This window comes from Ruegeria hyattellae, from assembly GCF_041537925.1.
Lineage (GTDB): Bacteria > Pseudomonadota > Alphaproteobacteria > Rhodobacterales > Rhodobacteraceae > Ruegeria_C.
This window is the reverse complement of the sequence record NZ_JBGOSH010000004.1, coordinates 338,752-451,409: the sequence shown is the minus strand read 5'-3', so window position 1 is coordinate 451,409 and position 112,658 is coordinate 338,752. Positions and strand designations below refer to the sequence as shown.

At 60.9% G+C, this 112,658-nt stretch carries 113 protein-coding genes and 3 tRNA genes (2 of these 116 only partly in view); 50 read left to right on the top strand and 66 right to left on the bottom strand.

Annotation, left to right across the window (positions count from 1 at the left end):
- From AB1E33_RS13000 to AB1E33_RS12990, 3 genes are all read right to left on the bottom strand, one after another.
- Positions 1 to 1,538 carry the 5' portion of a calcium-binding protein gene (locus AB1E33_RS13000; protein ID WP_372577701.1) on the bottom strand. The gene continues 514 nt to the left of window position 1, outside the view, so only the first 1,538 of its 2,052 coding nucleotides appear in the window; its start codon is at positions 1,536 to 1,538; its stop codon lies off the left edge, out of view.
- A gap of 152 nt (positions 1,539 to 1,690) precedes the next feature.
- Positions 1,691 to 2,815 carry a peptide chain release factor 2 gene (gene prfB, locus AB1E33_RS12995; protein WP_372577700.1) on the bottom strand — a complete coding sequence of 375 codons (1,125 nt, stop codon included), beginning with the start codon at positions 2,813 to 2,815 and terminating at the stop codon, positions 1,691 to 1,693.
- A 96-nt stretch (positions 2,816 to 2,911) separates the two neighbouring features.
- Positions 2,912 to 5,404, bottom strand: coding sequence for a penicillin-binding protein 1A (locus AB1E33_RS12990; protein WP_372577699.1), 2,493 nt, complete (start codon positions 5,402 to 5,404; stop codon positions 2,912 to 2,914).
- A gap of 220 nt (positions 5,405 to 5,624) precedes the next feature.
- On the opposite strand from AB1E33_RS12990, the gene AB1E33_RS12985 reads away from it, so the two are divergent.
- Positions 5,625 to 7,019 carry a hypothetical protein gene (locus AB1E33_RS12985; protein ID WP_372577698.1) on the top strand — a complete coding sequence of 465 codons (1,395 nt, stop codon included), beginning with the start codon at positions 5,625 to 5,627 and terminating at the stop codon, positions 7,017 to 7,019.
- Between the two features lie 45 nt (positions 7,020 to 7,064).
- Here AB1E33_RS12985 and AB1E33_RS12980 read toward each other — a convergent pair whose 3' ends face one another.
- Entirely contained in the window at positions 7,065 to 8,282 is a 1,218-nt protein-coding gene (locus AB1E33_RS12980; RefSeq protein ID WP_372577697.1) for an N-acetylmuramoyl-L-alanine amidase, read from the bottom strand.
- 63 nt (positions 8,283 to 8,345) lie between these two features.
- A complete protein-coding gene (locus tag AB1E33_RS12975; protein ID WP_372577696.1) occupies positions 8,346 to 9,491 on the bottom strand; it encodes a pyridoxal phosphate-dependent aminotransferase in 1,146 nt (381 codons plus the stop codon).
- Here AB1E33_RS12975 and AB1E33_RS12970 point away from each other — a divergent pair.
- On the top strand, positions 9,490 to 10,869 hold the full coding sequence (locus tag AB1E33_RS12970; RefSeq protein ID WP_372577695.1) for a M48 family metalloprotease: 1,380 nt from the start codon (positions 9,490 to 9,492) through the stop codon (positions 10,867 to 10,869). The two genes, AB1E33_RS12975 and AB1E33_RS12970, sit on opposite strands and share 2 nt — an antisense overlap.
- Complete coding sequence (locus AB1E33_RS12965) at positions 10,866 to 11,624, top strand: DsbA family protein (protein WP_372577694.1); 759 nt, start codon at positions 10,866 to 10,868, stop codon at positions 11,622 to 11,624. The genes AB1E33_RS12970 and AB1E33_RS12965 overlap by 4 nt, the downstream gene beginning before the upstream one ends.
- Before the next feature lie 50 nt (positions 11,625 to 11,674).
- Here the strand turns inward: AB1E33_RS12965 and ispG are convergent, their stop codons facing one another.
- The 3 genes from ispG to hemA all read right to left on the bottom strand — a co-directional run bounded on the left by ispG (position 11,675) and on the right by hemA (position 15,454).
- Positions 11,675 to 12,808 carry a flavodoxin-dependent (E)-4-hydroxy-3-methylbut-2-enyl-diphosphate synthase gene (ispG, locus tag AB1E33_RS12960; protein ID WP_372577693.1) on the bottom strand — a complete coding sequence of 378 codons (1,134 nt, stop codon included), beginning with the start codon at positions 12,806 to 12,808 and terminating at the stop codon, positions 11,675 to 11,677.
- A 72-nt stretch (positions 12,809 to 12,880) separates the two neighbouring features.
- Entirely contained in the window at positions 12,881 to 14,101 is a 1,221-nt protein-coding gene (locus AB1E33_RS12955; protein ID WP_372577692.1) for a helix-turn-helix domain-containing protein, read from the bottom strand.
- Between the two features lie 129 nt (positions 14,102 to 14,230).
- Complete coding sequence (gene hemA / locus AB1E33_RS12950) at positions 14,231 to 15,454, bottom strand: 5-aminolevulinate synthase (protein WP_372577770.1); 1,224 nt, start codon at positions 15,452 to 15,454, stop codon at positions 14,231 to 14,233.
- A gap of 217 nt (positions 15,455 to 15,671) precedes the next feature.
- On the opposite strand from hemA, the gene AB1E33_RS12945 reads away from it, so the two are divergent.
- Positions 15,672 to 17,048: a M20/M25/M40 family metallo-hydrolase gene (locus tag AB1E33_RS12945; protein WP_372577691.1), complete on the top strand. Its 1,377-nt coding sequence runs from the start codon at positions 15,672 to 15,674 to the stop codon at positions 17,046 to 17,048.
- A 108-nt stretch (positions 17,049 to 17,156) separates the two neighbouring features.
- Here the strand turns inward: AB1E33_RS12945 and AB1E33_RS12940 are convergent, their stop codons facing one another.
- From AB1E33_RS12940 to AB1E33_RS12920, 5 genes are all read right to left on the bottom strand, one after another.
- Entirely contained in the window at positions 17,157 to 17,843 is a 687-nt protein-coding gene (locus AB1E33_RS12940) for an enoyl-CoA hydratase/isomerase family protein (protein WP_372577690.1), read from the bottom strand.
- Positions 17,844 to 17,953: 110 nt separating this feature from the next.
- Positions 17,954 to 18,940 carry a DUF922 domain-containing protein gene (locus AB1E33_RS12935; RefSeq protein WP_372577689.1) on the bottom strand — a complete coding sequence of 329 codons (987 nt, stop codon included), beginning with the start codon at positions 18,938 to 18,940 and terminating at the stop codon, positions 17,954 to 17,956.
- Between the two features lie 100 nt (positions 18,941 to 19,040).
- Positions 19,041 to 19,117 (bottom strand) — tRNA-Asp (locus AB1E33_RS12930).
- 47 nt (positions 19,118 to 19,164) lie between these two features.
- Positions 19,165 to 19,241: transfer RNA gene (locus AB1E33_RS12925), tRNA-Asp, on the bottom strand.
- Between the two features lie 130 nt (positions 19,242 to 19,371).
- Positions 19,372 to 20,310 (bottom strand): pirin family protein, encoded by a 939-nt coding sequence (locus AB1E33_RS12920; protein ID WP_372577688.1) that lies wholly within the window; start codon positions 20,308 to 20,310, stop codon positions 19,372 to 19,374.
- A gap of 214 nt (positions 20,311 to 20,524) precedes the next feature.
- Between AB1E33_RS12920 and AB1E33_RS12915 the strand changes: the two genes are divergently transcribed.
- The 4 genes from AB1E33_RS12915 to mmsB all read left to right on the top strand — a co-directional run bounded on the left by AB1E33_RS12915 (position 20,525) and on the right by mmsB (position 24,876).
- Positions 20,525 to 21,640, top strand: a complete 1,116-nt coding sequence (locus AB1E33_RS12915) for a carboxylate-amine ligase (protein ID WP_372577687.1) — start codon at positions 20,525 to 20,527, stop codon at positions 21,638 to 21,640.
- A 171-nt stretch (positions 21,641 to 21,811) separates the two neighbouring features.
- Positions 21,812 to 22,954 carry an acyl-CoA dehydrogenase family protein gene (locus AB1E33_RS12910; protein WP_372577686.1) on the top strand — a complete coding sequence of 381 codons (1,143 nt, stop codon included), beginning with the start codon at positions 21,812 to 21,814 and terminating at the stop codon, positions 22,952 to 22,954.
- Positions 22,955 to 22,960: 6 nt separating this feature from the next.
- Complete coding sequence (locus tag AB1E33_RS12905) at positions 22,961 to 24,007, top strand: enoyl-CoA hydratase/isomerase family protein (protein ID WP_372577685.1); 1,047 nt, start codon at positions 22,961 to 22,963, stop codon at positions 24,005 to 24,007.
- Positions 24,004 to 24,876, top strand: a complete 873-nt coding sequence (gene mmsB, locus AB1E33_RS12900) for a 3-hydroxyisobutyrate dehydrogenase (protein ID WP_372577684.1) — start codon at positions 24,004 to 24,006, stop codon at positions 24,874 to 24,876. The genes AB1E33_RS12905 and mmsB overlap by 4 nt, the downstream gene beginning before the upstream one ends.
- A 21-nt stretch (positions 24,877 to 24,897) precedes the next feature.
- On the opposite strand, the gene AB1E33_RS12895 is transcribed toward mmsB, so the two are convergent.
- The 4 genes from AB1E33_RS12895 to AB1E33_RS12880 form a co-directional block, all read right to left on the bottom strand.
- Entirely contained in the window at positions 24,898 to 26,007 is a 1,110-nt protein-coding gene (locus AB1E33_RS12895; RefSeq protein WP_372577683.1) for a sugar-transfer associated ATP-grasp domain-containing protein, read from the bottom strand.
- 112 nt (positions 26,008 to 26,119) lie between these two features.
- Complete coding sequence (gene uvrA / locus AB1E33_RS12890) at positions 26,120 to 28,978, bottom strand: excinuclease ABC subunit UvrA (RefSeq protein WP_372577682.1); 2,859 nt, start codon at positions 28,976 to 28,978, stop codon at positions 26,120 to 26,122.
- A gap of 79 nt (positions 28,979 to 29,057) precedes the next feature.
- Positions 29,058 to 30,221 (bottom strand): MFS transporter, encoded by a 1,164-nt coding sequence (locus AB1E33_RS12885; protein WP_372577681.1) that lies wholly within the window; start codon positions 30,219 to 30,221, stop codon positions 29,058 to 29,060.
- 1 nt (position 30,222) lies between these two features.
- Positions 30,223 to 30,759: a class I SAM-dependent methyltransferase gene (locus AB1E33_RS12880; RefSeq protein WP_372577680.1), complete on the bottom strand. Its 537-nt coding sequence runs from the start codon at positions 30,757 to 30,759 to the stop codon at positions 30,223 to 30,225.
- 142 nt (positions 30,760 to 30,901) lie between these two features.
- Between AB1E33_RS12880 and AB1E33_RS12875 the strand changes: the two genes are divergently transcribed.
- Genes AB1E33_RS12875 through AB1E33_RS12865 form a run of 3 tightly spaced genes read left to right on the top strand, consistent with a single transcriptional unit; the run spans position 30,902 to position 32,020 of the window.
- Entirely contained in the window at positions 30,902 to 31,237 is a 336-nt protein-coding gene (locus AB1E33_RS12875) for an ArsR/SmtB family transcription factor (RefSeq protein ID WP_372577679.1), read from the top strand.
- Positions 31,230 to 31,652: an SRPBCC family protein gene (locus tag AB1E33_RS12870; RefSeq protein ID WP_372577678.1), complete on the top strand. Its 423-nt coding sequence runs from the start codon at positions 31,230 to 31,232 to the stop codon at positions 31,650 to 31,652. The genes AB1E33_RS12875 and AB1E33_RS12870 overlap by 8 nt, the downstream gene beginning before the upstream one ends.
- Positions 31,649 to 32,020, top strand: a complete 372-nt coding sequence (locus AB1E33_RS12865) for a DUF1761 family protein (RefSeq protein WP_372577677.1) — start codon at positions 31,649 to 31,651, stop codon at positions 32,018 to 32,020. The genes AB1E33_RS12870 and AB1E33_RS12865 overlap by 4 nt, the downstream gene beginning before the upstream one ends.
- Before the next feature lie 56 nt (positions 32,021 to 32,076).
- Here the strand turns inward: AB1E33_RS12865 and lpdA are convergent, their stop codons facing one another.
- Complete coding sequence (gene lpdA / locus AB1E33_RS12860) at positions 32,077 to 33,471, bottom strand: dihydrolipoyl dehydrogenase (protein ID WP_372577676.1); 1,395 nt, start codon at positions 33,469 to 33,471, stop codon at positions 32,077 to 32,079.
- Between the two features lie 204 nt (positions 33,472 to 33,675).
- Here lpdA and AB1E33_RS12855 point away from each other — a divergent pair, with 204 nt between their 5' ends.
- The gene (locus tag AB1E33_RS12855) at positions 33,676 to 34,104 is read left to right on the top strand and encodes a hypothetical protein (protein WP_372577675.1); all 429 of its coding nucleotides are present in this window, start codon (positions 33,676 to 33,678) and stop codon (positions 34,102 to 34,104) included.
- Here the strand turns inward: AB1E33_RS12855 and AB1E33_RS12850 are convergent.
- The 4 genes from AB1E33_RS12850 to AB1E33_RS12835 all read right to left on the bottom strand — a co-directional run bounded on the left by AB1E33_RS12850 (position 34,101) and on the right by AB1E33_RS12835 (position 40,816).
- Complete coding sequence (locus tag AB1E33_RS12850; RefSeq protein WP_372577674.1) at positions 34,101 to 34,682, bottom strand: DUF924 family protein; 582 nt, start codon at positions 34,680 to 34,682, stop codon at positions 34,101 to 34,103. The two genes, AB1E33_RS12855 and AB1E33_RS12850, sit on opposite strands and share 4 nt — an antisense overlap.
- Positions 34,683 to 34,991: 309 nt before the next feature.
- On the bottom strand, positions 34,992 to 36,263 hold the full coding sequence (locus AB1E33_RS12845; RefSeq protein ID WP_372577673.1) for an MFS transporter: 1,272 nt from the start codon (positions 36,261 to 36,263) through the stop codon (positions 34,992 to 34,994).
- Positions 36,264 to 36,367: 104 nt separating this feature from the next.
- Positions 36,368 to 37,414 carry a tRNA preQ1(34) S-adenosylmethionine ribosyltransferase-isomerase QueA gene (gene queA / locus AB1E33_RS12840; RefSeq protein ID WP_372577672.1) on the bottom strand — a complete coding sequence of 349 codons (1,047 nt, stop codon included), beginning with the start codon at positions 37,412 to 37,414 and terminating at the stop codon, positions 36,368 to 36,370.
- Between the two features lie 36 nt (positions 37,415 to 37,450).
- Positions 37,451 to 40,816 carry a YhdP family protein gene (locus AB1E33_RS12835; RefSeq protein WP_372577671.1) on the bottom strand — a complete coding sequence of 1,122 codons (3,366 nt, stop codon included), beginning with the start codon at positions 40,814 to 40,816 and terminating at the stop codon, positions 37,451 to 37,453.
- Positions 40,817 to 40,886: 70 nt separating this feature from the next.
- Between AB1E33_RS12835 and AB1E33_RS12830 the strand changes: the two genes are divergently transcribed.
- The 3 genes from AB1E33_RS12830 to AB1E33_RS12820 all read left to right on the top strand — a co-directional run bounded on the left by AB1E33_RS12830 (position 40,887) and on the right by AB1E33_RS12820 (position 42,311).
- Complete coding sequence (locus AB1E33_RS12830; protein ID WP_372577670.1) at positions 40,887 to 41,348, top strand: peroxiredoxin; 462 nt, start codon at positions 40,887 to 40,889, stop codon at positions 41,346 to 41,348.
- Positions 41,349 to 41,598: 250 nt separating this feature from the next.
- A complete protein-coding gene (locus AB1E33_RS12825) occupies positions 41,599 to 41,808 on the top strand; it encodes a hypothetical protein (protein ID WP_372577669.1) in 210 nt (69 codons plus the stop codon).
- Positions 41,805 to 42,311 (top strand): hypothetical protein, encoded by a 507-nt coding sequence (locus tag AB1E33_RS12820; protein WP_372577668.1) that lies wholly within the window; start codon positions 41,805 to 41,807, stop codon positions 42,309 to 42,311. The genes AB1E33_RS12825 and AB1E33_RS12820 overlap by 4 nt, the downstream gene beginning before the upstream one ends.
- A gap of 77 nt (positions 42,312 to 42,388) precedes the next feature.
- On the opposite strand, the gene AB1E33_RS12815 is transcribed toward AB1E33_RS12820, so the two are convergent.
- Positions 42,389 to 43,780 carry a calcium-binding protein gene (locus tag AB1E33_RS12815; protein ID WP_372577667.1) on the bottom strand — a complete coding sequence of 464 codons (1,392 nt, stop codon included), beginning with the start codon at positions 43,778 to 43,780 and terminating at the stop codon, positions 42,389 to 42,391.
- Between the two features lie 248 nt (positions 43,781 to 44,028).
- Here AB1E33_RS12815 and AB1E33_RS12810 point away from each other — a divergent pair, with 248 nt between their 5' ends.
- From AB1E33_RS12810 to AB1E33_RS12800, 3 genes are all read left to right on the top strand, one after another.
- Positions 44,029 to 44,835, top strand: a complete 807-nt coding sequence (locus AB1E33_RS12810) for a ferritin-like domain-containing protein (RefSeq protein ID WP_372577769.1) — start codon at positions 44,029 to 44,031, stop codon at positions 44,833 to 44,835.
- A 182-nt stretch (positions 44,836 to 45,017) separates the two neighbouring features.
- Entirely contained in the window at positions 45,018 to 46,343 is a 1,326-nt protein-coding gene (locus AB1E33_RS12805) for a DUF5930 domain-containing protein (protein WP_372577666.1), read from the top strand.
- Positions 46,333 to 46,836 carry a bactofilin family protein gene (locus AB1E33_RS12800; protein WP_372577665.1) on the top strand — a complete coding sequence of 168 codons (504 nt, stop codon included), beginning with the start codon at positions 46,333 to 46,335 and terminating at the stop codon, positions 46,834 to 46,836. Before AB1E33_RS12805 ends, AB1E33_RS12800 begins: the two co-directional genes overlap by 11 nt.
- A 73-nt stretch (positions 46,837 to 46,909) precedes the next feature.
- On the opposite strand, the gene AB1E33_RS12795 is transcribed toward AB1E33_RS12800, so the two are convergent.
- A complete protein-coding gene (locus AB1E33_RS12795; RefSeq protein WP_372577664.1) occupies positions 46,910 to 47,803 on the bottom strand; it encodes an NAD-dependent epimerase/dehydratase family protein in 894 nt (297 codons plus the stop codon).
- Positions 47,804 to 47,896: 93 nt separating this feature from the next.
- Between AB1E33_RS12795 and AB1E33_RS12790 the strand changes: the two genes are divergently transcribed.
- On the top strand, positions 47,897 to 48,808 hold the full coding sequence (locus tag AB1E33_RS12790) for a LysR family transcriptional regulator (protein WP_372577663.1): 912 nt from the start codon (positions 47,897 to 47,899) through the stop codon (positions 48,806 to 48,808).
- Between the two features lie 110 nt (positions 48,809 to 48,918).
- A complete protein-coding gene (locus AB1E33_RS12785; protein ID WP_372577662.1) occupies positions 48,919 to 50,109 on the top strand; it encodes a lectin-like protein in 1,191 nt (396 codons plus the stop codon).
- Between the two features lie 248 nt (positions 50,110 to 50,357).
- On the opposite strand, the gene glyA is transcribed toward AB1E33_RS12785, so the two are convergent.
- The gene (gene glyA, locus AB1E33_RS12780; RefSeq protein WP_372577768.1) at positions 50,358 to 51,674 is read right to left on the bottom strand and encodes a serine hydroxymethyltransferase; all 1,317 of its coding nucleotides are present in this window, start codon (positions 51,672 to 51,674) and stop codon (positions 50,358 to 50,360) included.
- 537 nt (positions 51,675 to 52,211) lie between these two features.
- On the opposite strand from glyA, the gene AB1E33_RS12775 reads away from it, so the two are divergent.
- From AB1E33_RS12775 to AB1E33_RS12750, 6 genes are all read left to right on the top strand, one after another.
- Positions 52,212 to 52,511: an FtsB family cell division protein gene (locus AB1E33_RS12775; protein WP_372577661.1), complete on the top strand. Its 300-nt coding sequence runs from the start codon at positions 52,212 to 52,214 to the stop codon at positions 52,509 to 52,511.
- Between the two features lie 228 nt (positions 52,512 to 52,739).
- A complete protein-coding gene (pdhA, locus tag AB1E33_RS12770) occupies positions 52,740 to 53,735 on the top strand; it encodes a pyruvate dehydrogenase (acetyl-transferring) E1 component subunit alpha (RefSeq protein WP_372577660.1) in 996 nt (331 codons plus the stop codon).
- A 3-nt stretch (positions 53,736 to 53,738) separates the two neighbouring features.
- Positions 53,739 to 54,128, top strand: a complete 390-nt coding sequence (locus AB1E33_RS12765) for a VOC family protein (protein ID WP_372577659.1) — start codon at positions 53,739 to 53,741, stop codon at positions 54,126 to 54,128.
- A 3-nt stretch (positions 54,129 to 54,131) separates the two neighbouring features.
- Positions 54,132 to 55,508, top strand: coding sequence for a pyruvate dehydrogenase complex E1 component subunit beta (locus AB1E33_RS12760; protein ID WP_372577658.1), 1,377 nt, complete (start codon positions 54,132 to 54,134; stop codon positions 55,506 to 55,508).
- 9 nt (positions 55,509 to 55,517) lie between these two features.
- On the top strand, positions 55,518 to 55,778 hold the full coding sequence (locus tag AB1E33_RS12755) for a hypothetical protein (protein ID WP_372577657.1): 261 nt from the start codon (positions 55,518 to 55,520) through the stop codon (positions 55,776 to 55,778).
- A gap of 1 nt (position 55,779) precedes the next feature.
- Positions 55,780 to 57,087, top strand: a complete 1,308-nt coding sequence (locus tag AB1E33_RS12750) for a pyruvate dehydrogenase complex dihydrolipoamide acetyltransferase (RefSeq protein WP_372577656.1) — start codon at positions 55,780 to 55,782, stop codon at positions 57,085 to 57,087.
- An 82-nt stretch (positions 57,088 to 57,169) separates the two neighbouring features.
- Here the strand turns inward: AB1E33_RS12750 and cysE are convergent, their stop codons facing one another.
- The 27 genes from cysE to fabD all read right to left on the bottom strand — a co-directional run bounded on the left by cysE (position 57,170) and on the right by fabD (position 80,359).
- Complete coding sequence (gene cysE, locus AB1E33_RS12745) at positions 57,170 to 57,979, bottom strand: serine O-acetyltransferase (RefSeq protein WP_372577655.1); 810 nt, start codon at positions 57,977 to 57,979, stop codon at positions 57,170 to 57,172.
- A gap of 108 nt (positions 57,980 to 58,087) precedes the next feature.
- Entirely contained in the window at positions 58,088 to 58,384 is a 297-nt protein-coding gene (locus tag AB1E33_RS12740; protein ID WP_372577654.1) for a DUF7742 family protein, read from the bottom strand.
- A gap of 4 nt (positions 58,385 to 58,388) precedes the next feature.
- Positions 58,389 to 62,330 (bottom strand): baseplate multidomain protein megatron, encoded by a 3,942-nt coding sequence (locus tag AB1E33_RS12735; RefSeq protein WP_372577653.1) that lies wholly within the window; start codon positions 62,328 to 62,330, stop codon positions 58,389 to 58,391.
- The gene (locus AB1E33_RS12730; RefSeq protein ID WP_372577652.1) at positions 62,330 to 62,776 is read right to left on the bottom strand and encodes an NlpC/P60 family protein; all 447 of its coding nucleotides are present in this window, start codon (positions 62,774 to 62,776) and stop codon (positions 62,330 to 62,332) included. The genes AB1E33_RS12735 and AB1E33_RS12730 overlap by 1 nt, the downstream gene beginning before the upstream one ends.
- Complete coding sequence (locus tag AB1E33_RS12725) at positions 62,773 to 63,660, bottom strand: phage/gene transfer agent baseplate hub protein (protein WP_372577651.1); 888 nt, start codon at positions 63,658 to 63,660, stop codon at positions 62,773 to 62,775. Before AB1E33_RS12725 ends, AB1E33_RS12730 begins: the two co-directional genes overlap by 4 nt.
- The gene (locus tag AB1E33_RS12720) at positions 63,660 to 64,295 is read right to left on the bottom strand and encodes a phage distal tail protein, Rcc01695 family (protein WP_372577650.1); all 636 of its coding nucleotides are present in this window, start codon (positions 64,293 to 64,295) and stop codon (positions 63,660 to 63,662) included. Before AB1E33_RS12720 ends, AB1E33_RS12725 begins: the two co-directional genes overlap by 1 nt.
- 12 nt (positions 64,296 to 64,307) lie before the next feature.
- Entirely contained in the window at positions 64,308 to 64,970 is a 663-nt protein-coding gene (locus AB1E33_RS12715; protein WP_372577649.1) for an RcGTA-type gene transfer agent tail tape measure protein, read from the bottom strand.
- Positions 64,960 to 65,166: a rcc01693 family protein gene (locus AB1E33_RS12710; RefSeq protein ID WP_372577648.1), complete on the bottom strand. Its 207-nt coding sequence runs from the start codon at positions 65,164 to 65,166 to the stop codon at positions 64,960 to 64,962. Before AB1E33_RS12710 ends, AB1E33_RS12715 begins: the two co-directional genes overlap by 11 nt.
- Positions 65,163 to 65,483, bottom strand: a complete 321-nt coding sequence (locus AB1E33_RS12705; RefSeq protein WP_372577647.1) for a gene transfer agent family protein — start codon at positions 65,481 to 65,483, stop codon at positions 65,163 to 65,165. The genes AB1E33_RS12710 and AB1E33_RS12705 overlap by 4 nt, the downstream gene beginning before the upstream one ends.
- A 3-nt stretch (positions 65,484 to 65,486) precedes the next feature.
- Entirely contained in the window at positions 65,487 to 65,900 is a 414-nt protein-coding gene (locus AB1E33_RS12700; RefSeq protein ID WP_372577646.1) for a phage major tail protein, TP901-1 family, read from the bottom strand.
- A gap of 23 nt (positions 65,901 to 65,923) precedes the next feature.
- Complete coding sequence (locus AB1E33_RS12695; RefSeq protein ID WP_372577645.1) at positions 65,924 to 66,337, bottom strand: DUF3168 domain-containing protein; 414 nt, start codon at positions 66,335 to 66,337, stop codon at positions 65,924 to 65,926.
- Entirely contained in the window at positions 66,334 to 66,672 is a 339-nt protein-coding gene (locus AB1E33_RS12690) for a phage head closure protein (RefSeq protein ID WP_372577644.1), read from the bottom strand. The genes AB1E33_RS12695 and AB1E33_RS12690 overlap by 4 nt, the downstream gene beginning before the upstream one ends.
- Entirely contained in the window at positions 66,669 to 67,268 is a 600-nt protein-coding gene (locus AB1E33_RS12685) for a head-tail connector protein (protein ID WP_372577643.1), read from the bottom strand. The genes AB1E33_RS12690 and AB1E33_RS12685 overlap by 4 nt, the downstream gene beginning before the upstream one ends.
- A 167-nt stretch (positions 67,269 to 67,435) precedes the next feature.
- A complete protein-coding gene (locus tag AB1E33_RS12680) occupies positions 67,436 to 68,614 on the bottom strand; it encodes a phage major capsid protein (protein ID WP_372577642.1) in 1,179 nt (392 codons plus the stop codon).
- Positions 68,615 to 68,647: 33 nt separating this feature from the next.
- Positions 68,648 to 69,199 (bottom strand): HK97 family phage prohead protease, encoded by a 552-nt coding sequence (locus AB1E33_RS12675; protein ID WP_372577641.1) that lies wholly within the window; start codon positions 69,197 to 69,199, stop codon positions 68,648 to 68,650.
- Between the two features lie 31 nt (positions 69,200 to 69,230).
- Complete coding sequence (locus AB1E33_RS12670) at positions 69,231 to 69,455, bottom strand: GTA head formation protein, RCAP_rcc01685 family (protein ID WP_372577640.1); 225 nt, start codon at positions 69,453 to 69,455, stop codon at positions 69,231 to 69,233.
- Positions 69,448 to 70,626: a phage portal protein gene (locus tag AB1E33_RS12665; protein ID WP_372577639.1), complete on the bottom strand. Its 1,179-nt coding sequence runs from the start codon at positions 70,624 to 70,626 to the stop codon at positions 69,448 to 69,450. Before AB1E33_RS12665 ends, AB1E33_RS12670 begins: the two co-directional genes overlap by 8 nt.
- Positions 70,627 to 70,814: 188 nt before the next feature.
- Entirely contained in the window at positions 70,815 to 72,158 is a 1,344-nt protein-coding gene (locus AB1E33_RS12660) for a DNA-packaging protein (RefSeq protein WP_372577638.1), read from the bottom strand.
- Entirely contained in the window at positions 72,094 to 72,438 is a 345-nt protein-coding gene (locus AB1E33_RS12655) for a hypothetical protein (RefSeq protein WP_372577637.1), read from the bottom strand. The genes AB1E33_RS12660 and AB1E33_RS12655 overlap by 65 nt, the downstream gene beginning before the upstream one ends.
- Positions 72,439 to 72,668: 230 nt before the next feature.
- Positions 72,669 to 73,805: a hypothetical protein gene (locus AB1E33_RS12650; protein WP_372577636.1), complete on the bottom strand. Its 1,137-nt coding sequence runs from the start codon at positions 73,803 to 73,805 to the stop codon at positions 72,669 to 72,671.
- A gap of 186 nt (positions 73,806 to 73,991) precedes the next feature.
- Positions 73,992 to 75,152 (bottom strand): endolytic transglycosylase MltG, encoded by a 1,161-nt coding sequence (mltG, locus tag AB1E33_RS12645; RefSeq protein WP_372577635.1) that lies wholly within the window; start codon positions 75,150 to 75,152, stop codon positions 73,992 to 73,994.
- On the bottom strand, positions 75,153 to 76,418 hold the full coding sequence (gene fabF / locus AB1E33_RS12640) for a beta-ketoacyl-ACP synthase II (RefSeq protein ID WP_372577634.1): 1,266 nt from the start codon (positions 76,416 to 76,418) through the stop codon (positions 75,153 to 75,155).
- A 195-nt stretch (positions 76,419 to 76,613) separates the two neighbouring features.
- Complete coding sequence (locus AB1E33_RS12635; protein WP_372577633.1) at positions 76,614 to 77,357, bottom strand: 1-(5-phosphoribosyl)-5-[(5-phosphoribosylamino)methylideneamino]imidazole-4-carboxamide isomerase; 744 nt, start codon at positions 77,355 to 77,357, stop codon at positions 76,614 to 76,616.
- A 109-nt stretch (positions 77,358 to 77,466) separates the two neighbouring features.
- A complete protein-coding gene (locus AB1E33_RS12630; protein ID WP_372577632.1) occupies positions 77,467 to 78,006 on the bottom strand; it encodes a GNAT family N-acetyltransferase in 540 nt (179 codons plus the stop codon).
- A gap of 159 nt (positions 78,007 to 78,165) precedes the next feature.
- Positions 78,166 to 78,399: an acyl carrier protein gene (locus AB1E33_RS12625; protein ID WP_005982462.1), complete on the bottom strand. Its 234-nt coding sequence runs from the start codon at positions 78,397 to 78,399 to the stop codon at positions 78,166 to 78,168.
- Positions 78,400 to 78,605: 206 nt separating this feature from the next.
- Positions 78,606 to 79,343, bottom strand: a complete 738-nt coding sequence (gene fabG / locus AB1E33_RS12620) for a 3-oxoacyl-[acyl-carrier-protein] reductase (RefSeq protein ID WP_372577631.1) — start codon at positions 79,341 to 79,343, stop codon at positions 78,606 to 78,608.
- A gap of 83 nt (positions 79,344 to 79,426) precedes the next feature.
- Positions 79,427 to 80,359 carry an ACP S-malonyltransferase gene (fabD, locus tag AB1E33_RS12615; RefSeq protein ID WP_372577630.1) on the bottom strand — a complete coding sequence of 311 codons (933 nt, stop codon included), beginning with the start codon at positions 80,357 to 80,359 and terminating at the stop codon, positions 79,427 to 79,429.
- Between the two features lie 159 nt (positions 80,360 to 80,518).
- On the opposite strand from fabD, the gene AB1E33_RS12610 reads away from it, so the two are divergent.
- Positions 80,519 to 81,766 (top strand): cytochrome b/b6 domain-containing protein, encoded by a 1,248-nt coding sequence (locus tag AB1E33_RS12610; protein WP_372577629.1) that lies wholly within the window; start codon positions 80,519 to 80,521, stop codon positions 81,764 to 81,766.
- A 102-nt stretch (positions 81,767 to 81,868) separates the two neighbouring features.
- On the opposite strand, the gene AB1E33_RS12605 is transcribed toward AB1E33_RS12610, so the two are convergent.
- Complete coding sequence (locus tag AB1E33_RS12605) at positions 81,869 to 82,618, bottom strand: aspartate/glutamate racemase family protein (RefSeq protein ID WP_372577628.1); 750 nt, start codon at positions 82,616 to 82,618, stop codon at positions 81,869 to 81,871.
- 106 nt (positions 82,619 to 82,724) lie between these two features.
- On the opposite strand from AB1E33_RS12605, the gene AB1E33_RS12600 reads away from it, so the two are divergent.
- Positions 82,725 to 83,609: a LysR substrate-binding domain-containing protein gene (locus tag AB1E33_RS12600; protein ID WP_372577627.1), complete on the top strand. Its 885-nt coding sequence runs from the start codon at positions 82,725 to 82,727 to the stop codon at positions 83,607 to 83,609.
- Between the two features lie 99 nt (positions 83,610 to 83,708).
- On the opposite strand, the gene AB1E33_RS12595 is transcribed toward AB1E33_RS12600, so the two are convergent.
- Together AB1E33_RS12595 and AB1E33_RS12590 are read right to left on the bottom strand one after the other, a co-directional pair.
- The gene (locus tag AB1E33_RS12595) at positions 83,709 to 84,281 is read right to left on the bottom strand and encodes a YceI family protein (RefSeq protein ID WP_372577626.1); all 573 of its coding nucleotides are present in this window, start codon (positions 84,279 to 84,281) and stop codon (positions 83,709 to 83,711) included.
- A 140-nt stretch (positions 84,282 to 84,421) separates the two neighbouring features.
- Positions 84,422 to 84,940 (bottom strand): hypothetical protein, encoded by a 519-nt coding sequence (locus tag AB1E33_RS12590; protein ID WP_372577625.1) that lies wholly within the window; start codon positions 84,938 to 84,940, stop codon positions 84,422 to 84,424.
- Positions 84,941 to 85,229: 289 nt separating this feature from the next.
- On the opposite strand from AB1E33_RS12590, the gene rpsF reads away from it, so the two are divergent.
- The 4 genes from rpsF to AB1E33_RS12570 all read left to right on the top strand — a co-directional run bounded on the left by rpsF (position 85,230) and on the right by AB1E33_RS12570 (position 87,138).
- Complete coding sequence (gene rpsF / locus AB1E33_RS12585) at positions 85,230 to 85,583, top strand: 30S ribosomal protein S6 (RefSeq protein ID WP_372577624.1); 354 nt, start codon at positions 85,230 to 85,232, stop codon at positions 85,581 to 85,583.
- Positions 85,584 to 85,609: 26 nt separating this feature from the next.
- Positions 85,610 to 85,837 (top strand): 30S ribosomal protein S18, encoded by a 228-nt coding sequence (gene rpsR / locus AB1E33_RS12580; protein ID WP_005982441.1) that lies wholly within the window; start codon positions 85,610 to 85,612, stop codon positions 85,835 to 85,837.
- A gap of 12 nt (positions 85,838 to 85,849) precedes the next feature.
- A complete protein-coding gene (rplI, locus tag AB1E33_RS12575) occupies positions 85,850 to 86,476 on the top strand; it encodes a 50S ribosomal protein L9 (RefSeq protein ID WP_372577623.1) in 627 nt (208 codons plus the stop codon).
- Between the two features lie 170 nt (positions 86,477 to 86,646).
- Positions 86,647 to 87,138 (top strand): transglycosylase SLT domain-containing protein, encoded by a 492-nt coding sequence (locus AB1E33_RS12570; protein ID WP_372577622.1) that lies wholly within the window; start codon positions 86,647 to 86,649, stop codon positions 87,136 to 87,138.
- A 37-nt stretch (positions 87,139 to 87,175) separates the two neighbouring features.
- On the opposite strand, the gene aqpZ is transcribed toward AB1E33_RS12570, so the two are convergent.
- Entirely contained in the window at positions 87,176 to 87,883 is a 708-nt protein-coding gene (gene aqpZ / locus AB1E33_RS12565) for an aquaporin Z (protein WP_372577621.1), read from the bottom strand.
- Between the two features lie 152 nt (positions 87,884 to 88,035).
- Between aqpZ and AB1E33_RS12560 the strand changes: the two genes are divergently transcribed.
- From AB1E33_RS12560 to AB1E33_RS12550, 3 genes are all read left to right on the top strand, one after another.
- Positions 88,036 to 88,512, top strand: a complete 477-nt coding sequence (locus AB1E33_RS12560; RefSeq protein WP_372577620.1) for a helix-turn-helix domain-containing protein — start codon at positions 88,036 to 88,038, stop codon at positions 88,510 to 88,512.
- Between the two features lie 38 nt (positions 88,513 to 88,550).
- Entirely contained in the window at positions 88,551 to 89,252 is a 702-nt protein-coding gene (locus AB1E33_RS12555; protein WP_372577619.1) for a LuxR family transcriptional regulator, read from the top strand.
- A 116-nt stretch (positions 89,253 to 89,368) separates the two neighbouring features.
- The gene (locus AB1E33_RS12550; protein ID WP_372577618.1) at positions 89,369 to 90,241 is read left to right on the top strand and encodes an acyl-homoserine-lactone synthase; all 873 of its coding nucleotides are present in this window, start codon (positions 89,369 to 89,371) and stop codon (positions 90,239 to 90,241) included.
- Between the two features lie 90 nt (positions 90,242 to 90,331).
- Here AB1E33_RS12550 and tig read toward each other — a convergent pair whose 3' ends face one another.
- Positions 90,332 to 91,663, bottom strand: a complete 1,332-nt coding sequence (gene tig / locus AB1E33_RS12545; protein WP_372577617.1) for a trigger factor — start codon at positions 91,661 to 91,663, stop codon at positions 90,332 to 90,334.
- Positions 91,664 to 91,845: 182 nt separating this feature from the next.
- Positions 91,846 to 92,973 (bottom strand): porin, encoded by a 1,128-nt coding sequence (locus tag AB1E33_RS12540; RefSeq protein ID WP_372577616.1) that lies wholly within the window; start codon positions 92,971 to 92,973, stop codon positions 91,846 to 91,848.
- A gap of 346 nt (positions 92,974 to 93,319) precedes the next feature.
- Here AB1E33_RS12540 and AB1E33_RS12535 point away from each other — a divergent pair, with 346 nt between their 5' ends.
- The 5 genes from AB1E33_RS12535 (at position 93,320) to AB1E33_RS12515 (ending at position 97,798) form a co-directional block, all read left to right on the top strand.
- Positions 93,320 to 94,252 (top strand): carbohydrate kinase family protein, encoded by a 933-nt coding sequence (locus AB1E33_RS12535; RefSeq protein WP_372577615.1) that lies wholly within the window; start codon positions 93,320 to 93,322, stop codon positions 94,250 to 94,252.
- Between the two features lie 17 nt (positions 94,253 to 94,269).
- Positions 94,270 to 94,935 carry a D-lyxose/D-mannose family sugar isomerase gene (locus tag AB1E33_RS12530; protein WP_372577614.1) on the top strand — a complete coding sequence of 222 codons (666 nt, stop codon included), beginning with the start codon at positions 94,270 to 94,272 and terminating at the stop codon, positions 94,933 to 94,935.
- Positions 94,936 to 95,068: 133 nt separating this feature from the next.
- Positions 95,069 to 95,151, top strand: a tRNA-Leu gene (locus tag AB1E33_RS12525).
- A gap of 965 nt (positions 95,152 to 96,116) precedes the next feature.
- Positions 96,117 to 97,103, top strand: coding sequence for a hypothetical protein (locus AB1E33_RS12520; protein ID WP_372577613.1), 987 nt, complete (start codon positions 96,117 to 96,119; stop codon positions 97,101 to 97,103).
- Positions 97,104 to 97,288: 185 nt separating this feature from the next.
- Positions 97,289 to 97,798, top strand: coding sequence for a Hint domain-containing protein (locus AB1E33_RS12515; RefSeq protein ID WP_372577612.1), 510 nt, complete (start codon positions 97,289 to 97,291; stop codon positions 97,796 to 97,798).
- Here the strand turns inward: AB1E33_RS12515 and AB1E33_RS12510 are convergent.
- Positions 97,795 to 99,390, bottom strand: coding sequence for an NAD(P)H-hydrate dehydratase (locus tag AB1E33_RS12510; protein WP_372577611.1), 1,596 nt, complete (start codon positions 99,388 to 99,390; stop codon positions 97,795 to 97,797). The genes AB1E33_RS12515 and AB1E33_RS12510 overlap by 4 nt on opposite strands.
- A gap of 170 nt (positions 99,391 to 99,560) precedes the next feature.
- Here AB1E33_RS12510 and AB1E33_RS12505 point away from each other — a divergent pair, with 170 nt between their 5' ends.
- The 6 genes from AB1E33_RS12505 (at position 99,561) to AB1E33_RS12480 (ending at position 104,661) form a co-directional block, all read left to right on the top strand.
- On the top strand, positions 99,561 to 99,899 hold the full coding sequence (locus AB1E33_RS12505) for a P-II family nitrogen regulator (protein ID WP_372577610.1): 339 nt from the start codon (positions 99,561 to 99,563) through the stop codon (positions 99,897 to 99,899).
- A 36-nt stretch (positions 99,900 to 99,935) separates the two neighbouring features.
- Positions 99,936 to 101,342, top strand: coding sequence for a type I glutamate--ammonia ligase (gene glnA, locus AB1E33_RS12500; RefSeq protein ID WP_372577609.1), 1,407 nt, complete (start codon positions 99,936 to 99,938; stop codon positions 101,340 to 101,342).
- A gap of 167 nt (positions 101,343 to 101,509) precedes the next feature.
- Positions 101,510 to 101,788 carry a hypothetical protein gene (locus AB1E33_RS12495; protein ID WP_372577608.1) on the top strand — a complete coding sequence of 93 codons (279 nt, stop codon included), beginning with the start codon at positions 101,510 to 101,512 and terminating at the stop codon, positions 101,786 to 101,788.
- Positions 101,789 to 101,879: 91 nt separating this feature from the next.
- Positions 101,880 to 102,719: an amino acid ABC transporter substrate-binding protein gene (locus AB1E33_RS12490; protein WP_372577607.1), complete on the top strand. Its 840-nt coding sequence runs from the start codon at positions 101,880 to 101,882 to the stop codon at positions 102,717 to 102,719.
- A gap of 36 nt (positions 102,720 to 102,755) precedes the next feature.
- Complete coding sequence (locus AB1E33_RS12485; protein WP_372577606.1) at positions 102,756 to 103,553, top strand: lytic murein transglycosylase; 798 nt, start codon at positions 102,756 to 102,758, stop codon at positions 103,551 to 103,553.
- A 199-nt stretch (positions 103,554 to 103,752) separates the two neighbouring features.
- Positions 103,753 to 104,661 (top strand): hypothetical protein, encoded by a 909-nt coding sequence (locus tag AB1E33_RS12480; protein WP_372577605.1) that lies wholly within the window; start codon positions 103,753 to 103,755, stop codon positions 104,659 to 104,661.
- A gap of 66 nt (positions 104,662 to 104,727) precedes the next feature.
- Here AB1E33_RS12480 and AB1E33_RS12475 read toward each other — a convergent pair whose 3' ends face one another.
- The gene (locus AB1E33_RS12475) at positions 104,728 to 105,459 is read right to left on the bottom strand and encodes a heme-dependent oxidative N-demethylase family protein (RefSeq protein ID WP_372577604.1); all 732 of its coding nucleotides are present in this window, start codon (positions 105,457 to 105,459) and stop codon (positions 104,728 to 104,730) included.
- Between the two features lie 124 nt (positions 105,460 to 105,583).
- Here AB1E33_RS12475 and dddP point away from each other — a divergent pair, with 124 nt between their 5' ends.
- On the top strand, positions 105,584 to 106,927 hold the full coding sequence (gene dddP, locus AB1E33_RS12470) for a dimethylsulfonioproprionate lyase DddP (protein WP_372577603.1): 1,344 nt from the start codon (positions 105,584 to 105,586) through the stop codon (positions 106,925 to 106,927).
- 33 nt (positions 106,928 to 106,960) lie between these two features.
- Here the strand turns inward: dddP and AB1E33_RS12465 are convergent, their stop codons facing one another.
- Positions 106,961 to 107,185: a hypothetical protein gene (locus tag AB1E33_RS12465; RefSeq protein ID WP_372577602.1), complete on the bottom strand. Its 225-nt coding sequence runs from the start codon at positions 107,183 to 107,185 to the stop codon at positions 106,961 to 106,963.
- 107 nt (positions 107,186 to 107,292) lie between these two features.
- Positions 107,293 to 108,147, bottom strand: a complete 855-nt coding sequence (locus AB1E33_RS12460; protein WP_372577601.1) for an SDR family oxidoreductase — start codon at positions 108,145 to 108,147, stop codon at positions 107,293 to 107,295.
- Between the two features lie 262 nt (positions 108,148 to 108,409).
- On the opposite strand from AB1E33_RS12460, the gene AB1E33_RS12455 reads away from it, so the two are divergent.
- Complete coding sequence (locus AB1E33_RS12455) at positions 108,410 to 109,627, top strand: bifunctional alpha/beta hydrolase/OsmC family protein (protein ID WP_372577600.1); 1,218 nt, start codon at positions 108,410 to 108,412, stop codon at positions 109,625 to 109,627.
- Here the strand turns inward: AB1E33_RS12455 and AB1E33_RS12450 are convergent.
- Together AB1E33_RS12450 and AB1E33_RS12445 are read right to left on the bottom strand one after the other, a co-directional pair.
- Positions 109,624 to 109,929, bottom strand: a complete 306-nt coding sequence (locus AB1E33_RS12450) for a hypothetical protein (protein WP_372577599.1) — start codon at positions 109,927 to 109,929, stop codon at positions 109,624 to 109,626. The two genes, AB1E33_RS12455 and AB1E33_RS12450, sit on opposite strands and share 4 nt — an antisense overlap.
- Positions 109,930 to 109,939: 10 nt before the next feature.
- A complete protein-coding gene (locus AB1E33_RS12445) occupies positions 109,940 to 110,503 on the bottom strand; it encodes a hypothetical protein (protein WP_372577598.1) in 564 nt (187 codons plus the stop codon).
- A gap of 165 nt (positions 110,504 to 110,668) precedes the next feature.
- On the opposite strand from AB1E33_RS12445, the gene AB1E33_RS12440 reads away from it, so the two are divergent.
- Complete coding sequence (locus tag AB1E33_RS12440) at positions 110,669 to 111,505, top strand: glycosyl transferase (protein WP_372577767.1); 837 nt, start codon at positions 110,669 to 110,671, stop codon at positions 111,503 to 111,505.
- Positions 111,506 to 111,511: 6 nt separating this feature from the next.
- On the opposite strand, the gene AB1E33_RS12435 is transcribed toward AB1E33_RS12440, so the two are convergent.
- A complete protein-coding gene (locus tag AB1E33_RS12435; protein ID WP_372577597.1) occupies positions 111,512 to 111,943 on the bottom strand; it encodes a DUF6314 family protein in 432 nt (143 codons plus the stop codon).
- Positions 111,940 to 112,272 carry a hypothetical protein gene (locus AB1E33_RS12430; protein WP_372577596.1) on the bottom strand — a complete coding sequence of 111 codons (333 nt, stop codon included), beginning with the start codon at positions 112,270 to 112,272 and terminating at the stop codon, positions 111,940 to 111,942. The genes AB1E33_RS12435 and AB1E33_RS12430 overlap by 4 nt, the downstream gene beginning before the upstream one ends.
- An 88-nt stretch (positions 112,273 to 112,360) precedes the next feature.
- Between AB1E33_RS12430 and purB the strand changes: the two genes are divergently transcribed.
- On the top strand, positions 112,361 to 112,658 hold the 5' portion of the coding sequence (purB, locus tag AB1E33_RS12425; RefSeq protein WP_372577595.1) for an adenylosuccinate lyase. Its footprint extends 1,007 nt past the window's final position; only the first 298 of its 1,305 coding nucleotides appear in the window; the start codon lies at positions 112,361 to 112,363; the stop codon falls past the right edge of the window.

Below are 112,658 nucleotides of genomic sequence, written 5' to 3'. Positions count from 1 at the left end.
TCGTTTCCACCCACGCCTCGCAGTTCGTTGGCCCTGTGATCTCCTGTCAAAAAGTCGGCGCGGGTACCACCCCAGACGTTTTCGATGCCAGTCGCCTGTACATAACCGAGGCTTGGATCGGACACATCCTGCCAGGCACCGTTTAGGTTCAGCCCGAAGGTCACGCCACTGTTGAACGGAACGAACCGGATCGTGTCGACACCCGATCCGCCGTTGATGCTCACACCTTCGTCTGAGCTCATTTCATTGACGACGATGGTATCATTTCCGTTTCCAAGACGCACCAACCCGCCGCCAGCAGATCCCATCCGCACGAAATCGTTTCCGTTACGTGTTGAGATCAGTTCGACCCAGCCATTGCCTGTTTCGACCACATCATTCGCGTCGCCAAGCTTGATCGTCCCAGCGCCCTCATCGCCAAGCGTCAGTTTGGTCTTCTGATTGTTTCCAACTTCGACATGATCAACATACCCCTCTGCCCTGATGGTCTGGGTCTGAGCGGTTTCTGCATGCATCACAATACGTCCAGCGCCGCCGGACCCGATATTCAGCGTGTTCGAGCTTTCCCAGCTTGATATGTAGTTGAACCAGCGCTGGTCGGTGTCGAGCGTCATGCTCGCCTCGCTAATCTCGATAATATCGACGCGGCTGTTACCAGAGGCAGCTATCTTTGCATCCTGCGTATCGTACAGGTTCAAATGACGAATCCGACTGCTACCCCAGAGGTTGATCATCACACCATCCGTCTCGGAAAGCTGCAATTCGTCGATCCGGCCATTGCCGCTCAAGGTGAGCTTATTGTTTGCCCCCTCGCCTCCAAGTTTCGCGCTTTCGATCCGGGCGTCTCCGGAAACATTGACCGTGTTGTTGCCATCAAAGGAATCCAGTAGGAAAATGCGCGCGTTATCCGTCAGTTTGAATGTATTGTTGCCCAGATAGGCCTGCGCCAGTTTCACCCGGCCCTCGCCCGAAATCTCGAGCAAATCAACGCCCCGGCCGATATCGACAAAATCCACCCTGCCATCCAATACTTTGACCTGATCGTTTTGCCGACCGGCGTTTATCCGGCCTACATCACCATTCACCGTGATCTTGTCCTTGCCGCCGGTTTCGATCTGACCAACGAATCCAGAGCCGGTGGTGATGTTGTTGGCATCTGCATAAAGCGTGATGCTATTGGTCGATGCGCTGCCCAGCTTTATGTCGTGCTTATTACCATCGCTGCCTTCGATGTGTTTTATACGCGTCGAAATCAGATCAACATCCGAATTCTGGCCCAGTTTCAGCCAGGAAATACTTCGCCCATCCGCACCATTTAAATCGCGAATATTGGTGAATTCGGTATTCGAGGAAAACCGGACCGCATCTATCGTCCAGTCTGATCCGGTCAACCTCGTGTTCATTGTGGAGATTGCATTCTTAGTTGGATCATTCATCCAAAGAATGTCGATATATTCTCCGTTGTCCCAAGAAACATTGCTGCCATCCGGCAATGTAACATCAGACGCATTGTTGATGGTTGTATTGTATGTGGGCATTGTCCCCTCCCCAGAAATTGATGCTCAAAAATGCATTTTTCCCGCGCGAAACGCGCGATAGGGAGGAATGGTAATTTAAAATCCTTACTATTTCCACTTTGGAAACATTAATTCGCTGCGGCCCCGGCCGCCAGCGCTAAAGGCACAGAGCGCTAGTCGCCCTGCGCCTCGGCGCGGCTTTTGCCGGCTACGTCCAGCGCAAGCGTGGCTGCCATGAACCCGTCCAGATCACCGTCCAACACGCCCTTGGTGTCCGATGTCTCGTGGTTGGTGCGCAGATCCTTGACCATCTGATATGGCTGCAGCACGTAAGACCGGATCTGGTTGCCCCAGCCCGCGTCGCCCTTGGCCTCGTGCGCCTCGTTGATGGCGGCGTTGCGGCGGTCGAGTTCCTGCTGGTAGAGCCGCGATTTCAGCGCCTTCATGGCGATGTCACGGTTCTGATGCTGAGACTTCTCGGACGAGGTCACCACGATGCCGGTCGGCATGTGGGTGATCCGCACCGCAGAGTCGGTGGTGTTCACGTGCTGACCCCCTGCCCCTGAGGACCGGTAGGTATCGATGCGGATATCGGCCGGGTTCACCTCGATCTCGATATTGTCGTCGACCACCGGATAGACCCAGACCGAACTGAAAGAGGTATGCCGCTTGGCGGCGGAATCGAAGGGCGAGATCCGCACCAGCCGGTGCACACCGCTTTCAGATTTCAACCAGCCATAGGCGTTGTGCCCTGTGATCTTGTAGGCGGCGGATTTGATCCCCGCCTCTTCGCCCGCGCTTTCCGATTGCAGCTCGACCTTGTAACCCTTCTTCTCGGCCCAACGGACATACATCCGCGCCAGCATCGAGGCCCAGTCACAGCTTTCCGTGCCACCTGCACCCGAGTTGATTTCAAGGAAGGTGTCGTTGCCATCGGCCTCGCCATCCAGCAGCGCCTCAAGCTCTTTTTCGGCGGCCTTCACCTGCAGCGCCTTCAGCGCCCCTTCGGCGTCGCTGACGACCTCTTCATCTTCTTCCATCTCGCCCAGTTCGATCAGTTCGACATTGTCACTCATGTCGGTCTTGATCGAAGTGTAGGTGTCCATCGCGTCGACCAGCATCTGGCGCTGGCGCATCAATTTCTGCGCCGCATCGGGATCGTCCCACAGGTTTGGGTCCTCGACGCGGGCGTTGAATTCCTCCAGCCGGTGCGGCGCGGTCTCGTAATCCATCCGCTGGGCCAGCAGTTCCAGCGACTTCTCGATCTCGGCGACAATATTCTGCGTCTCGGCGCGCATTGGGACTTCCTGACTTCACAATTGAGGCTTGCGTGATAGCAAGAGCCTGACCCCTTCACAAGACGAAGGGAGCAGGCCCGCTGCTATCCTGGACTCTCAGTAAAGCCCGCCGGAACTGACCGTGCCCTGCGAGGCGTTTGGCCCCACGGTGGTCTTTCTGCCGGTCGAAGTCGTCACCGATACACCGGCCTGCCGCGCCTCTTCGAACAGCGGCAGGTCCGAACCCATGGCAAAGCCGCCATCATAGGTCAGGCCAAAGATCAGCTGCTCGCCCTCGCGGAAATACTCGGCCACCACATACTCGCCGCTGGCGTCGTCCGGCAGGCGGGCGCCGGTGAAGCGGTCGATCTTGATGAAATAGCCACCGGGAGGCACGTCAAACGGGCCGCCACCGTATTTCTCGACCGCATGCTCCATAAAGCTCTGGAAGACCGGGCCGCACATGCTCCCACCAAAGGCGCCACGCCCCATCGAACGCGGCTGGTCATAGCCGATGTAACAGCCCGCAACGATGTTCGAGGTGAAGCCGATGAACCAGACATCCTTGGCGTCATTGGTCGTCCCGGTTTTGCCTGCCGTGGGCACCGGCAGGTTCACCGTGCGTGCTGCGGTGCCGCGGTCGACCACACCCCGCATCATCGAGGTGAGCTGATAGGCGGTGATCGGGTCCATCACCTGCTCGCGGTTGGTCTCGATCCGCGGGGCAGCGTTGGGGGCGATCGTGTCGTTGCTGCAATCGACGCAGTTGCGGTCATCATGACGATAGATGGTCTCGCCATAGCGGTCCTGGATACGGTCGACCAGTGTCGGCTCCACCCGCTCGCCACCATTGGCGAACATCGCATAAGCCGCCACCATCTTGTAAAGCGTGGTCTCTTCCGAGCCCAGCGAGTTGGCCAGATAAGCCCCCATATGGTCGTAGACGCCAAACCGCTCGGCATAGCCCGCCACAACCGGCATCGACACCTCTTGTGCCAGACGGATCGTCATCAGGTTTCGCGAACGTTCAATGCCGGTACGCAGCGGTGTCGGGCCGTAGAATTTGTTGGATGAGTTCCGGGGCCGCCACAGGCCTTGCGGTGTATTGACCTCGATGGGTGCGTCCACAACGATGGTTGCAGGGCTATAGCCGCTGTCGAGCGCTGCCGCGTAGACGAAAGGTTTGAAGGAGGAGCCCGGTTGCCTTTGCGCCTGCGTTGCCCGGTTAAAGACCGAATCCTGATAGCTGAACCCGCCCTGCATCGCCAGAACGCGGCCCGAGTTCACATCCATGGCGACAAAGCCGCCCTGCACCTCGGGCACCTGCCGGAGCGAGTATTCGCCGGCTGCCTCGCCCGCACGGACGAGAATCACATCGCCCACCGTGACATTGTCCTGGAAACTACCGCGCATCCATTTGATGTCGGCACGCGGCACAACTCCTGCACTGTCGCCGTCTTCAACCCCGACAGTCAGCTGCTGATCGCCAACCGTCAGCACCACCGCCGGGTGCCATTTGCCGCCCAGCGTAATGTCACGCGGCACTTCGGCCTCGGCCAGCGCCTGACGCCATGCCGCCTCGTCGCCCAGAACCTCGGCGGGCAGCGCCACATCGGTGCCGCGCCACACGCCCCGACCCCGGTCGTATTTCTGCAACCCCTCGCGCAGCGAGCGTGCGGCCTCGACCTGCAGTTCTTCGTCGATGGTGGCCCGCACGGCCATGCCGCCGGTAAAGAACTCTCCCTCGCCGAAATCGTCGCTCAACTGGCGGCGGATTTCGTCGGTGAAATAGTCGCGCGGTGGCAGCGCGGTGCGGAAGCTTTCGAAATCACCGTTCTGTACCGTGCGCAGCGGCTTCTCGATTTCCGTCTCGTAGACCGACTTGTCGATATAGCCGTTCTCATACATCTCGCGCAGCACGTAGTTGCGGCGCTGGGTCACGCGCTCCTTGGCACGAACGGGGTGGTATTTGCTGGGCGCCTGCGGCATCGCCGCCAGCATCGCGGCCTCATGCGGTTCCAGTTCCGCCAGCGTCTTGTTGAAGAAGGTCTGCGCGGCGGCCGTCACCCCGAAAGAGTTCTGGCCCAGGAAAATCTCGTTCAGATAGATCTCCAGCACCACATCTCGGCTCAGCGAAGTGACCATGCGGTTGGCCAGAATGATCTCCTTGATCTTGCGTTCGGCCGAGCGTTCGCCGCTCAGGAACACGTTCTTGGCCACCTGCTGCGGAATGGTTGAGGCACCGCGTATGTTCTGCCCCTTGGACTGGATCGCCTCGACCCCGGCGGCAGCGATGCCGCGGATATCGAAGCCCTTGTGGGAATAGAAATTCTTGTCCTCGGCCGAGATGAAGGCCTGTTTCACCAGATCGGGGATCTCCTCGATCGGGGTGAACAGGCGGCGTTCCTTGGCAAACTCGTCGATCAGCGTGCCTTCGCCGGAATAGATCCGGCTGATGGTTGGCGGCTGATAACGCGCCAGCGAGTCGTGGCTGGGCAGGTCGCGGCCATACATCCAGAACACCCCGCCAATGGTCAGGGCGGCCATGAATATACCCAATGTGACGAGTGTGAAAATCGTCCCGAAGAAGGAAAGAATAAACCGGATCACGCTGCTGCCCTTTTGTGCGATGGGCTCTATATAGGCATCCCCTTGCGGGTCGTCAAAACACGAAGCGGAAACGTTTCGTCACGCAAGTTCGGGCGCGCGGCCCTTTGCCGATCACCCTCTAGATCAGGCGCGTGCACCGCCCCCCCGCCCATTGTCAACTTTTTCACAGATAATCCCACCTCTGTCAGGTAAATTGTTTCCATTATAGGAGGGGAAAATTATGCCGAAACTGAATTCACCCGTCGGCGCGGGGAAAGGTGCCGTCAACGATCCCGGTGATGTGAAACTGGTTCAGAAACTGCTGGCGGCCCATGCCAAGGCCGTCGGCTACAAACCGCCACGAACATCGGGGCGGATTGACCAGATCACCATTACCGCGATCGGACATTTCCAGCATGAGGTGGTCAAAACGCGGGTTACCAGCCTGGTCGAGCCGGGTTCTAAAACCTTCAAGGCGCTGTCCGCCTCGCCCAAGAAAATCGAAAAGCAACAGATGGAGGCCAAGGGCCTGCCGCTCAAGGGCAAGGTCTATCAGGTCAAGTGGCGCGGCAAGACCTACAACTTCACCGAAGAGCATATGGATCACGCCATGAGTGCGATCTCAAAACGGCTTCATGTCGAGGTGATGCGCTTTATCGACACGCAATCGAACTACCACAGCGAATACATCGAAATGCGCAGCGGGCTGGTCGCGGCCATGGTCATGATGGTGACACCGGATGCCGATATCGAACGCCCCGCGAAATCGCTGAAAAAATCGCATTCCGAAATCATGAAGCTGACCTCGCTGGCCTATAGCAAGAACAAGAAAAGCCTGATGGCCGCCTTCAAGCAGATGACCAAGACCAAGATCGCGCTGAACGCGGTGGCGTTTGATCTGAACATCCTTGCCAAGGAACTGGGCCAGAGCGCCAAGATATGCGAAGAGATCGCCGTCGATCTGCGCGATGGGGCATTCGACATCGTACAGCTCATTCTGGTGACCAATGGCGTCAACCCGGCGGCTGCGGGTGCGGGAGTGGCGGCGACAAAATCCACCGTTCAAGAGATCGCAAACGGTGTCATCCTGAAGGGCCAGTGGGTCAAGGAAGGTGGTATCCTAGGTTCGTTCAAGCGGGTCAGTTTTGCCACCGTGGCGGGTGGGTTTTCCGGCTGGCTCGGCGGCAAGGTCGGCAAGCTGATCATGAACGGCGTCGGTACCAAACTGGCCGGGCGCATGGTCAACAATCGCTGGTTCGGACGGATGCTGACCAAGACCGCCTGGCGCTATGGCAGCAAGGAGATCGGGCGTATCGTCGGCCGCTTTCCGGGCATCACCCAGAAGATCGGCGCCGAAGTGGTGCTAGAGACGATGATCCGTATGGCGCATAAATTCATCACCGGCCCGGCCATTGTGAAGGCGCTGAAAAAACGCATGAACCTGCTGGAGGCGCTGATCACCGACGCCATGTCCAATGCCAAATCCGAAGCCCAGGTGATCGACGCGGTGGTGGTGCAAATGGACAAGAAAGGCCTGGCCGCTGAAATTGCCGAAGAGATCCTGAACGCAAATGCCCGCCAGATCGAAGCCGAGCTGGAAAAGGCCCTGAAACGGACCTCGACCGAGATGGCATGAGGGTGGGCTGGGCGCGTCTGAAATGCCGGGAGTGTGGATTTCCTGCTACTGCCGGACCAGCGCGCGTCTGGCCTGATCCTGCGCCCGCCAGTCCTGCAGCGCGTTGCGGATGCCCGCGGCCATGGTCGCGCGCCATTCCGCATCCATCAAGTTATGCAAATCGCGCGGCGAGGACAGGAACCCAATCTCGACCAGAACGGACGGAATGTCGGCGGCCTTGAGCACCGAGAACGAAGCCGATCGCAGCGGACGGTTGTTCATCGGTGCGCCTTGTGCGGCGATATTGTCGACCAGCGACCGCGCCAGCGCCTGCGCGCGGGGCTGGGTTTCCTGCCGCGCCAGATCCAGCAGAATGTCGGTTACCTCGTCATCGGTATTGCTCAGATCGACGCCGGACAGCAAATCGTCGCGGTCATGGCGTTCGGCCAGTTTGGCGCTGGCAATGTCCGATGCCTCGTCCGACAGCATGTGAACGGTGGCGCCGTGCGCCTGCCCTTCGGCCAGCGCGTCGGCATGCAGCGAGATGAAGATGTCCGCGCCCGCCTCATGCGCCAATGCGATTCGGCGTTCCAGTGAGACGAAGTAATCCGCATCCCGTGTCAGAGACACCTCAAACCCGCCGCTGCGCAGCAACAATTCGCGCAATTCGCGCGCAAAGGTCAGCATCAGGTGTTTCTCCACCACCTCTTCGGTTTCCGCCCCCGGATCGATGCCGCCATGGCCCGGGTCCAGCATCACGCGCAGCGGCGCGTCTGCCGCGCGCGGCGGCGGGCCGTCAAACTGTTCGGGTTCCGGCAGGTCCCAGCGCGGGTCACGTGGCACACCGGCAGCGGCGGCGAAATCCTCGGCACTTATCGGCGCGAGCCGGACCGCCAGATGCGCGCTACCGGTGACCGTGTCGACCTCTAGCCCGGCCTGCGTTACCGAGAACGGCTCGGCGAGCGCCAAAACCATGCGCGACCAGCCCGGCACATAAGTGCCGAACTTCACATCGGAAATCCGCGCGCTTTTGTTCAGGTCACCAGCATCGAGGCCGGACCAGTCCACCTCCTTGAAGTCCAGAACCAAGCGCGGCGGGGCGTCCAGTGTGAAAACCCGGTAGGGCACGCCCTGGCTTAGATGCAGATCGACATGCACCTTTCCGTTTGCATTAGAGACCAAGCTTCGCCCGGCATCGACGCGTGCCAGACCGCCGAAATCCTGCGCCCAAAGCGTCCCAACCAGCCCGAGGACCAGCGCTGCGATCATGAAAACTCTGCTCATTGCCTCCGGCCTTCTGTGCCGTTTCGTGTGATCATAGAGGAGCGCGGGGAGCAGGGAAAACACCTAACTGCGATCACGCATGAATTTGCGCAGGCGGTTCAACCCCTCTTCGATATCCGCCGACGCGCGCGCGTAGGAAAACCGCAAAGTCTGGTGACCACGCGCCGGGTCGAAATCCAGCCCCGGCGTCACCGCAACCCCTGCCTGTTCGAGGATTTTCGCAGCAAAGGCGCGGCTGTCATCGGTCAGTTCGGACACGTCGGCATAGACATAAAACGCCCCATCGGGTGGCGCGATATTGGTGAAGCCCGCCTCGGGCAGCCCCTCCAGCATCAGTTGCCGATTGCGGTGGTAGATTTCCACATTGGCCTGCAGTTCATCCTCGCAATCCATCGCCGCAAGGGCTGCCACCTGACTGGCATGTGGCGCGCAGATGAACATGTTCTGGGCCAGACGCTCGACCGTGCGGACGTGATCCTCGGGCACCACCATCCAGCCGACTCGCCAGCCGGTCATCGAGAAATACTTGGAAAACGAATTGATCACATAGACCTCATCGCTGATCTCAAGCGCGCTCACGGCTTTGGCTTCATGTTCCAGCCCGTGATAAATCTCGTCCGAGATGAACGACGCGCCCTGCCCCTGTGCCGCCGCGATCAACGCAGCCAGCGCCTCGCGGCCCAGCATGGTGCCCGTTGGATTGGCCGGAGAGGCCACCATCAGCCCGGCCAGATCAAGTCCGGTGAAATCATCCGCCACCGGTTGCAGCCGGTTTTCGGGTGCTGTGGGCAGGTCGACCGGCTGCAACCCCAGCGCCCGCAGAATCTGCCGATACGAAGGATAGCCCGGCGCGCCGATGCCGACGCGATCACCGCTGTCGAAGAGCGCGGTAAAGGCAAGCAGGAAACCACCTGAGGACCCGGATGTGACGATCACCCGATCGGGGTTCAGATCGACACCATACCAGTCGCCATACAGTCGCGCGATGCGCTGGCGCAGTTGGGGCAGACCCAGTGCAACCGTGTAACCCATGGCGTCGGATTTCATTCGGGTTTCAAGGGCCTGCAGCGCGCCTTTGGGCGCGCCGGTACCGGGCTGACCAACCTCCATATGGATGATGTGGCGCCCGGCCTCTTCGGCGCGGCGGGCGGCCTCCATCACGTCCATCACGATGAAGGGATCGACCCTGGACCGGGTTGAGTTTCTCATGCCCATCTCCCATGTTGCTGCCATGGCTTTTGATCGCGTATCCCGGCTGGCGTCAATCCCGGCTCTGGTGCTGAGCTGCCTGCTCTTCGTGATGTCCGTGATCCCGGCTGCGGCGGTGGGCCTGCTGCGCGACGCCGATATCGAGAACGGGCTGCGCGAACTGTCCTTTCCGATCCTGCGGGCGGCGGGACTGAACCCCCGGCGGGTCAAACTTCTGCTGGTCGATGATGGCAGATTCAACGCCTTTGTCCTCGACAATAACGCGATCTACATCAACTACGGCCTGATCCTGCAGGTCGAAAATGCCGAAATGCTGCAAGCGGTGATCGCGCATGAGGCCGCCCATATCGCCAATGGCCATATTGCCCGTCGGATGGGCAACATCCAAAATGCGCAGTCCAATGTCGCACTTGGTCTGCTGCTGGGTCTGGCAGTTGCCGTCGCGGGCAGCCCCGAGGCAGGCGTGGGGATCGCGGCGGGGTCGCGGACGTCATCGCTGCGCGGGTTTCTGAAACATACCCGGGCCGAGGAATCGGCCGCCGATCGCTCGGCGGTCAGTTTCCTGCGCGCGTCTGGCATCAGCCCCAGAGGAATGGTCCAACTGCACCGCAAGTTTATGGGGCAGGAAACCCTGAGCGAATCGCTTCAGGACCCCTATATGCGCTCGCACCCGCTGAACCGGGATCGGATGCGGGCGGCCGAGGCCTTTGTGACCGCCTATGGCGATCTATCCGAGCCGAACGCCAACGCCGATTACTGGTTCGCGCGGGTCAAGGGCAAGCTGTCGGCCTTCACGCGCAGCCCGAAATGGACGATGCGCCGGGCGCAGGCGGAACCCTATGCCGATATCCGCGCCATGCGCGAGGCCGCCGCCTATCACCGAAGCCAGAACCTGACCCAGGCACGCGCCGCGATCGACCGGGCGCTGAGCCTGAAACCGGATGATCCCTATTACCTGGAACTCAAGGGCCAGATCCTAATGGAGAACCGACGCACCGCGGAAGCGATGCAGACCTATGCCGCCGCCGCCGAGATCGCGCCCACCGAGCCGCTGATCCTCGCCGGATACGGCCGCTCGCTGCTGGCGCTGGATCGCCCGAAAGAGGCGCTGCCGGTGCTGGAACGCGCCCGCACCCGCGATTTCCGCGATGCGCGGATGATGCGCGATCTGGCGGTGGCCTATTCAAAGCTGGGCCAGAATGGTATGGCCTCGCTGGTGACCGCCGAACGGTATGCCCTGTCCGGCCGGATGGAGGATGCGGGCCTGCATGCCCAAAGGGCCGTTGGCCAACTGCCCACCGGTTCGCCCGGTTGGCAACGGGCCGAAGATGTGCTTCTTGCCGCCAAACGTGCTGAAAAACGAAAAAGGAAACGATGATGCTCCGCTTTGCCGCTCCGGTCCTGACCTCGCTGGCCCTGCTCACCGCCCCGGCGCATGCGCTGGATCTGTCCAATATGAGCGACGCGGACCGCGCCGCCTTCGGTGATCAGGTGCGCGCCTATCTACTGGAAAATCCCGAAATCATCGTCGAGGCGATCGAGGTTCTGGAGCAGCAGCAACAGCAAGCCACGGCCCTTGCGGATCAGGAACTTGTGCAGGCCAATGCCGATGCGCTGTTCAATGACGGCTACAGCTGGGTCGGCGGCAACCCCGAGGGCGACATCACGTTGGTGGAGTTCATGGATTACCGCTGCGGCTATTGCCGACGCGCCGTGCCCGAAGTGGCCAACCTGCTGGCCGAAGACGGAAATATCCGTCTGGTAATCAAGGAATTGCCGATCCTGGGCGAGGCCTCGGTTCTGTCCTCGCGCTTTGCGGTGGCGACCAAGCAGGTGGCGGGTGACGATGCCTACAAGCAGGTCCATGACGCGCTGCTGGAATTCGGCGGCGATGTCTCCGAGGTTACCTTGCGCCGTCTGTCGGACGGCCTGGGACTGGACAGCGATGCGATCCTCGCGGCAATGGACAGCGAGGCAGTAAGCGACGAGATCAGCAAGACGCGCGAGTTGGCGCAGAAACTGCAGATCTCGGGCACACCCTCCTTCGTGCTGGGCACCGAAATGCTGCGCGGATACCTGACCGCGGATCAGATGCAGCAGATCGCCGAAGGCGTGCGCGCTGAACAAGGCTAATATGTAGCAGCAACAACCTGTTGCCGCTCACGCCTCATGCATGAAGCAGATTATTCGGCGGCCTGATCCGCGGCCGCCTTTTCCGCGTCAAGCTGTGCTGCCTTGGCTTCGACCTGCTCGACAATATGCTCGATCATCTGGTCGTTCGACAGCTTGTGGCTCTGTTTACCCGCCAGATAGACCATGCCGGACCCCGCTCCGCCACCGGTAAAGCCCACATCGGTCATCAGAGCCTCACCCGGTCCGTTCACGACGCAGCCGATGATGCTGAGGCTCATGGGCGTCTTGATATGTTCCAGCCGCTTCTCCAGCGCCTCGACGGTCCTGATCACATCAAACCCCTGCCGTGCACAGGAGGGGCAGGAAATGATGTTCACGCCGCGATGGCGCAGGCCCAGCGATTTCAGGATCTCGAAACCGACCTTGACCTCTTCTACCGGATCGGCGGAGAGGCTGACGCGGATCGTGTCTCCGATCCCCATCCACAGCAGGTTGCCCAGACCGATGGCCGATTTGATGGTACCGCTTACCAGCCCGCCCGCCTCGGTGATGCCCAGATGGATCGGCGCGTCGGTGGCCTCGGCAATGCCTTGATAGGCAGCGGCAGACAGGAACACGTCGCTGGCTTTCACGCTGATCTTGAAATTGTGGAAATCGTTGTCTTCCAGGATGCGGATATGTTCCAGCCCGGATTCGACCATCGCCTCGGGGCATGGTTCGCCATATTTTTCCAGCAGGTGTCGTTCCAGACTGCCCGCATTCACCCCGATCCGGATCGAGCAATTGTGGTCGCGCGCGGCCCTGATGACCTCTTTGACGCGCGCCTCGTCGCCGATATTGCCCGGGTTGATCCGTAGGCAGGCCGCGCCCGCCTCGGCCGCTTCGATGCCGCGCTTGTAGTGGAAATGGATGTCGGCGACGATCGGGACCGTCACCTCTTTGACGATCTCTTTCAGCGCTTTCGACGAAGCCGCATCGGGCACCGAGATACGCACCAGATCCGCTCCCGCCTCTGCCGCGGCGTTTACCTGCGCCACCGTCGCCGCCACATCCGTGGTCAGTGTGTTGGTCATGGTCTGCACCGAGATCGGCGCATCACCGCCCACAGGCACATTGCCCACCATGATCTGACGGGATTTACGGCGGTATATATTGCGCCACGGGCGCACGTGATTGAGCGACATGGGGGTCCCTGTCTGCGGCTCTGTGTCTTTGCAAATACATAGGGCGATGCGCGGCGGCCCGCAACGGTCAGATCACTGCGCGGGCTGCGCCGTATCGTCCGGCAATGTCTGCGCCTCGGCCACGACGCGGGCCAGATCGCCATCCTGCTTGATATCGGCAACCTGGTAGCGCTCGTTCACCGCGTCGATGGACAGTGGCACATTCTTGGTTACGACGCCCTTGTCACCGACCGGACCATAATGTGCGCCGTTCACCACGAAATAGACCGCACCGGATTCGCCCGCGCGCAGTTTCGGCGGCTCTTCGGTCAGCGGAACTTCATAGATCTCGCCCGGCTCCATGATCTTTTCGTAGATATGGGTACCATCCGCCGCCGTCACTCGCACCCAGGAGGGGCGGACCGCGATCATCTTCAGGCTGGGCGCTGCGTCTTCGACCACTTGCGGGACCGACGGGATCTGCGGCCCGATCAATTCTTCCTTGCGCTGATAGTCGGCAATCTGCACTTCGGGCAATTCTGGCGGACGGAAACTGCCGACATTACGCGGATCGAGGGTCGAGATCGGCGCATCGCGCGAGACCAAAACTGGCACATCCAACGCCTGCGGGCGATAGAGCCGGTCCAGTGCATCCGCTGTTGGCGCACCATCTTCGACACTCGGCTCATCGGTGGCCAGCGCTCCTTCGAGCGGGTCGAGATCGGCCAGCACCACCGGCGCCTGTTCCACCGGTGCCAGTTGCACCTGCTGCACCTGCTTGAGCACGGTCCAGCCGCCATATCCGATGCCCGAGATCAGCGCGACCAGCACGATCAGCGAACCGATGGCACGCGGTTCTATATGTGAAAAGACAGAATCGCCGCCGGGTATGAATGGCGTGTTGGGCGACATGAACGGGTCATGCCCAGTTGACCCCTTGGCAATGACCTCGGAGCCGGATTTTCTGATGACCGAGGCCTGCGCCGACATGCCATGCGCGACCTCGAACCCACTTTCCGCGCAGAACGAGGCGAAGGTCTCATCCGGGTCCATGCCGAGATAACGCGCATAAGAACGCACATACCCGGCGATGAAGCCGGGCGTGTCAAAGGCAGAGGGATCGGAGTTTTCGATGGCGGCGATATAGTTGGCCTTGATCCGCAACTCGCGTTGCACATCCAGCAGCGATTTGCCCATCGTGGCGCGTTCGCCGCGCATGGTATCACCCAGACGCAACTCAAAGTCGTCAAACCCTTTGGGTCTCACGACGTCCGACTCCTCGGATTCTATACGTTGGGATCTACGCCCAATCATTCCTGCCGCCCCGTTTTGCCTGCCGCGAGTGTAAGCAGTGCATGGAATCGCCCCAATGCGATTCGTTCACGCTTATTGTTAACTCAACTGTAACACGCAGCTATGGGATTTGCATACTCAACGAAGAGCTTATCCGGCAAGTTCGGCGCGATTTAGCGCACAATGTGACCATAATTGGTCCATCGCGTGCACCAATGCGTTCATTTCGTCGGGACCATGAACGGGGGATGGGGTAAAGCGCAGCCGTTCGGTTCCACGTGGGACCGTCGGGAAATTGATCGGCTGAACATAGATGCCGTGTTCTTCCAGCAGCATATCGCTCAACTTCTTGGTGTGAACCGGATTTCCGACCATGACCGGAACAATATGCGATCCGTGATCAATAAGCGGCAGTCCCAACCCTTTCAGGCGCAGTTTGAGGATTTTGGCTTGGGTCTGATGCTGTTCGCGCAGTTCCGGCGCGCGCTTGAGGAATGCAACCGAGGCCGCAGCCCCTGCCGCAACCGCCGGTGGCAGCGATGTAGTGAAGATGAAGCCCGGCGCGTAAGACCGGATGGCGTCACACATTTTGTCCGATGCCGCAATATAGCCGCCCATCACGCCATAGGCCTTGGCTAGCGTACCGTTGATGATGTCGATCCGGTGCGCCAGACGGTCACGCTCGGTCACGCCACCGCCGCGTGGGCCGTACATGCCCACCGCGTGGACCTCGTCGATATATGTCAGCGCGCCAAACTCATCGGCCAGGTCGCAAAGCGCTTCGATCGGGCCGAAATCGCCATCCATCGAATAGACCGATTCAAAAGCGATCAGTTTGGGCGCGTTCGGGTCATCCGCCTCGAGCAGCTCACGCAGATGCGCCACGTCATTGTGACGGAAGATGCGCTTGGCCCCGCCATTGCGGCGCACGCCTTCGATCATTGAAGCATGGTTCAGTGCGTCGGAATAGATGATGAGACCGGGAAACAGCTTGGGCAGTGTGCTGAGCGTCGCGTCATTGGCGATATAGGCCGAAGTAAACAGTAGCGCCGATTCTTTACCATGCAGATCGGCCAGTTCAGCCTCAAGTTGCTTGTGATAGACCGTGGTGCCCGAGATGTTGCGAGTGCCGCCCGAGCCCGCACCTGCGGCGTCGACCGCCTCGTGCATCGCGTTCAGGACAACCGGGTTCTGGCCCATGCCAAGGTAGTCGTTGCCACACCAGACCGTGATGTTCTGCTGGGTGCCATCGGGACGAGTCCAGACCGCGTGTGGGAAATGACCGTTGCGGCGCTCAATGTCGATGAACGTCCGGTACCGGCCTTCTTCATGCAGACGCGCAATGGCGGTATCAAGCTGTGCGGTATAGTCCAACATGCTTCTCCTTGGCTTCCGCCCCGACCTGGATCGAAGCGACGGTCCGGCGACCGCTTTTGCGTTAGAGGTGGATACAACCCATACCCCGTTCAATCAATAGATTAGACAGGGGCGTCATGTCGCATCTTTGACTTCAATCAAGTCTAGCTGGACAGCCCTCTCCACCATGATACGGTCCAACGCAGAAAATCACAAAATCTTTCGGAGTTCACGAATGTCTCTTGCTGATGTGCTGGCACGAATCGACAGCGACCTGCCTGCGGCCACAGACCGCCTGATGGAGTTGCTGCACATCCCGTCTATCTCAACAGATCCGGCCTATGCCGCAAACTGCGATCAGGCGGCGGACTGGCTGGTGCGCGATCTGCAGAGCAACGGCATTCAGGCCGAAAAACGTGCCACGCCGGGCCATCCGATGGTGGTGGGCCATGTCGGCGAGACCGGCCCGCATCTGCTGTTTTACGGCCATTACGACGTGCAGCCGGTCGACCCGCTTGAGCTGTGGCAGCGCGCGCCGTTCGATCCAGACCTGCACGAGACCGAGAATGGCACCATCATTCGCGGTCGCGGATCCTCGGATGACAAGGGCCAGTTGATGACCTTTGTCGAGGCCTGCCGGGCCTGGAGGGCCGTGCATGGCGACCTGCCCTGCCGCATCACCTTCTTTTTTGAAGGGGAAGAGGAAAGCGGCTCGCCCTCGCTGGTGCCGTTCCTCGAGGCCCACAAGGACGAGCTGACGGCCGATCTGGCGCTGGTCTGCGACACCTCGATGGTGTCGCGCGGGGTACCCTCGATCGCGGCGCAGCTGCGTGGTATGCTGAAGGACGAGTTTACCATCATCGGCCCCCGCATTGACCTACATTCGGGCCATTATGGCGGCCCCGGCCTGAACCCTCTGCGCGAAATCTCTCGCATCATCGCCTCGTTCCACGACGCTGAAACCGGGCGGGTCGCCGTCGAGGGGTTCTATGAGGGCGTGCATGAGGTGCCCGCCGATCAGCTGCGCCAATGGCAGAATTGCGGATTTGACGAGGCTGACTACCTGAATTCGGTGGGCTACAGCCAGCCGCATGGCGAAAAGGGCTATTCGACGCTGGAACAGCAATGGGCGCGTCCGACGCTTGAAATCAACGGCATCTGGGGCGGCTATAACGGCGCCGGGTCCAAGACGGTCATCCCTTCCGAGGCGCATTGCAAGCTGACCTGCCGATTGGTGGGCGACATGGATCCGGATGCGCTACGCCGCAACATACGCAAACATGTGGAGGATCAGCTGTCGCCCGACGCCAAGGTGGTCTGGGACAATGATCTGGAAGGCTCGCGCGCCTCGGTCATGAATATCTCTCGCCCGGAATTCGAGGCCGCGCGCGGGGCGCTTTCCGATGAATGGGATCGCGAGGCGGTGTTCACCGGCATGGGCGGCTCGATCCCCGTTGTGGGGTTCTTCAAGGACATCCTTGGGATGGATGCGATGCTGATCGGCTATGCCAACGAGGATGACGCGATCCATTCACCGAACGAGAAATACGACCTCAAGAGCTTTCACAAGGGCATCCGGTCCTGGGCACGGGTGCTGGATGCGCTGACCTAAAGCGTTTCAACATTTCACTGTGATACTCAGCATCATTTTTTGCGCTCGATCGAAGGGAGAGGCCGCGCACAAGCGGTTCAAAGTAAAATCGAGACGTCAAGATCGCGATTATTCCGGGATCAGGCGTTCGATCACCGAGCGCTGAAACGCATCTAGAAACGACTGATCTGCGGGGGGTGGAGAGGCCGCCCGCAGGCTGGCCTTGAGGTCGCGCATCAGGCCGCTGTCACGTTCGGTCACGATACCGGCGATCTGCGCACCGCGCTCTGCCGCCAGCCGCTCACCCACCACATCCACCAGCCCGATCGCAAGAGCTTCGTCTGCATTCAGTACTGGCGATTCGAGCAGAAATTGCAGAGCCCCACCATAGCCCAGCCGCGCTGGAAGTCGTTTGGTGGCGCCACCGCCCGGCATGGCGTCATAGGCCAGGTGCCCATCGGTGATCATCGCCCCTGCCCCGGCAACTATCAGATCGCAGGCCAAAGCCAATTCCAGACCTCCCAACCTGCATTCGCCGTCAACGCAGGCGATCGTCACCTGCCGCAACGCCGCCAACCGGTCCAGCACCAGCCCCATGCGCCGCACGGCGGCAGTGAATGTGGCGCGGTCCTTAAAGCAGTGCTCAAGCATCTCCGCGTCCAGCCCAGTTGAGAAAACACTCTCGTGACCGCAGACCATCAGACAACTGATTTGAGCGTCAGGCGCTTCCAGCGTGGTCAGCGCCACTTCCATGTCGGCCATCGTGGCGGCGTCGATCCCGTTTGCCTGCTCTGGGCGATCGAGCGTCCAGATCATCAGATGATCATCACACTTTATTTCCATGGTCATCTGTCCCCGGATAGGCGAAAGACCCAAGTCTAGCTGGTCGAACATTCCCGCCGCAAATCATGCCTGCGCACGGCGCATCAGGGATCATGCGAAAAATCCAGCATGACGCCTTCATTCTTGCCGTGATCCGACTGGCCGGGCGAGTCATAATCATCCTGATCATCCTGCCAGCTTTTGGTCTCGTCCCGCCAATGGGTCGGCAGCTCTTTCTTGGTGACGTTGTCGGCTTTAAGATCGGTCTCGAAGGTCTTGACGCATTTCAGGAAAATCTTGTGGTGGTTGTCCTCATGCGCCTTGAGCTTCTTCCACATGGTATCCCATGTGCCTTTCTGCCCCTTGTTGCCTTTCGAGTAATTCTTCCACTTCGGCATGGTGATCACCGGCTTGGCTGTCACGGTGATGGTCTTGATATGGCCGTCCAGTTGATAGGTCGCAGATTTCTTCTGGTTCGACCGGTAACGCCCCCAGAACTTGCGTTTGTTGAGCGCGTTGAAGACCTGTTCGATGGTCTTGCCGCCGACCGAGTAGATCACCAGTTTGGGCTTTGAGATCGCCTGCTTGACCTCGGGCGGATCGGGCGGAATATCCGCCAGTTCGACGCCTTGCTTGTAGCCGCCCAGCTGCTTGTTGTCATAGTCGCTGGCCGCCTTTTCAATCGCTTCCTTGGCTTTCTTCTGCTCTTTGATAAACCCCGCCTTGTCGAGGCCGTCCTTGCCTTCCAGATCCTTCACCACCTTCACCAGCGCCTCGAGCGACAGCGCGTAGAGCTTGCGCAGATACTTCTCCAGTGCGATCACCATGCGGTTCCATTCCGCCTGACGATTCTTGGTGCTTTTGGAGAGTTCCTTCCACTTCGGAATCTCCGTCACCGGTTTGAGCGCGATGGTGATCTCGGTCACCTTCTTGGACTTGTCATATTTGGGCACGAGCGAGACGTTCGGTCGGTACGCGCCCCATGTGTCGCGCTTGTCGAGGATCGTGGTCAGCGCATCCAGATCATTGCCGGAAATGTTGAAAATCTTCTTTCTGGGCTTCTGGTTCTTGGTCTTGATCTTGGTTGGCATGTTCGGTCTCCCCCTCGCGGGCCGAAATAGACCCGCAGGGCACCTTACCACGTTCCCGAACGGGTCAACTGCGAACTGGATTACCGAATGAAAGGGAAAATGGCGCGGTTGACGGGGCTCGAACCCGCGACCTCCGGCGTGACAGGCCGGCACTCTAACCAACTGAGCTACAACCGCGCATCGTTTTCGTGGACCGCTTGTCCCGGGTCCGGGGATGACAGCAGTGGCGCGGTTGACGGGGCTCGAACCCGCGACCTCCGGCGTGACAGGCCGGCACTCTAACCAACTGAGCTACAACCGCCCGCTGTCTTGCCCGGTCGCCCGAGCGTTTGCGTGTATTATGGGCAGCACGGTGCAGCGTCAAGCACGCATTCGTACTTTTTTCGGATCGGTCTTACGAATTCGCAACCCGGTCCCGGTCCGCCACGCAATCACCGCTCCGGCAGGGGCGTGAACTCGGCATCGTCGCCCGGTGGCAGGCGGAATCGCCCATGCGCCCAGTCGCCTGCGCGCCACGCCTCTTTGGCGGCGTCGATGCGGTCCTGTGACGAGGCCACGAAATTCCACCAGATAAACCGCGGCCCGCTGAACGTCGCCCCTCCCAGCATCAACAGCCGCGCGCCTTGCGGGCCGGCTTTCAGGCTCAGGCGGTCGCCGGGGCGAAAGACAATCATCCGGCCAGCCTCGAAGACTTGGCCGGCGACGCTCACGTCGCCTTCGACCACATAAACCCCGCGATCCTCGTGATTGTCGGGCAGCGGGATGGCTGAATGCGCCTCAAGCAGCGCGTCAACATAGAACATCTCGAAGGGCGTGGTGGCCGGTGCGCGTGCGCCCCAGGCATCCCCGAGGATCAGGCGCACTTGCTTGCCCTCGCCCTCCAACAGCGGCAGCGTGTCGGCAGGCGTGTGTTCGAACGAGGCCGGGTCATCCTCGTTCGCGTCTGGCAGGGCCAGCCAGGTCTGGATGCCGAACATTTCCATCGGGCTTTGCCGGGCCTCACCATCGGTGCGCTCGGAATGGGTGACGCCGTTTCCGGCAATCATCAGGTTCACCGAACCGGGCGTGATCCACTGATCGATCCCCATCGAATCGCGGTGATGCAGGCGGCCCTTGTAGAGATAGGTGACCGTGGCCAGACCGATATGCGGGTGCGGGCGCACATCGACCCCTTGCCCGGTCAGGAACTCGACCGGACCCATCTGGTCAAAAAAGATGAATGGGCCGACCATCTGCCGCCTTGGCGCGGGCAGCGCGCGGCGCACTTCAAAGCCGCCCAGATCGCGGGCGCGCGGGACGATAACGGTTTCAATGGCGTCCACCGCATCCCCTGTCGGGATGGCAGTGTCGAGGGCGGGGTTCCAACTCATGGCCTGGCTCCGTTTCTGTCGCTCCGGGATCGGGACATTACCGCATGCGAACCGCCGCGCGGCAAGCCCGCGCCCGCATCGCCCCACTCGACCAGAGGGCAACAATCTGGCTAAGCTGCAAAAAGTTCAGAAGGTCCAACCCGTTCGGTCAAGGTCCAACGAACAGCCAGAGGCGGCGAACCCGTCGCACGCGGAGCACCAAAGGAGGACGCGGATGCAGCAGGACTTCACGCTGGGCATCGAAGAGGAATATCTGCTGGTCGACAAGGACAGCTGCGCGCTGGCCACAGCGCCCGAGGCGCTGATGGCCGCCTGTCAGGCCGAGTTCGAAGGTCAGGTCAGTCCCGAATTCCTGCAATGCCAGATCGAGGTCGGCACCCGCCCCCATGTCACCATCGCCAGCGCCCGCGACGACCTGAAACGCCTGCGTGCCTGCGTGTCGATGCACGCGGCCCAGCACAATCTGGCCCCTATCGCCGTCTCCTGCCATCCGTTTGCCAATTGGAAGGACCAGCCACACACCCGCAAGGACCGCTATGACGCGCTGCAACACGCTTTGGGCGGCGTGGCGCGGCGGATGCTGATCTGCGGCATGCATGTCCATATCGGCGTGGCCGACGAGGCCTTGCGTGCAGACCTGATGCCGCAGCTGAGCTATTTCCTGCCGCATCTGCTGGCGCTTTCCACATCCTCGCCCTTCTGGAACGGCGAGGATACCGGGCTGGCCTCATACCGGCTGACCGTATTCGACAACCTGCCCCGCACCGGTCTGCCACCCAAGTTCGAAAGCTGGTCGGAATATGAGCGCGCAACCGGCACCCTGATCGAGATGGGCGTGATCGAGGACACCACCAAGATCTGGTGGGACCTGCGCCCCTCGCACCGCTTTCCAACGCTCGAGACGCGGATCATGGATGTGCAGCCCCGGCTGGAGCACACTCTGGCGCTGGCCGCGCTCAATCAGGCGCTGATCCGCATGCTATGTCGGCTGAAATCGCGCAATCTGCGCTGGCGCACCTATGACCGGTTCCTGATCGGTGAAAACCGCTGGCGGGCGCAGCGCTACGGGGTCAGCGAGGGGATGATCGATTTCGGCGACCGCTCGATCAAACAGATGAGCCTGCTGGTCGATGAGTTGATGGGCATGCTGGCCGAGGACGCCGAAGCGCTGGGAACCCTGAGCGACCTGGCCCGCCTGCGCCGCATCGCCGAAAGCGGAACCTCGTCCACCCGCCAGCGCCGCGTCCATGCCGAAGCCAGCGCGCGCGGCGACGATCCGGGGCAAGCGGTGGTCAAACATCTGATCGAAGAATTTCACGCCGATCTGTAGCGGCGCCCCGGCCTGCCCCAAGCGCATATGCCATTATCAGGCACGGCAAACGGCGCAGGCTTTGCATTCCTGCAAAGGTAATTTGCGGGATTGTCGCTTGAACAAGCGGGGCGACGCCCGTATTAATTTAACACCCGTTCATTTTCGAACCATGCCGGTGGAGGAGACCCCATGGATTTCGCCCTGACCGAGGAACAGAGCGCTATTTTTGACATGGCCCATGCCTTCGGGCAGGAGCAGATCGCGCCTTTTGCCCGTAAGTGGGAGGCTGACGGCACCATCCCCAAGGATCTCTGGCCTCAGGTCGGTGCCTTGGGGTTCGGCGGGCTTTATGTGTCCGAGGACGGTGGCGGCTCCGGGCTCGGGCGGCTGGATGCGACGCTTGTATTTGAGGCGCTGTCGATGGCCTGCCCCTCGGTCGCGGCCTTCCTGTCGATCCACAACATGTGCGCCAAGATGTTGGACATGTTCGGTGATGACGCGCTGAAAGAGCGGATCATGCCCGATGTGCTCAGCCTGAACACCGTGCTCAGCTATTGCCTGACCGAGCCCGGCTCCGGTTCAGATGCCGCCGCGCTGAAAACCCGCGCCGAACGTACGAATGAGGGCTATACGCTGAACGGCACCAAGGCGTTCATCTCGGGCGGTGGCTATTCCGATGCCTATGTCTGCATGGTGCGCACCGGTCAGGACGGCCCCAAAGGCATTTCGACCGTCTATGTCGAGGATGGCACGCCCGGCCTCAGCTTTGGCGCGCTGGAAAAGAAAATGGGATGGTTGAGCCAGCCCACCGCGCAGGTGCAGTTCGACGATTGCAAGATCCCGGCGGGCAATCTGGTCGGCCATGAGGGAGATGGGTTCAAATACGCCATGATGGGGCTGGATGGCGGGCGGCTGAACATATCGGCCTGCTCACTGGGTGCCGCGCAGACCGCGCTGAACATGACCCTGCAATACATGTCCGAGCGCAAGGCGTTTGGCCAAAGCATCGACCAGTTCCAGGGCCTGCAATTCCGCCTGGCGGATATGGAGATCGAGTTGCAGGCCGCCCGCACCTTCCTGCGACAGGCGGCGTGGAAGCTGGACACCGGCGCACCCGATGCCACCAAGTTCTGCGCCATGGCCAAGAAGTTCGTCACCGAGACCGGCTCCAAGGTGGTCGATCAATGCCTGCAACTGCATGGCGGCTATGGCTATCTGGCCGATTACGGGATCGAAAAGCTTGTGCGCGACCTGCGGGTGCATCAGATATTGGAAGGCACCAACGAGATCATGCGGGTGATCGTGGCCCGCTACATGCTCGCCAATCGCTGAGGGATCATGGCCGATATCGACATCCGCACCACCGGTCGCGCGGGCCGGATCACCCTGACCCGGCCGCAGGCGCTGAATGCGATCACCTATGACATGTGCCTCGGGATAGACACCGCGATGCGCAACTGGCGCGAGGATGATGCTGTCGATCTGGTGATCCTCGATGCCGAGGGCGACAAGGCCTTCTGCGCGGGCGGCGACATCGCCGAGCTGTATGACACCGGCACCAAAGGCGACTACCACTATGGCCGCCGCTTCTGGCGCGATGAATACCGGCTGAACGCACTGATTTTTGAGTATCCCAAGCCCGTGGTCAGCTTCCTGCAAGGCTTCACCATGGGCGGCGGGGTCGGCATCGGCTGCCACGGCTCGCATCGGGTGGTCTGTGACAGCTCGCGCATCGCCATGCCCGAGGTGGGCATCGGGCTGGTCCCGGATGTGGGCGGCTCGCTGATGCTGGCACTGGCACCGGGGCGGCTGGGCGAATACCTCGCGACAACGGCGCATCGCATGGGGCCGGATGACGCCATTCTGGCCGGGTTTGCCGACCACTACATCCCGCGCGCGCAGTGGGCTGACCTGATTGAAATGCTCGAAAGCTCCGGCAGTGCAGAGCACATCGAAACCCATGCGCGCCCTGCCCCCATCGGCGAGCTTCGCGGTCAGGAGCCCGAGATCGACCGCCTCTTCGATGGCGAAACGCTGGGCGACATCCTGAACGCGCTGCGGGCGAACGGCACGGAATTCTCGCAGAAAAGGCTCGCAACACTCCGGCGCCACTCGCCGCTGGCCATGGCCTGCGCGGTCGAGATGCTGCACCGGCTGCGCGGACCCTCCGTTAGCATCCGCAAGGCGTTGGAACTGGAATACCGCTTCACCGCCCGCGCGATGGAACATGGCGATTTCCTGGAAGGCATCCGCGCCCAGATCATCGACAAGGACCGCAACCCGCAATGGCAATACCCGGACATGACCGTTCCGGCGGTTGCCGTGTCCCGCATGCTGCAACCCTTGCAGCAAGAGGGTCTGACATTCGAGGAGGAGACGACATGAGGATCGGATTTATCGGCCTGGGCAATATGGGTGCACCGATGGCGGCCAATCTGGCAAAGGCGGGGCATCAACTGCACGGGTTCGATACCGCAGCGGTTGAGGTCGACGGACTCACCATGTTCGAAACCGCAAGGGATGCGATTGCGGGGGCCGAGGTGGTGATCACCATGCTTCCCAATGGCGCGATCCTGCGGTCGGTCGCAGATGATATCCTGCCGGTGATGGAGCCGGGCGCCGCTCTGGTCGATTGTTCCACTGTCGATGTGGACAGCGCCCGCACGGTCGCCGCACAGGCCGAACAGGCCGGGCTGCTCTTTGTCGATGCGCCGGTCTCGGGTGGTGTCGGCGGTGCCAGCGCCGGAACGCTGACCTTTATGGCGGGCGGTTCGGACGATGCCTTTGCCAAGGCCGCACCGCTGTTCGACATCATGGGACAAAAGGCGGTGCATTGCGGCGCGGCGGGTGCAGGCCAGGCGGCCAAGATTTGCAACAACATGATCCTAGGCGTCACCATGATCGCCACCTGCGAGGCCTTTGCTCTGGCCGACAAGCTGGGTCTCGACCGGCAAAAGATGTTCGACGTGGTAAGCACGTCATCTGGCTATAGCTGGACGATGAACGCCTATTGCCCCGCGCCCGGTGTGGGCCCGCAATCGCCTTCGGACAATGACTACCAGCCCGGATTTGCCGCTGAACTGATGCTCAAGGACCTGCGCCTGAGCCAGCAGGCCGCCGAAAGCGCCGATGCGGACACGCCGATGGGGCTGCTGGCCGAACGGCTCTACGCGCAATTCGTCGAGACCGAAGACGGCAAGGGACGTGATTTCTCGGCCATGCTGCCCCGGTTCGAGCGGCGTCGGCGCGAATGACCTGCGCAACGCGCCTGCGCTTCAGAATTTGACGTTGCAGCTTTCGAAGAAAGCGCGGATCTCATCGGTCAGGAATCCCTTGCCGGTCGCGACCTGGACAAGTTCAAACGCACATCCGTTGTTGACCTCGACGACAACCGGTCCACTGTCCGTAAGCGCGATATCCGTCGACCCAAAGCGGTTTGCACCGTGAACCAGTGCAACGGTTTCGTTCACCTCTCGCAACGCTGTCCAGTCAGGCAGGCATTCCCCCATCAGGATGCGTTCGGAATTTGGCAAACCCTCGTGACGCTGCAAAACCCCGTTGCTTTGGGTTACAATCGAACAGATTTCACCGGTGTCAGGCTTGAGTTCGCAAAGCACATTCCCCGAGCGCCAGAAATTGTCTGCGACATTTCCCGACATCGGCAACTTGAGCAAGGTGAAGGGAACCGACAACCCGTCATTGCCGATGAGATTCAAACAGCGAACGGTTGCCGTGCTTTCAGTGATACCATCAAAGAAAGAATGCGGCTTTAGACAGGATTGCAGCAGATAGGTCTGCTCGCCAAAAACCTCATCGCACATCTGCGCGTAAGTCATAGGGTCCTGCCCGTCGATCAGGACATGAGTGTCGGTACACCCCGAAATCCGGAACGCACCGGCGCTCCACATTCCATCCATGTTTTTTGCAAATAGCGGAAACTCGGAACAGGTTAAGAAAAACGCCCTGATATCGTCAGCGCTGGTCAGTTTCGCAAGCTTGGGATAAAGGCGGTTGCCGCGATCGAAGATCGCGACATTCTGAGGCACTGCCACACCGCATTGGCTCAACAGGGCCGACGAAATCCACTTGTCCTCGCTGACGGACCACCATTTTATGTCGTTGCACTGATTGACCAATGGCCAATGGATGTGGGCGGACAGAAACCGTTTCCGATCAGCGTCGTTCCATTTCGCCAGATCATACAAGCCATATTGCAGATATTCCCGGAATTTGAGCTTTCCCGGCCCCCGCCGCAGCTTGAGATAATCCAAACCGATGGCGATCGGGTTCCTGCCGGAACTCTTGGCTGCGGCAGCCAGATTCTGCGTCAAATCAATCTGACCCTTGGCCTCGATCAATTGAATATCTTTCGCATAGGCAGACATAACGGCACCCTCAGACACTAATTGTTTCTGAATTTGAATCCTGCCTGCAGCAGAAATTGGACAACAATGGGGCGCATATGTGGTTCTTGGAGAAATGGTCAGGGCCAGAACCCTACTCTGCCGCGACGCGTTCCGGGTTGAGCATTTGCTTCAGATAATGACCGGTATGACTGCACCCCACTTCGACCACTTGTTCCGGGGTGCCGGTGGCCACGATCTCACCCCCGCCATCGCCGCCTTCGGGGCCGATATCGATGATCCAGTCGGCAGTTTTAATGACGTCGAGATTGTGCTCGATCACCACCACCGTATTGCCCTGGTCGACCAGTTCATGCAGCACTTCCAACAGTTTGCGGACATCCTCGAAATGCAGGCCCGTAGTCGGTTCATCCAGAATATAGAGCGTGCGACCGGTTGAGCGTTTGCTGAGCTCCTTCGACAGCTTCACCCGCTGCGCCTCGCCCCCCGACAGGGTCGTGGCCTGCTGGCCGACCTTGATATAGCCCAAGCCCACGCGGGCCAGCGCATCCATCTTGTCACGGATCGAGGGCACCGCCTTGAAAAAGTCCTGCGCATCTTCCACCGTCATATCTAGCACATCGGCGATGCTCTTGCCCTTGAACTTGATCTCCAAGGTTTCGCGGTTATAGCGCGCGCCCTTGCAGGTCTCGCAGGTCACATAAACGTCGGGCAGGAAGTGCATTTCGATCTTGATGACGCCGTCGCCTTGACAGGCCTCGCAGCGCCCACCCTTGACGTTGAAACTGAACCGGCCGGGCTTGTAGCCGCGCGTCTTGGCCTCGGGCAGACCGGCGAACCAGTCGCGGATGGGGGTGAAGGCCCCGGTGTAAGTCGCTGGATTCGAACGTGGAGTCCGCCCGATGGGCCGTTGATCGATATCGATCACCTTGTCCAGATGCTCCAGCCCCTTGATGGTCTCGCAGGGCGCGGGCGTCTGACGCGCGCCGTTCAGCCTCATCGAAGCAGTCTTGAACAGAGTCTCGATCGTCAGGGTCGACTTGCCGCCGCCAGATACGCCGCTGACACAGACAAACTTGGCCAGCGGAAATTCGGCAGTAACGCTTTTAAGGTTGTTGCCGGTGGCATTGACCACCTTGACCTTTTTCTTGTTGCCCTTGCGCCGCTCGACGGGCACCGCGATCTCGCGAGTGCCGGACAGGTATTGCCCGGTAATCGAGCTTGCATCACCAGCAACCACATCCGGCGTGCCGTGGCTGACCACCTGCCCGCCATGCACCCCGGCACCGGGACCGATGTCAAAGACATAATCCGCCGCGCGAATGGCCTCTTCGTCATGTTCGACCACGATCACCGTATTGCCCTGATCGCGCAGGTTCTTGAGTGTGCCAAGCAGCCGGTCATTGTCACGCTGATGCAGCCCAATAGACGGCTCGTCCAGCACATAGAGCACCCCGGTCAGGCCAGAGCCGATCTGCGAGGCCAATCTGATCCGCTGGCTCTCGCCGCCGGAAAGTGTTCCACTTGAACGTGACAGCGTAAGGTATTCCAATCCCACGTTATTCAGGAACCCTAGGCGCTCACGAATCTCTTTGACGATGGCGCGCGCGATCTCCTGTTTCTGGAGGCTCAGGTGGTTCGGAACATCCTCGATCCAAGCCAGCGCCTGACGGATCGACATCTGCACCACCTGCCCCACATGCAGGTTGGCGATACGCACCGCCAGCGCCTCGGGGCGCAGGCGGTAGCCCTCGCAAGTGCCGCAGGGACGGTTGTTCTGGTAACGCTCGAATTCTTCGCGAATCCAGTTCGAATCCGTCTCGCGGTAGCGACGTTCCATATTGGGGATCACCCCTTCGAACACCCGCGTGACCTGGTAGACCCGCCCGCCCTCGTCATAGCGGAACGGGATTTCCTCATCGCCCGAACCATAGAGAAAGACCTGCTGCACATGGGCTGGCAGGTCCTTCCATTTCGCGTTCTTATCGAACTCGTAATGCCGCGCAATGGCCTCAATGGTCTGCAGGAAATAGGGCGACTTCCCCTTACGCCAGGGCGCCAGAGCACCGTCATAGACCTTGAGCCCCTGATCCGGAACCACGAGGCGTTCGTCAAAGAACAGTTCCACCCCCAACCCGTCGCAATCAGGACAGGCCCCGAAGGGTGCATTGAAGGAAAAGAGCCGCGGCTCGATCTCGGGTATGGTGAAACCGCTGACCGGACAGGCGAAGTTCTCCGAAAAGGTGATCCGTTCAGGGTCGCCTTCTTTCGGGGCCGTCTCAAGCACCGCAATCCCGTCAGCCAGATCGAGCGCGGTGCGCAGGCTGTCGGCCAGCCTTGTCTCCATTCCCTCACGGACCACCAGACGATCCACAACCACGTCGATATCGTGGCGAAACTTCTTGTCCAGCGTGGGCGGTTCGTCCAACTCGTAGAACTCGCCATCCACCTTGACCCGCTGAAAGCCCTGCTTGCGCAGCTCCAGGAACTCCTTTTTGTACTCACCCTTGCGGTCGCGCACGATGGGGGCCAGCAGATAGCCGCGCGTGCCCTCCTCCATGGTCATGATCCGGTCGACCATATCCTGCACCTGCTGCGCCTCGATAGGCAGTCCGGTGGCGGGGCTGTAGGGCGTGCCGGCGCGGGCAAACAGCAGCCGCATATAGTCGTAGATCTCGGTCACGGTGCCCACGGTGGAGCGTGGGTTCTTCGAGGTGGTTTTTTGCTCGATCGAGATCGCCGGGGACAGACCACTGATATGGTCCACATCCGGTTTCTCCATCATATCAAGGAATTGGCGTGCATAGGCGCTGAGGGATTCGACATAGCGCCGCTGCCCTTCGGCGTAGATCGTGTCAAACGCCAGCGAGGATTTCCCCGAGCCAGAAAGCCCGGTGATCACCACAAACTGATCGCGCGGGATATCCACGTCGATGCTTTTGAGATTGTGCTCGCGCGCGCCGCGCACCTCGATGTTTTTCAGCTCAGCCATAATGCCCTCGGTTCACCGGTTAACACATAGTGAACCGCGTCCGAGTCTCCAACAAAAAAATAGGAACGTTACAAGAACATTACCCAGCGGCACGCAGGCGCGCCAACAATAGATGCACCAACAGGCCGGACAGGAACAGCAAGGTGACCGCGCCCGCCATGGCCGAATAGCTCGAGAGCGCCAGCAAGGCCACCATCAGCGGCGTGCCGATGCCATTGCCCAGATTGCCGGTCTGCGCCAGTGCGCCCTGCGCATAGGCCCGGTCGACCACGGTGCTGTTAAGTTGCGGGATAGCGGCAAAGCTGGCGCCCTGGATCAACCCCATCGAGGCCGCCAGAACCAGACAGGCAGCAGGATCGCCGGGCATCGACCAGAGCCAGATCATGCTCAATGCGCTCAATCCAAAGCCCAGCTGCACTACCTGTACAGCCTGTATGTATCGCAACAGCAGCACGCCGATGCTCATCGACGACACAATACTGGCCAGAGGCATCGCGCCCACAACGAAGCCGCGCCATTCCGGGACGATGAAAGGCGGGATCACGGTCAGGATCGACACGAAACACGCGGTGTAGAACAGCCAACCGGCGGCAGGCGCGCTCATCCAGGGTGAGCGGTAGATGATCAGGTGCAACTTCGGAAGCTCGGAGATCTGAGGCAAGGGCTGGCGCGGCAAGGCGGGCACGCTGCGCAACGCCAGATGCAGGATCACCGCCAGCGCGGCCATGATCAGGCTATGAGCGGCAAACAGGCTCAACACCCCGAAGCGGTCAACCAGCGGCAGCCCGAGCCATGCCAGCACCGTGAAGGATACGCCAAAGAACGTCCCCCAAAGCGTCATGGCCGCCCCTCGGTGCCGTTCGCTGCTGATCTGCGCGATCAGCGTGGGGGCGGCCACCACCAGCCCCAGATGCGACAGGCCTTCGATTGCGCGGGTCAACAGAAACAGCCCGAAAGACAGGTCCAGCGCCTGCAGACCGGACATCGCCGCCCCGATCCACAGCGCTCCGACAAGCGCGCGACGGAACCCGATGGCAGCCACCACTGCCCCGGTCACAATGCCAAAGACGATGCCCAGAACCGCGACCATCGACACGGTGAAGCCCAGCCAATGGCCGACGCCGGGGTAAAGCGCCTCCATCCGGTAGAAAACCACGCTGATCTTGCCATATTGCGCGGCGGCCCCCAGCCCCGCGACCCAGATCAGCAGGATCAGGCCCCAGCGGGTTCTCTCACTCGTCATTCTACGTCTTTCTTGCCAGCGCCCAGGCGCAGATCGGGAAATCCGGGTCATTGTCCAGATTGTCCCGGTCGGCGTCATACTGCGGCGGCCAGTCAGGTTCCAGATTGCGCAACGCCGCTTGGCGATTGCCCCATTGAAGCGACTCGATCTCTTGCTTTGCAAAACCGCATTCGATCAGCAAATTCCGCAACCCGCGCGCCGACCAGCGCGAATTGTCCCGGGGGGCGGCGTGAAATGGAATGAAGAAGGGCACCGCCAGCCAGAAATATCCGCCCGGCCTGAGCATCTCGAGCACGTTGAGCGTCGCCTCATAAGGGCGATCAAGATGCTCCCAGACCTGATTGGCCAGCACCAGATCGAATCGGCGCGGCTGCCCGGCATCGTCCAGAACCGGGCCCGCGCAGATATCATGCGCCGGATAGCGAAAGCTGTCATAGGTCCGAAACGGAAACTGCCGGCCCCATTTGCCGGAGATCTCAGCCACATCCAGCCCCTCAGGCTGCAAGTTCCGGATCAGCCGCCGGCTGGATCGGTTCATCACGATTCTGTTCAGGCTGGACATGGCATTCCGTCGGTTTCGCCGCGACTTAAGCAGGCGCCCCGGACAAGGTCCAGCCCGAAGGCACTCTTCATTCACCTATAAGGTTGATTGATGGCAGCGCACATGCTAATTCATCCATATGGTTGAACGAGAAGATCCCCTGACCACGATTCTCAAGGCCGCATCGGACCCGACGCGCCGCGCGATCCTGACGCAGCTAGCCCAGCAGGGCCCTCTGCGGGTGACCGATATCGCGCGGCGCTTCGACATGAGCCTCAACTCGGTCTCCAAGCATATCAAGGTGCTGGAAAAGGCCGGGCTGGTGTCGCGACGCACCGAATGGCGCGAGCATCTGATCGAGGTTCAGATGGGGCCACTCTCGGACATCGACCAATGGTTTGCCGACTTGCGTTCGATCTGGGCGCTGCGGCTGGAAGCCCTCGAAGCTGCCCTGAAGGAGGACGACAATGAGTGACCTGTCACTGGATATCAGCCACCACATGCCCTACCCGCCCGAGCGCGTGTTCGACGCCTGGCTGGACCCTGAAATGCTGATGAAATTCATGCTGCCCGGGCCGGGCATGTCAGTGCCCGAGGCCAGTTCCGACGCCAAGGTTGGCGGCCGGTTCCGCATCATCATGCGCGCGCCCGAGGCGGGCGATCTGCCGCATGAGGGCGAATATCTGGAAATCGACCGGCCCAACCGGCTGCGTTTCACCTGGGTCTCGCCCTATAGTCAGGACGATTCCACCGTGACGCTGGAGTTCAGCGCCCGCGATGGCGGCACCGATGTGCGGCTGCACCATGTACGCTTCCCCTCCGAGGAAAGCCGCGACAATCATCAGGGCGGCTGGACCATGATCCTGCAGGCATTGGAGGCAGCCCTATGATGGTGAACTGGCTGGCCATGGGCGCGGGCGTCGTCCTTGCCTTTCTGCTCGGCTTTCTGGTCTACGGCCCGCTGGGTTTTCAACGCCGCTGGGCCGAAGGCACACGGATCAGCCCGGACCCGCCCGAGACACCACCGCTGGGTTCGATGGCCATGCAGGTCCTTTCGCTGGCGCTGCTGGCTTTGATCATCGCGATCACCGCAACAACCGACAGTCTGGGACTTGCGGTGCTGGCCATTCTGACGGTGGCAGCGCAGGCTGCCTCGGTCGGGGCCTGGGCGCAGAAATCACCCTTCGCGATCATGGTTGATACCGGCTATGCAATCGGCTCGGGCATCCTGATGATCCTTGCCCATGCGGTGATATGACATGAAAAAAGCCGGGCAAGCCATTGCCCGGCTTTCTTTTTCATGATTTTCATATCTTACATATGAATGACTTTGCCATAAGCGTCCAGCACGCTTTCATGCATCATCTCGCTGAGCGTCGGATGCGGGAAGACGGTCTGCATCAAGTCCTCTTCGGTGGTCTCCAACTGTCGGCCCACCACATAGCCCTGGATCAACTCGGTCACCTCAGCACCGATCATATGCGCGCCCAGAAGCTCGCCGGTCTTGGCGTCGAACACCGTCTTGATCAGGCCTGAGGATTCGCCCAGAGCGATGGCCTTGCCATTGCCGATGAAGGGGAAGCGGCCCACCTTGACATCATAGCCCAATTCCTTGGCCTTGGCCTCGGAATAGCCGACGCTGGCCACTTGCGGCTGGCAATAGGTGCAGCCCGCGATGCTTTCCGGCTTTACGGGGTGCGCGTGTTTACCCGCGATCAGTTCCGCAACCATGACACCCTCATGGCTGGCCTTATGCGCCAGCCATGGCGCGCCCGCGATGTCGCCGATGGCATAGACCCCATCGACACCGGTGCGGCAGAATTCATCGGTGACAACGTGCGTGCGGTCGATCTTGACGCCCAGGGCCTCAAGGCCCAACCCTTCGACATTGCCAACGATGCCCACGGCGGAAATCACGGTGTCGAAATCGTGCTTTTCGATCTTGCCGCCAGCCTCGATATGCGCGGTGACCTTGCCCTTGGCCCGGTCCAGTTGTTTGACCATGGATTTCTCCATGATCTTCATGCCCTGTTTCTCAAAGGCTTTCTTGGCAAAGGCGCTGATCTCGGCATCTTCGACTGGCAGAACCCGATCCATCACCTCGACCACCGTCGTATCGGCGCCGAGCGTATTATAGAAACTGGCAAATTCGATGCCGATCGCGCCCGAGCCGATGACCAGCAACTTCTTCGGCATGCGCGGCGGCAGCAACGCGTGCTTGTAGGTCCAGACCAGATCGCCATCCGCCTCAAGCCCTGGCAATTCGCGCGCCCGCGCGCCGGTGGCAACGATGATGTTCTTGGCGGTGAGCTCCTCACTGCCCTTGTCGGTCTTGACGCTGACCTTGCCTTTGGCGGGGATCGTCCCCTCGCCCATGACAACCGTCACCTTGTTCTTTTTCAGCAGGTGCCCGATGCCCCCGCTAAGCTGGTTGGCCACGCCGCGAGACCGTTGCACGACCGCGTCCAGATCATAGCCGACCTTGCCGGCGGACAGACCAAACTCCTTGGCGCGCTCCATCAGGTGGAACACTTCGGAGCTGCGCAGCAGCGCCTTGGTTGGGATGCAGCCCCAGTTCAGGCAGATGCCGCCCAGATGCTCGCGCTCGACCACGCAGGTCTTGAGCCCCAGTTGCGCGGCGCGAATGGCGGCCACATAGCCGCCCGGGCCTGAGCCGATTACGATCAGATCATAGGATTGTGCAGCCATGTTTCCCTCTCGGCGCCGGTCCGTGAAATTTAGTTTAGCATTAAACTAGTTTTCGCGGCGCATCAACAACCCTTGGGGAAAGAAAATGCATCGCGGGGTAATGTCGCGGATATCCGCTGGACATCACCCTATACGCATCCTCTGATGCTGGCTAGAACGCAGCCACACCGGTTGCATCGCGACCCTGTCGGAGGCCCCTGAAAGATGGCAAAAACATTGAAAGATCTTGTGCTGGCGCTGCTCAACGCAACGCTGATCCTGCTGGCGCTGTGCCTGTTCCTGGCGTGGATGGTCTTTGACCGCGCGAACCAGGTTGCCGACACATTCGCGGATGCGGTGCAGGTGGTGACACCCCTGCGTACCGAGATGCAGGAGATCGTGGCGCAGCTTGAAGGATTGCGTGGCGATCTGGACGCGCTCGACAAGGATACATCTGTAGAGAACGTGCGGCAGCTGACCGAGATCCGGTCAGAACTGGCCGCGTTGAACACGCAGCTCAACGAGGTGCGCACGCGGATCGACGATCTATCCGACAAACCCAGCCAGTTGCTGGACCAGACCATTACAGCGACAGCAGATGCCGTCGCCGTGCGGCTGACCGCCTTGCGCGGTTGCGTCCCGACGCCGTCTTAGACGGCGGCGGACTGCAATTCGCGAACGGTTGCACCGTAACCGCCATTGGACACAAACGCCATTTCCTGCGGCGTCGTCTCGCGGCTCAGCGCTTCGTTGCGGTAAGGAAACCGGCCAAACTGACGGATGATCTGGCGATGCGCCTGCGCGTGCAACATGTTTGCCGCGCCCGTTTCGGGCATCCTCTGACACAGAAGACGCACGCAGCGCTCCTGATCACAGAGGCTTTCCGAATGCATCATCGGCAGGTAGAAAAACTGCCGTGCGGGTTCGTCGATCCGCATATCCCAACCCTTGTCCACCGCGCATTTTGCTGCTGCCAAGGCGGCACGGTCCGAGGCAAATGCCCGTCCCTCGCCCCGGAACATGTTCCGCGGGAACTGATCCATCAGGATAATGTATGCAAGCGCGCCGCTGGGATATGTCAGCCAAAGAGCAAAGCGCCCTTCACATGCGACCTCCCAGGCGGACAAGAACTTTTCGCGGATCTGCTGATCCAGCGCCTCGTCTTGTCGGTACCACCCGTCTTCACCGATTTCATCTAACCAAAAACTCAGTACTTCTTCAGGACCTACCATGTCCTCACTCCACCTTTCGTTAGCCCCCCAAAGGCATATGCAGAGTAACACTTTTTTTGCAGCCCCGATACAGTCACGAATTGCAACAAGGCCTGACTGTTGCGATTGTTTCCGTGGAAATGCACAAATTTTCACCTCGAATGTGAAGTTATTAACATTTTTATGAAAGGTTTGCGGTAACAGCCCGTTCGGCGCGCGGGATTGTTTCCATTTTGCAGTGTGACATTCCGGCATAAACGCCCGGAAAAATGAAACAATGCGTGATCCGGACCGCGCATTGTCGCTGCTTGTACCGAAGATGCGAAGCAATCAAGCCGGTTGATCGGCATCTTGCTCCTCCAGTTCGGCCTCGATTGCGACCTCCTGCGCGACCTCCATCGCCACCTGAGTCGCAATCGGACCCATCGGCGACATGGTCCCGGTTTCCTCAACCGGTATGGCAGCACGCTGGGTCATCCGGAAGGCTGCGTAAAGCGCCAGTGCGAACAGCAGCACCGCGATGAACAGGAAGAAACCCGGCGGGCCGAAGACTTGATCGCTCATCAACCAACCGGTGATCAACGGGCCGGCGATCGCACCCAAGCCGTTGATGAACACCAACCCGCCCGAGGCCGCCGCCATATCGTCGTGATCCAGAAAGTCATTGGTATGTGCCAGCAGCAGCGAATAGAGCGGGTTCGACATGCCGCCGATCACAAAGGCCGCGACCAGCAAAATGACAAAATGGTCGCCCAAGAGCATGGCAAGAATCGAACCTCCGGCACCGCCACCGGCAACCAGAAATATCAGACGCCGCCGGTCCATCCGGTCCGACAACCAGCCCAGCGGGTACTGGATCAGCAGCGCCGCGATATAAAAGGTCGCCACAAAGATCGAAATCTGCGCCAGCGACAGCCCGGCGGCAGAGCCATAGACGGCAGCCATGCCGAACTGCGCCGAAAACACGCCACCCAGCAGAAACATGCCCACGCAGCCCAGCGGCGAGATCTGCCGGATCTGCCGCAGGCTCATCGGCTTGGCGGTGTCGAAAGCCGGTGTCGGCGAAATCGACAGAAGGATCGGCGCGAACGAGATCGAGACAAGGATCGAGGCAATGACGAAGGATTGATAGCCTTCCGGCCCGCCCACCAGCAGCAGCGCCTGCGCGGTGACGATCCCCGTCATTTGCACGATCATGTAGAGCGACAGCGCCTTGCCCCGGTTTTCATTATCGGCGGCGTTGTTCAGCCAGCTTTCGGCGGTCACATACACGCCCGAAAAACAGAATCCGATCACCACGCGGCCCAACACCCAGGCTACCGGGTTGGTCATCAGCGGATACATGATCATCACCGCCGATATGAACGAGGCCAGTGCAGCAAAGACCCGCACATGCCCGACCCGGCGGATCATCTCGGGCGCCAGGCGCGACCCTCCGAGGAAGCCCAGGAAGTAGGCGGACATCACAAAAGACATCTCGAGTGTCGAGAACCCCTCCAGCTCGCCCCGCACACCCAACAGCGTGCCCTGAAGCCCGTTGCCCACCATCAACAGGCCCATGCCCAGCAAAAGCGCCCAAGCGCTGGAAAGAACCTGAAGCATCCGCAGCCTCCAATTAAACGGCCAGTATCACGATCACGCTGACATCTCTGCGCGGTGCGGACGCGTTTGTCTACGACAATTCACCCGTCGGTTCCGGCCCATATTCAGGGGATCAGCAGCGAGGAATCCCCGTATGAGAAGAACCGGTAGCGTTCAGTTATCGCATGATCATAGATCGCGCGGGCGCGGTCCTGCCCGACCAAGGCCGAGACCAGCATCAGCAAGGTCGATTTGGGCAGGTGGAAATTGGTCATCAGCGCATCACTCACCCGAAATTCGAAGCCGGGATAGATGAAGATGTCGGTCTCGCCCTCCCAGGGTGCGATGTCACCGCCGCGCGCAGCGCTTTCGATCAGGCGCAGTGCGGTGGTGCCGACCGGGATGACGCGACCGCCGTTGCGTTTGGTTGCGGCAATCTCTTCCGCAGCCTGCGGGCTGACCCTGCCCCATTCGGCATGCATCTTGTGGGTGGTCACGTCCTCGACCTTCACCGGCAGGAAGGTGCCCGCGCCGACATGCAAGGTCACATGGGTGAAATCGACGCCGCGCCCGGCAAGGGCAGCCAACAGCGCATCGTCGAAATGCAGCGAGGCGGTGGGGGCCGCGACCGCGCCGGAATGGCGCGCCCAGACGGTCTGATAGTCGGTCTTGTCGCGCGCATCGGCCGGGCGTTTGCTGGCGATATAAGGCGGCAGGGGCATCGCGCCCGCCTCAGCAAGCTCTGCGTCGAAATCCTCGCCCGTCAGATTGAAGCGCAGCACCGCCTGACCGTCCTCGACCGCGGCAAGCGTGGCGCTCAGCGCGTCCGAGAAATGGATCACTTCGCCCGGTTTCACCTTTTTCAGCGGCTTGACCAGTGCCGACCAGCCGCCATCGGCGCGTGGCTCCAGCAAGGTCGCTTCGATCCGGGCCGAAACCGGCCCCTGCGCACTGTCGCGATGGCGCTGCCCGCTCAGCCGCGCCGGGATCACCCGCGTGTCGTTCAGCACCAGCCGGTCGCCGGGCCGCAGCCAGCCGGGAAGGTCATGGACATGAGCGTCGCTGATCCGGCCCCCCTCGGCCACCAACATCCGCGCTGAAGAACGCGGGTTGGCGGGCCGGGTCGCGATCAGGTCTTCGGGCAGATGGAAATCGAAATCGCTGAGTTTCATGAGCCGCCCTATAAGGCGGTGCCGCGCGAATGGAAACTAGCGATCTTCGCCTTGGCGTTTGGTGAGCGAATCGCGCGACGTTTCCTTCGGACGGGTCCGCTCTTCGCCCGGCACGGTTGGGCGCGGCTCGCCCCGGAAGATGTCGCGCAGAATGCCGGGTGTCAGCGCAGAAAGCGGGTTCACACCCACCCGCGGGTCGGTCAACGGTCCGGTGAGCGTGTAATTGAACCCGATCAGGCCCTCACCGCTGCGGCTGATCACCCTGCCAACGGCATTGAGCAGATAGACCGGGGAAATCACCCCGCGCAGGTTTAGCCAACGCCGTTCGGTGTCGACCCGGCCATCGACCGAGATACCCATTGAGGGGCCAACGGCACTGCCTTCCAGCACAATCACCTCGGTGGGTGTTAGCCGAAACCTTCCATCCATCGAGGAAAACTGGATGCCCTGCCCCGACATCTCGTCAATCAGCCCGACGACGCTGATCGCGTTCAACAATGCGGCCATGGCCGGCGCATCCTTGATCCTTGTGTTGCGCACGCGCAGTTGTCCGTCGTAATGCCCCGCACTTTCGACCGGTTCCAGCGTCAGCCGGAAAGTGCCGCCGCGCGCCTGGGTGAGCAATTGCGCCGAGCGGAACACACCGCCCGCGTCGTTGGATTGCAGGAAGAACCCGCTGCGCCCACCCCGGCGCAGCACCTGCCCGCTGATCGGCGTGCCACCATTGATGGCGGCGGTGAAGTTGCCGCTTGGGCCGCCACCGGTGACAAACTCGCCCCGGAACCCGGTCAGCGCGATGCTGTCGGTGATCTGCAACCGGTCCAGATTGGCCAGAATGCGTGGCCCGCTACCGCTGCTGCTACCACCACCCGCATCAGCGCCCCCGAAGGTGGCATTGCGCATGTCAACCCGACCGCCAAGCAGGCGGATATCAGGGGCACCGCGCCCGCGCCCGATCAACTCAACTGGCGCCGCGATCCAGTTGCGCAACTCGAAACTGCTGAAACGCGCGCGCTCGAACTGTTTGTCATCGCCGAAACTGATCTGCCCGGTGGCACGCAGCCCGGAGGCCTGCAGCGCGATCCGGTCGATATCCGCGCCCGGTTTGGGCACGGTGTTGAGCTCGAGTCTGCCCGCCGTGCCGGCGGGCTTGCGCCAGCCCAGTTCCGGGATCGCCAGCACCACGCCGACCAAGTCGGATGTGACGGCCAGTTCCGGCGGCGTACCGCCACCGACCTCAAAGACGATATCCGCCCGCCCCTTGCCGCCGACCATGCTGTCCGGCAGGCCCGCGTTCAATTCGTCCAACAATGCGCGCGACAACTCGATCCAGCCGGTCAGACGGCTGCGCGTCTCGGGTCCCTTGCCGATCGGCTGGCGCCAGTCGATCTGCATCGGCACCGCGCCGAAACGCGCCGGGCCGGACAGGCTGACACCGGTCTGATCCCCGGTCAGCACCAGGGAGGCGGCGCTGACCGGTTGCCCCGGCACCAGAACATCGCTTGCGCCATCGGTAACTGTACCGGCAAAGTGAAATTCCATATCCGGCAGTTTCACCTTGTCCTTCAGAGGCAGGGCCAGCGTGCCGGTCATTTCGAAATCGCCCTGCACCGCATCGACCGGCAGCTTGGCCTTGTCCATCAGCGTCAGCGGCGGCCGGTTCAGCAGTGACAGCGCGCCGGTCACCGGACCGCGCGCCGACAGCCGCGCGATGCCGGGTGCCGCTTTCTTGATCCCGATATCGGGAATGATGAACGAAGATCCGGCGGCATCGATCACCGCGCCCGCATCACTGACGACCTGCCCGGCGCTGGCGGTAACGGTAAAGCGCCGCCCGAACAGGTCGGCCCGCCCACGCGCCTGCGTCAATGGCGGCAGATGGCGCGCGAATTTCACTTCTGCCTTATCGAAATCGAAACCCGCATAGATGTCTGGCAGCTGATCGGGACGCAACCGCAGCGCCAGTTCGGCGTCGGTGACCTGACCCGCGCGCAGGTTTTCGGTGACCCATTTACGCGGCTTCACCGCCAGCCCCTCGGGCCAATAATGCAGCAATTGCTGCGGCGTGAGCCGGTCCAGCGTGCCATCCACCGACAAGTCCCAACCCTCAGGTGCGGCAGCCAGATCGCCGCGCAGGTGCAGGTTGCGGTCCTCATGGTAGATGTTCATCTGGCCCAGACGCAGTCGGAACGGGCTGAGATCAAGCCGGAAATCCAGATCCGCCGCATCCAGCTGCAGCGGCTCGACGTAAACGTCTTTGGGATTGACCTGAAGGCCGCTCAACCGGAACTGCGCCTCGATACTGTCCAGCTCTCCACGGTCGGCGCCGTTCAGATAGGCGGTGCCCACGCCCGAGGCCATCCCCCAGGCGCTGTCGACCGCCATTTCGTCAAAGCGCAGTACCTGCGCGCCGGGATCATAGGTGAAATAGGTGCGCGCATGGCGGAACGGGATCGGGCGGGTCTCGTTGGTGGGTTGCACCACACCCTCGCCGATCTGCAGCGTCGCCGAGACCGGCTGCAACACGCCCGCAGCATTGATGCCGCCGCGCAGGGAACCGGATATGGGCGCACGCAGCACTTCCAGCCAGGCCAGTGCTACGCTCTGCACCGCGATATCCTCGGAGGCCAGATCGCTGATCGAGATGCCGAAAGACGCCTCGCGCGAGCCGATACTGCTGGTGTAGTTGGCCTCGATGCTGCTGGCATAGTCGCGCCCGCCCAGCAGCGAGAAACTGGTTGCCATGCGCAGCACGTCATCAGTGCGATAGACTTGAATGCGCCCGCCATCCAGCGTCCAGGCGCGGCCATGGCGGGCGTCCTCATAGCCCAGTGTCAGCCCGTTCATATCAACCGAGACCAGCGAGGACAGCTGCGGCAGCTCGAATATATCGTCGAATTGTTCGATCAGCCCGGACAGATTCGGCGCGCGTTCAAGTGGTGCCGCACCATCGCCGAAGGTCAGCGCGAAATTGCCCTCGACATCGCGCCGCAGCAAAACGAACAACCCGTCCAGCGCGATCCGCTTGGGTTGCACCCTGCCACGCAGCAGCGGCCGCATGGCAAGGCTGGCCTGGGTGTCGGCCAGCCGAGCGATCGGCGTGCCGTCGGCGGCGGTCAGCGTCACGTCGCGCAGGCGCAGGCGCGGACGCCAGCCCTGGTCCATCACGAAGCTGACCTGGCCGAACTCCACCTGCGCGCCGCCCAGCGCGCGTTCCAGCCGCATCTCGACCCGCTGCCGGAGCCAGTCCGGCGCGTCCAGGTTGCGGCCCACAGTGACGATCGCGGTAAACCCGGCCAGCAGGACCAGAAGCAGAAAGCCCCGCATCGACCAGATCGAGACATGCGCCGCACGCGAGCGGCGACGTTTCACGCCGGGAGGGGTGTTCTTTTTGTCCGTCACGCCTTTCCGCTTCACTTTGGCGGCCTAATATGCCGATTGTCTGTCACAATTTTCCTGCCGGAGTACATCTATGCCCGATCTTTCCGATACCGCCCCGGACTTTACCCTGCCCCGCGATGGGGGTGGCGAGGTCACGCTGTCTGACCTGCGCGGCACCAAGGTTGTCCTGTTCTTCTATCCCCGCGATGATACGCCGGGCTGCACCAAGGAATCCATCGGCTTTTCCGAGCAGTTGCAGGCTTTTTCCGATGCCGGTGCGCATGTTCTGGGCATTTCCCGGGATACCGTCGCCAAGCATGACAAGTTTGTCGCCAAACACGGGTTGACCACCACGATGCTGTCGGACGCGGAGTCCGATGTCTGCGAGCAATATGGCGTCTGGGTGGAAAAGAACATGTATGGGCGCAAATCGATGGGAATCGAACGCGCGACCTACCTGATCGACGCCGCAGGCCGCATCGCCCACATCTGGCGCAAGGTAAAGGTCCCCGGCCATGTGGAGGAGGTGCTGCAGGCGGTCAAAGACTTCTGAGCCCCCTCATGTCCGCAGGGTTCAAATGGCGGGATTCCAATATGCCGCAGTGTCGCTTTGGTAACATCCCCGACTCGGCTTGCAAAACATGACTATTTTTGTCATGTAACACCCGGCTCAGTCAGATTTCCTTGGGGTCAAGCCCGGCCATATTCCACACAGTTTCGATGCGCTGTCCGCTTTTTCCATGCGAAACACCGGGTGCAGCGCGTTGAACAGTTACTATGGACGCCGGGACATGAACACTTTGATGACTGATCTGCTGACAACCGACAGGCTTGCGCGCCAGTTCGGAGTTGCCCTGAACCCGAGACTGCGCGACGCCATGGAAGCGGATCTGCGCTTTCCAGCGCGGGCAGCTTCGCCCCGACCAGAGCGTGAGCAGACGCAAGGCTCGCTGCCGCAAAACGTCGTGCGCCTGCTACCGAGTGGGGAAGAATTGACGAGGTCGGCAGGATGAGCGCGATACCGACCCCGCAGACCAAGCCTGAGATGCAGAGGCCGGGCGATCTCGGCTTCGATCCGTTCGAGACCGGAATACTGTCCGTGACGCGCCACCTGCTGGTCAGCTTCCGCAGTCCCGAAACGCAGACCTGGCACATCGCCTATTCCATCGCCGCCGAACGCTGGGGCGACAATATTGGCTTTCCCGCAGCGCACCGGCTTGCGAAATACCTCAAGGCCGTTCTGCGCAGCCGCACCGATAGCATCGACTTCAACGACCCGTTCTGCGTTGAAAGCAGGGACTGGGTCACACAAGACGAAGCAGCACTCCTGTACGTGCTGCATTTCATGCGCCGTGATGACACACCCGCCGCCAGGGATGCAGTCGAAACCCTGACGCTTGGCCGGATGGACCCGGACGTTATCCGGACCGGCCTCGATTTCGCACAACGGTTTCCATCAGGTGCGACCCCGGCTCCGCAACACCGCACCAAACCCGTGTTGTACGTGGTGTCCTGAGAGACCGGGCAACTTTGGCGCAACTGCGAGTGTCATAGGCACCCCGGGCGCTCGCATAAGCGCCCGGGGTGCCTATGTCAGACGAAGGCGAAATCGTCGCTGTCCAGCTCTGCCACGCAGACATTACGCAACAACAGGCTGTCATCTTCGCTGAACTCCAGACGGGTGTGGTGCCCAACCTGCGAGGCCGAGGCCAGCACGTCGGCAAAGCTGTCGACGCCCGCAATATCGAGCGTGATCTTGTCGCCCGACAGGCTCCACCACATGAACTCGAACCCGAAAACGAAGTCGCGGAGCACGTCATGTCCGCCGTTAAAGACAAAGCTGTCGCGGCCCAAGCCACCGAACAGCACGTCCTCGCCCTCGCCACCGGCCAGCGCATCAACTCCGAACCCGCCAGGCACCCGGTCATTACTCGCACCGCCATTGAGCAGATCATCGCCAAAGCCGCCATTCAACAGGTCATCTCCGGCCCCGCCCGAGACGATGTCGCCACCCCAGCGCCCATTGAGCTGGTCATCCCCCGCACCCGCGCGCAGCAGGTCATCCCCAAAACTGCCCTTGCCCACGGTTGCCAGCGACAGGGTCTCTTCTGTGGAGAAGTTGAAGCTGGACCTGTCGCCCTCGGCCAGGAAGGTGGTGTGCAACAGACCCGCTGAAACCGACAGGATCGTGCCGTCAAAACCTCCGGGCATCTCGACCGCGAGTGGCGTCTTGATGTCGAACCCGGTGGGGCCATTGCCCAACTGCCCCACCACGTTTTCGCTGCTTGCATAAGGCGTGTTGGGGTCCTGATCGAGAAAGACCGAGAAGTGGTTGCCCGCGCCGGCTGACCCGGCAGTGACCTGCGCCTTGCCTTCGTAGGTTTCCAGCGCGCGGGGGCGGGTCAACTGGTCGTCATAAATGCTGGAGCCAAAGAGCGCGGTTTCGCCCTCGTCGAAGTAGTCGCCATCCCCATTGGTATCACTCAGGCGGATAACATTGCCCTCACCGGCAAAGTTGTTGCCATCCAGCGTCAGGTTGCCATCCTCATCCGCAGTGATGGAGACCCCGATCTCTGCCGCCACCCCGTCGGGCATCTGGTTGGCGTTCCTCACCTCGGTTGCCTCGCCCAGATCGTCGATCTGGCCCGACCCGTCCAGATCATCCAGACGATATACCTTCAGAACCTCTCCCGATGACGGGAACCAGGTCAGCGAATAAAGGGCCCTATCCACCGCCACCGTGCTGGCGATGTCCACCAGCGCGCCGAAATTCATGTCGTCGGAAATGGAGTTGACGACCTCATCCCCCTGGATGCGGTCATCACAATTCTTGTCCTCGATCCGGTAGATCACATCCACCGCCGCCCCGGTCAGGTCGTTCAGATAGGCCAGATCGCCATCGATGTCCTGAAGAAGAAGGATCTGATCCTTCCGCTGATCGCCCGCCAGAATGCCGTTGGGGGTGCGGGAAACAAGCCGTGCCACGCGCAGGCCTCCGTTCTGAATTGACGGGGTCGCCTGGCAGGAATGCTGAGTTTCGAGGGTGTACCAGGGTCGAAAAGACGGGTTGTCCAGCAGCCCATTGCACCTGCGAGCAGCGCTGACCTGCGGATAGGCTGGTGTCACCAGCCCTCATTTGATAGCCGGGCACTAACCTGTTTCAGAATGACGCCGGAGCACCCTACGCCGTGACCGATGCCCCCGAGAAATTTGCCCCGCACACGCTGAGCGCGATGGCAGTCGACGTGCTATCCACGGCGGAAGGCCGCGCCAAGGCCGCCAAATCGCGCACCCATGCCGCAACCTGGAAAGCGGCACGCGATGCAGGCGAGAACATTCCGCTTGGCACCGCAGCCCCGCCGGATCATCCCGCGCGACCCGCCCGCCCCGAATTGCTAAGCCCGCGCGACGTGCCGAAACGCAAACCGGGATCACCCGCCGGGCGGATTGCGCTGTTGCACGCGGTCGCCCATATCGAGCTTAACGCGGTCGATCTGCACTGGGACATCATTGCGCGGTTTGCAGACACACCAATGCCAACAGGGTTTTATGACGACTGGGTCAAGGCCGCGGATGACGAGGCAAAGCACTTCAATCTCATGTGTGACTGCCTTGAAAACATGGAGAGTTTCTATGGCGACCTGCCCGCCCATCACGGCATGTGGCGGGCCGCGACGGACACCGCCGATGACCTGCACGGACGGCTGGCCATCGTGCCCATGGTGCTGGAGGCGCGCGGTCTGGACGTCACGCCGGGGATGATCGCCATCTTCGAGAAAGCCGGTGAAAGCGAAGCGGTGGAAAGCCTCAGAACCATTTATGCCGAAGAGGTCAGCCATGTGGCCTACGGGGCCAAATGGTTCAATTTCTGCTGCGGACGGGCCGATAGCGACCCAAAAGAGGTTTTTCATGCGCTCGTCAGGCAGTATTTCAAGGGCGGATTGAAGCCCCCGTTCAACGAGGAAAAACGCGCCGAAGCCGGTTTGCCGCCAGACTTTTACTGGCCCCTGGCCGAGGAGTATCCGGCCTATCTACGCTGACATAGCCCAAATAGGGCCATATGATCGGCGATTTTCCGCGCAAGGGCGGCGGGAAGTCCCGCTTTGATACCATCCGCAAAGCGCCGCGCTTGCCCAAATGTTAACATCTGGCTATTCAGTCGCACCAAGGCCCGCAGGACCAAACCGATGGGCCGCCTTTGGGGGCAGACAGGGACATACGCGTGCGAACTCGGCTGGCGATCAAAATTCATGCGTTTCTGGAACGGCGCTTTCCAGAAAGACGCGTTTTTCTCAAATCCGACAGCGACACCCGGTTCATCCGTCTCCGACCCGAAACCCAGCTGATGGCTTTTGCCGGTGCCTCGGCGCTTGTGGCCTGGACCATCGTGGCCACCGCGATCCTGTTGATGGACAGCATCGGCTCGGGCAATTTCCGCGAACAGGCGCGCCGCGACCAGGTCACCTATCAGGACCGCCTTAACGCGCTGTCGGGCGAACGCGATGCCCGCGCCGAAGAGGCGCTGGCCGCGCAGGAGCGATTCAATGCGGCTCTGGCGCAGGTCTCGGCCATGCAATCGGAATTGCTGAACTCGGAAATCCGCCGCAACGAGCTGGAGACCGGGATCGAGGTGATCCAGACCACTCTGCGCACCGCGATGAAAGAACGCGAAACAGCGCGCGCCACGTTGGCGCAAGTAAAGCTTGAGGCCGAAAATGGCGCTGAGCAGGACGTTGCAACCGCCGCGCCCGCGCAGATGGACCTGATCGCCGACGCACTCAACCGGACGGCGGCGGAACGCGACCAGATCCTGGCCGATGCGCAATCGGCGCTGGAGGCGCGCGACGCGCTGGAACTGGAAATCTCGCTAATGCGCGAGCAGAACGAACAGATCTTCCGGCAACTGGAAGAAGCGATGGTGATCTCGGTCGAACCGCTGGACAAGATGTTCCGCAGCGCCGGGATGCCCACCGACCGGATTATCGAGCAGGTGCGGCGCGGCTATAGCGGCGTCGGCGGTCCGCTGACCCCTTTGTCCTTCAGCACACGCGGTGAAGAAATTTCGCCCGACGAGATCCGCGCCAATCGCCTGCTCCAGCAGATGGATCAGCTGAACCTTTATCGCATCGCCGCACAGAAAGCGCCCTTTGCAAGCCCGGTCCGTGCCGCCGTGCGCTATACCAGCGGGTTCGGCACGCGGCGCGACCCCAAGACCGGCGGTCGCCGGATGCATAACGGCTCGGATTTCGCGGGTGCGCATGGCACTGATATCTTTGCCACCGCCGACGGTGTGGTCAGCCATGCAGGTTGGCAATCGGGCTTTGGGCGGCTGGTCAAGATCAAGCATGAATTCGGCATTGAGACACTTTACGCTCATAACACTAAGATCCGCGTGAAGGTCGGCCAAAGGGTCTCGCGCGGCGATCACATAGCTGATATGGGTAGCACCGGACGGTCGACCGGCACGCATCTGCACTATGAAGTGCGTGTCAATGGCAGGCCCACGAACCCAATGACTTACATCAAGGCTGCAAGAGATGTTTTCTAAGAGCAAAATCAACGAGCCCGGCACCGAAGCAGACAAGCCCGCGTCTGCTGCACCCTCGGCGGCCCCGGCAGCTCCCGCACAGAGCGACTACAAGCCAACCGCGCCCAAGCCGAAAGCACCGGCATCGGTGCTGTCCTCGGACTTGCATGTGACCGGCAACCTCAAGACCACCGGCGATATTCAGGTCGAAGGCACGGTTGAGGGCGATATCCGCGCCCATCTGCTGACGATCGGAGAATCGGCCACTATCAAGGGTGAAGTGACCGCCGATGACGTGGTCATCAATGGCCGTATCGTGGGCCGTGTGCGTGGCCTCAAGGTGCGCCTGACCTCGACCGCACGCGTCGAAGGCGACATCATCCACAAGACCATCGCGATCGAAAGTGGTGCGCATTTCGAAGGCTCGGTACAGCGTCAGGACGACCCACTGAACCCCGGCCGCTCAACCAAGCCTGGCGCGAACCCGGCTGCCGCCAAGGCCGAGACAGCCTGAAAGCCCCACGACACCTCACAGTTCAAAACACGCCGCAGATAAGCTCTGCGGCGTTTTTTGTGGCCGGGGCGTTTCAGGACGCCAGCGCGAGCCCGCCCTGCCCCTCTGGCTCAGAGCCCAGTGCCGTGCTCAGGGCCGCATCCAGCGGCGTGATCTCGAAATCCGGCAGCAGAGTCGCAAACCGGGTGCCATCCAGCGCATGGGGTTTCGACCAGAGGTAGCGCATCTCGATCAGTTGGCGGCCGATCTTCCAGACCGGGGTCAATAACCGGACCGCCAGCCAGTTGAACCGGTGCAGCCGCAGCGGCGCGCCATGTGCTTTCTCCACCGCCTGTGCCAGCGACTGGCCCGTCAGCGTGTAGCCCGGAAACGGCACATCCTCGAACCGGTCCAGACGCGCGCGCATCTCGGCCAGCGCCACCGCCGCGCGGGCCAGATCGGGCAGAAAGGCCCAAGCATGCGGCTGATCCGGATCGCCGGGATAAGTGAACCTGCCCCGTCCGAGCCCGGCCAGCATGACCTTGTCGAACCAGTTGCCCGAGGGCATCGTGTCGATGAAATCCCCCGCCCGCAGGATTAGAGTCTGGACGCCCGAGGCGCGATAGGCCTCTTCCATTTCAATCCGGGTGCGGCCCAGCGGATTGGTGGCCCGGTGCGGCGTCTGTTCGTCAAACCGCGCCGGCGCGTCTTCGCCGAACACATAGACATTGCCGGGTATGATCACCATCGATCCGCCGGCCCGGGCGGCAGCGATCACCTGACGTGTCAGGCCCGGCACGGTGCTGGCCCATTGGTCATAAGGCGGGTTCCAGGCGTTGACGATCACATCCGCACCCGCTGCCGCCACGCTCAGATCGTCCGTCTTGCGGTCGAACAGGCGCACCTGCCAGCCCGCCTGCCGGAAGGCTTGCGCAGCATTGCGGCCAAAGCGGCCATTTGCGCCGAGGATCAGAACCGTATCATCCATCTTGCCGCTCCTTCGCTCTGGATAAGTCCAAAATGAGATATTCATCTACGTTTTGAAATTGCGGAAATTCGTCTATTTGGTATACATTTTCGTATGTCTTTACCCCTCTCCCGGCTTGACTGGGCACATATCCAAACGCTTCTTTCGGTGGCCGATACCGGATCACTCTCTGCCGCCGCGCGCCATCTGGGACTGACACAGCCCACCATTGGGCGGCATATCTCGGCCCTCGAAGACGTGCTTGGCGTTGATCTCTTCACGCGCACCGCCTCTGGCATGCAGCCGACCGAGGCTGCGCATGACCTGCTGGCCCCGGCCCGCAGGATGCACGAGGCAGCCCGCCAGCTTGAGTTGAGCGCCGCGGGTGCAGCCCATGCCGAAACCGGCACCGTGCGCATCACCGCGTCGGTCTTCATGGCCCATCACGTGCTGCCCGCGATCCTTGCGCGGCTGCGGCGCGAGGCCCCCGAAATATCGCTGGAGCTTGTGGCCTCGGACACGACCGAGAACCTGCTGTTCCGCGAGGCCGATATCGCCGTGCGCATGATCCGCCCCGAACAGCTTGACGTGGTGACCCGCTATGTCGGCGAGGTCGAGATGGGGTTGTTCGGGCACAGGGACTATCTGGAACGGGCGGGACGCCCCAAAAAAGATGCCGACATCAAGGCCCATGATTTTGTCGGCTATGATCGTAACGATCAGATCATTCAGGGCTTCCGCGATGCGGGTTTTGCCGTCGACCGCACGTTCTTTGCCACCAGATGTGATCATCAGACTGCCTATTGGGAGCTGGTCCGCGCCGGGTGCGGGCTGGGCTTTGGTCAGGCGGCAGCCGGGCGCGCCGATCCGGAACTGGAGGAAGTTCAGCTGTCCTTTCCGCTGCCCAGCTTGCCGATCTGGCTGACCGCGCCCGAAGCCATCCGCAACAGTAAACTGATCCGCCGGGTCTGGAGCGCGCTTGAGAGTGAACTGACCTCTTTTGTCGATCGGCGACCCGCGCAATGATACGCGCGGTAACGGGAATTGGTGCAAATGCTCGCCCTTGGTATACGGTCTGTTAACACGGCCGGGATTTAACCGGGCCGTGACGACAGGCCGGAACAGGGATGGACCAATTGCACCAGGAGACAGGCCTCCAGCGAAAACTCGCGGCCCTTTTTGCTGCCGACGTGGCGGGCTACAGCCGCCTGATGGCTGCGGATGAGGAATTCACCACCACCACCCTCGCACAGTATCGCGAGATCATGGACGGGCTGATCGCCCACTACGGCGGTCGGATCGCGAACACCGCAGGCGACAGCGTGCTGGCGGAATTCGCCAGTTCCGTCGAGGCGGTGCGCTGCGCGCTCGAAACCCAGGAGGCGCTACGGCACCGCAACGACACGTTGCCCGAGGACAAGCGCATCACGTTCCGGATCGGCATCAGCGTCGGCGATGTGATCGAGCGCGACGGCGATCTGCTGGGTGATGGGGTGAACATCGCAGCACGGCTGGAATCGCTGGCCGCCCCCGGCGGTATCTGCGTGTCCAGCGCCGTGCGCGACCAGATCGAGGGCAAGCTGACCCTGCAGGTCCGGTCGCTGGGCAACCAGCGGCTCAAGAACATTCCCCGCCTGGTCCGGGCCTATCAGATCGGTGCAGAAAACGGGGCGCAGCTTTCGACACTGGCGATCCTCAAGAGCCGGTTGCGTGGGCGCGGAACGGGCATGGCGCTGACGGCGCTACTCTGCGTCGGGGCGGCGGCAGGAGTTGCGGTCTATCATCACGTCTGGGAAGGCGGGCCCAAGGATGGCTTGTCTGCCGCGCGCGACGCGCTGGACCGACAAGCGCTTGAGGCCGCCGCGCAAAAGGCCATCGCCGGGCGCGACATCATCAGAACCGAAGCGTTTGGCGGGCATGACTATTCGGTGGTGCGCACCGATGGCGGCAGCTGGGCCGAAGCCGATGCCGAGGCGCGGGCCATGGGCGGCGCGCTTGTCTCGATCACCTCGCAGGAAGAAAATGATTTCATCACGGGTCTGATCCGCGAGGAAGAGGCGCTCTGGGAAGAATGGAAACCCGGCCACTATACCGGCCCCTGGATCGGGCTGCTCCGCCAGCCGGGCGCGCAGGGCCCCGAAGACGGCTGGATCTGGGTCGATGGCGCTCCGCTAAGCTATTCCAACTGGTACGAACATCAGCCCGACAATCAGGGTGGAAACGAGGGCGTCGCGCGGTTTCATCACTGGGGCGAGGACAGGCCACCGCAATGGGGCGATGCCTCGGGGCTGGAACAGGCCAGAGGGTATGTCGTCGAGTTCGAATAGGCCCGGACCACCGCATGGCGCCTGCGGATTTCGACAAACCCAAGCGCAGGCCGCCGTTACCCCGCAACCGGTATCCGTATTGGCAGCGCGCCGACCCACATTCCCGTCACTAAATTGCGAACAGGTTAACATGATCGCGGACCGGCTTAGATTATTGCTGCGCGCTGGGGGCGCGTCGCCACCATTGGCAAGCAGTTGACGGGCGTGAGGCGGCGTCGCTTCAATTGGAGAGGACGTGGCGGAAAACTCTAGCCGCCGACAAAGTGCAACCGGTTGAACTGGGATCGCAGCGCCCGCGTTTCCGGCGCTATGGCCTCGGGGTCTTGCGTGCGCAGCGCGCGGGTCAGCAGATCGGCAATCTCGCCCACCCGGTCGCGGGTCACACCCCAGCGCACCAGCTCGGGCGTGCCGATCCTCAGCCCGTTCATATCCCCCGCAACCTCGGCAATCGGCAACACGATGCCACAGGTCAGGAACCCCGCGCGACGCAAATGTTTCGACGCCGCCTGTCCGCCTCCGAAGGCGGCCGCTTCAACCGCGAACTGGTGCGAGCGGGTAAAGCCCTGCCTGCCGGAGAACACCGGCACTCCCTGCCCGGCCAACGTTTGGGCAAATGCCTGCGCCGTGGCGATCATCTCTTGCGCATAGGCAGCTCCGAACTCCAGCCAGTCCAGCATGGTCAGCGCCAGCGCTGCCGATTTCGCCGCGTCGAAATTGGCGGTCATACCGGGAAAAGCGATGTGGTCCAGCGCCTGCGCCAGATCGGCGTCATTGGTCACGATCAACCCGCCCGCCGGACCGCCGAGGCTTTTGTAGGTGCTCATCGTCATCAGATGCGCGCCCTCCTCCAGCGGATTCCGCCAGACCCCGCCCGCGATGATCCCGCATTGATGCGCGGCATCGAACAGAACCTTCGCACCGACTTCGTCAGCGATCTCGCGCACCTGGGCCACGGGGTGTTCAAACAGATTCAGACTGCCCCCCACGGTAATGAGTCTGGGCCGGACCTCGTGCGCCTGCGCGCGCAGTGCGTCAATATCCAGTGTATAGCCATCCGCATCGACCGGCGCCGCGATACTGTTCAAACCGAACAGCCCCGCGCAGCCCGCCCTGTGATGCGTGACATGGCCGCCGATCGAGCCGGGCGGCGCGATGATCGTATCTCCCGGCGCGCAGGTCGCCATGAATCCGTAGAGATTGGCCAACGCGCCCGAAGGCACCCGGATCTCGGCGTATCGCGCAGCGAAGACCTGCGCGCAGAGCGTGGCGGCAATCACTTCGATCTCTTCGATCGCCTCCAGCCCGGTCTCGTATTTGTCGCCGGGATAGCCCAGCGACGGGCGCGACCCCAGCCCCGAGGCCAGTATCGCCTCGGCACGCGGGGCCATCACATTGGTTGCGGGATTGAGGTTAAAGCACTCGCGCTCGTGAATGTCCCTGTTCTTTTCCGCCAGCGCCGCGATCTGGGCGGCGATCTCGGAATGGGACTGCGCCTTGGTTCGCGCGGTGATTTTGGCCACCCGCGTTTCACATGTCTTTGGAACCCAATCCCGATAGGCCAACATCGCATTCTCTCCCGGCTTTTCGGTTTCGATAAAGGAACAAGCCATCGTCACACGCAACGCAAATCTGTTCCCCACCAGACCATCAGACCAACGCCCTTGCGCACGATGTCCGGCGATCTGTGATACGTTTGCGAGGTATTTCGCATCTCAGACCAGGTGAGTTTTCTCTGTCTTTATTGGTCGTTGGCCTCGCGGCCAAGGCCTATGATGCTCTGGCGGGAAACACTGGACATGAGGACACAGAAACCTCGCGGCGGATGTGACGGACGAAACGGCAGAAACTCATCTTGGCCGCGCTATCAAGAAACGTCATATCGGCAGGCTGAAGATGATCTCGACCTCGGTGATTTCTGCAACCGGCCTCTGCCTCGCTATCGCCGCCCTTTTCTGAACGGCGCAACACGTCCGGACAACAGTGGGTAAAAAACCGCAAACCCCCTGCATTTATTGGATTCACAAGGCGAATCACCTGTGCCATACTGCCCCGAGACGTCCGCGAAGGGCGCATGACAGGCAGTTTTCATAAACGGTTTACACGTGACCCGATCCAATCGACCCAGCCTTGGCGCCTTGCTGTTTTTTGCCTTTGCCTTTGCTATCGGCACCTATTTCACCTTTGCCGCCGTGCAGGGAGATTTCGGGCTGTTCCGGCGGGTCGAGATCAGCGCCGAACGCAACCTGCTGCAACGGGATCTGGCGACAATCGATGCCGAGATCGACCGGATCGAGAACCTGACCCGGCGCCTGTCCGACGATTACCTCGATCTTGACCTGCTGGACCAGCAGGCACGCTCGGTTCTTGGATTGCTCCGCTCTGACGAGATCGTCATTCGCTAAAGCACTTCTCGCAAAAACCTGACACGTCGGGAATGACCTGATGCGTAGGAATCCATGACTTCTGGCAGCGTCTGGTTATTCAAGATTTCCGAAAGTGCCGATCGCCCTTTTTCAGCCGGTTTCAGCCGCGTTTCCCCAGCGGCAAGATTATGGCTCGCCATCGCGCAAGAAATGCACTAAAAGATAGTTTAACGCTAAACTATCTCAGCATAAGGGGATCCGCCGGCCATGGCAGCGCGTAAAAGCACAAAGAAACCAAACGTTTCCGCCGAAGAGCTGAAAGAATACTATCGTGAGATGCTGCTGATACGGCGATTCGAAGAAAAAGCCGGTCAGCTTTATGGCATGGGTCTGATCGGCGGGTTCTGCCATCTCTATATTGGACAAGAGGCGGTTGTGGTCGGGCTTGAGGCAGCCACCGAGGAGGGCGACAAGCGCGTTACATCCTACCGCGATCACGGCCACATGCTGGCCTGCGGCATGAACCCCGACGGGGTTATGGCCGAGTTGACCGGGCGCGAGGGCGGCTACTCCAAAGGCAAGGGCGGCTCGATGCACATGTTCTCGAAAGAGAAGCATTTCTATGGCGGCCATGGCATCGTCGCAGCTCAGGTCCCGATCGGCGCAGGGCTGGCCTTTGCCGACAAGTACAATGACAACGGCCGCGTCACCTTCACCTATTTCGGCGATGGCGCAGCGAACCAGGGCCAGGTCTATGAGACCTTCAACATGGCCGCACTCTGGGACCTGCCGGTGGTTTTCGTGATCGAAAACAACCAATACGCCATGGGCACCTCGCAACAGCGTTCAACCTCGACCAAAGATATCTACCACCGCGGCGAGGCCTTCGGTATTGCGGGTGAAATTGTCGATGGCATGGATGTGCTGGCCGTCAAGGCCGCGGGCCAAAAGGCCACGGCACACTGCCGCGCGGGCAAGGGCCCCTATATTCTCGAGGTCAAGACCTACCGCTATCGCGGCCACTCCATGTCGGACCCGGCCAAGTACCGCACCCGCGAAGAAGTGCAGAAAGTGCGCGAGGAACGCGACCCGATCGAACATGTGCGCGAACTGCTGCTCAGCGGCAAACACGCGAGTGAGGACGACCTGAAGGCGATCGACAAGGACATCAAGCAGATCGTCAACAAGGCCGCCGAATTCTCCAAAGAGAGCCCCGAGCCCGCGCTCGATGAGCTCTGGACCGACATCTACGCCGAGGCCTGAAAGATGCCGCATTTTGAAATTCACGCCAGCGACGTGGAGCAGGCCAAGGCGTTCTACGCTGGCCTGTTTGGATGGAACTTCACACCGATGCCCGGCGGCGAGGACGTTGGCTATCACCTGATCGAGGGCGACCAGATCGGCAGTGACAAGTTGCTGACCGGTGGTCTTATGCTGCGCATGGGCGACGCGCCCGTAGCCGGAAGCCCCGTGCGCGGCGGTACCATGACCTATGAGGTCGGCGATTGCGACGCACGATATGCCTGGGCCCTAGCCAATGGCGGCGCTGAAGCGCTGCCGCCCACCGATTTCCCCGGCATCGGCCGCTGCGCCTATGTGGAAGACGGACAAGGAAACATCGTCGGGATGATCACCCCGGCCCCGGAAGGAAACTGAGATATGGCAACCGAAATTCTCATGCCCGCCCTCTCTCCGACGATGGAAGAAGGCACGCTCGCGAAATGGCTAGTCAAGGAGGGTGACACCGTCTCCTCCGGCGACATCATGGCCGAGATCGAAACCGACAAGGCCACGATGGAATTCGAGGCCGTCGACGAAGGCATCGTCGGCAAGATCCTGATCGCCGAAGGCACCGAAGCAGTCAAGGTCAACACCCCGATCGCGATCCTGCTGGAAGAAGGCGAAGACCTCTCCGCTCTGCCGGAAGCCGCGCCAGCGGCTGACGCGGGCAATAAGGCGGCTCCCGCAGGGAGTTCCGAAGCGCCCGCCCCTGCCGCCGCCGCCCCCGCCGCCCCGCAGGTCGATCTGACCCCGGACTGGCCCGAGGGCACCGAGTTGAAACCGCAGACCGTGCGTGAAGCCCTGCGCGACGCCATGGCCGAAGAGATGCGCAGCGACGAAGCCGTGTTTCTGATGGGTGAGGAAGTCGCCGAATATCAGGGCGCCTACAAGGTCAGCCAGGGACTGCTGGACGAGTTCGGCTCCAAACGCGTTATCGACACGCCGATCACCGAACACGGATTTACCGGCATCGGTGTCGGCGCGGCCTTTGGCGGGTTGAAACCCATTGTCGAGTTCATGACCTTCAACTTCTCGATGCAGGCGATGGACCATATCGTCAATTCGGCGGCCAAGACACTTTATATGTCCGGCGGCCAGATGGGCGCGCATATGGTCTTCCGGGGTCCCAACGGCGCCGCTGCCCGCGTCGGCGCTCAACACAGCCAGGACTATGCAGCATGGTTCATGCAGGTCCCCGGCCTGAAGGTCGCGATGCCCTATTCGGCCGCCGATGCCAAGGGCCTGCTGAAATCCGCGATCCGCGACCCCAACCCGGTGATCTTCCTGGAAAACGAAATCCTCTATGGCCGCAGCTTCGACGTGCCGGTTCTGGATGATTTTACCGTCCCCTTCGGCAAGGCAAAGATTTGCCGCGAGGGCCGCGATGTCACCATCGTCAGTTTCGGCATCTCGATGCAGTTTGCCCTCGAAGCCGCCGACAAGCTGGCCGAGGATGGCATCAATGCCGAAGTGATCGATCTGCGCACACTGCGCCCGATGGATACCGGCGCCATCATCAACTCGGTGATGAAGACCAACCGCCTGGTGACGGTCGAGGAAGGCTGGCCGCAAGGTTCGGTTGGCAGCTACATCTCCTCGGTGGTAATGCAACAGGCGTTCGATTACCTCGACGCACCGGTGGTCAACTGCACTGGCAAGGACGTGCCGATGCCCTATGCCGCCAATCTGGAAAAACTGGCGCTGGTGACCACGGACGAGGTGATCGCCGCCGTCAAAGAAGTGACCTACCGCTAAGGGGCCGGGATGGAGATCAGGGGCCGCGACCCAGCGACGGAATGCTACCGGGTGAGCCTCACGGTCGATGGCCGTGAGGTGACCGGGCTGGTTCCCGAACGGCTGGCAGCGGATCTGCGCCTGATCGGGGCCCGCCCCACCCACCAGACCGCCTTTGTCTGGATGGCGGAACACAAACAGAAAATCACAGCCGCGATCGAAACGCTCGCGCGCGGCACCGGGCGCCCCAAGGCGCCTTTCGACCAAATTACACTGATTGAGGACCGCTGAGATGCCCACCGAAATCCTGATGCCCGCCCTGTCCCCGACCATGGAGGAAGGCACGCTGGCAAAATGGCTGGTCAAGGAGGGCGATACCGTATCGTCCGGCGACCTGCTGGCCGAGATTGAAACCGACAAGGCGACGATGGAATTCGAGGCGGTCGATGAAGGCATCATCGGCAAGATCCTCGTCCCCGACGGCAGCGAAGGCGTGAAGGTGAACACCGCCATCGCCGTGCTGCTGGAAGAGGGCGAAAGCCCCGATGACATCGCGGCCGCCCCGGCCAAGGCACCGGAAGCCGCACCTGCGGCTGACGCGGGCGACAAGGCGGCCCCCGCAGGGGGCTCCGCGGAGCCCGCCCCTGCCCCCGCCGCAGCCAAGTCCGCCGATGGAACACGCATCTTCGCCTCGCCACTGGCCCGTCGCATCGCCGCCCAGAAGGGCCTCGACCTCAGCCAGATCGCAGGTTCCGGCCCACATGGTCGCATCGTGAAAGCGGATGTGGAAGGGGCCAGCCCGACCGCAGCAAAACCTGCACCCGCTGCCGCACCCGCCGCCGCTGCCGCAACTGCGGCCCCGGCAAGTGGCCCCTCGACCGACATGGTCGCCCGCATGTATGAGGGCCGCGAGTATGAGGAAATCGCACTCGACGGCATGCGCAAGACCATCGCCGCGCGTCTGACCGAGGCAAAGCAGTCGATCCCGCATTTCTACCTGCGCCGCGACATCAAGCTCGACGCGCTGCTCAAGTTCCGCAGCCAATTGAACAAGCAACTGGAATCGCGCGGCACCAAGCTCAGCGTCAATGACTTCATCATCAAGGCGATGGCAAACGCGCTGCAACAGGTGCCCGAATGCAACGCCGTCTGGGCCGGAGACCGTGTCTTCCAGTTGAAACCGTCAGACGTCGCCGTTGCCGTCGCCATCGAGGGCGGCCTGTTCACGCCGGTGCTGAAAGATGCCGACATGAAGTCGCTCTCGGCGCTCTCGGCAGAGATGAAAGACCTCGCCGCCCGTGCCCGCGACCGCAAGCTCGCGCCGCACGAATACCAGGGTGGTAGCTTTGCGATTTCCAATCTGGGCATGTTCGGCATCGACAATTTCGACGCCATCGTGAACCCGCCCCATGCCGGTATTCTGGCCGTGGGAACAGGCGTCAAGAAACCCGTTGTCGGGGATGACGGCGAATTGACCGTGGCCACCGTGATGTCGGTGACCATGTCGGTCGATCACCGGGTCATCGACGGGGCGCTCGGTGCGCAACTGCTGCAAGCCGTCGTCGACAATCTGGAAAACCCGATGATGATGCTGGCCTGAACCGGCCGCAACACACACAAAAACGCCGCCGTAACCCGGCGGCGTTTTCGATTCTTGAACCCGGTTCAGCGGTGTCTTGTCGTCACAGGCCCGAACGGAACATCTGGTTCATGCTAACCGCAGGCTGCGCGCAGCCTGCCTCGCCCACGATCTTGGCGGGAATACCCGCAACCGTCTTGCAGGGCGGAACTTCGGACAGAACCACCGACCCGGCGGCGATCCGGCTGCACCGGCCCACGCGGATATTGCCCAGCACCTTGGCGCCAGCACCGATCAGTACCCCGTCTTCGATCTTGGGGTGACGGTCCTCTTCTTCCTTGCCGGTACCCCCAAGGGTGACCGAATGCAGCATCGAGACATTGTCGCCCACTACAGCCGTTTCACCGATCACGATGGAATGAGCATGGTCGATCATGATCCCCTTGCCGATCCGTGCGGCGGGATGAATGTCGATCCCGAAAATCTCAGAGATTCGCATCTGAAAGAAATAGGACAGATCGTGCTGGCCCTGGTTCCACAGCCAATGCGCGATGCGATAGCCCTGCATTGCCTGATAGCCTTTGAAATACAGCACTGGCTGCAGCAAACGGTGGCAGGCGGGGTCACGCTCGTACACCGCGACCAGATCGGCGCGCGCCGCTTCGACCAGTTCCGAGGATTTGGCATAAGCGTCATCCGCGATCTCGCGCAGGATCACCATCGACATCTCGTTCGAGGCCAGTTTGGCCGCGATCCGGTAGGACAGCGCCTTTTCAAGCGACCGGTGGTGCAGGATACAAGCATGCACCAACCCACCCATCAGGGGTTCGTCCCGCACCGCTTCTTCTGCCTCCTTGGTGATCTGATCCCAGACCGGATCGACAGGAGAAATATTTGCACGCGTTTCGGCCATCGCTCTGCCTCCTAAGTTGCGCAGTTCTTATATGTAGCGCAAAATGCGACCTGCCGAAAGCGGTCCGGTTTCAATTTTCTGCCAAAGCTCTGTAATCGCGACAGTCTTTCACATGGCGCATTTTGCGCCGCGATGGTGCATCACCGCCCTCAGCACCTCGATCAAACAGGCACAATAGTCTGGGTCGTCGAATCCAGGCTCATCCGCAAGTCGGCGTTTGCGCGCCGCCGCCATCAGTGATCCATTGCCAAATCGCGGATGCAGCCTGCCGGTTCGCGCCACATGGGCAGCGGCCTCGGCGGCCTCAGCCACCAGCCGAGCACCGACCCACCGCCGTGCGCCGGGCGCAACCGTCAGCAACGCGCGCGCGGCATTGCTGACATCGCCATGCAGAACCGGCAACACCCGCTTAATGCCTCCAGTTCAGGCCCGCAAATGGCCCCGGCCCGAAGCGCGCCGATACCTGCGCCACCTCGATCCGCACACCGCTCTGCGCATGGTCCTGCATTTGCATGGCGGCGGTATAGATCCATTCCGGCGCGCCGAGCGTCGCCTCGCGCAGCACCGAGCCTCCCCGGATGACCCGCAGTAGATAAGACTCGCTTTCTTCGCCCAACGGCATCTCTGGCGCGTCCCAGCTATCGCCATCGATCCGGGTGCGGCGGATCCAATGTAACTTGTGGCCCTGCCCAACTGGATCAGCCCGCAGATGCACCGGCGCATAGGGGCGCAACCCGTTGCCGTCAAAGGCTTCGACTCGATGCAGATATACGGGATCATCATAGCCGCGCCCCGCAGGCCCGATCCTGAAATGCCGCGCGATCCGGCGCTCGGAACTCGACAGCCCCAACTGTGTCACCGTGCGATCCAGCAGCACAAAGACCGATCCCTCGGGCCAGACATCGGGCATCAGCGCGTCACTGCCCAACTGACCGCGCAAGCGACTGCCCAACAGATATGTCTCGGGCGCGATCAGTTCGGCTTCTGCGAACTGCAGCAACTCCCAGTTGCCGCTCGAGCCGTTCCCGATCGCCGCCAGATTCGCGCCGTTCATCAATGCCTCCGCGCCACGCGACTCCAACTCGCCCGAGATTAGTCGCACCTGCAGGTCCGCTCCGCGATCCCACAGCCCGGGCCGAGCCCGGAACAGCGGTGTCTCTGTTCGCCCGATCACAGATTGCGCCGCGATGATCTCACCCAATTCATAATCCTCGTCACTGGACGACCGGTACACCGCGACCGATCCTGGCCACGGATCGGCGGCAACCGCCAGATAAGGCGCGTGCGGTACCTCGTCCCCGGTCATCAGAGGCAGGTCCAGGAACATCGGCGTGACCGGCAAGGGCGGCGCAAAGGCCCGCAGCGCGGGCACATCCTCGGTCATATCCGAGGTCTCGTATATGCCGGGCTCGACCCGCACCGCCTCGATCAGCTGCAGATCGGTCTGTTCGACCCGGTCCACGCGATAGCGGGCCGTATGTCCGTCTGTTGCCGGCAATTGCACGATATCCCCCGCGCCCAGCGCCAGCTTCGACGGTGGCAGCGCAAACCGGGCCGTATCACGCGACACGCGTGCCTCGGCCAGCCAGCGTTCCACCGTCTGACGCCCTTCGGCGCGGGTCAGGGCGAGCGGTATCTCGCTTGTCGCTACCGCATGGGTCGCGTCATCGGGCAGGATCGCCTCTTCCGAGATCGCATCAAAATCGCCGTCCGCTTGCACGAAACGCAGGCGTACCCGCCCGGTCATGTCCACATCAGCCTCCCGGCGCAATTCAACATCGCCGTCCAGCTCGTGGCTCTCGGCAAAGTGGTCTGGCAGGATTTCGATGGCCTGTTTTCCATCGCGCAGGCGAAAAACCAGCTTGCCATTGCGTTCGATCGCGTCGAAACCGTAGCGCAGCATCAGCGGTTGCAACGCCGCTCGTGCGTCTTCGACCTGATCCAGCACATAGCCGCGCACTACACCCCACAATTCCGAGACATCCAGATCGTCCACCAGATCTGAGGCGCGACAGATCTCTGCCACGACCGAGGCCAGCGACCGATTGCTCACCCGACCGTTCAGCCAATGCCCGCGCGCATAGTTGCCGCCATCGCTCCATTGCTCGCGGTTATTGGGAAAAATCGGGAAAGGTCGCGCATCCCAGGCCCAGACAAAGGCATTCGCCATATCTATCATGCGCCCGTCATATTCACTTGCGACCGGATTGTGCTGTGGCTGCGCCCAATATCCAAGTACCGCCTTCAGATATTGCATCTGCACAAAGTCATCGCGCAACCCATTGGAATGGTATGGCAATCTGGATTCCGAAGATTTCGGGTCCAGAAACTTGTTGGGCTGGTTCGGTCCCTTGTCGATAGCCGCGCAGCCCAGTTCGGTGAACCAGAACGGTTTCGATCCCGGCACCCAGTCGGTTGGCTGCGTCTGCCGAACCCCGCCGATCCGCTCGAAATGGCGTTGCGACCACCAGTTGCGCAGATCCTTGTATCGCCAGACCCACGGCTCGTCATGATCACCATCGGTGATCGGGGTGCGGACCTGCGCCGCGCGCGACTCGGATGAGGCATAGTACCAGTCAAACCCCTCACCCCCCTCGATATTCGAGCGAAGATAGTCGATGTCATAGGTCGAGCTTGTACCTGCCTGCGCGTCCAGGTGATCATCCTCGTCGCGCCAATCAGCCACGGGCATGTAGTTGTCGATCCCGATGAAATCGATATTCTCATCGGCCCAGAGTGGGTCCAGATGGAAATACCGGTCACCGGGCGCATCGCCCGGCTGATACCCGAAATATTCCGACCAGTCCGCCGCATAGCTGATCTTAGTATCGCGCCCGAGAATCTCACGCACATTCGCTGCCAGTTCGCGCAGCTCGTCAACCGCCGGAAACCCATTCGCACCCCGGATCTGGGTCAGCCCGCGCATTTCCGATCCGATGCAGAACGCCGACACGCCGCCCGCCGCCGCGCAAAGTGCCGCGTAATGCAGAATAAAGCGGCGAAAGCTCCACTCCTGCGGACCGCTATAGGACACCCACCCGGAGTTGATTTGAAAATGCGACGGCTGTGCGGTTCCGAAAAACGCCGCCACCTCGTCATCCGCCACCGTCGTCTTGTCCGGACTGCCCGCGCGACCCGGAGCATCGCTGAGCGTAATCCGCCCGCGCCAGGGCAGAACAGGCTGGCTCTCAGCCTCGCTCCAAGGGTCGGGCAGTTCATTGCCCTCATCCTGATCCATCAGGATGAAGGGATAGAACATCACCCGTTTTCCCTGATCTTGCAGATGCTTAATCGCCTCTACCACCGAGTCATCAGCCGGTGTGCCACCGTAGATCGGCTCACCATCTTTGCGCGGCACCTCGGCCACCCCGGACCGACCCGCACCCGATACACGCCAGGGCATGTTAGCCCCATCAATCTCGCTCCGCTCGATCTTGGGTTCTACCCGGCATTCACCGCAACGCAGGTCACCCCCGAACCAGGACACAACCAACGAGGCCGCCCCGCATGCCGGAACCTCTTCGCGCAAGGCTTTCATGGATTGCACGAAATCAGTCCGCCCGGTCGGCGAATGAACATTTGCCGCCCAATGCTGCCCCCAACCCTTGCTGTAATTAACCTGCCTTGTGGCCAGTGAATACTCACCGGTTCCCGGCACAATCGCCACGGCTCGCACAACCTGGCCCAGATCGTCACGGAAATCTTCGGCCTCCGCCTGCGCTGGACGCACCACCTCGAACGAGAATTGCGGCACCCGGTTGCCGAACTGACCAAGTGGCAGGTCCTCCATCACCACATAGGCGGTGCCACGATAGGCGGGCACCGCACCGGTGCCTTCGACGGCCTCCATAGTCGGGTCGGGTAGCTGGCCGGCGCTGCCGGTATAAACCCGCATGTTCAGCCGGTCATGTTCGATCTCTTCGCCATCAGCCCAGACTCGCCCGACCGATGCGATCTCTCCTTCGCAGAGCGCCAGCGCCAGCGACACTGAATAGCTGTATTCTGTCACTTCCGGTTTCGCCGGCATAGGCGCGCCCTTGCCACCGCCCCCGCCACCGCTGCGGGAGACATGTTCGCGGAACTGTGAGGCCCAGATCATCTGCCCGGCGATCCGCATCCGACCATGCAGCCGTGAAACCGCCGCACCCTCACCCGATTGGGTCAACCGAAACCGGTCCACCTTGCCGGTCTCGACCGGTTCGGCCCCCTGCCCAAGCAAGCGGTTGTCGATAAGCTTGCCCACCGTCGCGCCAACCGCACGGCCAATCGCCACCGAGGATAGGCCCGCAAAGGTGCCCCCGATGGACCCGCCAATGGCCGCTCCGGCCGCAGATAGGACGATCGTCGCCATCACTTCACCTCCACAGGAAATTCAAACCGGGCAACCACCTTGCGCCGCCAGGGCGCGCTCAGCGCGCTCTCCACCACCCCGTGCCCCGAATAAGAGTGGATGAAGCGAGGAACAGGCCCCACCTCGGACAGGATGCCCACATGTTTCGCCACCGACCCAGAACGCATCCGGAACAGCAACACATCACCGGGCCGCCATGTCCCTGCCTCGCAGGGGATCAGATGACGGCGCGCTGCCGCCCACATCCGTTCCTCACCCTTTGGTTCGGACCAGTCCATGCTATAGGCGGGGGCGGTCTCGGGCTCAGCACCATAGCATTCGCGCCAAACGCCACGGATCAGCCCGAGGCAATCGCACCCCGCTCCACGGGCCGCGGATTGATGGCGATAGGGCGTGCCCAGCCAACTCCGCGCAACCTCCACGATCTCCGGCCCGCGCGCATTCATCTGCGGCTCCCGCCTTTGTTCGACCCCGACCGTTTCGGCACTGCCATCAGCCAATCCTCGCCCGGCAGATCCGGGAAACCCTGAAAGTTGAGCAGGTTGTTGAATTTCAGCCGACATGTCTTCAGCCGCTTGTCGCATCCCGCCGCCAATCGCACCCGGTTGCCCCGCGCCACGATGGCGCGCAGCGGCTCCCACAGCTCGATCTGACGCTGACCGTCAACTATCCGGTCGGTCTTGATCGAGCCCCAGAGCCCCGTGGCCGCGCCGTCAAGTACGTCCAACCTACCCCTCTCGAACCAGGCCGGGGCAAACCCCGGCAACTCGACCCAACGGAACTTCACACCCTCTTCGATCTCAACCACCTCCAACGTGGTGGCATAGCCCGGCTTGTCGAGATCGAAACCGCAAGAGCGATCCCCCAGAACCGCAGTACACGGCTTCTGAAAGACCCGCCCGATGGGCCGGTTCAGTTGATCGGTCAGCCCGCGCAGCTCTGCCTGAAACGCGCCGCCTGACTGACGCAACTCGCCCAGCGCGCCGCGAAACTGCATCAGCCGCATCTGCGGATCTTGCCAGTTCACCAGCCAGGCGACCACCTCAGCCCCGTCATAGCGGCCCGCCTCGATATCCTCCGCCCGGATCGAGGCATCACTCAACGCACCGACCGCCTCGGAATTGTCCACTGACAGCCCAGTGCCCTGCTGGAGGGCCGCAGCTGTCAGTCCGGTATCAGCTCGGAACAGCAACCCATCGAATTCCAGATCGCAATCGTGGTCGGTGAAACCGTGCCGCGCGCCATCCTTGCGCCGGATCTCCCAGCAGCGGCACAGCGTGGTCAGCCCGCTTTCCAGATGACCCTGAAACTCTTCGGTCAGGCCCACCATCACACCCGGACCTCCATCACTGGTACATTCGGCACGTCACCGGCCTGAAAACTCGCCACGCTGGTCTGAATACGATCGGTATCGAACCGCACCGGCACGTCGAACTCGAAGCCGGCGGTGATCTGCGTCTCCGCAGCTGGCGCCACGACAAAACTCACCAACCCCGAGGTCTCGTCGATCTCGAAGTCCACGCCTTCGCGCTGCTCGTCCTGCTCGATGCCGACCCGAACACTGCCGCGCACTGGCTTCGCGATGGGCCGCTCATAGCTGAATTCGCCGGAGCGATAGAGCTTGGCCAGCCGGAACGTACGCAATTCGCCGTCCCCGACACCGATCACCTGATCGCCATAGGACACCTCTGCCGACGCTGATGCAGACTTGAAATCCGACCAGTCCTTCCAGCGAAAGCCGCACAGTTGACCGCGCCGCGCCTCGAAGAACGCAATCAGCGTCTCGACGTCATCCAGCGACCGCATCCCCAGCCCGGCATCGTAGCGTCTGCGCGAATGGGCCCAGGGCGTGTTGCGCTCTTCGAATCCGTTGGCCAGTGTAACCACATCGGTCCGCCGCTCAGGACCGCCCACCGAACCGAAGCTCAGCGAAGCGGGAAACCGTACTTCGTGAAAGTTTGCCATCCCTGCTCTCCCCTAGCGATTGCGATTGCCCCGGCTCAGCGCGCGACCCATCTGCGCCGCGATCTGACCCTGGCTGCGCCGGAATCCCTGCACATCCGGTGTCGAGATATTCATGACGACGTTCACCGGCCGCCCGCCGCCCGCGCTGCGTACGCCCAGCTTGCCATCCGCACCGCGCGCCAGCGGCATGATGGCCTCTGGCCCCGCCTCGCCCATCAGGCCCATGCCTCCACGCATCGGAAAATTGACCGGCCCCGACACAACGCCACCATTGGCAAAGGGCATCACCCGGCCCTGCGCGAACCCTGCTCCATTGGCAAATGGCAAAATCCCCGACACCAGGCTGCCGACGCCATCCGCCAGCAGTCCACCCACATGGTTGGTCACCGGCTTGATCGCCGCCGAATAGGCCGTTTGGATCATCGAATCCCTAATGGTAGAAAGCGCATCCGACAGTTTCATCCCGTCAAACACCATCCCGTCAAAGGCGCGGCGCAAGCCCTTGGACATGCCACGCTCCAGCGTCTCGACATCCTTGCCGGTCGCGGCAAGCGCAGACCGCACTCGCCGCAGCTCGGTGTCGAACCCCGCGGCCATCGCCGCCGTGCTGCCAAGCGTTTCGCTCAGCGCCTCTCCGCTTTCCTGCAGATCGGAAATTCCGTCGCTATCCGTCATCATCCTCTCCAATTCCCGCATCCGGGTAGGCCGCAAGCAGCGTATCCAGCCCGGCACGGTCCAATGACCGACCCGCCGCCGCCTGCCCCAGCATCAGCCGCAGTTCTGCGGGTGTCAGTTGCCAGAACGTTTGCGGCGACAGGTGCAACCCCTGCATCCCGGCCCGCATCAGATCAGGCCAGTCAAACCCGCTCATGCCTCGCCCGGTACCATGAAGGCCCGCGCGATCAATTCCGCCGCCGCCTTGGCCGCCCCCATGGGACCTCCCGCGATCTCGGCCCGCAGCAGATCGGCCGAAGTCACATCCGCACCGCCTCCGCGCAGCCCCGCCACGATCAACGCCAGCACATCACGACCCGAAAACGCACCGCTCTCGAAACGCTGCACCAGATCCACCAGCGAACCGCTTTCCAGCGTGCCTTCAAGCTCGGCCAGTGCGCCCAGTGTCAGCTTCAACACCCGCCGCTCGCCATCGATCATCAGGGACACCTCGCCCGCCCATGGATTGGCCATGGCTCAGAGCGCCGTAAAGCTCAGCGCCCCGGCGCTGGCCATCGACATCTCATAGGTGGCCTCGCCATCATGGCTGCCGGCATATTCGATCGAGGTCACCTGAAACGGCCCCTCGACAATGCCGAAATCGGGGATGATCACCTGAAATTCAGGCGTCTCGCCGTCAAAGAACAGCTGCCGCGCCCGCTCATCGGTATTGGCATCCTTGAACACACCAGACCCAGAGATTGCTGCAGACTTCACCCCCGCACCTGACAGCAGCTCACGCCAACCGCCTTGGCTTTCTAGGCTGGTCACATCCACACTTTCGGCGTTGAAACTCACCCGCGTGGCCCGCAACCCCGCAATGGTCTCGAACAGACCACCGCCATTCATATCCACCTTGACCAACAGGTCCTTGCCGTTTTGAGCACCCATATCGTGTCTCCAAATCCAGAAGTTCAGTTGTCTTCGACGCGCGCGCGAAAGCGCAGATCGATGCGCCGCACGGCTCCACCCGAGCCGGTCCGCCGCGCTACCGCGCGCTCGAACCACAGCCCCACCAGCCGCCCCCGGCCGAGCGTAAATGGGGCATCTTCCAACGCGTCCCCGATTAGGCCCGCCAGTTCCTTGGCCGCAGCAAATCCCGCCGCCTCCGAAATCACCGAGACTGTGAACCGGTGCTCCGAGCCGCGCCCGTTCACGTCAGAGCGGTCGCGCGCCTCTTCAGGGCCCAGCGCGATATAGGTCTCGGGCACCGTCCCGGTCGGCAGCGCGTCATAGATCGCGGTTCCGACCCGCGCGCTGATCTCCGCATCCGTCGACAAGTGCTGAAACACCGCCGTCTGCAATGCCGCCGCCATGCCATAACTCATGCCGATACCTCTTCATCCGCGAAACAAGTCAGATAGCGGCCGTCCGATCCCAGATCGGCCACCGCCCGGATCGCATAGATCCGATCGCCCTCGCGCAGCCGCTGATCCGCCTCTGGCCGCATTGACGCTCCCTGTGGAGCAGCCCGCAGCACGATCCGGTAGCTGACCCGCGAAACCGTCGCCCCGGCCTGCGACCGCACCGTACCGCTGCGCGCCTTCACCTCGCCCCAGAGCGTGCCCAGCACCAGCCAGCTTTCGCTGAACCCCCCCGCCCCGTCCGCCACCCGCGAGGGGGCCTCAAGCACCAGCTTGCGGTTGAGACGCGGCGCGCTCATTGCCCTTCTCCCAGGCCAAGTCGCATCTTGCAGTAGCGCTGGATCAGGCTTGTCACGCCAAACGGCATGCAACCATCGCCCAGCGCTGTCTCGTGGCGGTACTCGTAGTAATGCGCCGCCAGCATCAGCACGGCCTGGCCCAGATCAGCGGGCAACCCGCCCCAATCCGCCGCCATACCGGCGCTCAGCACGACCCGCGCCGTACCGCCCTGCGCGATCAGCGGCAGCGCCCCCCCGGCGGGTTTCAGCCGCGGCCTCTGGCTGTCTTTCTCCAACCAATAGCTCTCGGCCGTCAGCACGCTTTGGTCGCCTTGCGCGTTCTCCAACACCACCGTGCGCAGCTCGGTCACCGGTGCCACTGGCAACACCTCGCCCAGCGGGTCGCGCCAGCGGTTCAGTACCAGCGAAAACGGCCGCGAAATCAGAACCTTGCCCGTGCGCGTTTCGATCGCCGCGATTGCAGCCCTCAGAAACCCGCGCAGCACACCATCCTGCAGGTCGCCCTCGGCAAACCCGGTGCCCAGCCGCAAATGCGCCTTGAACTGATCCACCGGCAGCGCCGTGTCCGGGATCGAGGTTTCTTCGGTCAACATCATAGATACACTCCGCAAACTCAGACCCCTCCGGGTCGCGTTCCCTGATTGACGCGGACGCGCACCACCCCACGTCGCTCGAACGGAGGGGAGCAGCTAGACAACGTGAAAGGCCTTAACGGCACACGCCCGCACACGGGCCGGTTTCCCGACCCGCCACTCGGCTCCGCTTACGCGGTGCCGAATTTCAGCAGCTTGATCGCGGCAAAATCGCTTACGTCACCGCCCACGCGCTTGGTGGCGTAGAACAAAACATGCGGCTTGGCGCTGAACGGATCGCGCAGCACGCGCAGATCGGGACGCTCGGCAATGGTGTAACCGGCAGAAAAATCGCCAAATGCAATGGCAATGGCGTCGGTCCCCGGATCAGGCATGTCCTCGGCGATCACCACCGGATAGCCCATCAGACGCGCAGGCTCACCCGCTGCCAGACCGTCTGACCACAGGAAGCGGCCATCCGCATCCTTCAACTTGCGCACAGCGCCGGCGGTTTTCGAGTTCATCACGAAGCTGGCATTGGCACGATATTGCGCGTCCAGCGCATAGACGACATCGACGATGGCATCGGCCTCGACATCACCGTCAACGCCGGTCGGCACATAGCCCAGATTGCCCCAAGCCCAGACATCATTGTCCACGCTGGCGTGATCCAAAATTCCGCGCGGCTTGTCGACTCCATCACCATTGATGAACGCACCGGCCTCGGCACGAGCGAATTTGTCAGCGATGCGACCCGCAAGCCATGTCTCGATCTCGAAGGCGCTGTCATCCAACAGACGTTGTGAGGCTTTCGGCAGAGCCGACAGCTCGTGCAGCGGAATCGAGATACGGTCGATGCTGGGCGTGCCTGTCTCGGCCGAGGGGGTGTTTTCTGCCGCCCAGCCCGCGCCGACATCCGAATGATCGACAAGCACGTCATAAGAGTTGGCCTCGACATTCACCACCGAAGAGATCGACCGGATCGAGGCGGTCGATTTCAGCACCGACTTGATTACATCCGAGGTCTGCGGATCGATCAGGAACCCGCCATCGCCGTTTACTGCGGTGGACATGGATTTTGCCTCCATCTCCAGCCCACGCAACGCGTCGTCATCGCCCGAACGCAGATAGTCACCAAAGGCCTTGTGATGCGGCTGCCCCGCCTCGATGGAGCCCGCCAAAGGCGGACGGCCCGCCAATTGAGATTTACGATCCAGCATACTCACTCGCTCTTCTGTTTGTTTGAGTTTAGTTTCAAATTCCGTCCGGAACCCTTTAAACTCGCTGACAAAGTCAGCCATGGCCCGCTTCACTTCCTGCACCGGAGGCACAGCCTCGCCGGTCAAGGCCGACGCATCGGTCTTGCTCATGGGAACACCCCTTTTCCTGCTGTTTTCGCGGCGCTATCGCTGCGCCAGATCCTGCCGCGCGCTCTCCAGCACATCGGCAATGCTGCGCCAGGCCTCGGCCTCATCGGGCGTGATGCCCTTGGCCGTCACCCGCGCACTGGGCAGCATCGGAAAGGTCACCAAGGACACTTCCCAAAGCTCCAGTTCCGTCAGCAACCGATGGCCGCTCTCATCCTTGCGCGCCTTGGTGGTGCGATAGCCGATGGACAGCCCATCAATCGCCCCCGCCTTGATCAGCGCCACCGCCTCGCGGCCTTTCTGGGTATCCTCCAGAAGCCGCCCCTTGACCCACAGTCCGCGGTCGTCCTCGCGCACCTCTTCCCAGACACCGATCGGCTGCGCGGGATCATGCTGCCACAGCATCTTGACCCGCTGGCCCGCAGCGCCGAGTTTTTCAAGGGACTGCGCATATGCCCCCGGCATCACCCGGTCGCCGCCCTGATCCATCTGCCCGAACAGGCTGGCATAGCCTTGGATCGTTGCGTCCTCCGCAACCGTCAGCCCGTCGCCAAAGCGCGCAAACTTGTGTTCCAACTCCGTGCTCATGTGTGAACACCTCCTCGCAAATCTCTGAAACTCATGGCGTGGCAATCACCAGCGATTGAAACGCCTGCGCCAGTATCACCGCCGCGACCCCGTAGACCGTCAGCCAAAGGCGCTTTTCCAGCCGCTGCATCAGCTCTTCCATCTGCTCCAACCTCTGGCACAGATGCTCATGCTGGATCGCCGCGACCCGCTCATGCGCCGCCAGCCGCAGCCCCGGCGCGCAGTCAAACGGCGCATATCCCGGCCCATCAGCCATCCGCCTCTCCTGCAGGCAGCCCCAGCAGCGCCCGCTTCTCTGTCCCGCTCAGAAAACTCGCGTTGTTCACCCGCGCCCATTGCGCGTCGCGCTCGGTGGCCAGCGCCGGAACCTGATCCAGATCCGGCTTCAACTCGACCGCCTCGCCGCTGAACCCCGACAGCCAATCCGACAGCGCCGCCGCCACCCGCGTCACCAGAGGCAGCACCGTCAGGCGATAAAACGCCCGATTGGCCTCCTGATAGTTCGAATAGGTCGCGTCCCCCTGGATGCCCAGCAACATCGGTGGCACGCCAAAGGCCAGCGCGATCTCGCGGGCGGCGGCTTCTTTGGTCTTCTGAAACTCCATGTCCGAGGGCGAGAATCCCATCGGCTTCCAATCAAGCCCCCCTTCCAGAACCATCGGCCGCCCCGCATTGCGCGCGCCCTGATAATTCGCCTCGATCTCGTCGCTCAGGCGAAGGAACTGATCCTCGGCCATGACCCCTTGGCCGTCCGATCCTTTCCAGACCAGCGCGCCCGAAGGCCGTGCTGCATTATCCAAGAGCGACTTGGACCAGCGCGAGGCCGCATTATGCACGTCCACTGCCATCGCCGCCGCCTGCATAGGTGCAAAACCGTAATGGTCGTCCTGCGGGTGAAAGCTCTTGATATGGCAAATCGCCGGATTGGTGCCCGAGACATCAAACCGATGCTTGCGCCCGCCAAGCGCGTATTCATATGCCACCGGCCAGCCATCCGGACCGGGCACGACGCTCACACGGTCCGAGCGCAGCACATGCAGTTCAAGCGGCAGGCCACCCTCGCCCTGCACCGCCTCCACATAGGCGTTCCCCGCCAGCAGCAGCTGTGCAAACAGCGCTTCGAACAGATCGGCCTTGCCCTGCGCCACATTCGGTCGCCGGATCAGCGACAAAAGCGGATGCGTCTCATAGCGCTGCTCTGCATCTTGCAGGACCAGAGGCAGCGCCGAGGCCGCCTCGGCGATCAGCTTGACCGAACGAAACCCCACCGGGTTGCCCGCAAATCCCGTCCGCGTGAGCGAGGCCGTGTCCCGCGCACTCCACGCCACGCGGCCGGCACTGTGCCATGTGACCACCGGACCGGAAGCGCTTGCTTTGGCTTCCGGAATCTCCGCCTTTGCCCTGCGCCGCAAGAAATCAAATACCATCCGTGATGCTCCTCATTGCCCACCGCGCCAGTGACGCCTCACCGCTTCGTTGACACAGTTATCCCGCAAAGAAGTTGAAAGCCTCGGAACCCACCGTCCCGTCCCGAAGCAACAGGGCAAAACAAGGGCGCCCGAACCCCGAGCGCCCTTGTTTTGTTGGATATGCAGAGAGATCGCAGCCGAAAGCCTTACAAAACCCGCAGCCGGGGCCGCTTGTATTGCAGGGCAGACGCGATCATCAGCTCATGCAAAGCCCAGACCAGCGCATCCACCCGGTCCGGTGATCCCTGCCCTTCGAATCCCTGATTTGTCATCAGACACATCTGTTCCTCCAGAGCGCCTAGCCCTCGCAGATGAAGAACCTTGCCTTGCTCATAGAGCGCCGCCACCGGCTCAGCCCGTGCCGCCTTGCCGCGCGCCGCGTGCACCGCCTTGAACGGCACCAGTGGATCGACCTGACGCAAAACCTCTTCGACAAGCTGACCGCCCTGATTGACCTCCGCCACCAACCGCTCCGCGTCGAATTCATCCATCGCCGCAATGGCCGCCCGCGCCCAGCCCGCCGGTCCCTTTCCGCGCACTGTCCGGTCCGCCAGAACATAGGCCCGCCATTCCTGAGGTGGGCCCTTTAGCTTGGCCCCAACCACGACGATCCCACATTCATCCGCAGACGCACCCGAACTCACCGCCGGGTCCAATGCCACAACAACCCGGTCAAGCTCTGGCACCGCGTCCACCTGCGCCCTCTCCAGCATCTCAGCGCTCCAGAGTGCACCTTCGATATCGGTCATCAGAACCCCTTCAAGCTCCTGCCGCCCCAACCTTGTCCCGGCATAGCGTGCCCGCACTTCTTCAAGGAACGAATCCGCCAGATTGGCTCGGTTCGCCTCGGTCGGCGCATGGCTCACCACGGTCGAAGGAGACGCCAGCACGTCCCGTAGCGCCGCCACATTCCGAGGCGTCGTTGTTGCACAGACCCGCGGCGCGTCGCCCAGCCGCAACGCAAATTGCAGCATATCCCAGGTCTCACCCGCCTTTTTCCATTTTGCCAGCTCATCGACCCAGGCCGCATCAAACTGCGGCCCGCGCAGCGCCTCGGGGTCCGAGGCAGAAAACGCCTGCGCCTCCGCCCCGTTGGGCCAGACCAACCGACGCTCTGACGCCTTCCATTTCGGCCTGCGATCAGGCGGTGAGCAGGCCAGAATCCCGCTATCGCCAAAAATCATCACGTCACGCACCTGATCATAGGTTTCGCCCACCAACGCCACCCGCCGCGCTGACCCACTGTCCAGGGGTCGCGCGCCTTCGACCATGGACCGTACCAATTCCGCCCCGGCCCGTGTCTTGCCCGCACCGCGGCCTCCCATGACCACCCAGGATCGCCAATCGCCTTCGGGTGGCAGTTGATGTGGCAGCGCCCAGAATTCGAAAAGGAAAGGGAGGGCGCACAGCCCTCCCTCCCCGATCTCACTCAGGAATTTCTCCCTGACGGCAGCAGGCGCGGAGGCGAGCCAGTCGGCACCCGACCTCAAATCGAGCCTGCTCAAGGTCGAGGGCGTACCCGCCCTGCGCAATTCCGGTTTGGGCATGATGTAGTTCGACAAAACTCTTCTCCACTTTTTGACAATCGCGGATCAGGCCGCTCACTTGTCCCAATTGCCTGGCTCCGCCAGCAAGATCTGCATCCTCCCCGGCCTCGATCTGTCTGCGCAGGTCTTCCGCCGCGTTTCGCAGACCGCGAATGGTTTCCTCGAACGACGCCAACAGGTCTGCCGTCCGCGAAATCCGCTCCTCCGGGGTAATCAAAGTCATGTTTGCTCGTGACCTCATGCGTAAGTGATCTCCGCACGAGAGACGTAAAAAAACGACCGCCGGAGGTCGTCCGGAGCCGCAGTCCCATGTCTTCTAGCATGACACAATCTATACGGGAAAAGCGCGGAAAGTCAAGAATTTCCGCAACGGTCGCAACGGATAACAGACCGTTTTATATACGGAAAATTAGGGTGTCATGACCCTTTGAGGTGGACCAGCCTAGAACGGCGTCACGCCAGAAATGGCACTTGAGGAAGCTGCGGCAGTGGTGGCAATTGCGTGCCGGCCATGCTGGCTGCGATATTACCAATCTCTGAGTTGCACCTGGCACAGGGCAGCAGAGACCCAGGCGTGAGCGCTTGTTTCAATCCGGCAAGTTCTTCGAGCAACGGCAGAATCGGCACAGAAGGCGGAGGAACGCTCATGGAGGCTGCAATATTCATGGCACCCGCACTGGCCGTCGCAGTACCTTGCGCCACGTCGTCGAACTTGGGAAGCGCGTCAAGCTGCACCTGCAGAGATTGCGCTGGCAGAGGCATGGGAACTCTGAGACTGGCCATGTAACTGAGCATCGCGTTGACCCGCGCGACACCAGCAGGTGTCATTGCATCTGGTCCAAAGGCTTCCTGGATCGTGGCCAAGTCCTGAAGCTGTTCGGCCATGGCCTGCAACTCATCCAGCGAGACCGGCATCACAGGAACGGGAACCGTCGACAGAGCACCCAACTGGTTCAGCAATGCCCGTGTCAGGCTGGGATCAGATAGGGCTGGCAAACGCAGACCGGCTGGTGCGTTGGCGGCCTGCGCCAGCACCGCCATTTGCCAAGCCAGCTGCAGCTTGGGGGCCGGCAATGCCAGTGGCGGCATGTTCAGCCGCGGTAGTGCGGCCGCAAACCCCATCGCCGAAGAGAATCTTCCTTGCGTGTCGGTGGCCCCTGCCTGTGCGGCGAAACGCGCATCCACATCGGCCAGCGCCATCGGGCACAGACCCTGTGCCCGCAGGGCAAGCGTGACGCGCGCCGCTATGGCCATGTTTTTCATCGGCACGGCAGGAAGGAACTGAGCTTGCGGCAAAACACTTGCCGCAAGGCTTGCAACAGCCCGCTGAAGATAGGCCAACAACATGCGCGGGTTGGTGATCGGAAAGACTGGTGCAACGGCGGCAAGCTTCACCATCATCGACAAAAGTGCGCCGCCGCCTTCCGGCAGCACAGCGGGCAGCTGAACATTTGGCGCATGTGCCATCAGCGTGGCTCGCAAATAAGCATCCGAGGTCACCTCGGGCAGCATCGAAGCCAGTTTCATATCCGCACGCATTTCGGCCTGCGCTTGCGTCTGCAAGCCCAACAGGCTTTGTAGTTTTATCATTTGCGGCGGAACCGCCATGACGGACAGGCTGGCGGCAGGCGCCATAGGCGCGCTAAACGCGGCAGCGTTACAAAAACAGGGCATCGTCGCTTCCAACTGGAGGATGTCGCGCGGGCAGAGCCCGACAACCCTACTCTACCCAAAAATGTAGCGATGAAAAGAAAACAATCTATCAGGGAACCTTGATCAATTCCCCGAATTCCCCCGTTCCGCCTCAATCTCACGCCATTTGGCGACGTTGCGGTTGTGCTCCTGCAGGGTCTCCGCAAACGCATGACCACCCGTTCCATCGGCAACGAAAAAGACGAAGCTAGTATCTTCCGGTGCCACCGCAGCCTCCAGGCTAGCTAGGCCCGGATTGGCGATGGGTGTTGGCGGTAATCCGTCGATCAAATAGGTATTCCAAGGTGTTACCCGGCGAAGCTCGCTGCGCCGCAATCCGCGCCCCAGCACCCGTTGACCTTTGGTGATCCCATAGATCACCGTCGGGTCGGTTTGCAGTTTCATGCCCTGATTGAGCCGGTTGACAAAAACGCTGGCTACCTGCCCGCGTTCTTCGGGCAGCCCGGTTTCCTTTTCGATGATCGAGGCAAGGATCAGCATCTCTTCCGGAGAGGCAAGCGGCAGGCCGTCCTGACGGCTCTCCCAGACTGCATTGATACGAAGGATCTGCTCATCCTCCATTTCCGAAATGATTTCGGCAACTTGATCGCCACTCTTAACGACGTAGTCGCGCGGTGCAAGCATACCTTCTCCGGGCAGCTCCGTAACCTCGCCCGTCAGTACGTCCCAGTTTTTCAAGGCTTCGGCCACCTGCCAGGTGGTGACGCCTTCAGCCATCACCACCCGGTATTGCGTGTCGGGCTGGTCGCGTTTCTCGCCATAGACGGCAGGCGTTTCATCCGCTGTCGGATCGAACTCGGCAAGTTCAACAAAATCAAGGCTTTGCGGATCGAGTTCGCGCACTTCCATCAGATTGCGCGTCACCCCGATCCGGTAGATGATCTGGGTCCCGCAGGTGCTGGCGCCGCCCTTGGTGATCTGGTCAACAATCTGTTCCATCGTCGCGCTTTCGCGCACCAGAAAGCTGCCCGCCTTCAGATTCCCGGCCTTATCCTGATAATCTGCCCCGATCCGGAAAATGCGCGCATTGGTCACTGCGCCTTGTTCGACCAGATCCTTGCTGACCCGGGTCATGTTCGACCCGGGATCAACCGTGAGGCAGATCGCGCTCGCCAACGGCCCTTCGGAGCGGTATTGCGATTGCCCCCACATCACCACACCGGCGATCAAGAACAGGCCAACCAACAGAAAGGTCAGCATGTTCGAGGCAAGACTGCGCCACATTTAGCTGGCCTTTCCGAAGATCACGCTCGCATTGGTGCCGCCAAAACCGAAAGAGTTCGACAGGGCCACGTCGATCTTGCGTTTCCTCTTGGCGTTCGGTGCCAGATCGACTGGCGTTGCAACCGCCGGATTGTCGAGATTGATCGTCGGCGGCGCTACCTGATCGCGGATCGCGAGAATCGAAAAGATCGCCTCGATCGCGCCCGCCGCACCCAGCAGATGCCCGGTGGCGGATTTGGTCGAGGACATGGTGACATCGCCCGCATGATCCCCCAGCATGCGTTCCACCGCACCCAGCTCGATCGTGTCCGCCATGGTCGAGGTGCCATGCGCGTTGATGTAGTCCAGATCCGACGCCTGTAGACCGGCGCTGGCAAGGGCGGCGTTCATCGCCCGCTCGGCCCCATCGCCATCCTCGGAAGGCGCGGTGATATGATAGGCGTCGCCAGACATGCCATAACCCAGCACCTCGGCATAAATCTTCGCTCCGCGCGCCTTGGCGTGCTCATAGTCTTCCAGCACGACAACGCCCGCGCCCTCGCCCATGACAAACCCGTCCCGGTCCACGTCATAGGGGCGGCTGGCCGATTGCGGATCATCGCCATATTTGGTCGACAGCGCCTTGCAGGCATTGAAACCGGCAATCCCGATCTCGCAGATACAGCCCTCACCACCACCTGCGATCATTACATCCGCATCGCCCGCCCGAATGATCCGGCTGGCATCGCCAATCGCATGGGCCCCGGTGGAACAGGCGGTCACGACGGAATGGTTCGGCCCCTTGAACCCGAACCGGATCGACACCTGGCCCGAGGCCAAGTTGATCAGCGCGCCCGGAATGAAGAAGGGCGACACCCGGCGCGGGCCGCGATCCTTGATCAGGTTGGCGGTTTCAGCAATCGAGCCCAACCCGCCAATGCCCGACCCGATCAACACGCCGGTGCGCAGCCGGTCGGCCTCGTCTTCCGGGGTCCAGCCTGCATCGTGGCAGGCCATATCTGCCGCCGCTATGGAATAGAGGATGAAATCCTCGATCTTGCGCTGCTCTTTGGGGGGCAACCAATCATCCGGGTTGAAGCTGCCGTCACTGCCATCGCCGCGCGGCACTTCGCAGGCATAGGTTGTCGTGACCCCAGAGGCCTCGGCATCAAACCGTGTGATCGGGCCAGCGCCGGATTGCCCGTCCAGCAGTCTCGACCATGTTTCCTCAACGCCGCTTGCCAGCGGGGTGACCAATCCGAGACCGGTTACAACGACTCTGCGCATATAGTGCCTCATGCCTGCTTTTAATGTTCGTCATTGCTCTTAGCCTGCGCGGGGGGCCGGGGGCAAGTGTCCGGCACGTCACGAAACCGCCCAGCCGCCACCCAAACGGGCGCAGGACCGCAGATGTTCCGATCATGCAGGTAAGCCCGCGCGCGGATCTTTGCGGCGCGCGGGCGTGTGGGCATCAGACCTCAGTCAGCGGAATTCCGCGACCGGTTCATTGGCCTGGCGCGCCACGTCCAGGGCATCGCTCAGGTCCAGCGTCTTGAGGAACAGCGCCCGGCTGACAAGCGCACCCGAAATGTTGTGGATATAGGCCAGACGCGAAATGTCATCGCTCGACCGGACCACGCCACTGGCGATCACCGGAGTCCGGGAATGGCTCGCCAGCGAGGAAATCAGGCCCAGCTGTGCCTCCAAATCCTCCATGTCGCTGTCGATATCGGTCACCACGATCGAAGCCAGCGGTACGCCGTCAAAGGCTTCGATGAAAGCCTCGGGGGTGAAGGCGCCGGCGCTGCGCCAGCCTTCGGTCATCACCTGGCCGCGCCAGACATCGACCGACAGCACGATCTGGTCCGGGTACCGTTTGGCCATTTCCTTGACCAGCTCTGGTTCAATCGCGGCCAGCGTGCCAACCACCACGCGGCCGGCACCCTTGTCGATCCAGCGTTCGATGCTTTCACGGCTGCGCATGCCGCCGCCGAGCTGAACCGGAATGCCAACCCCGCGAATGATCTCTTCGACCAGTTCCGCATTTCCGTCCGACCCCTCGATGGCATCGAAATCGGTCAGATGCATCCATTCGGCCCCAGCCGCCGCCCATCCTCTGGCGGTTTCGACCGGGTCGACGTGCCACAGCATCGGGTCCTCAAGGCGGCCCTTTGTCAGGGTCACGCAATGCCCGTTCTGAAGTTCCATTGTCGGATAAATTATCATGGCCGGTCCCTTCCACTGAGCCAACGCAATCTTCACCGTACCATAACGCGAAGCGCAGGGGGGGAATCACCCAGTTTCGGCATTGAATGTGCCATTTGCGGCCTATGCCTCAAATGCGGGCGGGCGGTCCCTTGCGACAAAGCAGACTGACGCTCTTTTCATGGATCACCGCATCCCTGAGAGGCGCATAACCCAAGCGCCCGGCAAGATGATGCGACACCGGGTTGTCCGTATCGATCATCGCCACCAGCGGACCTGGAATGACCCGGTCGAACCAGTCATGCGCGGCTTGGGCCGCCTCATAGCCATAGCCCTTGCCCCGCGCCTCTGGCGCCAGCAGCCAGCCGACCTCGGGGAACGCATCAAAATCCTCGCCCAAGGCGCGGTCGGTAAAGAAAAAACCCGCCTGCCCGATCATCCTGCGAGTCTTTTGCTCAATCACCGCCCATTGTCCGAAACCAGTCATCTGCCAGTGCCCGGCGTTGCGCAGGAACGCGGTCCAGGCCTCGCCGCGTGACCTCGGGCGCCCGCCGGTGTAGCGAATCACATCCGGATCCGCCCAGATCTCGGCATAGCGGTCGAAATCTTCCGGCCGCATTCCACTCAGTGTCAGCCGGGCGGTATTAATCATCGGGACCGATCGGATCATTTGCTGCTCGTCTGATCATTTGCCTCAGGCGGACCGTGCGGGTTGTCAGAGATTCGGGCAAGACGCCGATTGGCAATTTACAGGCAAAGCGCGGCTTACAAACAACAAAAACGGCGCCTCCCGAAGGAGACGCCGTTTTAAACAGTCTCCAGCGCTGGCTCAGGAGGCTTCGCTGATGAATTTGACCGCATCGCCAAATGTCTGGATGGTCTCGGCCGCGTCGTCCGGGATCTCGATGCCGAACTCTTCTTCGAAAGCCATGACCAGCTCAACGGTGTCGAGGCTGTCGGCGCCCAGGTCGTCGATGAACGACGCATTCTCGGTCACTTTGTCCTCTTCAACACCCAGGTGCTCTACAACGATCTTCTTAACGCGATCTGCGACGTCGCTCATGTCAATTCCTCATTCACATTGGGCCTGCGGCCCGATTGTCTGCCCTTGCCCGCTCGGGTTGGCTTGGATTTGCCCGGTCCGGGCGGTTTAGATCCCGGCTAGCCGGGCAAAAGGACGGGGCGAATGATAACCGCCCCGGGATGTGCGCCGCCTATAGCATAGTCGGCACACAAGGCAAATGGTTTCGCCGCCCGCCCGATTCAGGCCTACAACATGGCCATACCACCATTCACATGCAAGGTGCTTCCGGTGACATAGGCCGCCTCGGGGCTGGCAAGATAGAGTACCGCCGCTGCAATCTCTTCGGGCTCGCCCATGCGACCGGCGGGAACCTGCTGCAGCAGACCGGCCTTCTGGTCCTCGGTCAACTTCTCGGTCATCGCGGTGGTGATAAAGCCCGGAGCAACCGCGTTCACGGTGATGCCGCGGGTTGCAACCTCGTGGGCCAACGCCTTGGATAAGCCCACTACTCCGGCCTTTGAGGCGGCATAGTTCGCCTGCCCCGGATTGCCGATTGCGCCCACCACGGACGAGATATTCACGATCCGGCCCCAGCGCGCCTTCATCATACCGCGGATCACGCCTCTGCACAGTTTCATCGTGGCGGTCATGTTGACGTCGATCACGCTCTGCCAATCCTCGTCCGACATCCGCATGAACAGGTTGTCTCGCGTAATGCCCGCGTTGTTGACCAGAATATCAACCGATCCCATCGCCTCAATCGCCTGTTTCGGAAGCGCTGCGACCGCCTCGGCATCGCCCAGGTTGCAAGGCAGCACATGGGCGCGTTCGCCCAGATCATCCGCCAGCGCCTGCAGAGGCTCGACCCGTGTGCCAGAAAGCCCCACATTGGCCCCCGCCCCGTGTAATGCGCGCGCAATATCACCACCAATCCCGCCCGAAGCACCGGTGATCAGCGCATTCTTTCCGGTCAAATCAAACATATCTCAAGTCTCCCGCTGCGTTTGCAGCACAAGGTTTTCATTTTTTGCCTAGGTCTTCTGCGACCCGCTTCACATTTCGATTCCTATTGCGCCATCACAGCGGTCACATCGTCTGGCGTGCCGACCGCGCTCGAGGCGACGGCCCGATCGATTTTCCGGATCATGCCCGACAAAGCCTTGCCCGCGCCAATCTCCCAAACGCCGGTCACGCCGTGCGCCGCCATAAATTGCACGCTTTCGCGCCAGCGCACCGAACCGGTGATCTGTTCGACCAGCAATTGCCGGATGGTGGCCGGGTCGGACACTGCCTCGGCCCGCACATTGGCGACCAGCGGAACGGCGGGGGCCTTGATTTCGACCCCGGCCAGCGCCTCGGCCATCACGTCGGCGGCGGGCTGCATCAGCGCGCAATGAAACGGCGCGCTGACAGGCAGCATCACCGCCCGCTTTGCACCTTTTTCCTTGGCGATCACGGCGGCGCGTTCCACCGCCGCTTTGCTGCCCGAGACCACAACCTGCATTGGGTCGTTGTCATTGGCGGCCTGACACACATCGCCCTGCGCCGCCTCGTCTGCCACAACACGCACGGCCTCTAGGTCGAGGCCCAGAATGGCCGCCATCGCGCCCTCGCCCACCGGCACTGCACTCTGCATGGCTTGCCCACGGGTGCGCAGCAGCCGCGCCGTGTCCGCCACGCTCAGCGCCCCGGCAGCCGCCAGCGCTGAATATTCACCCAGCGAATGCCCAGCGACAAAAGACGCCCGGTCGATCGACACGCCCTCGGCCTCCAGCGCACGCATAGCGGCCAGCGAGGTCGCCATCAGCGCCGGTTGCGCGTTCTGCGTCAGCGTCAGCTCGGCAATATCTCCATCCCAGATCAGATCACTCAGCTTTTCCCCAAGCGCCGCGTCCACCTCGTTGAAAACCGCCTGCGCCGCTGGATAGGCCTCGGCCAGCGCCTTGCCCATTCCGATGGTCTGCGCGCCTTGTCCGGGAAAAACGAATGCTAATGTCATGGCTGCCTTTTCCTGCGTTCTGTCCTGTCGGCCCCGTTTAGACAACCAACCCGCACCATACAAGCTCTGCATCCAGACACGCTGCGTGTGCGCAGACATGACTTGTCCCGCCCCCCGGGCACGATAATGTTGCCGCAAGCACGCAGTCAGGAGCCATCCATGTCCCTCGTCAATACCAGTCGCAGCTATGGCGGTGTCTCCAAGTCGTTCCACTGGCTGACCGCCCTACTGATCTTTACGGTGATCCCGCTGGGGCTGGTCGCCAATTCCCTTGCCGAGGCCATAGTCAATCCCGACATCCCCACCACTGACGCCCAGGTGGCGCGGGCAACCCTGCTGTTCTCGATGCACAAGACCATCGGTGTCACCATCTTCTTCTTGGCACTGGCGCGGATCGTCTGGACGCTGACGCAGCCGCACCCGGGGCTGCTGAACGCTGACAACAAACCCGAGGCCTTTGCCGCCGAGACGGTGCACTGGCTGCTTTATGGCTCGCTTGTGCTGGTCCCGCTGAGCGGCTGGATACATCATGCCGCAACCACCGGCTTCGCGCCGATCTGGTGGCCTTTCGGCCAGACCCTGCCCTTCGTCCCCAAAAGCGAGGGTGTGGCGGCGTTCTTTGGCGGGCTGCACTGGATCCTGCAATGGGTTCTGATCGGAGCACTGGTGCTGCATATCGTCGGCGCGGTGAAGCATCACATTATCGACCACGACCAGACCCTGCGCCGGATGCTGCCCGGTGCAAATACCGCACCCGAACCACCCGAACAGCACCGCTCGGCTCTGCCGCCACTTGCCGCCCTTATCGCATGGGGCGCAGCAATTGCCGGAGGCGCAATGATCGGCGCCTTCGGCCATGGTGCGCAAGATTATGGCGAGGACCATCCCACAGATCGCGCGGAACTTGCTGCGGTACAGTCGGACTGGCAGGTCGAAACCGGCACGCTGGGTATCTCGGTGACTCAGTTGGGCAGCGTGGTCGACGGCAGTTTCGCCGATTGGACCGCAGCCATCAGTTTCGACGCGCCCGATGCGCCCGGCAAGGCCGGAGATGTCGAGGTCGTGGTGTCGATCCCCTCGCTGACGCTGGGCTCGGTTACCGGTCAGGCGCTGGGGGCCGATTTCTTTGACGCCACGCAGTTCCCGACCGCAAGCTTCACGGCCGAGATCCACAAAACCGAAACCGGCTACGAGGCGCGCGGCCCCCTCACCATCCGTGACCAATCGGTGGATGTGATCCTGCCCTTCGAACTGGAACTTGAAGGCGACCAAGCGAAGATGGCCGGCACATTGCTGCTCAACCGCCTGGATTTCGGCGTCGGTCAGAGCCTGCCCGACGAAAGCTCACTGGCCTTTGGCGTGGAGGTTGCGGTGTCCCTGATTGCAAAGCGTGGCGGCGATGGCTGACCACAACCGACTAGGTCTCGAACCCGGGCAGCCCCCCACTGGGCTGCATCGACAATCCCGGAGCGATTTACATCGGCAGCAACTCCGGGCGCCGGAGGTCGTCTAGATATATCCGTCATAGGTTTTCGGAACGACCGCACGGTGCATCCATTCCACACAGGCGATGAAGTCATAGACAGGGAGACCGGTATGGGCGCCTATGCGCGCGGCAAATGGCGGTAGCGAGGTACATTCCAGCATGATCGCGCCAATCTCGGGGTGCTTGGCGATCTGCGTGTCCATCAATTCGCAAAGCTCCGCACCAAAGTCATCGAATTCATACCCGGTCTCTGGTCCCCCCATGCAGAAGGAATTGAAGACTGGCGCATCATCCATCCCGACAATGACAATCCGCTCATCACGCTTTGCGTTGATGGCGTCGAAATATTCTGCTGTCAAAAGCTTCTCTGACGCCACCACAACGGCGATGGATTTTTCCGGCGGCATCATCTGGTGAATGACTGGAAGCATGATCAGCGGAGAGCTGAGGATAGGCACGCTGACATGTTTGGCGAGGATGGGTTGGATGAGAGAGAAGAAACCACACCACATGGCAATCGAACGCACACCGTCCGCCTCCATTTCCTGAGCGGCGGCAATGCAATTCCTGACCAACTCGGAAAAGGTGCCATCGGGCATTATGACCGGGGGTGAGGGGTTGGTGGACACATCGGGAATTTCTCTGATCAATACCGGGAACGGGTAAGAAGTGGGGTTACCCACATCGCCGGGTGGCATGGCAAATTTCTTGCCGGCAAACTTCAGAATTCCAACACTATAGCCCTGCAGAACCTTGCCACCATTGACGTACATCGCGATCTCTCCGTCATGACATTGACCGCTTGAGTGTTGCCCAAGGCCTCACTTCGAGCAACAATCAGAATTACTGGGAACCCTTAAGAAATACTGATGGGAAGCGATGAAGAACCTGCCACCACTGAATGCCTTGAAAGCATTTTACAGCGCGGCGGAGCATATGAGCTTCCTACATGCGGGACAGGAATTGGGCGTAAGCGCTGCCGCCGTCAGCCAGCAGGTGAAGAACCTTGAAACGCATCTGGGCAACGATCTGTTCATGCGCAGGGGCAACAAGCTCATCCTGACAGATTCCGGAGAGGCAGTCTTCGAGGCCGCGCGCCGCGCGTTCCGGGAAATCTCCGACACTACCCGTCATGTTCGCAACGTCGTCGACCCTGCGAAAGTCGTTGTAAGCGCACTGCCTTCGATTGCTGACCGCTGGCTTCTGCCCAGATTGATCGCGTTCCGGCAATCCACGGGTGCCTCGGTTGAAATACGCGTTGAATCAGACCCGGTTCACATCACCCGCGACGGGATCGACATTCGCATCACCAACAAATCCAAATACTACACGGATCTCGTGGAAACGAAGTTGTATGACGAGGTTGCGGTCGCAGTCTGCGCGCCGGACTTCTGGGACAGGTACGGCGCAAACGGCATCTCAGGTCTTTCCAGTGAATTGCTGATACACAATGATTGGGGGCCGGAGTTCATGAGCGAACCGACATGGGAAAAGTACTGGCTTGCCTTGGGTATGAAGCGCGAGCACGGGCCGCGATCGGGATATACCGTAAATACGACATCGCTCGCGCTGGCGCTTGCTCGTGAAGGGGCCGGAATTGCGCTTGCTCCCAGGCGCTTGGCACAGCCGGATCTGGATCTCGGCACTCTGATCGCGCCGGTTTCCGCGACATTGAAAATGGAAAAAAGCTATGTCTGCCTATCGCCCCGGAGCGCAAGTTCACGACATCTGGTGGCTCAGATCATCGAGGTTCTGAAGCGATGACCAGACAGGAATGACCCCTGACTGACAGCACACGACCTCTTCGCACGATAAAACGCCAGGGTGACCCCTGGCGTTAATGTTCAGAAGTCGACGGCCGGATTACTCCGCCTTCATCGCCTCGACCGAGATAAAGACGTTCACCTCGTCACTGACGAAGGGCGCAAAGTTGCCAACCTCGAACTCGGAACGTACCAAAGTGGTGGTCGCATCGAAGCCCAGCCAGGGCTTCTTTGCCATCGGATGCTCGGCCGACTGGTTCAGCTTGGCATCCAGCACCACCGACTTGGTGATGTCGTTCATGGTCAGATCGCCGGTGATCTTGGCGGTGTCCTCGCCGGTTACCTCGATACCGGTCGATGTGAAGGTAACCAGATCCTCTTCGGACGCGCCAAAGAAATCGTCAGACATGAAATGCTCGGTACGCTTTTCCCAACCGGTGAACATGGACTTGACCGGCATTGCGACCGAGACGCTGGAATCGGCAGGGTTTTCGGCGTCGAACGTAATCTCGCCTTCAAAGCCCGAGAACATGCCATAAGTGGTCGAGAATCCGAGGTGATTATAGTCGAACACCACCTGGCTGTGGCTGGAATCCAAAAGGTATTTCTCCGGCGCGGCATAGCCGGCGGTCGCGGCGGTTGCCAGTGCGGCGGCAAAAAGGGCGGTTTTCATTGGAGTCTTCTCCGGTCAATTGTTTGCGCATCAGTATAGGGCCGTTGAACGGGCGCCATGACAACAGAATTGCGTCGCCCGTGGGCGACGGCAAGTCTCTATTCGCTCACAATTAATGTGATCAGGTGAACATCCGCCGATCAGGCGGTGATGTTGACCATCCCGGCAAGCTGTGCGCGCATCGCATCGCGCACCTCGGGCGACTCGATCGGCAGGCGCATCAGCATGGTGCCATCCACATCGAACACCTCCAGCAGGTTTTCGGTGAACCGCGCCGCGCCCAGGCTTTCATAGCTGCGACGCAGAACCGTTTGCGGGCGGCCCCGGTTGTTCTTCTGCAGCACGCGCACCTCGCGACGGATCGGGTCGAAATAGGCATCGGGCTGATTGTCCACATGGTGCATCATCAACAGCGCCAGACCACAGAGCAGAAAAAACAGCGAGGCGCCCAGCTTGAACGTCGCCGACTCTGCCGACATGTCGGCGCCCGGCAACAGCCACATCAGCGCCGACCCCAGGATCAGCGCGGTGCCGAAGATCCGGAACAGCACCTTTCGCGCCGGCCAGTTGGGCGCAAAGGCAATCATCAAAGGCATCGCCTCCTCAAAGCTTGGAAGCGAAACGGCCTCTTTCATCATATCATTGCGCACTGCTTTCATCCTTCTGGCATCCTTGTGGCGTATGATCCATTTGCGGGAAGTTCTCCCCTTGGTTGCAAGGTTCTGAATACAAAGCGTCAGGATTGCGGCACGCGCGCGAAAGATTGGGGCACAGGCAGGGAAATTGAGCGGCAGCCACCGCCTGTTTCAGCCCTTGCATGGCCCGCCAGAGGGTGTATATAGCGCCATCCTTTCGCAGGAATTCGAACCGCGCATCCTCTCGTGGTGGGGCAGCGAAAGGTCAAACGCCCCGCCTTTGAAGTGCGCCTTGACAGAAACAGGAGTTCACATGCCGCTTTATGAGCATGTCATGATTGCGCGTCAGGACCTGTCCAACACGCAAGCCGAGGGCCTCATCGAACATTTCGGTGCCGTGTTGTCCGACAATGGTGGCAACCTTGTCGATCACGAGTACTGGGGCGTCAAGACGATGGCCTACAAGATCAATAAGAACCGCAAGGGCCATTATGCCTACCTGCGCACCGATGCGTCCGCGCCGGCCGTTCAGGAGATGGAGCGTCTGATGCGTCTGCATGACGACGTGATGCGCGTTCTGACCATCAAGGTCGACGAGCATGCCGAGGGTCCCTCGGTCCAGATGCAGAAGCGCGATGAGCGCGAAGGCCGCCGCGAGCGCCGCTGATCTTAGCTTGAGAAAGGACATCTAAAATGGCTGCAAAACCGTTTTTCCGCCGCCGCAAGGTTTGCCCGTTCTCGGGCGACAACGCGCCCAAGATCGATTATAAGGACACCCGTCTGCTGCAACGCTACATCTCTGAGCGTGGCAAGATCGTGCCGTCCCGTATCACCGCCGTTTCGGCCAAGAAGCAGCGTGAACTGGCCCGTGCCATCAAGCGCGCCCGTTTCCTGGCGCTGCTGCCCTACGCCGTGAAGTAAGGAGAAACTGATATGCAAGTTATCCTTCTGGAACGTGTTGCCAAGCTTGGCCAGATGGGCGACGTCGTTGACGTCAAGCCCGGCTTTGCCCGCAACTTCCTGCTGCCCCAAGGCAAAGCCCTGAGCGCGTCCCAAGCCAATATCGATTCTTTTGAAGCCCAGAAAGCACAGCTTGAAGCGCGCAACCTGGAGACTAAGAAAGAAGCCGATGCTCTGGCCGAAAAGCTTGATGGTCAGCAGTTCATCGTAATCCGCTCGGCTTCCGACGCCGGCGCACTTTACGGCTCGGTCACGCCCCGCGATGCCGCCGATGCGGCCACTGCCGACGGTTTCACCGTCGACAAGAAGCAGATCGCACTGATTGCACCGATCAAGGAACTGGGTGTCCACACAGTTGCCGTGATCCTGCACCCCGAGGTCGAGGCCTCGATCAAGCTGAACGTCGCACGTTCGCAGGAAGAGGCTGAACTGCAGGCCTCGGGCAAGTCGATTCAGGAACTGGCGGCCGAAGAAGAAGCCGAGGCCGAGTTCGAAATCTCCGAGCTCTTTGACGATATCGGCTCTGCCGCGTCGGAAGACGAGGACCTGGTTGCTGACGCCGAAGCCGAAGCGCCCGCCGAGGACGACAGCACCAGCTGAGTCTTTGGGCTTTGACAAATCTCAATGCCGCGCGGTTTCAAACCTGCGCGGCATTTTTTGTTGAGCCGCCTCCCCTGCTCCAAAACCGGCGGGAAACAGCGAAGTCGGCCTTAGTCGGAGTTTCCCCCGTCTGGAACCGGCGCTACTCTAATCCCGAACAGGAGGCCGCAATGCCACAGATAACTCGCCGAACCGCCATCGCGATGCTCGCAGCATCTGCCCTGCTGACCGCCTGCGGCGACCGGGCCCGCGGCACCGAACGGCCCGAGCCATTCGATCCGCCGCTTTACCCGAACGAGACGCCGGAACTGCGCGCCTCGATCAACAAATGGGCCGATCACTATGAAATGCCGCGCGAACTGGTGCACAAGCTTGCCATTCGCGAAAGCACCCACCGTCCCTGGGCGGTGAACCGGCCTTATTATGGGTTGTTGCAGATCCTGCCCGCCACAGCCCGCTCGATGGGATACAAAGGTTCGGCGAACGGGTTGCTGGACGCAGATACCAATCTGGAATTTGCCGGAAAATACCTGCGCGGAGCGTGGCTGCTGTCGAATGGCGATGAGACCTACGCGATCCGCCTTTATGCCAAGGGTTACTGGCCCGAGGCCAAGCGTGCTGGAATGCTGGTGGAAACCGGGCTGGTCCAGCCCAAGAACTAATGGTGATCCGCGCCGTCATAGCGGCGCGGAAACCAATTTAGAAACCTTCTTCGGTCGCGTCGTCTGTCGAAAGAAGCTTCCAAATAAGGGCACCAACCACGGCTCCAATCAAGGGAGCCACCCAAAACAGCCACAACTGAGACAAGGCCGGACCATCCGCAAATAAGGCAACCCCAGTCGAACGCGCCGGGTTGACCGAGGTGTTGGTCACCGGGATCGAGATCAGGTGGATCAGTGTCAGGCCCAATCCGATGGCGAGCGGCGCGAAACCTACCGGCGCGCCCTTGGAAGTGGCGCCGAGAATGATGATCAGAAAAAACGCGGTCATCACGATCTCTGTGACCAGTGCGGCCATCAATCCATAACCTTGCGGCGAGGCCTCGCCATAGCCGTTCGAAGCAAAGCCGCCGACACCCTCAAATCCGGCTTGGCCGGAAGCGATGATGTAGAGTACCAGCGCCGCAACGATCGCGCCCAGCACCTGCGCGACCCAATAAGGCAGCAACTCCTTGCCCTCATGCCGTCCGCCGAGCACCAGACCCAGTGTTACCGCCGGATTGAAATGCCCGCCCGAAATGTGACCGACCGTATAGGCCATCGTTAGCACCGTCAGGCCGAAGGCAAATGCAACCCCGAGCCAACCGATTCCCACATCAGCGACCCCTGCTGCCAGTACGGCACTACCGCAACCGCCCAGAACCAGCCAGAATGTCCCGATAAACTCGGCCACCAATTTGTTCATCATGTCGATCTCCCTCGTCAATACTCGCCATTCAAAGCGATTGTTGCCAAAACATGCGACTGAACAGCCACAAGATCACGTCTACGTTATCATATCGACAACTTAAAACTGAAAATAGTTGATTGATAACAATCAATAATGCAGAGTTACCTTCGTTGACCGGTTCGGCTTTGTTTTTTTGGCTGGCGCCGGTTCTGAGGGGAAACGTAATAGGTTTAGTAGGTGTCGAGGTGGAGACTGTTGATTTTGTCGTGGGCCAGAGGATTCGGGCCCGTCGTGTAGCTATGGGGGTCAGTCAGGCGGATTTGGGGAAATCCATCGGCGTCAGGTTCCAGCAGGTACAAAAATACGAATCCGGTGCCAACCGGGTGAGCGCATCGCGCCTTTGGGCGATTGCCGAGGCATTGGGTGTGCATATAAGCCACTTTTTCGTTGGGATTCGGGCCTCAGACCCCGAAACTGGTGACAAAACTGCACCAACCGACGAATTCTGCTTCCTGAAAGAGCATGATGCGGTTGAAATGTTGTCAATCTATCGCAGTCTAAAGCCTGCACATAAACATGCAGTCTTGTCCTTTGTGCGCACATTGACGCAAGATGCACCTGTAAGGCGGTTTGACGAAGCCAAGTGACGATCGGGGACCGCCGCCCGCTTGAAAGGGGACATGCGGTGAAGCTGATCGATCTCGGGGCGGCACCTGATGTGGACTCTCAATACGAAGAGTTTCTGCAGCAATTGTGCGACCAGTTCGAAATGGACCATGCAGCTTATGCTGGCATGAACCCTGCCGCTGGCACGATCCACGGCCACGTCACCTATGGGGACGAGTGGAAAACGCACTATGAGGAGCAGCAGTTTCAGCTGATTGATCCGACCCTGCACATGAGCCAGCGCAGCATTGCCCCGGTCGACTGGAGCAGGCTAGAGCGCAGCAGGGAATTTCAGCATGTGTTCCAGGATGCTTCGGATTTCGGGATTGGCGACCAAGGGCTGACCGTTCCCGTGCGCGGTCCATTTGGCGATATCGGGTTGCTAAGTGTCACTCGCGACTGCAGCAAGGATCAATGGAAAAAGGTGGTCGGCAATGTCATTGGCGACTTGCAATCCATGGCGGTCCACATCCACGACTCGGTCATGCATTCGGATGAGCTGAGCCGTATCCTCTACCACCCCTCCCTGTCCTCGCGCGAAGTTGAAATACTTCAGTGGGTCGCTGCTGGTAAATCACAGCAGGATATCGGGGACATTCTTTCGATTTCCCACCGAACCGTTGAAGTGCACCTACGGTCCAGTCGCGAAAAACTGTGCGCTCTGACGACGCCACAGGCGGTCGGTCGGGCGATTGCAACAGGTTTAATCTACCCCAGCTAGAAGCGAGCTTTCTCAACTAAACTAAAAAGTTCGAACACTACGGGAATCCCCGAATAGTGCTGGGCGTCGTGTTGGGTAACTATCAATTTACATAACCACTCGCCAAGGGGGAAACCATGATACTGGTAATAGATGCTTTAAACAAACACCTGTTCACGAACATCCTGGATGACATGTACCAGCTCCGTGCACGCGTCTTTGGGGGACGCCTGGGATGGGAAGTGAATGTGGAAGACGGTAAAGAGATCGACGATTTCGATCATCTCGATCCGGCATATGTCGTTGGCCTGGATGACGATGGCAATGTCGTCTCGTGCGTGCGTGCGCTGCAGACTACTGGCCCGCACATGCTTTCGGATGTGTTTTCCGCGATCCTAGATGGTGAACCGCCGATTCGCAGCGCGTCGGTCTGGGAATCGACCCGCTTCTGCGTCGATACGAACCGCTTGACCCGCGGCAAGGATCGCAACTCTGTCTCCTATGCCACGTGTGAGTTGATGATTGGCTCGCTTGAATTTGCGCGACAATCGGGGATCAAGGACATTGTGACGGTCATCGATCCGGTGATGGACCGCGTTCTGAAACGGTCCGACAATGCTCCATACGGCTATGTCGGCAAGAAGGTCGGCATGGGCAAGGTACCGGCACTTGCCGCCCTGCTGGATTGTTCGGAAGAACGGATCAGCCGCGTTCGCGAATTTTCGGGGATCAACCACGACGTCTTCATCGATGAAGAAGCGGCATTGTCCAAATTCGGTGCCAAAGCCCCCGAGCCTGAAAAGGCATTTTCCCCTACAGCCGCAAACAAGGACAGCCTGCCGCGCAGCCAGCTTGAGAACTATCTTTTTGAGCAGCTTGACGACGCGACCACCGAAAGCGAACGCCAAGCAGCCCTGAGATTGATGGACGCTCTGTCTGGCACCTTGTCCAGCGAACAAAAGAACGCAATGCGCTCAAGCGCGGACCGCGTTCTGGCCAAAGGCGCCTAAGTCACACCGTCTCGCCACTCACACGCGAACGGAAAGAGCCGCCCCGAGATTGGGGCGGCTCTTCGCACTATCACTCAGGGTTGACGAGGTTCACTCGTCCTCAAGCGCCTCGACGGCCTTTTGTAGATCGTCCTTGCCAACTTCTTTATCGCTGACCTGTGCAAGCTCAAAGACATAGTCCACGACCTTGTCTTCGAAGATCGGCGCGCGCAGTTGCTGCTGCATCTGCGGGTTCTGCTGTACGAACTCGAAGAACTGACGCTCCTGCCCCGGGTACTGACGCGCCTGCGCCATCACCGCCTGGCTCATCTCGGCGTCGGTCACTTCGACCTCGGCCTTTTTGCCCAGCTCGGCGAGCAATAGACCCAGACGCACGCGGCGCGAGGCCAGCTTGTTGTGTTCATCGGTCGGCTCGATCTCGTCGTGATCATGGCCTTCGACTTCGGGGTTTTCCTCGTGCCACAGCTGGTGGGCGATCTGCTTGGCCTCGGCCTCGACCAGGGTCGGCGGCAGATCGAATTCGACCAGAGTGTCCAGCTTGTCCAGCAGGCCACGCTTCATCACCGCGCGCGCGGCACCGCTATATTCCGCTTCCAGACGCTCCGATATCTGGGACTTCAGCGCGGCCAGATCATCGGCGCCGAACTTGGTTGCCAGCTCGTCGTTGATCTCGGCGGCGACCGGTTCCTTTACCTCTTTGATGGTGCAGGTGAACACGGCTTCCTTACCGGCCAGATGCTCGGCCTGATACTCTTCGGGGAAGGTTACGGTGACGTCTTTTTCCTCACCGGCTTTGGATCCGACCAACTGCTCTTCGAAGCCCGGGATGAAGCTGTTGGAGCCCAGAGTCAGCGGGTAATCCTCGCCCGCGCCGCCCTCGAAGGCTTCACCGTCGACCTTGCCGACAAAATCCATCACGACCTGATCGCCATCCTTGGCTTTGGAGCCTTTCTTGCGGGCTTTGAAATCCTGCGCGTTCTCGGCCAGGTTGCCCAGCGCCTCGTCTACGGCGGCGTCATCGGCCTTGACCACCAGCTTTTCCAGCTCGACGGATTTCAGGTCGACCTCGGGAATCTCGGGCAGCGCCTCATAGGACATTTCGACATGCACGTCGTCGCCCTCTTTCCACTCCTCGTTGGTCATCTTGACCTCTGGCTGAAGCGCGGGGCGTTCACCGCTATCCTCGAAATGCTGGTTCATCGCGCCGTCGATGGTTTCCTGCATCGCCTCGCCCAGCAGACGCTGGCCGAACTGCTTTTTAAGCAGCGCCATCGGCACCTTGCCCTTGCGAAATCCCTTCATCTCGACTTCCGGCTGTGCCTCGGTCAGCTTTTCATTGACCTTGTCGTCCAGCTCGGCGGCGCTGACGACGATGTTATAGCCGCGTTTCAGACCTTCGTTCAGAGTCTCGGTGACCTGCATCTGGTATCCCCATGAGGTTGGGGCGCGCAACCCTGGCGCGCCTGGCAAATTTGACGCCTTCTATTGGCCCTGCCCCGCCTGTGCAAGAGCCATCTGGCGCATCGGTCGGGATTTGCCCTGCGAAATGTAACAGGCCGCCCGGTTTCCCGCAGCGGCCTACCTTTGCGCGATCCGATCGCGGTTCAGAATTTCCAGCGCGCGCCCAGAACGACGGTGGAGAGGTCGTCATAATCGTCGTTTGAATCCTCGTAGGCATAGTTCTGATAGGTCAGGTAGGTATCAACGTTCACGCTGTCGATCCGCTGCACCACACCCAAGCCCCAGACGCTGGAATCAGAGCCATCGACACTGAAGTCGGACCCGTCCCAGTAGTGCACACCAATGCCGGTCTTGCCGACATTTGGCAGCCAGTCCTCGGTTTCATAGGCGATCTTGGCATAGTAGTAGTTCGGATCGGTGTCCGCATCGGAGTCGACGTCGCGGGTACCGGCGGCCACGGTAAAGCTCAGCCCGCTCTCCAGCAGCACCGAGGCCGAACCGATCACATCCTGACGCTTGGCGCTGCCATCCCCGTCGCGGACCTGATAGGCCAGCCCGGCATCCAGTTTGGCGCCCGCGAACTCGTTCGAGTAATAAGCGCCAACATCGTAATAATCGCGGTCGTCATCATCAGCCAGAACGTTGCGACCCCAGGCGGCACCAAAGGTGAAACCGTTGAAGGACGGCGTGTCATAGCGGATACGGGCACGGCGCGAACCGTCGAAATCATCCGTGGTGCCGGCCACGGTCGGCCCGGTCAGCGCACCGGCAGAATCGCGAAAGAAGAAGCTGGCATTGGAATCCGCCGTATAGGCATAAAGCGCGATCCCGACTAAAGACAGGTCCTGTTCGGCCGCGCCATCTGCAACCATGCTGCCCTGACCGGCCGAAACCTTACCCCAGTCGCCTTCGAGCCAGAAATCGACAAAGCGGATATCTTCGCGGGTCCAACCACTGAAATCATCGCCAAGCTGACTGGTCTCAGTCGAATTCGGAAGCCCCAAAGCGGCTTCAAACTTGAACCCGAAGGTGTTGGCACCGTAGGGCTGGTGCACGCGCAGGCCGACCCTGCTGTTCGAGGCGTCGTAGTCGCGCACATTTGTCTCGGTCTCTTCGCCGTCATCGACCGAGATGATGGCCGGGTTTAGCTGCCCATAAAGCAGGACATATCCGCCCGAGTTGTTTTCGTATTTCAGCTCGGCTGCAGCAGGTGCGGCAAGAGCGGATGCAGTAAGCGCCGTGAGGGATACGGCCCTGAGTTTAGATTTCATGAGAATCACCCATAAACGGAAGTTGAAAGAACGCCCTGTTGGGATCGAAGGTAACTATTGTTTTCATTGGCCTAATACGGCGGTCTGGTCGCCCAGTCGGGGGGGCCGCGCCTCCGGTTGATATTATCCTGATACTTCATCGTAACGCTAACCAGAGACCGCATATTGCCGCAGTGTCAATCTCGGTCAAGTTCCGCGACCTGCGCGGGGTCCACATATTTCGGATGACCTGTGCAATCGGCGATTATTTGCGGTTTTATCCCGGTAGTCGCGATCAAATTGCTTGAGAAATCGGCGAAAATACACCAAACGTTAGCGCAATCATCCAAAGCCTGAAAGAACCCGCATGATAATTTGCTGTGGCGAAGCCCTGATCGACATGCTTCCTGTCCGGACTGACACTGGCGCAGAGGCTTTTGCCCCCCATTGCGGCGGGGCCGTGTTCAACACTGCCATTGCACTGGGGCGTCTTGGCATCGAAACCGGTCTGTTGACCGGGTTGTCCAGCGATTTCTGGGGCGAGATGCTGCGCGACGGGTTGCGCCAAAGCCGGGTGGACACCCAATTTGCGGTTGTCAGCGATCGTCCGACCACGCTGGCCTTCGTACAGCTCAGGGATGGGCAGGCCAGCTACAGCTTTCATGACGAGAACTCGGCCGGGCGCGGGATCACGGCGCAAGACTTGCCTGACATTCCGGACCGGGTCGACACACTGTTCTTTGGTGGCATCAGCCTGTGCAACCCGCCTTTCTGCGACAGCCTCGTGGCCTTGGCCCAGCGCGAAGCCGGAAAGCGCACCATCATGGTCGACCCCAATATTCGCCCGGGCTTTGTCAGCGATGCCGAAAGCTACCGGGAGAGGTTGATGCGCCTGATCGGGGCAGCAGACCTGATCAAGGTCTCAGACGAAGATCTTGCCTGGTTGCTACCAGAACTGCCCGACGACCTGACCCGGGCGCAGGCGCTTCTGAAAGCAGGCCCCGCGCTGATCCTGCTGACCCGTGGCAGCGCCGGAGCCACTGCCTTGCGAGCCGGCATCGAGCCGGTCAGCGCTGCTGCCCGCAAGGTCGCCGTAGTGGATACGGTGGGTGCAGGTGATACGTTCAACGCAGGTTTTCTGGCCAAGGCGCAGGACCTTGGCCTGCTGGAGCGGCACAGATTGCAAACCGCCAGCGAAGACAATCTCAAGTCCTGCCTTTCCTTCGCCGCCCAAGCGGCGGCGGTGACCGTCTCTCGCGCAGGCGCAAACCCGCCCTGGGCCAATGAACTGACCGATTGATTGCCAAAGGCCAAACCATGAAACGTTCCGAGATCAATGACATCCTCGCCGAAGGTGACGGATTCATGCGCCAGCACGGCGTCATCCTTCCCCCGTTTGCCTTTTGGCAACCCGAGCAATTGCGCCGCGACGAGGCCGCACTGATCCGGGATCGCGGACTGGGCTGGGACATTACCGATTATGGCGAGGGCCGGTTCCATGAGTTGGGCCTGTTCCTGTTCACCACTCGCAACGGCGCTGTCGAAGATCTGGCCGCGGGCAAGGGCATGCTTTACGCCGAAAAGATCATGATCTCTCGCGACAAGCAGCTGTCACCGATGCACCGCCACAACATCAAGGCCGAGGACATCATAAACCGCGGCGGCGGCGATCTGGTGCTGGAACTCTGGGCACCTGACACGGCTGGCGCGATCGATCGGAACGCACAGGTCACCGTGCCCTCGGACGGGGCAATGGTCACGCTCGATCCCGGTGGTTTGCTGCGGCTGAAACCCGGCCAGAGCGTGACGCTGCTGCCCGGCATCTGGCACGCCTTCTGGGCCGAAGGCGGCGATTGCCTGATCGGCGAGGTCTCGACCGTCAATGACGACAGGACCGATAACGTGTTTGAAGCCCCGATCTCGCGCTTCTCCGATGTTGACGAGGATGTCTCACCCACCCATCTGCTGGTGTCGGACTACTGAAGATCACCCTTAGTCCGACAGCGCACAGCCAACGAGATTTGAAACCGGTGCGACAGGGAGCGTTTTTCTCTCGCACTCGGTTTCAACCTTTGCTATGCACCGCCGCACAGCGCGGCCATGGGCCGGCGCGGTTGCGGGTGTGGCGGAATTGGTAGACGCACCAGATTTAGGTTCTGGCGCCTAGGCGTGGAGGTTCGAGTCCTCTCACCCGCACCAAAAAATACGAAATATTTTCAATACATTATGGATTTTTTGATCAGATTATCTCCCCAATTATCATTGACTTTGAGCTCTTTCGAGGAAATGAGGATCTTTCGCTTCTGACAATCATAGTTCACGTCTGCTCACATAGCACTCAATGTGCCCAGAACATCATAATCGGCCAGAGCTACCCCTCGTTTTTGAAAGTCAGAGGGTACTTCGCCAAGACCGCCCCCTTTTCACGTACGGCACCCCTCGGTGATTCTGTAGTTAGATTTTGGGATATGGAACGTTCATTTGTTGGGTGCCGCTGTACCTCAGCTGGGGGAGCAGGTTCTTCGTAAGGACAAGGTTGGTGGTTCGAGGCTCTCTCAATGCAATACTTAACTCAAATAACTCAAGTGCTTACACAAGTCTTTATGATAATTTCTGGCGATTAATCACCTGCAGCAATGATCCGTTCGACGTTTGCAAAAAATTGGCGCAAAGGTTGCAAAGTATTCGGCTGGAATGTTGGGCACGACGTCGTTTGCAAAGCGAAACTTATCACTGATGAACCGGGTAAACCTTGTCTCGCTACCGGGAAGTAACTCGGCATGGTTTTCAAAGGAGCACAGGTCGCCACACTCGGAGCGCCGCATTCCGAACGACTTCGACAACAACGCGTGGCAACGTTCTATCAGAGTGCACATCTCATCGATGTTTGGGGCATTATCCAAAAATCTTCGAACAACCCCAAATGGCTCATATTTATCGAGCGACATCCAAACCAATACTCGGATCGCCAACATAGCTCTTTGCGGAATTCCACGACTCGGATTTCGACAGAACAGATCTGATAGTGCCGCAACATTCACCACATGGACGTAAGCGCCCTCAGGCGCTATCCATGTTCAGGTGATCGTCTGCGCAGGTAAAAGGTCAAGTCGGAAGGCACCACGAGCAGGTGACAAACCGGGTGAGCCGAATTCCAAAAAAGCTTGGCGGAATTGCTCGGTTGGCGTGTTGCATGGTGTCTTGACGGCTTTGGGTTTTTGAAAATGTGGCAAGTCGATTGTGCAAAGAATACTGTTACTGCGATGTTGCCCTTTCAGCAAAGGCTTCGCGCTCTTAAGAGGCGCATCGCCGGCAAGACGCATCAGATCCACGAGCAATCGGTTTATTCAGGTGGCTTTGACCAAATTGCCTTCCTGAGCGAAGCGGGCCTTGACCTGCGGGACAGCACAATTCTTGAGCTTGGAACAGGCTGGTATCCGGTGATTCCCCTCATGCTGCGTTTGGCAGGAGCCCGGCAAATCATCCTTACGGATGCGCACCCGCTGCTCGACCGGGAAACACTCAAGGCGGCGGTTGATTTCCTGATATTGCGCCGCACCGACTTGGCTGAACGCCTGGGGACAAGCGTCGAAAAAATAGAGGAAACCCTTTCCTATCCCCAAGATGCACCTGTCGACAAAGCGCTGGATGAATTGGGAATGACGTATCGGGTTCAGGCCACACTCAACACAATGAATGTCCGCGTCGATGCCATCATAAGCCACACGGTACTCGAACATGTTCCGCCATCAGTCATCGTGGACTTGCTGGAGCAGAGCCGTGAGATCCTGCGTCCCGGAGGTGTCATTTCCCACGGCATCGACCATTCCGATCATCGCGCCCACAGAGATGCCCGACTGAGCCGCGTCGATTTTCTGCGTTACAGCGATGCGATCTGGAGGCTTTTGTGCCTGAACCCGCAGGACTATACCAATCGACTGCGTCATTCGGACTACGTCGCGATGGTTGAGGCCGCCGGGTACGAGCTTATTCTGGAGCGTCCGCTGATGGATCCCGTTGCGCGAACGGACCTGGATGGATTGGCGCTGGCACCCCGCTTTCAATCCCGCCACCCCGATGACCTTGCGGTATTGTGGACGAATATCGTGGCGCGCCCCAAAGCAACTGACAAGGCGGTGCAAGGCACCTGACAGCGGCGTTCCGGATGCCGCTATCGGGTTTCCTGTGTTGCGACGGCCCGGACTGTCCGCTCGCCCTTTTCCGCGGCTGCAGCACGGGGTCGACACGGTCGGCGGCTAAGAAAATGCCGCCCCAGCCTCACGTTTTCGCCACATTCCCATCGGCACAATGGCACAAGCCTTTGAGTGAGAGTGCCATGACCCAGACCAGTGTCGACCACAGTTCGGAACAACCAACCCCGCACCGCCTTCAGGCAGAGGCAAGGATCGAAACGGGGTTTCTGTCCGGGACCGTTGTGATGACGCAGCGGGGCGAGCGCATGATCGAAAAGCTGGCCAAGGGCGACCGGATCGTCTCGCGGGATCGCGGCTTTGTTCTGGTGCGTGGCGTTCGGCGGACCACCTGCCGCTGCCGTGCGATCTCCTTTGCCGCAGGCTCCCTTGGTGACACAAGGCCCGAACAGGATCTGGTGCTGCCCGCCGGGCAGAAAGTGCTGATCCGCGACTGGCGCGCGCAAGCGCTGTTCAATGCAGATCGCGCCATGGTGCGCGCCGATGCCCTGCTTGACGGAGAGTTCATCCGTGATCTGGGCATTCGCGAAATGGTGCTCTACGAAATCGCGTTCGATGCGCCCCATGTACTTTATGCAGGCGGGTTGGAACTGGCGTCCGAACCGTCCGGCGCAACACTCAGCCACGCCGCCTAAAGGCCAAGCTCTCGAAACACCGCTGGCAATTGCTCTGGCAGATCCTCTGCAATCAGGCCGGGTCCGAAGTGTCGCGCGCATTCCACATGCAGCCACGCTCCCGTCTCTGCTGCCTGCATCGGTGCGAATCCCCGTGCCAGCAATCCGGTGATAAACCCCGCCAATACGTCGCCCGACCCGGCCGTGGCGAGCCAAGGCGCGGCGCGCTCGTAATGGGCGGAATTGACGGAACATCGCCCATCCGGTGCCGCAATCACCGTGTCAGGCCCTTTGAAGAGCACCACGCACCCCGCCCGCTTTGCCGCCTCTCGGGTGGCATCCACCTTGGAATAGGCCGGACCTTTGGTGGGCACAGAGTTCAACTTTTCGGCGAGGTCGGGAAACAGCCGCGCAAACTCGCCGCCATGTGGGGTCAGGACGCAGGTTTCATGGAGCATTCCGAACAATTCGCCCGGTGCATCGGCAAAGGCTGACAGCGCATCCGCATCCAGAACAGTGGCGCGCACGGTATTCAGCGCCAGCGGCACCAGATCGCGTGCCCGGTCCAGCCCAAGCCCCGGCCCCAGACAGAGCGCGTTCAACCGCGCATCGGACAGCAGTTCGGACAACCCTTCGTTTCCCTCGATCCGCCGGAGCATTAGCGACGTAATCTGGCTCGCCACCTCCATCTGCGCCGAGGGCGACACCCCCAGCGTCACCAGCCCCGCCCCAATCCGCAGCGCGCCCCGTGCCGCCAACCGTGCTGCGCCGGTTTTGCCAGCGCTGCCGGAGAGGATCAGGGCGTGGCCATGAGAATACTTGTGCAAGTGCTCCCAACTGGGTTTGGAAATTTGATCGCTTCCCTCGACACGCTTCGTGCATAGCCTCACAAGTGCCGGGCGCTCTAGGCTGTACCATTGATCGCGCCAATCATCGAGGCCAATGCCTGCAACCTTGAGTTTGCCGCAAAGCAATGGTCCTTCGTTTAAGAAATGTCCAAGCTTTGGTTGTTGAAATGTGACGGTCAGATCAGCCTCAATTCGATTTCCGGAGCCCGCAACCCCTGCATCCGAATGCAGAGCTAAGCCGCTATCGGCGCAGACACCGGATAGGATATCAACCGAAACCAAGCGGCGTTCGTAAAATATCCCTTGTATCCGGTCCAAATTCTCCGCGAGTTGTCTTGAAAGAGGGCGGGTCAATCCCGTTCCAAACAAAGCATCAATGATAAGCATCGACTCGGGCCAAACTGGTTGAAGTACGTCCATTGCAAGATCAACACGTCCTACGTCGCCAATCTCGCCCCACCGCTCATAGTTCACCCGCGCATCCGGCGGCAGTTTCTCGGGATCACCGTAGAGAAACACCTCCACCTCCCAACCCCGCTCCTTCAGCAACCGCGCCACGACGAACCCGTCGCCGCCGTTGTTGCCGGGGCCGCATAGCACCACCGCCCGACCAGCGGTTTCGGCCAGTTCCGGCCATTCCTCAAAAATCGCCTCGACCACCCCCTGCCCGGCCCGCTCCATCAGCTCCAGCCCGGTGATATCACCGCTGTCAATGGCCGCTTTTTCGATGGCCCGCATTTGGGCGGCGGTCAGCAATTCGGTCATGGAAAATCCCTCGCGATTCAAAATTGCGCAATTTTTATGCAACTTGCCTATTTTTTCACCGGGCGATAGAAATCGCCTCGTTCCAGCAGTCCCGGCGCCACTATCGGATTGTGGCCCTTATTCAGACATGATCTGAGCCGGACTGACAAGATTTCAGGGAGGCTCCGCCAATGAAAAAGATCGAGGCCATCATCAAGCCTTTCAAACTCGATGAGGTAAAGGAAGCGCTGCAGGACGTGGGCGTTCAGGGTCTGAGCGTGATCGAGGTCAAGGGCTTTGGCCGTCAGAAAGGGCATACAGAGCTCTATCGTGGCGCTGAATATGTCGTGGATTTCCTGCCAAAGGTGAAAATCGACGTGGTCCTGGACGACGATCAGGTCGAAGCCGCCATCGAGGCCATCGTGGGCGCCGCCAAAACAGACAAGATCGGCGACGGCAAGATTTTTGTCAGCCCCGTCGAACAAGCCATTCGCATCCGCACCGGCGAGACCGGGTCGGACGCACTGTAACCCAACACATATCTTCCAATCAGAGGACCCAAGAGAATGAGCAAGGACGCAGTTCTTCAGCTGATCCGGGATGAGGACGCAGAATACGTCGACATCCGCTTTACCGACCCGCGTGGCAAGCTGCAGCACGTGACGCTGATGGCCGATCAGGTCGATGACGACTTCCTCGAAGAAGGCTTCATGTTCGACGGCTCGTCCATCGCTGGCTGGAAATCGATCGAAGCCTCGGACATGAAGCTGATGGTCGACACCGAAAGCGCCTATGTCGATCCGTTCTACGCGGAAAAGACCATTTGCGTGCATTGCTCGGTCGTCGAGCCAGACACTGGCGAAGCCTATGATCGCGACCCGCGCGGCACCGCGCAGAAGGCCGAAGCCTATCTGAAGGCCTCCGGCATCGGCGATGTGGCCTATATGGGCCCCGAGGCTGAATTCTTCCTGTTTGACGACGTACGCTTCTCGAACTCGATCAACAAGGTGTCCTACGAGGTCGACGCAACCGACGCGTCCTGGAACACCGACACCGAGTATGAGATGGGCAATATGGGCCATCGTCCCGGCGTCAAGGGCGGTTATTTCCCGGTCAACCCGGTCGACGAAAGCCAGGACCTGCGTTCGGAAATGCTCAGCACCATGAAGCGTCTGGGTATGAAGGTCGACAAGCACCACCACGAGGTGGCGTCCTGTCAGCACGAGTTGGGCCTGATCTTTGACAGCCTGACCAAACAGGCCGACGAGCTGCAGAAATACAAATACGTGATCCACAACGTGGCGCATGCCTATGGCAAATCGGCGACTTTCATGCCGAAGCCGATCGCAGGCGACAACGGCACCGGCATGCATGTGAACATGTCGATCTGGAAAGAGGGCAAGCCGCTCTTTGCAGGCGACAAATACGCTGATCTGTCGGACGAAGCGCTGTGGTTCATCGGTGGTGTCCTGAAACACGCCAAGACCCTGAACGCCTTCACCAACCCGGCGACCAACAGCTACAAGCGTCTGATCCCGGGCTTTGAAGCCCCGGTTCTGCGCGCCTACTCGGCCCGAAACCGCTCGGGTTGCGTGCGTATTCCGTGGACCGAAAGCCCGAAAGCCAAGCGCGTCGAGGCCCGTTTCCCCGATCCGGCGGCAAACCCCTATCTGGCGTTTGCGGCGCTGCTGATGGCCGGTCTGGACGGCATCAAGAACAAGATCGATCCGGGCGAGGCAATGGACAAGAACCTTTACGATCTGCCCGCCGAGGAACTCGCCGGCATCCCGACCGTCTGCGGGTCGCTGCGTGAGGCTCTGGAAGCTCTGGCATCCGATCATGACTTCCTGCTGCAGGGCGACGTGTTCACCAAGAGCCAGATCGAAGGCTATATCGAGCTCAAGATGGAAGAGGTCGAAACCTACGAGCACACCCCGCACCCGGTTGAATACGGCATGTATTACAGCTGCTGATCGAAAGATCGCGGAACAGACAATGGGCACCCCTTGAGGGTGCCCTTTTTTGTTGCCCGCCCAGTTGGCTTTGCAGCTTGACCTGCCAGCGATGCGGCCCGAGGTTGGATCCGACCGACAAGTGCACTCTGCTCGGAATACGCTCGGATCGATAAGAGGAAAACGCCATGCGCCTGATGTTGAAATTCACGATTCCGGTTGAAAAGGGCAACCAGGTCGAAAAGGACGGAACCCTGGGCAAGGCGATTGCCAATCTGGTCCAGGAGGTGAAGGCCGAAGCTTCTTATTTTGCTCTGGAAGACGGAAAGCGCATGGGCATCGTTATATTCGAGGAATCGGATCAGGCCCGCATGCCGGTCATCAACGAGCCGCTGTTTGCGGCGCTTGACGCTGCCATCGAAATTCAACCAGTTCTGACAGCTGAGGATCTGCAACGCGCGTTGTAAAAGCTGGCGGATGAGATCGCGCGCATTTCCCCTTTAGGGTTGTGGCAACGCCCGCTATCGTCCTTCTCAAATAACCAGATTGGATCATTTGATGCGTTTTCTTCTCACAAGTTTTGCCCTGGCCACCACATTTGCGACCGCCGCCCCGGCCCAGACACTGGACCGTGTCCGCGAGACCGGGCAATTCAACATCGGTTTTCGCGCCGATGCGGTCCCGCTGTCTTATATCAACGCCGAAGAACAACCCGCAGGCTATTCCGTGCTGATCTGTGACCGGATCGCGCAAAGCCTGGCCAACGAGCTGGAACTCGACAATCTCAACGCGACCTATATCGCAGTCGACACCAAGGACCGGTTCGACAGGATTGCCAGTGGCGAGATCGATATCCTCTGCGGCGCGGCCACGATAACGCTGGAGCGGCGCGAAAAGGTCGATTTCTCGGTCCCGACATATGTGGACGGTACCGCGCTGCTGCTGCCGAAGGATGGCGGCGAAAACCTGAGCGATCTGGCGGGCAAGAAGGTTGGCATGCGCGGCGCGACCACCACCGAACGCGCGGTGCGCGCGTCCTTCGAACAGGCCGGTATCGAGGCCGAAATGGTGCCCTTCGTCTCGCATCAGGCCGGGTTCAAGGCGATGGGCGACGGCGAGATCGACGCCTATTTCGCCGATCAGAGCATCATGCTGGTCAATTTCGCGGGCGGCGAGATGCAGGATAAATTCAAGATGTCCGACCAGATTCTTACCATCGAGAAACACGGGCTGGCACTGACCCGGGGCGATGCCGACTTCCGCCTGTTTGTCGACCGGGTGATCGCGGGACTTTATGAAGACGGCTCGATGGAGCAATTCTTTGAAACCACGCTGCCGGGGATCGAGCCGGGTGCGGCCCTGCAGGCGTTGCACATCATCGCCCCGACAATGCCGTGACCCTGTCTGCCCCTTTGATCCAAGAGTGAGCCTGCCATGCGATCCCTGACCTGCCTTGCCCTCATACTGTCGCTTGCCGCGCCGCTTGGGGCGCATGCCGCAAGCTGCGGCAATACAAGTGCCGGGTTCGACGCCTGGAAACAGGATTTCGACAAGCAGGCCCGCAAAGCCGGCGTGAAGAAAAAGGGGCGGCAGGCGCTTGCAGGCGCGCAATATGCCAATCGCACCATTGCCGCCGACCGCAATCAGAAAAGCTTCAAATACTCGCTCGACAAGTTCATGCGGATCCGCGGGGCTGATACGATCGTGGCGCAGGGGCGCAAGCGCAAGGCGCGCAACCCCAATTTCTACGCCGCGCTGGAACGCCAATATGGCGTGCCCAGCGGCGTGCTGCTGGCGATCCACGGGATGGAGACGGGTTTCGGCAATTTCATGGGCGACAGTCAGGTCGTCTCGGCCATCGTGACGCTGGCCTATGATTGCCGCCGTTCGGAGTTTTTCGTCCCGCATGCGATCGGCGCGCTGAAACTGGTCGACCAGGGCGCGATCACGCCGGCTACTTTGGGTGCCAAACATGGTGAGCTGGGCCACACGCAGTTCCTGCCAGGCAATGCCATGACCTATGGCGTCGATGCGACCGGAGACGGGCGGGTCGATTTTTACAACTTGACGGACGCGCTGGCCTCGACTGCAAACTTTCTACGCCAAAAAGGCTGGAAATCCGGCAAGGGCTATCAGCCCGGACAGCCCAATTTCGCCGTTATAAAACAGTGGAACGCGGCCACTGTCTATCAACAGTCCATCGCCATAATGGGCGCACGCATTGACGGTTGAACGCCGCAAGCCCGCCACGATGCCGCCACATTTCCCTCATGAACGGGCCTGATCACCATAAAATGAACAGGTTTCCGGATTGGCATCAATCCGCCTATATGCGCCGGACTACCTTCGAATCTGGCAATTACCGTCACAGTTTCTCCCTCTTCGCATTTTAGATTGGTTGGTGAACGCAAACACGTGGAGGGTTGGCGCTGTGACAGATACGGGCAGGTATCATGGTGGACTGGTATTCCAGGGCAGCGAAGAAGGTGCGCTTGACCGCTTTAGCGGGATCGCGGCCGCAACGTTGGAAGATCACGGCCATATGGTCGAACGGCAAACTCTGGTGAACGCGCAAGAGGCGCGCATCGTCACCAGCCAATACCTGGTCACATTGACCTATGGCGGCGCGCGGAGCTCGGAAACACGCGCGACAATTCTGGACCGGGTGGCGGGCCTGAAGTCCAAGGGTCAAGCCGACACGATGCAGGACAAAACCCGTCTCACCATCGCCCTGACGCCGGTTTCCCCCGAGCTTGACGATCAGGACGTGTCCGAACTGATCCTGGTTGTGATGCTGTACCGGATGGTGGATCTGAATTCGTGCGAGTCGATCGAATGGCTCGACTCGGACATGTCATTAACCGTCGAGCAGTTCATGGGAGCCTTTGCAAATCTCTCCCCAAAACGGGGGCGTGACCGCAAACAGATCATTGTCAACAATGGCGAGCGGTTCGCGCCCATCGAAGAAGAGGTCGCAGACCTGACGACCCATTACGACTACGTCTCGGCCCACACGCCGCGTTGCGGTAGGCTGGGTCTGGTCGAACTGTCCGAGGAAGAAGCGCTTGCGCTGTCGTTTCGGACCGAGCCCCTGCCCGCCGAACTGGAGGCGATCGCGCTGGAAGATCAGCCCGATAGCGACATTCGGCGGCTGACCAGTTGGAGCATGACCGGTTGCCTCTATTTCGTCTCGGCCCCCGTGGCGGTCTCGATGGCGGCGGTCAACTTGATCAAAGGCGAAGATTTCCGCCTCAACACCCATGTGCTGGCCCTCACCAGCTCGATCACGATTTTCAAAAGTACTGGCATGATCGATAGCGTAACATCATTTTTCGTGTGATGTAGTCTCTCTCTCACCGTCTCTCTCGTGCCTGTAAGATCGCCCCGTTCATTGGACGGGGCGTTCTTACGTCAGCGCGATGTCAGCCCGGGCCAAGACATAGGTGTGGATGGAAAAAACCACCGCGCGGGTCCGCGGCAGACGCAGGATGCACTGCCGCTCGCTGCGCAGGTAATCTGCGGCTGTTGCCTCGGGCGCGTCACGGCGGGCATGCACGCTGCGCGGCTGATGCAACTCGGGGTCAACATACCAGAGTGCGTTGAAGCGCCAGAGCGGACGCTCGGGCTGCACCCCGTCGAACAGGCGTTGCACGCGTTTGGCGATGCCCTCGTCGTAAGGGGCGACCGGCGCATGGATCACGACCAAGGGACGCTGGTATTTCTCGGCCAGCATCCAGCTTGCCGGAAAACACAGCACCGCGCCGGTCAGCACATGCTCGTCGCCCTGTTTGAGCAGGATGCACAGATCTTCCTGTACCAGCCGCCCCAGCGTGCCCATCGGGTCGGCGCGCTCGATGACAACCTGCACGCCATCGGGGCGGGTCACCTGCGGCCCTGCCCCGGGATATGCATGGCTCAACACCAGATCGAGCAGTTCCTCCGCCGCCGGGCGCGCCGCTTCGTCCATTGCCAGAACATCATTGCGCCGCGTCTCCAGCAACGTCGCGCGCTGCGCCATCTGCGCGGCAAAGACCTCATCGCGCAGCAGCCAGTCCTCCATGCGCAACGGCGCCATGCCCGGCAGGGGCCGTGGCGTCAGCGGATCATAGGGAATGGTGCGCTGAAGAATGGCCGTCATGTTAGCGAACTAGCACCAAGCCACGCTGCTGTCGGCCCAAAAACGACATGGCCACAGGTCGCAATCGTCCGGGATTGCAGCGACAAACTGCGCTCAACTGGCCCAAGCCAAGGGGAGAGCCACCGTGAACACGCATTATCGCGACACCCGCAAGATCGACCCCGCGCGCGGCGCAACGCTGGGGGACGGCACCCCAAACGACATGGACCGGGTCGAGATCGGCCCGACGCAGCTTGCTTTTTCGGAATGGGAGGGTGCAGGGCTGCACCTGCCCGATCTGGCCCGTATGCGCGAACACCGCTGGAAGCGATTGACCCAGCACATTGTTGATCGCGGCTATGCCGGGTTGCTGATGTTTGACCCGCTCAACATCCGCTATGCCACCGACAGCACCAACATGCAGCTCTGGAACACCCACAACCCGTTTCGCGCGGTGCTGCTTTGCGCTGACGGTTACATGGTGATCTGGGACTATAAGAACTCACCTTTCCTGAGCAAATTCAACCCGTTGGTGCGCGAACAACGCTCAGGCGCGGACCTGTTCTATTTCGACCGGGGCGACAAGCTGGATGTGGCGGCAGATGTGTTCTCCAACGAGGTGCGGGTGCTGCTGGAAGAACACGCGCCGGGCAATATGCGGCTGGCGGCGGACAAGGTGATGCTGCAGGGGCTGCGCGCGCTCGAGGCGCAGGGCTTCGAGATCATGGAAGGCGAAGAGGTCACCGAGAAGTCGCGCTCCGTCAAAGGCCCGGACGAAATCCTCGCCATGCGCTGCGCCAGCCACGCCTGCGAGACCGCCGTACAGGCGATGGAGGATTTCGCGCGTGCCAATGTGGGTGATGGCAAAACCAGCGAGGATGATATCTGGGCCGTGCTGCACGCCGAAAACATCAGGCGCGGTGGCGAGTGGATCGAAACCCGCTTGCTGTCCTCGGGTCAGCGCACCAATCCGTGGTTTCAGGAATGCGGGCCTCGGGTCACGCAGAAAAATGAGATCATCGCCTTTGATACTGACCTGATCGGCTCTTACGGGATATGCGTTGATATCAGCCGGACATGGTGGATCGGGGATGAGCCGCCGCGCCCTGACATGGTCTATGCCATGCAGCACGCGCATGAACATATCATGACCAACATGGAAATGCTGAAGCCCGGCGTTATGATCCCCGACCTCACCGCAAACGCGCATAAGCTGGACGTCCGGTACCAGGCCCAGAAATACGGCTGCCTCATGCACGGGGTCGGCCTGTGCGATGAGTGGCCGCTGGTGGCCTATCCCGACAAGGCGGTGCCCGGTGCCTACGATTATGCGCTGGAGCCGGGCATGGTGCTGTGTGTCGAGGCGGCGGTGGGCGAGGTTGGCGGCGATTTCTCGATCAAGCTCGAAGATCAGGTTCTGATCACCGAGGACGGATATGAGAACCTGACCACATATCCATTTGATCCGGCCCTGATGGGACAGCTGTAAGCGGGCAGGTCAACACCCTGCCCGCTTCTGAAATCACTGGGTATCCGGCCAATGCGATCGCTTCACATTGCCGTGCCATTCTTCCAATTGCGGCGTCATCCGCGCGGTCTCGGACGATGGCTCAAAGCGATCCGGCGCGCCGCCGACAACCCCGGCGCCCAGTGCGATGCCAACGCCCATGGCGATGACGGACCACAGAAACGTTCTGCCCCGATCCGCGCCGAGGTGGGTGTGTTCACAAGTACTTAAAATGTGCATATCCATATCTCCTGTTCTGGTGATGAGATGACCAGAAGATAGGCGCGGACCGAGCTTCACAAAAACGAATTAATGTTCGCACACACATCACAAATGATGATGCAATGCTAAAGCCCCAGAAACCCCTGCATCACCTTGGCCTGCAATCGCTTGCCATCCGGGTCGGATTCGGTCTTGAGACTGCACAGCTCCTCGCTCCAATCCGAGGTGCGGGTCCGGATCGGCGGGTTATTGGCGCTTATGCAGCGCATCACCACCTCTGCCACCTCATCGGCGGTCTGATAGGCCGCCTCGCCTCGCGCCTGCGACCCGCTGATATAGGCCTGCAGGATGGGCAGATATTCATCGTCGAGCAAACCGCCGGTATCGCCGACCTGTTTCAGCACGGAATTGGCGAACTCGGTCTTGATGCCACCGGGCTCCACCACAGTGAAATTGATGCCAAAATGCGGGGTCACGTAGCAGGCCAGCGCCTCGGTATAGCCTTCGACGGCAAATTTGGCCGCGCAGTAAATTTCGTTGAAGGGCTGGCCGACCAGGCCGCCAACCGAGCCGATATTGATGACATGCCCGCTACGTGCCACCCGCATATGCGGGATCACCGCCTTGGTGCAGCGCACGACACCAGTGAAGTTCACATCCATGACCCATTCGACCTCTGACATCAGGGCTTGTTCGGTCGAGCGGACATAGCCCGCACCTGCGTTGTTGATCAGCACATCGATCCGCCCCTCTGCCGAGATGATCTTCGCCACCGCCGCTGCGATGCTGGTATCATCCTGAACATCCAGTTGCAGGCAGGTGACGGACACGCCAGCCGCAGAAGTGGCCGCGTCCAGCCCGGCGCGCTTGTCCATGTTGCGCATGCTGGCGTAGACCTTGTGTCCGGCCCGTGCCGCTTGCACTGCCAGGCTCACGCCTAGACCGGTGGACGCTCCAGTGATCAGAATTGTTCTCTGCATATTTTTAAAACCTTATGTCGCGAAGATCATCCAATCTCATCGATCGGTACAATTGGGTCGGCCAAGCGCATAGCGGCAGGCCCGGTATCTGCCCTGAGCGTTAAGTGCCGTTCCGAAGATGCCCACCCCCGGTGTCCAGCGCAAGGATTTGCCCGGTCCCGCTGTTCAACAGCTTTGCACAGGGGCGTGAACGAGCGCGGTTGCCTCTTGGAATTCACCACCGCCACCGCCAGTCTCTTCAGGAATGTCAAAGGATACACCCATGCCCACAGAACGCATCACTTTCGCCGGACATGACGGCAGCCAGCTTGCCGCGCGGCTGGATCTGCCCGACGGGCCGGTGCTTGCCACAGCCCTTTTTGCCCATTGCTTCACCTGTTCCAAGGACATCCCGGCGGCACGGCGGATCGCGGCGCGGCTGGCGATGATGGGGATCGCGGTATTGCGGTTCGATTTCACTGGGCTGGGCCATTCGGCAGGCGAGTTCGAGAACACAAGCTTTACCTCGAACGTGCAGGACTTGGTGGCTGCCGCGCAGTACCTTGCGGGCCGCAATATGGCACCCGCCCTGCTGATCGGCCATTCGCTGGGCGGCGCGGCAGTATTGCGGGCGCGGGCGGGCATCCCCTCGGTCAAGGGCGTTGTAACGCTGGGCGCGCCGGCTGACCCGGGCCATGTCTCACACCATTTCGAAGCTGCGTTGCCACAGATCGAGGCTGACGGCGTGGCCGATGTCACCCTTGGCGGTCGGCCCTTCCGGATCGGCAGGCAATTTGTCGAGGATATCGCGCAGACGCAGTTGGAACCCGCCATCGCCGGGCTGAACGCGGCGCTTCTGGTGCTGCACGCGCCGCTGGATGACACGGTCAGCATCGACAATGCCGCGCAGATCTTTCTGGCCGCCAAACATCCCAAAAGCTTCGTGACGCTCGACGATGCCGATCACCTGATCACCCGCCAGGTCGATGCCGATTACGCTGGTGAGGTGATTGCCGCCTGGGCAGCGCGCTATGTCGACCTCTCACCTCCCGCCCCGCCGCCAGGTGCACCCGAAGGTGTGGTGCGGGTGACCGAGTCCGATCCCGCAAGCTTCAGGCAGGATGTGCAATCGGGCCCGGATCATCACGCGGTGGCAGATGAGCCGGTGTCTTACGGCGGCACGAACACGGGCATGTCGCCCTACGGGTTTGTCTCGGCCGGGCTTGGCGCTTGTACCTCGATGACCATCCGCATGTATGCGCGCCGCAAAGGCTGGCCGCTGGACGGGGTCAGCGTCGATATCTGCCATGACAAGGTCCATGCGCAGGATGCCGAGGCTGGCACGCGCGGCAAGGTGGACGAATTCCGCCGCCGCATCCGGCTGCTGGGGCCGCTGGATGCAGACCAGCGCGCCAAACTGCTGGAGATTGCCGACAAATGCCCGGTACACCGGACACTTGAAGGCTCCTCACATGTGGTGACCGAGTTGATAACCGATTAACGTCGCCCTCCGCGTGCGGGCATCGGGCGCGACACCGGGGGCCGGTGCACCGGTGGGCGCGCGACCGGAGGACGGGCTACAGGAGGACGCGCAACGGGTGGCTTGGCGATCGGGTGCTCCGGCCGGACCGGTGGATCAGGGCGTTCGGGCCGGTCCGGTTCGTCAGGTGGTCGCGGATAGCCATAGTAATAGTCATTCCACAGCATCGAATCGTAGTAACCACCGGTTCCGACCCCGACGGTGAGGCCATCACAGCCCGCCAACCCGAACAATCCAAGGGCAAGTATTAGCTTTTTCAACATCTTACCCTCCTTACCTGATCGCCCGGAACGAGCCGTAGATCGCATTCACATCGTTCACCAGATCCGGGTCTGCCCCGCTCTCGATCACTGCAAGCGAGATCGCGACCCGGTTGGTCGGGAGATCGATCAGCAGGGCGGTGAAGCTGACAGCGCGCCCGTCGCGCCGCCCGGTTCCGGTGATGCGCTTGGTAGGCAGACCGCCCAGCGTGATCGAAGAACGCCCGGTCACTTCCGGGTCCTTGACCAGTGACCTGCCGATGCCAGACAGGTAATCTGCAGCCTGATCCAGCGTGCGGATGCCATTGGGCGACAAGAACCCCACCCAGACGCCCTTATCCGCCACCGGCTCCAACCCGATCACCCGGTTGATCAGCCGCGCTTCACCGGTTTCGGGTGCGGTGATGGCGCGCGCGCCACCGGCGCGCACCTGCCAGAAATCCGGGGCGCTGAACCGGAACAGGGCGCGCCCGTCGCTTTCATAGGTCAAGGGCATGTCCGCCATGACGGCGGCGGGCAGCCCCGCAAGGAGCGCCGCACAAACAGCGCGGCGCAGGTGCAGAATGGCAGATCGCATGAAACTCACTTTCGTTAATCGGATAGGGCGATCATTGACCGTCGACAGCAACCTGTAAATGCTTAATATCGTTTGAATCTGCGCGACATGCGGCAATGTCCGAACCTGCCCGCGCGGCATCATTCATTCTTGCTGAAACGCAGAGCGGCTGCTAGCCCTGCCGTCATGGACAAGCAGATCGTATGTATCAACTGGGGCACGCGCTATGGCGCGCTGTATATCAACCGTCTTTATGAAATGGTGCGTGCCAACACGACGCCACCTTTTCGGTTTGTTGCGTTCACCGACACACGTGAGGGCGTGCATCCCAATGTCGTCTGTTTCGACCTACCAGAGATGCCGGGCTTCATGCCGGAACGCACTATCGGCCAATGGCCGAAATCGCGCCTTTGGGCACCTGAACTGGGCGATCTGAAGGGACCGTTCCTGTTCCTCGATCTGGACGTGGTCATCACCGGGTCGCTGGACCCGTTCTTTGAATACGGCTCCGAAGAGGATGTCATCCTCGCCCGCAACATCACCAAGCCGCTGCACAGGCTGGGACAGACCTCAATCTATCGCATGCCTGTGGGGGCATTGGCACCGCTACAGGCACAATTTGCCGCCGATCCGCAGGGGGTCGCGGATAAGTACCGTTTCGAGCAGCATTTCGTGACCAAGAATGCGCCGAACGGGATCAAGTTCTGGCCCAATGGCTGGGTACGCCATTTCCGGATCGAGTGCATCCCGACCTTCCCGCTGAACTATTTCAAACCTTCGCGCCCACCCAAAGGCACGCGCGTGGTGATCTTTGCAGGCTCGCTCAACCCACCAGACGCGATTGCCGGGCGGTACCATCCCAAATACGAATTCCTGCCGCCCTGGCAACACATCAAACGGTCGCTGAAATCGCACCGAAAGCTGAGGTATCTGCGCCAGTTCATGTGGCCTGCGGATTGGGTCAAGGATATCTGGGACAAGGCCGATCGCGCCTGGCAAAGCGCGCTTGAGACCAAGAAGTAGCTGCGATCAACTGCCGCGCATCCGCTGATAGAGGCTTTTCATAACATAGGATTTGCGCGGCCCCGAAACGGTCCAGACCACCGACCAGACCGGCCATGCTGTAAAATCATAGGCCGCGTCATAGCTATCGGGTGGGCAATCGTGATGATCGCGCGGACAGTCCTTTCCCAGAGCCAGGAAGTGAAAGAACCGCCCATCCTCGAACCGAATGTCGATACCTCCCTGTCCCTGTTGCCATAGGTAGCACCGCGTCGCCTGCATCGGGACCTGTCCGGGCACCTGCAGGCGCAGCGCCTCGTCATAGATCAACTCGTTGGCCCGCCATGAAAGCGTGGCGGTGCCTTCGGCAGACAACACCTGCCCGGCCTTGGCATCGGTGATCTCACGCGTGACGCTCCAATTCCCGTCGAAATCATCAAGGCTTCGCGGCAGCGTCATTCCACATAAGTCCCGTCGGTCAGGCCCCCACCCGCGTCGATGAAGCGGATCACATCGCCCTTGCGTTCGATATTGTAGCAAGCCCAGATATCCGACGGTGGCCAGACCGAGCAATACTGATCGCCGCGCACCGCCCAACTGCCAGTACTGGGGCCGCTTGAGAAATATTGCGTCTGCATGGATGGCTCGAACGTCTGGGTCGCGCCGCCCTCATAGGCCAGTTTGCGGTCCAACAGAGCGGCGAGAATCTCGTCTCCGGTCAACTGCCGGAACTCTTCCGCTGCCAATATGCCCGGCGCCAGCGCCAAAATCAGGGCAAACCGCCTCATATCCACTCTCCTGCCTTGTCCGCACCGCAACACGGGTCTATGACCCGCCCCGTATTCGCATGCCAATCACAAAAAGGTGCCGCTGCCAATGATCCCCCGTTATTCCCGTCCCGATATGGTCGCCATATGGTCGCCCGAGACCAAGTTCCGCATCTGGTACGAGATCGAGGCGCATGCCTGCGATGCGATGGCCGATCTGGGTGTGATCCCGCGCGCGAATGCCGATGCCGTGTGGAAGGCCAAGGATGTGCAATTTGACGTGGCCCGCATCGACGAGATCGAGGCGGTGACCAAGCATGACGTAATCGCCTTCCTGACCCATCTGGCCGAACATGTCGGCAGCGACGAGGCGCGGTTCGTGCATCAGGGCATGACCAGCTCGGACG

Bases quoted from the DNA above. Each gene is read 5' to 3' on its own strand.
- prfB (WP_372577700.1), bottom strand. From the start codon at position 2,815: ATGCGCGCCGAGACGCAGAATATTGTCGCCGAGATCGAGAAGTCGCTG.
- AB1E33_RS12985 (WP_372577698.1), top strand. From the start codon at position 5,625: ATGCCGAAACTGAATTCACCCGTCGGCGCGGGGAAAGGTGCCGTCAAC.
- AB1E33_RS12980 (WP_372577697.1), bottom strand. From the start codon at position 8,282: ATGAGCAGAGTTTTCATGATCGCAGCGCTGGTCCTCGGGCTGGTTGGG.
- AB1E33_RS12970 (WP_372577695.1), top strand. From the start codon at position 9,490: ATGCCCATCTCCCATGTTGCTGCCATGGCTTTTGATCGCGTATCCCGG.
- AB1E33_RS12975 (WP_372577696.1), bottom strand. From the start codon at position 9,491: ATGAGAAACTCAACCCGGTCCAGGGTCGATCCCTTCATCGTGATGGAC.
- AB1E33_RS12965 (WP_372577694.1), top strand. From the start codon at position 10,866: ATGATGCTCCGCTTTGCCGCTCCGGTCCTGACCTCGCTGGCCCTGCTC.
- ispG (WP_372577693.1), bottom strand. From the start codon at position 12,808: ATGTCGCTCAATCACGTGCGCCCGTGGCGCAATATATACCGCCGTAAA.
- AB1E33_RS12955 (WP_372577692.1), bottom strand. From the start codon at position 14,101: ATGATTGGGCGTAGATCCCAACGTATAGAATCCGAGGAGTCGGACGTC.
- AB1E33_RS12945 (WP_372577691.1), top strand. From the start codon at position 15,672: ATGTCTCTTGCTGATGTGCTGGCACGAATCGACAGCGACCTGCCTGCG.
- AB1E33_RS12940 (WP_372577690.1), bottom strand. From the start codon at position 17,843: ATGATCTGGACGCTCGATCGCCCAGAGCAGGCAAACGGGATCGACGCC.
- AB1E33_RS12935 (WP_372577689.1), bottom strand. From the start codon at position 18,940: ATGCCAACCAAGATCAAGACCAAGAACCAGAAGCCCAGAAAGAAGATT.
- AB1E33_RS12920 (WP_372577688.1), bottom strand. From the start codon at position 20,310: ATGAGTTGGAACCCCGCCCTCGACACTGCCATCCCGACAGGGGATGCG.
- AB1E33_RS12915 (WP_372577687.1), top strand. From the start codon at position 20,525: ATGCAGCAGGACTTCACGCTGGGCATCGAAGAGGAATATCTGCTGGTC.
- AB1E33_RS12910 (WP_372577686.1), top strand. From the start codon at position 21,812: ATGGATTTCGCCCTGACCGAGGAACAGAGCGCTATTTTTGACATGGCC.
- AB1E33_RS12905 (WP_372577685.1), top strand. From the start codon at position 22,961: ATGGCCGATATCGACATCCGCACCACCGGTCGCGCGGGCCGGATCACC.
- mmsB (WP_372577684.1), top strand. From the start codon at position 24,004: ATGAGGATCGGATTTATCGGCCTGGGCAATATGGGTGCACCGATGGCG.
- AB1E33_RS12895 (WP_372577683.1), bottom strand. From the start codon at position 26,007: ATGTCTGCCTATGCGAAAGATATTCAATTGATCGAGGCCAAGGGTCAG.
- uvrA (WP_372577682.1), bottom strand. From the start codon at position 28,978: ATGGCTGAGCTGAAAAACATCGAGGTGCGCGGCGCGCGCGAGCACAAT.
- AB1E33_RS12885 (WP_372577681.1), bottom strand. From the start codon at position 30,221: ATGACGAGTGAGAGAACCCGCTGGGGCCTGATCCTGCTGATCTGGGTC.
- AB1E33_RS12880 (WP_372577680.1), bottom strand. From the start codon at position 30,759: ATGAACCGATCCAGCCGGCGGCTGATCCGGAACTTGCAGCCTGAGGGG.
- AB1E33_RS12875 (WP_372577679.1), top strand. From the start codon at position 30,902: ATGGTTGAACGAGAAGATCCCCTGACCACGATTCTCAAGGCCGCATCG.
- AB1E33_RS12870 (WP_372577678.1), top strand. From the start codon at position 31,230: ATGAGTGACCTGTCACTGGATATCAGCCACCACATGCCCTACCCGCCC.
- AB1E33_RS12865 (WP_372577677.1), top strand. From the start codon at position 31,649: ATGATGGTGAACTGGCTGGCCATGGGCGCGGGCGTCGTCCTTGCCTTT.
- lpdA (WP_372577676.1), bottom strand. From the start codon at position 33,471: ATGGCTGCACAATCCTATGATCTGATCGTAATCGGCTCAGGCCCGGGC.
- AB1E33_RS12855 (WP_372577675.1), top strand. From the start codon at position 33,676: ATGGCAAAAACATTGAAAGATCTTGTGCTGGCGCTGCTCAACGCAACG.
- AB1E33_RS12850 (WP_372577674.1), bottom strand. From the start codon at position 34,682: ATGGTAGGTCCTGAAGAAGTACTGAGTTTTTGGTTAGATGAAATCGGT.
- AB1E33_RS12845 (WP_372577673.1), bottom strand. From the start codon at position 36,263: ATGCTTCAGGTTCTTTCCAGCGCTTGGGCGCTTTTGCTGGGCATGGGC.
- queA (WP_372577672.1), bottom strand. From the start codon at position 37,414: ATGAAACTCAGCGATTTCGATTTCCATCTGCCCGAAGACCTGATCGCG.
- AB1E33_RS12830 (WP_372577670.1), top strand. From the start codon at position 40,887: ATGCCCGATCTTTCCGATACCGCCCCGGACTTTACCCTGCCCCGCGAT.
- AB1E33_RS12825 (WP_372577669.1), top strand. From the start codon at position 41,599: ATGACTGATCTGCTGACAACCGACAGGCTTGCGCGCCAGTTCGGAGTT.
- AB1E33_RS12820 (WP_372577668.1), top strand. From the start codon at position 41,805: ATGAGCGCGATACCGACCCCGCAGACCAAGCCTGAGATGCAGAGGCCG.
- AB1E33_RS12810 (WP_372577769.1), top strand. From the start codon at position 44,029: ATGGCAGTCGACGTGCTATCCACGGCGGAAGGCCGCGCCAAGGCCGCC.
- AB1E33_RS12800 (WP_372577665.1), top strand. From the start codon at position 46,333: ATGTTTTCTAAGAGCAAAATCAACGAGCCCGGCACCGAAGCAGACAAG.
- AB1E33_RS12795 (WP_372577664.1), bottom strand. From the start codon at position 47,803: ATGGATGATACGGTTCTGATCCTCGGCGCAAATGGCCGCTTTGGCCGC.
- AB1E33_RS12790 (WP_372577663.1), top strand. From the start codon at position 47,897: ATGTCTTTACCCCTCTCCCGGCTTGACTGGGCACATATCCAAACGCTT.
- glyA (WP_372577768.1), bottom strand. From the start codon at position 51,674: ATGTTGGCCTATCGGGATTGGGTTCCAAAGACATGTGAAACGCGGGTG.
- pdhA (WP_372577660.1), top strand. From the start codon at position 52,740: ATGGCAGCGCGTAAAAGCACAAAGAAACCAAACGTTTCCGCCGAAGAG.
- AB1E33_RS12765 (WP_372577659.1), top strand. From the start codon at position 53,739: ATGCCGCATTTTGAAATTCACGCCAGCGACGTGGAGCAGGCCAAGGCG.
- AB1E33_RS12760 (WP_372577658.1), top strand. From the start codon at position 54,132: ATGGCAACCGAAATTCTCATGCCCGCCCTCTCTCCGACGATGGAAGAA.
- AB1E33_RS12755 (WP_372577657.1), top strand. From the start codon at position 55,518: ATGGAGATCAGGGGCCGCGACCCAGCGACGGAATGCTACCGGGTGAGC.
- AB1E33_RS12750 (WP_372577656.1), top strand. From the start codon at position 55,780: ATGCCCACCGAAATCCTGATGCCCGCCCTGTCCCCGACCATGGAGGAA.
- cysE (WP_372577655.1), bottom strand. From the start codon at position 57,979: ATGGCCGAAACGCGTGCAAATATTTCTCCTGTCGATCCGGTCTGGGAT.
- AB1E33_RS12735 (WP_372577653.1), bottom strand. From the start codon at position 62,330: ATGGCGACGATCGTCCTATCTGCGGCCGGAGCGGCCATTGGCGGGTCC.
- AB1E33_RS12730 (WP_372577652.1), bottom strand. From the start codon at position 62,776: ATGAATGCGCGCGGGCCGGAGATCGTGGAGGTTGCGCGGAGTTGGCTG.
- AB1E33_RS12725 (WP_372577651.1), bottom strand. From the start codon at position 63,660: ATGGTGGGCCTGACCGAAGAGTTTCAGGGTCATCTGGAAAGCGGGCTG.
- AB1E33_RS12720 (WP_372577650.1), bottom strand. From the start codon at position 64,295: ATGGCAAACTTTCACGAAGTACGGTTTCCCGCTTCGCTGAGCTTCGGT.
- AB1E33_RS12715 (WP_372577649.1), bottom strand. From the start codon at position 64,970: ATGACGGATAGCGACGGAATTTCCGATCTGCAGGAAAGCGGAGAGGCG.
- AB1E33_RS12710 (WP_372577648.1), bottom strand. From the start codon at position 65,166: ATGAGCGGGTTTGACTGGCCTGATCTGATGCGGGCCGGGATGCAGGGG.
- AB1E33_RS12705 (WP_372577647.1), bottom strand. From the start codon at position 65,483: ATGGCCAATCCATGGGCGGGCGAGGTGTCCCTGATGATCGATGGCGAG.
- AB1E33_RS12700 (WP_372577646.1), bottom strand. From the start codon at position 65,900: ATGGGTGCTCAAAACGGCAAGGACCTGTTGGTCAAGGTGGATATGAAT.
- AB1E33_RS12695 (WP_372577645.1), bottom strand. From the start codon at position 66,337: ATGAGTTATGGCATGGCGGCGGCATTGCAGACGGCGGTGTTTCAGCAC.
- AB1E33_RS12690 (WP_372577644.1), bottom strand. From the start codon at position 66,672: ATGAGCGCGCCGCGTCTCAACCGCAAGCTGGTGCTTGAGGCCCCCTCG.
- AB1E33_RS12685 (WP_372577643.1), bottom strand. From the start codon at position 67,268: ATGATGTTGACCGAAGAAACCTCGATCCCGGACACGGCGCTGCCGGTG.
- AB1E33_RS12680 (WP_372577642.1), bottom strand. From the start codon at position 68,614: ATGAGCAAGACCGATGCGTCGGCCTTGACCGGCGAGGCTGTGCCTCCG.
- AB1E33_RS12675 (WP_372577641.1), bottom strand. From the start codon at position 69,199: ATGAGCACGGAGTTGGAACACAAGTTTGCGCGCTTTGGCGACGGGCTG.
- AB1E33_RS12670 (WP_372577640.1), bottom strand. From the start codon at position 69,455: ATGGCTGATGGGCCGGGATATGCGCCGTTTGACTGCGCGCCGGGGCTG.
- AB1E33_RS12665 (WP_372577639.1), bottom strand. From the start codon at position 70,626: ATGGTATTTGATTTCTTGCGGCGCAGGGCAAAGGCGGAGATTCCGGAA.
- AB1E33_RS12655 (WP_372577637.1), bottom strand. From the start codon at position 72,438: ATGACTTTGATTACCCCGGAGGAGCGGATTTCGCGGACGGCAGACCTG.
- AB1E33_RS12650 (WP_372577636.1), bottom strand. From the start codon at position 73,805: ATGATAAAACTACAAAGCCTGTTGGGCTTGCAGACGCAAGCGCAGGCC.
- mltG (WP_372577635.1), bottom strand. From the start codon at position 75,152: ATGTGGCGCAGTCTTGCCTCGAACATGCTGACCTTTCTGTTGGTTGGC.
- fabF (WP_372577634.1), bottom strand. From the start codon at position 76,418: ATGCGCAGAGTCGTTGTAACCGGTCTCGGATTGGTCACCCCGCTGGCA.
- AB1E33_RS12635 (WP_372577633.1), bottom strand. From the start codon at position 77,357: ATGATAATTTATCCGACAATGGAACTTCAGAACGGGCATTGCGTGACC.
- AB1E33_RS12630 (WP_372577632.1), bottom strand. From the start codon at position 78,006: ATGATCCGATCGGTCCCGATGATTAATACCGCCCGGCTGACACTGAGT.
- AB1E33_RS12625 (WP_005982462.1), bottom strand. From the start codon at position 78,399: ATGAGCGACGTCGCAGATCGCGTTAAGAAGATCGTTGTAGAGCACCTG.
- fabG (WP_372577631.1), bottom strand. From the start codon at position 79,343: ATGTTTGATTTGACCGGAAAGAATGCGCTGATCACCGGTGCTTCGGGC.
- fabD (WP_372577630.1), bottom strand. From the start codon at position 80,359: ATGACATTAGCATTCGTTTTTCCCGGACAAGGCGCGCAGACCATCGGA.
- AB1E33_RS12610 (WP_372577629.1), top strand. From the start codon at position 80,519: ATGTCCCTCGTCAATACCAGTCGCAGCTATGGCGGTGTCTCCAAGTCG.
- AB1E33_RS12605 (WP_372577628.1), bottom strand. From the start codon at position 82,618: ATGTACGTCAATGGTGGCAAGGTTCTGCAGGGCTATAGTGTTGGAATT.
- AB1E33_RS12600 (WP_372577627.1), top strand. From the start codon at position 82,725: ATGAAGAACCTGCCACCACTGAATGCCTTGAAAGCATTTTACAGCGCG.
- AB1E33_RS12595 (WP_372577626.1), bottom strand. From the start codon at position 84,281: ATGAAAACCGCCCTTTTTGCCGCCGCACTGGCAACCGCCGCGACCGCC.
- AB1E33_RS12590 (WP_372577625.1), bottom strand. From the start codon at position 84,940: ATGAAAGCAGTGCGCAATGATATGATGAAAGAGGCCGTTTCGCTTCCA.
- rpsF (WP_372577624.1), top strand. From the start codon at position 85,230: ATGCCGCTTTATGAGCATGTCATGATTGCGCGTCAGGACCTGTCCAAC.
- rpsR (WP_005982441.1), top strand. From the start codon at position 85,610: ATGGCTGCAAAACCGTTTTTCCGCCGCCGCAAGGTTTGCCCGTTCTCG.
- rplI (WP_372577623.1), top strand. From the start codon at position 85,850: ATGCAAGTTATCCTTCTGGAACGTGTTGCCAAGCTTGGCCAGATGGGC.
- AB1E33_RS12570 (WP_372577622.1), top strand. From the start codon at position 86,647: ATGCCACAGATAACTCGCCGAACCGCCATCGCGATGCTCGCAGCATCT.
- aqpZ (WP_372577621.1), bottom strand. From the start codon at position 87,883: ATGATGAACAAATTGGTGGCCGAGTTTATCGGGACATTCTGGCTGGTT.
- AB1E33_RS12550 (WP_372577618.1), top strand. From the start codon at position 89,369: ATGATACTGGTAATAGATGCTTTAAACAAACACCTGTTCACGAACATC.
- tig (WP_372577617.1), bottom strand. From the start codon at position 91,663: ATGCAGGTCACCGAGACTCTGAACGAAGGTCTGAAACGCGGCTATAAC.
- AB1E33_RS12540 (WP_372577616.1), bottom strand. From the start codon at position 92,973: ATGAAATCTAAACTCAGGGCCGTATCCCTCACGGCGCTTACTGCATCC.
- AB1E33_RS12535 (WP_372577615.1), top strand. From the start codon at position 93,320: ATGATAATTTGCTGTGGCGAAGCCCTGATCGACATGCTTCCTGTCCGG.
- AB1E33_RS12530 (WP_372577614.1), top strand. From the start codon at position 94,270: ATGAAACGTTCCGAGATCAATGACATCCTCGCCGAAGGTGACGGATTC.
- AB1E33_RS12515 (WP_372577612.1), top strand. From the start codon at position 97,289: ATGACCCAGACCAGTGTCGACCACAGTTCGGAACAACCAACCCCGCAC.
- AB1E33_RS12510 (WP_372577611.1), bottom strand. From the start codon at position 99,390: ATGACCGAATTGCTGACCGCCGCCCAAATGCGGGCCATCGAAAAAGCG.
- AB1E33_RS12505 (WP_372577610.1), top strand. From the start codon at position 99,561: ATGAAAAAGATCGAGGCCATCATCAAGCCTTTCAAACTCGATGAGGTA.
- glnA (WP_372577609.1), top strand. From the start codon at position 99,936: ATGAGCAAGGACGCAGTTCTTCAGCTGATCCGGGATGAGGACGCAGAA.
- AB1E33_RS12495 (WP_372577608.1), top strand. From the start codon at position 101,510: ATGCGCCTGATGTTGAAATTCACGATTCCGGTTGAAAAGGGCAACCAG.
- AB1E33_RS12490 (WP_372577607.1), top strand. From the start codon at position 101,880: ATGCGTTTTCTTCTCACAAGTTTTGCCCTGGCCACCACATTTGCGACC.
- AB1E33_RS12485 (WP_372577606.1), top strand. From the start codon at position 102,756: ATGCGATCCCTGACCTGCCTTGCCCTCATACTGTCGCTTGCCGCGCCG.
- AB1E33_RS12475 (WP_372577604.1), bottom strand. From the start codon at position 105,459: ATGACGGCCATTCTTCAGCGCACCATTCCCTATGATCCGCTGACGCCA.
- AB1E33_RS12465 (WP_372577602.1), bottom strand. From the start codon at position 107,185: ATGCACATTTTAAGTACTTGTGAACACACCCACCTCGGCGCGGATCGG.
- AB1E33_RS12460 (WP_372577601.1), bottom strand. From the start codon at position 108,147: ATGCAGAGAACAATTCTGATCACTGGAGCGTCCACCGGTCTAGGCGTG.
- AB1E33_RS12455 (WP_372577600.1), top strand. From the start codon at position 108,410: ATGCCCACAGAACGCATCACTTTCGCCGGACATGACGGCAGCCAGCTT.
- AB1E33_RS12450 (WP_372577599.1), bottom strand. From the start codon at position 109,929: ATGTTGAAAAAGCTAATACTTGCCCTTGGATTGTTCGGGTTGGCGGGC.
- AB1E33_RS12445 (WP_372577598.1), bottom strand. From the start codon at position 110,503: ATGCGATCTGCCATTCTGCACCTGCGCCGCGCTGTTTGTGCGGCGCTC.
- AB1E33_RS12440 (WP_372577767.1), top strand. From the start codon at position 110,669: ATGGACAAGCAGATCGTATGTATCAACTGGGGCACGCGCTATGGCGCG.
- AB1E33_RS12435 (WP_372577597.1), bottom strand. From the start codon at position 111,943: ATGACGCTGCCGCGAAGCCTTGATGATTTCGACGGGAATTGGAGCGTC.
- AB1E33_RS12430 (WP_372577596.1), bottom strand. From the start codon at position 112,272: ATGAGGCGGTTTGCCCTGATTTTGGCGCTGGCGCCGGGCATATTGGCA.